Below are 106,292 nucleotides of genomic sequence, written 5' to 3'. Positions count from 1 at the left end.
TGGACGCGGACGCGTCGAAGGCGATGGTCGCGGAGATCGACCAGGCGCACAAGGACGGCGACACCCTGGGCGGTGTCGTCGAGGTCCTGGCCTACGGGGTTCCGGTGGGGCTGGGGTCGCATGTGCACTGGGACCGGCGTCTGGACGCCCGCCTCGCGGCGGCGCTGATGGGGATTCAGGCGATCAAGGGTGTCGAGGTCGGTGACGGTTTCGGTCTGGCGCGGGTGCCGGGGTCGAAGGCGCACGACGAGATCGTCGCGACCGGGGACGGCATCCGCCGCGCCTCCGGCCGTTCGGGCGGTACGGAGGGTGGTCTGACGACGGGCGAACTCCTGCGCGTCCGCGCGGCGATGAAGCCGATCGCGACGGTGCCCAAGGCCCTGGCCACCATCGATGTGACCACCGGCGAGGCGGCCAAGGCGCATCACCAGCGTTCGGACGTGTGCGCGGTGCCGGCGGCGGGGATCGTGGCCGAGGCGATGGTGGCGCTGGTGCTGGCGGACGCGGTGGTGGAGAAGTTCGGCGGCGACAGCGTTCCCGAGACGCGCCGCAACGTCCGCGGCTACCTCGACCACCTGGCGATCAAGTGACCGCGCCGCTCGCCGTCCTGGTCGGCCCGCCCGGCGCGGGCAAGTCCACGGTCGGCGCGCTGCCGGAGCGGCGGCCGGGGAGTGGCGTACCGGGACACGGACGCCCATGCCGAGCGAGTGGCGGGCAAACCGATCCCGGAGATCCGAGGAACACATGACGTCCGTATCCCCGCCGGCCCGGAGCGCCGACGTCGACCACATCGACCACGCGGTGCTCCTGACGACGCGGCTCGACGCGCTGTCCGGGCTCTTCGAGGCGCTGGGCTTCACCCTCAGCCCGCGCTCCCCCCACCTGCTCTCCGAGCGGCCCGGCGGCCCGTTGCTGACCACCTGCACGGCCAACCGCTGCGCGCTGTTCGGCGAGACCTACATCGAACTGCTCGGGATCGTGGATCCCGAAGCCGCCGACCCGTGGCGGGTCAGACTGCTGGCCGCGGAGTACGAGGGCCTGCGCATCCTGTCGTTCGGCTGCGGGGACATCGGGACGGTCGCGGACCGGCTCACCGCGGCCGGGCTGTCCTCCACCGGGGTGCGCGACCTGCGGCGGGACGTCGAGACCCCGGAGGGCACCCGGACCGTCGAGGCCCGTGTCGTGCACATCGACCGGGACCGGACGCCGGAGGGCGCCGCGCACGTCGCCCAGCACCTCACCCCGCAGTACGTCCACCAGCCCCGCTACCTCACCCACCCCAACGGCGCCCGGCGGCTCGACAGCGTCCTCCTGGTCGTCGCCGACGAGGAACTGGAGGCGTACGCCTCGCGCTACTCGCGTCTGCTCGGGACCGCGCCGGTCCGCCGCGGTGAGGCCCGCGCGTTCCCGCTCAGGGCGGGCCGGGTGGACCTCGTACCGGTCTCCGCCCTCGGCACCGTGCTGCCGGGGCGGACGGCGCCGGTCCTGCCGTTCCTGGCGGCGGTCGGCGTCGCGGTGGCGGACGTCGCCGCGGCCCGTGCGCTCGCCGAGCGGAACGGGGTGCCCGTGCGGCCGACGGACTCGGGGTTCCTCGTACGCTCCGAGGACGCGTACGGCGTCAACATCGTCTTTGTGGAGGGGTGAAGCTCATGACCGGTGACCGGCAGCCCGTGGTGCGGACCGCGTACGGTCCGGTGCGCGGGATACGGGACGGGGCGGTGTCCGCGTTCCTCGGCATTCCCTACGCGGCACCCCCCGTGGGCCCCGCCCGCTTCGCCCCACCCCGGCCCGTCGGTCCGTGGCGTGAGGTGCGGGACGCCACCGCTCCGGGACCGATCGCCCCGCAGCCGCCGTCCCGGCTGGAGCAGGTGATGGGCCGGGCACCGTTCGCCCGGACGACGCAGGACGAGGACTGCCTCACCGTCAACGTCTGGACACCCGGCGCGGACGGGGGCGCCGGCCGGCCGGTGCTGGTCTTCCTGCACGGCGGCGGCTTCTCCAGCGGCGCCGGCGGCCTCGGCTGGTACGCGGGCACGGAGCTCGCGGAGCGCGGCGACATCGTCGTCGTGACGGTCAACTACCGCCTGGGCGCCCTGGGGTACGCCCGGCTCGGCGACCTTCTCCCGGACGCGGGCCCCGGCAACCAGGGGCTCCTCGACCAGCTCCAGGCCCTGCGCTGGGTCCGCGAGAACATCCCGGCCTTCGGCGGCGACCCCGACCGGATCACCGTCGCCGGACAGTCCGCGGGCGCCGTCTCCATCGTGAGCCTGCTCTCCGGCCCGGAGGGCCGCGGCCTCTTCCGCCGGGCGATCCTGCAGAGCTACCCCGGCGGCATGCTGCCGCAGACCCCCGACGAGGCCGCCGCCAGGACCTCCCTGCTGCTGGACTGCCTCGGCATCCCGGAGGACCGCGCCCCCGACATCCGCTCCGTCCCGGTCGCGGACGTCCTCGCCGCCCAGGGCGGCGTCGTGCGCCGCGCCCCCCACCACTTCCTGGACGTCACACCGGCGTTCCAGCTGGTGGCGGACGGCCGCTTCGTCGCCCCCGACCCCGTCGCGGCCGTCGCGGCCACCGCCGCCCACGGCGTCCGGCTGCTGATCGGCACCACGCGCGACGAAGGAGCAGCCTTCTTCGCGCCCGGCTCCCCCCTGCTGCACGGCGCCACCAAGGACGACTTCGCCAGGACATCCGAGAGCTGGTTCGGCGACGCCTCCCGCTACACCGAGTGGGAAGCCCTCGACCCCGCCGCACAAGCCGTCCGCATGACCACCGAACACTTCTTCCGCGCCCCCGCCGAACGCCTGGCCGCCCTCCTCGCCGACAGCGGCAACCCCGCCTGGCTCTACCGCCTCGACCACACCCCCGAGAGCAGCCCCTTCGGCGCCTGCCACTGCCTCGAACTCCCCTTCGTCTTCGGCAACCCGGACGCCTGGTCTGACGCCCCCATGCTCCGGGGCGCCGACCCGAAGGAGACCGCGGCACTCGTGGAACGGTTCCAGGACAGCTGGATCGCCTTCGTGCGCGAGGGCGACCCCCGCCACGCCGGCCTCCCGGACTGGCAGCCCTACCTGCGGGAGCGGCCCGGGGTGACGGTCATCGGCTGAACCGTGCGGCAGGGGCCCACTGCCGCACGGACCGATGGGTGCGCGAGATCAGCGCTCGGGTCAGCGGTTGATCACGAAGAGGATGTAGCCGCGGTTCTTCGGTACGCAGCGGTAGTCGTCGAAGCCTTCGCGCTGGTACGACTGGCCCACGTCGATGCACTTCCTGAGCGTGGAGTACCAGCCGATCCTGACCTCCTCATAGGGAAGTCCCGCCTGCGACCCCGCCGTCGGAGCGACGGAGACCGCCGCCCCCGACGAGGCCGGCGTCGCCGCTCCGGCGGCGCCGGCGCCGGCCATGACCCCGCCCAGGGCGAGGGCCGTGACGGCGGCGGATGCCGCTGCCCTGCGAATCGAAGTGCCTGTCATGTCACACCATCCTGTTGTTCCGACGGGCCGTGGCCCGGATCTACTGGTCAACTACCGTTGCTGCATGGGCAGTTGACGACTCGTGGGGGAGGTGCCTGCAAGCTAGCGACGGTGTGTCGGTGGTCACAACTGCCGTGGAAACCAACGGAAGTTGTGTGTCAAGTCGGCGTCTCCGGCCCAAGTGGCCCGGGCCGCGCTGGCCTCGTTCCGGACAGCCCGTGGGAGCGCATGGCTCCGCTGCCGCCGCCCGTTCCCAAGCGCCGTCGTCACGCCGTCGGGATAGTCGGTGGCAGCGATGTCAACCTGACCGGTTCAGCCTTGCACTTCGGGGGATGCCGTCACGGACGGCAGCAGCACGCCAGTCACGGCGGCAAGCACCGCGCGGTCGCCGCAAGGAAGCCTGCCGTGTCGTTGGGCTCGGTACAGCACCGGCAGGGCAGCGGGGGCATTCAGGTCGCTGCTGATCGCCCTGTCGAACGCATCGAGGACCTCCCTGCCGTCCGGGGACAGCAACCCCTCGGCCTCGGTATACGACCGCACCTCCGGGAGCGGTTCCAGACGGCGCAGAAGTCCCTTCCATCGGCGGCGTGTGACACGCGCGTCCCAGAAGGACCAGCCGGAGTGGAAGTCCGGGCAGTGGAAGCGGCGTGGATGGCGGTACTGCCCGGCGAGGAGAAGACCGATTTCGAGATCGGGCATCGACACGCCGCGTTCGGCAAGGTCGGTGAGGTTCGGCGGGCGCTGTTCACGGTGCCAGTCCCGGTACTTGCAGGATCTGTATCTGAACAGCCCCATGTCGACCAGCAAATGGCAGCGCAGCTCTTGGCGGACATCGCCGTCCGTCGCTGCCGACACATGGACGCACATACGGCCGGCGGCTCCCGGGGGGCAGTCGCTGCCACCGTTCGAGCCGCGGCCGAAGAGTGGCAGGGGCCCTTCCCGGCGGACGTCGTACCCCTTCCAAGTCAGTACGCGGCACAGCGTCTCGGCGACCAGGGTCGCACGCACCTCGCTCACGGTCAGCACGCCTGCGCTCGCCGGGATGGCGGAGACGGCGACCGGACCCTCCGTTGGAGGGGGAAGCAGCAGGAAACGCCGTTGCCCTGCGTCGAACAGGCGTATGGGTGCACCGCGACGTGTCACGGGAGCACTCAACCAGAGTCGCCGGCACGAGTCACGGCACATTGACCCGGCCGCACCTCGCTATGGAGGACTGGGCCTGGACGATGCTCCGACGTGGAACGCTGGTGACGACCGGGCACCGGCCGCCGTGCCGCTGGGACGAGCGGCCACCGAACCACCGGGCCGGCCGTGTTCACCATCGGGATTCCCGCGTGGTGTCCGGCGGGGCGAGAATGGTGTGGCATCTCGACAGCGGCCCCGAGGGGCGCAGGGCAGGGGGTGTCGGGTGGGAGTGGCGGAGGCCCTGGAGCCGGAGGATCCGCGTCGGGTGGGGCGCTACAGGATCGTGGCACGGCTGGGCGCCGGTGGGATGGGGCGGGTGTACTTGGCGCGCTCTCCCGGTGGGCGTCCGGTCGCGGTGAAGATGGTGCGGACGGAGCTGGCCGGGGACGGTGACTTCCGGCGTCGCTTCGCCCGCGAGGTGAGCGCGGCCCGGCGCGTCAACGGGGCCTTTACGGCCGGTGTGATCGACGCCGAACCGGACGGCTCCGTGCCCTGGCTGGCCACGGTGTACGTGCCGGGTGTCTCGCTGGGAGAGGCGGTCTCCGAGCACGGCCCCTGGCCTGAGCCCTCGGTGCGTGCCCTGGGCGCGGGGCTGGCCGAGGCTCTGGAGGCCATCCATGCCGCCGGAGTCGTCCACCGGGATCTGAAACCGTCCAACGTGCTCCTGGCCGCCGACGGGCCGAGGGTGATCGACTTCGGCATCTCGGTGGCCGGGGAGGCCGGCACGCTGACCGCCACCGGCTCGGTGATCGGCACCCCCGGTTTCATGTCTCCCGAACAGCTCACGGGCCGTCCCGTCGGTCCGGCCAGCGACATCTTCGCCCTCGGCGCGGTCCTGGCCTACACCGCCACCGGAGTCGGCCCGTTCGGCACCGGAACCCCGCACGCGCTGCACTTCCGCGCCGTGTACGAACAGCCCGACCTGTCCTCGCTCCCGGCCGCGCTACGCCCTGTGGTGGCCGCCTGCCTTGCCAAACAGCCCGACCAGCGACCCACCGTGCCCGCTCTGCTCGACCGGCTGACGACCGCGGGCGGCGAGGAGGCGGACGGCGCGACGGTCTGCGGGGCGCCTCCACCCACCGAAACCGGCTGGATGCCGGAGCAGGTCGCCCAGGTCGTCCGGGAGCGGAACACCCGCACCTCGCTCCTTATGACGAGCGGTCGCGCGTCGGCCGACCCGGACCTGTCCGAGGCGCCGGAAGCAGGACGCGCTCCGGGGGCCGGACCACGCCGCCGCCGGAAGCCGGCGCTGGTGGCCGGACTCGGAGTCGCTCTCGCGGCCGCGGCGATCCTGGTGATCGTGATCCTTCGGGGCGGGGGCGGCTCCGGCCGTGAGGACGATCAGGCCGACGGGGCGACTTCCGGGACGTCCCGGAACTCCTCGTCCGGTGCGACGGAGACCGCGAGGACCAAGCCCGCCCACGTGGCCAAGCTGCCCGATCCGTGCCAGGCGCTCTCCCGGAGGACGGTCGAACGGCTGGTGCCCAACGCGAAGGAGAAAGGGGGCAGCACGCCCGGCAAGAACACGGCCGGCAGCGCTACCTGCTATTGGAACGGCCTGGAGGACAACACCCAGTTCCGCTGGCTCGACGTCGTTCTCAGGCGTCATGACTCCGGCACCGCTCCGGACGACGAGAAGTCCGCCAGGGGCACTTACGCCGAGGCGATCACCGAGGCCCGGGCGACCGAAGGCGCCCGGAACGTCAGGACCGAGCCGCTGTCGGGAATCGGGGACGAGGCGACCGCCGTCACCTACGACCTGGCCAGGGACGGCGACGACTTCAAGCAGGTGGCGCTCGTCGTGCGGTTGAGCAATGCCGTGATCAGCGTCCATTACAACGGCGCGGGTTTCGAGGGCGCGGCCGGCCCGGACCGCGCGACGATGACCCGAGGTGCGAGGACAGCGGCCGAGGAAACCGTGCAGTCGGTCATCAAGGCCAACACTTGAGCAGTATCCCGGCAGCGTTTCGTTGTCCGGCCCGGACGCCCGGGCCGGCGGGTGGAGGCGGCGGTCAGGACCGCCCGCCCATGCTCAAACGAAGAAGAGCAGGGACGGCACCGACTGGTCGAACCAGGTCCAGAAGGGTGCGCCGGGCCGCTCGGAGGTTCCGTCCATGTTCGCCAGGGTGACACGGGGGATGTCGTGGGGGTCGCGGTCGGCCATGTCCAGGAAGTAGGCCTCGCAGGCGGAACCGCAGGTGCAGAACTGTACCCAGCGGTCGAACTCGCCGTTCAGCGCGCGGGTGAAGTCCTCGGTTTCGGCGTAGTCGTCGGGGTCCTCGCCCTCGTGGTCCGCGAGGGTCGAGGCGCGGAGCGTCGTGCTGAAGCGGTCCAGGCACAGCTCGAAGTCGACGTCGAACGACGTGATGGAGGAGTGCACGGCAGCGAGGTCACGAACACCCGCGGGGAGGGGCTCCTCCAGCAGGGGAACGACGTCCGTCGGGCCGAGGCGGGTGGGGGCCGTCCCCCACAGCACGGCCAGGGCGTTCGCCCCCGTGTACGGCGGGAGATCCCTCAGGTCGCGTGGCAACCCTCCCGTGCGACCGGTGAGGTACAGGTACCCGAGCAGGTAGGTGTCCTCCATCGCGATCAACGCCAGCCCCAGCACCTCCGCGCGCAGGGCCGCGAGAAAGCCCGGGCAGTTGTCGGCGACCGGTGCCCACACGTGTTCCAGGGCGTCCGCGAAATCCGCGTCGGCCGGTATGCCCCAGGGGGAGTCCGCCGCGAACGGGACGTCCCCGCGGCCTCCCGGCAGCAGGAGTCCTCGCAGTTCGGCTCTCTCCGCCGCCTCGCCGGTTCCCGACCAGGCGTATCCGAACAGCACCAGCCGGGGGTCGCGCCGCAGCAACTGCTCGACGCGGTAAGGATCTCCGTCGGCCAGTGCTGCCCGCCACGCGTGGTGGGTCTCTGCGGTGTCCATGATCGCGACCATAGCCTGCGCCGGCGCAGCGAGGCGGTGCGATGTTGCGGGGTTCGGCCTTGCCGGCGCGGATCCCCGAGCCGAGCGGCCGAACTGCTCGGCGCCAGGCCGCAGGTGGGCGGTCAGAGGGGCTGGAGCCGGGCGTGCAGGAGGCAGAATTCGTTGCCCTCCGGGTCGGCCAGGACGTGCCAGTTCTCGGTGCCGGTCTGGCCGACGTCGACGGGCTTGGCGCCGAGGGCGAGCAGCCGTCGCAGCTCGGCGTCCTGGTCGCGGTCGGTGGGGCTGACGTCGATGTGCAGTCGGAGCTTCCCGGTGCGCGGGTCGCTGCTGGGGCTGATGACGAGGGTGGGCTGCGGGCCGCCGAAGCCGTCGTCGGGTGGCCCGATCTCGATGCTTCCGTCGTCCTCGCGGCCGAGTTCGACGTAGCCGAGGACCTCGCTCCAGAATGCGGCGAGCCGGTCGGCGTCGGCGGCGTCGATGACGATCTCACTGATGCGGCATGCCATGCCCGTCAGTGTACGGAGGCGGTCGGAGGGCGGAGAGGCGCCTGCCGTGTGCTCGATCGCTTGTTCGATTCCCGGAGGCCATATAGGTTGCGCCACATGGAAGTTGTGGCCATCGAGCAAGCGCTGCGGGACCGCCCCGGCGACCTCACCGCCTGGCGCGCCTACGCCGACCTTCTGGTCGAACGAGGCGATGCCCGGGGCGAGTTGATTCATCTGGAACAGCGGCTGGAGCGGACGCGCCCCGCCGACCGCCCCGCTCTGCGGCACGAGGCCGCCGCCCTCGCGGCGGAGCACCAGCAGGACTGGGACGCGGCGCTGCCGCCGGGCGTGACCGTCCTGGCGCGCCGGTACGGATTCGCCACGAAGGTCGCGGTCGAGTGGAACGACGGCGCGCCCGCGTTGATCGAACAGGCCCTGCGGGAGCGCTTCGTGACCGCGCTGCGGATCACTCCGAACGGCGACGAGGAGTGGCTCGACGACGATGATGTCTTCGACGAGAACAATGACCTGATCCCGCCGCGGGCCATCGATGCCGGTGCCCTCGCGGACCTCGACCTGGGCCGGCTCGTCGAGCTCGACTTCTCGTACCTCCGCCTCGGCGGCCCCGGCGCCGAAGCCCTCGTGGCCGCGCCCGCGATCGGCCGGATCGAAACCCTCGACCTGCGGTACTGCGGCATCGGGGACACCGGCGCGGCGGCCCTGGCCGCGTCCCCGCACTTCGGAGACCTCCGCCGCCTGCACCTCCAGCACAACGGGCTCACGGCCGACGGCGTGCGCGCGCTGCACCGCTTCGAGCGGCTCGTCGAACTCGACCTCCGTTACAACCGCATCGGCGCGGAGGGGGCGGAAGCCCTCCTGGCGGCGCCGTTCGTCGGCTCGCTCACCCGGCTGCTGGCCTACCGCGACGACGTCACCGACGCCGGCGCGCGGAGACTCGCGGCGGCCACCGAACTCCCACCCGCGCTGCGCAGCCTTTGGAGGAGCGCGTGAGCATCGAACTCCGCGACCGTTTCTTCGCCCTGTCCACCGGGCAGGCACCGGCCGACGAGGTCCAGCGGTACCTCGCCGACGTCGACGCGACCGGTACCGACACCGAGCCGGCCGCGCTACTCGACGGGCTCGCGGTCTCCTGGCACCCGACGGCGCGCCACAAGGCGGTGCGCTTCGTCGACGCCGAGCGCATCGACGCCTCCGTGCGCGAGCTCTTCGCCCGGCCCAGCGAGGACGCACCGTACCTGGCAGCCGTCTTCGTCGATCCGCACGAGTTGTCGTTCCGCACGTTCGAGAACATCCTTCCGCTGGACCGCCTTTTCGAGGGCGCCCCACTGGGCTTGGAGCTCACACGGCGCGTGCGACTCGCGGAGGGCGCGTACACGTTCTCCGTGCGGCTCCCGGACGAGGCCCGCGCCCGTCTGGAGGGCCTGGACGGGCTGAACCTCTACGTGCCGCCGCTCAACGCAGGCTCACGCGGCGGCGAACGCTTTATCTTCCACTCGGCGCTGCTCGCCCAGGCACTCACCGAGGCGGTGGCCGAGGCGTTGCCGGAGTCGGTGCGCGACGGCTTCTCGCACGTCAACCCGGTGTTCCGCTGCAACCGGTTCGAGCCGGGCGACACCAAGTTCCACCGTCACCGCGACACGCCGTACTACGACGCCGAGCGTCAGCACATATCGCGCCACACCGTCCTGATCTATCTCACCGGCGGCTCCGGCGAACCGGCGCTCGACCTCCTCGGGGGAGCCTCCCTGGAGGAGATCGACCCCTTCACCTGCGTGATCTTCGATCAGCGATACGAGCATGAGGGCGCGCCCTACCGCGACGGCCGCAAGGTCTTCCTGCGCACCGAACTCGTCTTCACCGATCCCGAGGTCACCCACGACCCCGAGATCGGCGCACTGTTCAGCAAGGCGTGCTACTGGACCGGCGAAAGCGTCTTCGCCCCCGAACTCGCCCGCAACGCCGAGGTCTACTACGACCGGGTCGCCGCCGCGCACTGGAGCGGCCTCACTCCCGGCACCGGCCCCGGCCGCGAGCCGTTCGTCTACAAGGAGTTCCGCGGTGTGCAGTTCGTCGCGAACGGCTACGACTTCTGGTTCGCCAAGAGCGACACGCTCTCGCTCGCCGAATGCGCCGCGATCACCCTCCTCGACTATTTCAACAGCACCGTCGGCGGAAGCGCGTTCCGCACCCTCTGCCGCTCGGAGGTCGTCGAGGCCGACAACGCCGACTGGATTCCCGCGTTCCTGAAGGAACGACGCGGCGGATCGGCCGTTCCGCCGATCGACAAGTCCCTCCTCTTCCCGGAGCCGGAGGAGCCCGTTGCCCTCCGCTGCTGCCCGTTCCACGAGCCGTTCTTCGACCCCACCCGCAACGGTGACATCGTCGAGTTCTACTCGCAGGCCCAGAGCTTCGCGAAGTCGCACATCATGCCGGCGCCGATCGTGATGCTCGGCGAGGACGTGCTCCTCGATCCGGAGAAGTTCGTGATCCGGGGCAATGCCATCCATGTTCTCGGCAAGAAGTCGCTCGAACCCGTCAACTTCGCGGCCTGTTGGAACGCCGGCGGTCTCCCGGAGCTCTATGTCGAAACCGCGGCCACCGTCGACGCGGCACACTTCCTCGTCCCGCCGATCCTCTTCACCGAGACCGACGGCTGCTACCGCCTGCAGTTCGACTTCTTCCGCAACTCCTGGATGGTGAAGCACCAGCAGGAATCCGTCCAGGTTCCCATGGTGTATCCCAAGATGCGCGAGGCGGGGGAACTGGGCGGAGAAGAGGACGAGGACTGGGATGGCGACTGGTCCCACACCTGGGTGGCCGCGGTCGCCCGCCCTCTGATCGCCCTGGGCCCCGGCCTCGCGAACCGGGCGCTCCCTTGGTGGGTGGACGATCAGTACTGGGCTCCGGGGGAGTACGCCTCCCTCGCCTCCACGATCGAGGATTACCTCGAGGAACTCGAAGTGTGGGAAGACTGGGACGAGGACGCCGTGGAAGACGACAAGGGTGCCGACTGAGGAACACCGACCCAGGGCAGACATTCGTCTGTTGTTCGGATCTCACTCCTCCCTCGTCACCCACACATCACCCGCCCCAGAAGATGATCAGTGACTCAAGGTCGTCTTATCCGCTTGTCCAGGAACGTGGTACTACGGGAGGGCTGGTGAAGACGGGGGTGAGCCAGGGGCGCCCGGCGCCCATCCGCGACAGATGAACGGAGCGTCATCGAGATGCAGGACCCGACCGCCGACCGTCTCGACCCCGTGGCCACGACCGCCCGGATGACCGCCGCCCTGCGCGCCCGGGAGTCCGAGCGGCCCGACCGGCTCTTCGACGACCCGCTCGCGGCGACCCTGGCCGGTGACACCGGCCGGGAGCTGGCCGAGCGGGCGGGCGAGGTGCAGGCCATTCCCGTCCGGACCCGGTTCTTCGACGACCTCCTTCTGCGGGTCACCGCCGGTGACGACGCCCCCCGGCAGCTCGTCGTCCTCGCCGCCGGCATGGACAGCCGCGCCTACCGTCTGCCGCTCCCCACGACCGTCCTCTACGAGGTCGACCGGCCGGAACTGCTGCGGCTGAAGGAATCATTGCTCGGTGACGCCCCCGTGCGGTGCGCACGCCGGGTGCCGGTGGGGGCCGACCTCGCCGCCGACTGGCAGGCCGGCCTGCTGGCGGCCGGATTCCGGCCGGGGGAGGCCGCCTGCTGGCTGGTGGAGGGCCTCACGCAGTACCTGGAGGAGCAGGACGTCCTGCGCCTCCTCGACCGCATCACCGAGCTCTCCGCCCCCGGGAGCCACCTCCTTACCGACTTCGTCGCCGGTTCGCTGTTCCACGACTCGGCGGCGCGCCCGATGCTCAGCCTGCTCGAACGCTCGGGCGCCGGCTGGCGGTACGGCACCGACGAGCCGGAGCCGCTGTTCACCGAGCGGGGCTGGCGGCCGGAGACGGTGTCCTACGCGGTCGTCGGCCGGGCCCTCGGCCGGTGGCCCCGGGCGGACACACGCGGCGGCGACCTGGTGCACGCCGTGCGCTGAACCGGCCGCGCGCATTGCCGTGGGCCGCCCGCGCGGAAGCGGGCGGCCCACAGGTGTTGCCGAAAACCCCGATACCGACATGTTGTTCGTGATGAGGAGACATGACCTCTGCACACCCTGCCGACACAGCTGACTTGACTGAAGCAGCCGACGCAGCCGACGTAGTCATAGCCGGCGGCGGCATAGGCGGCCTGACCACCGCCCTCAGCCTGCACGCCGTCGGGATCCGGCCACTCGTCCTGGAAGCCTCGCGGGAGATCTCGCCGCTCGGCGTCGGCATCAATCTGCAGCCCCCCGCCGTCCGGGAACTGGACGAGCTGGGTCTGTCCGGCGAACTGGCCGCCATCGGCGTACCGGCCGTCGCCCACGTCTTCGCCGACCGCAACGGCACCGCGCTCTTCAGCGAACCGCGCGGCACGGCCGCCGGATACCGGTGGCCCCAGTACTCCGTCCACCGCGGCGAGTTACAGATGATGCTGCTGAGAACCGTCCGCGAGCGGATCGGCCCCGACACCGTCCGGACCGGCGTCCAGGTCGAGGACTTCACACAGACCCCCGACGCCGTCCACGTCCACGCCCTCGACCGCGTCGGCGGGCGGGAGGTCCGATTCGGGACGCCGGTGCTGGTCGCCGCCGACGGTATCCACTCCCGTCTGCGCGCCCGGCTCCACCCCGCGCAGGGACCGCTCCAGTGGAGCGGCGTCACGATGTGGCGGGGCGTCACCGAGGCGGACGCCTTCCCGCCGGGCAACGCCCTGCTCCTCGCCGCCGACGAGAAGAACACCCAGTTCGTCGCCTACCAGATCTCCCCTTCGGCCCTCGCCCGCGGCCGCACACTGATCAACTGGGTCTGCGCGGTCCCCACCGGCGACCCCGGCCCGCTCACCGCCGACGTCCAGTGGAACCGCGCCGGACGCGTCGAGGACGTCCTCCCGCACTACGCGGACTGGCGGTTCGACTGGACGCACCTCCCGGACCTGCTCGCCGGCAGCGAGCAGCTCCTCGAATACCCGATGGTGGACCGCGACCCCCTCCCGTCCTGGGGCGACGCCCGCGTCACCCTCCTCGGCGACGCCGCCCACCCCGGCTACCCCTCCGGCGCCAACGGCGGCTCCCAGGCCGTCCTCGACGCCCGCGTCCTCGCCTATCACCTCGCCACCGAACCCGACCCCGTCAAGGCCCTCGCCGCCTACGAGGCCGACCGGAGGGACGCGACGACGGCCGTCGTCCTCGCCAACCGCGAGATGGACCGCGTCGGGCGCACCCAGTCCCTCACCGCCCCCGGCGCGCGGCACTCCCTGGAACAGGTCACAGCGGCGTACCGCCGGGCCGCAGGCGAGGCCGGGGCGCTGAACACCCGGGCCTCGCTGACGCCTCCCAACCGGGGGTGAACGACGTCCCCCGCACCTCTGCCGCCGTCCCGGGGATTGCGCGGCAGCGGTGCGGTGGTCGACGCTGTGCCCGCCCTGTTCGTCGGAACGGCGGGAACGCCGGGAGAGGCGGGAGTCACCTTGCGCTACGTACAGCTGGGTTCATCGGGTCTGACGGTGTCGCGGATAGCCCTGGGCATGATGAGTTACGGCGGCGGACCCACCGCACAGAAGTGGTTCCTGGACGAGGAAGCGGCCGAACCCGTCGTCCGCCGCGCCGTCGAGGCCGGCATCACCTTCTTCGACACGGCCGACATGTACTCCTCCGGCCTCAGCGAGGAGATCACCGGGCGGCTCCTGTCCCGCCTCTTCCCGCGCCGCGACGCCTACGTCCTCGCCACCAAGGTCTTCTTCCCCGTCGGCACCGACCCCGACGACCGCGGCCTGTCGCCCAAGCGCGTCCGCGCCGCCATTGACGCCTCCCTGCGCCGTCTGGGCACCGACTACGTGGACCTCTACCAGATCCACCGCTGGGACTACGCCACCCCCATCGAGGAGACGATGGAGGTCCTCCACGAACTGGTCCGCAGCGGCAAGGTCCGCGCCCTGGGCGCCTCCAGCATGTACGCCTGGCAGTTCGCCAAGGCCCAGTACGTCGCGCGCGCCGGCGGCTGGACCCCCTTCGCCGCCATGCAGAACTACTACAACCTCCTCTACCGCGAGGAGGAACGCGAAATGATCCCCCTCTGCCTCGACGAGCACGTCGGCTGCATCCCCTGGAGCCCCCTCGCCCGCGGCATGCTCACCGGCACCCGCCGCCGTGACGGCGCCCACCTCACCCTGCGCTCGGGCAACGACGAGATCGCCCGACGCCTCTACGAGGAACCCGACTTCGACGTCGTCGAAGCCCTCCACACCGTAGCCTCCGCCCGCGCCCTGCCCCCCGCCCGCCTCGCCCTCGCCTGGCTCCTCTCCAAACCCGCGGTCGCCGCCCCCATCATCGGCGCCACCCGCGCCTCCCACATCGACGACGCCGTCGCCGCCGTCGAACTGGACCTCTCCGAGGACGAAGTGGCCCGCCTGGAAGCCCCGTACCGGCCGCACCGGGTGCTGGGGCACCGGAGGTGAGCCGGTGACGACGACGGAGCGGCACCCCAGTGGCCGTCGTCCCGCACGGCGGTGAACAAGCGCTGGCCGGACGGTACTCCGGGGCTCCTGCGGCGCTCCGGCAGGAGGGGAGGAGGGGGTGAGGGGGGAGTAGTGACAGCACCCGTGCGGACGTCCCCCGTCTGAGGTAGAACAGGTGGATGTCGAAGATCCTGATCTCCGCGGCGGCGGGGCCGAGGCAGGGGGCCGCGGCGGGGGTGGACGGCGCGCGGGCGGGCGGGGGATTGCTCCGCTCTCCCGTCGTGGCCGCATACGGTGTGCCGGTGGTGCTGGTGACGGCTGACGACCGTACCCCTGGGGACGCCGAGGGGTACGCCCCGCGGCGCGGCGCGCACCGCCGCGCGCCGGCGTCCGACGCCGGGCGTCCGGCGGGCGCCGCGGTCCGCCGCGCCGCCCGGGACGGCTACCGCACCACGCCGACCCTGTACGAGGCGATCCGCTGCCGCAGGGCGGTCACGACCGTCGTGCCGGCGGCGGTGGAGGAAGCGTATGGCTGATGGCACAGCGAATCAGACGGACCGGATGGGCCGGACGGATCAGGCGGACCGGGCGGGCCGCGTGGACGGGGTGGACGGGAGTGCGCTGGACGAAGTCGTCCGCTTCACCTCCGATCTGATCAGGATCGACACCACCAACCGCGGCGGCGGGGACTGCCGGGAGCGTCCGGCGGCCGAGTACGTCGCGGAGCGGCTCTCGGAGGCGGGGATCGAGCCGTTCCTGCTGGAGCGGAAGCCGGGGCGGACGAATGTGGTGGCGCGGATCCCGGGGACGGACCCGGTGGCGGGGGCGCTGCTCGTCCACGGGCACCTGGACGTGGTGCCGGCGGAGCCGGCGGACTGGAGCGTCCACCCGTTCTCCGGGGAGGTGCGCGACGGGACGGTGTGGGGACGCGGCGCGCTCGACATGAAGAACACCGTCGCGATGGTGCTGGCGATGACGCGCTCGTGGGCCCGCACGGGAGCCGTGCCGCCCCGCGACATCGTGCTGGCGTTCACCGCGGACGAGGAGGACAGCGGGGAGGCCGGGGCGGGGTTCCTGGCCGACGAGCACGCCGCGCTGTTCGAGGGCTGCACCGAGGCCGTCGGGGAGTCGGGGGCGTACACCGTGTACGGGAACGGCGGGCTGCGGCTGTACCCGGTGGCGGCGGGGGAGCGCGGCTCGGCCTGGGTGGAGCTGACCGCGCGGGGCACCGCCGGGCACGGCTCCAAGGTCAACCGCGAGAACGCGGTGGCCCGGCTGGCCGCGGCCGTCACCCGGATCGCCGAGCACGAGTGGCCGGTACGGCTGACGCCGGTCGTCCGGGCGGCGCTGCGCGGGCTCGCCGAGGCCCACGGCATCGACGTGGACCCCGCGGGGCCGCAGCCGGACGAGGTGGCGGAGCTGCTGGAGAAGCTGGGGCCGGCGGCCAAGCTGGTGGCGGCGACCGTGCGGAACAGCGCCAACCCCACGATGCTCAGCGCCGGTTACAAGATCAACGTCATTCCGGGGACGGCCACCGCGCTCGTGGACGGCCGGACCGTGCCGGGCGGGGACGAGGAGTTCGCCACCACCATGGACCGGCTGACCGGACCGGACGTGGACTGGACGTACTTCCACCGGCAGCCGGCCCTCCAGGCGCCCGTGGACGCACCGGTGTTCGCCCGGATGCGGGCGGCGCTGGAGCACTTCGACCCCGAGGGGCGCGTGGTGCCGTTCTGCATGTCCGGCGGGACGGACGCCAAGCAGTTCTCCCGGCTGGGGGTCGCCGCGTACGGCTTCTCCCCGCTCAGGCTGCCGCCCGGCTTCGACTACCAGGGCCTGTTCCACGGCGTCGACGAGCGGGTGCCGGTCGAGGCCCTGCACTTCGGCGTGCGCGCCATGGACCGGTTTGTGATGCACGAGCCGGGCCCCGGCCTCCCTTCCGGCCCCGACACCGATTCAGGCCTCAACCCCGCACCCGACCCCCTGCCCGAGGAGGCGTAGAGCTCATGGTGACCACGGCGCCCTGCGGAACCTGGCCGTCGCCCGTGGAGGCCGCCCTCGTGGCGGCGCACGGAGTACGTCCCGAATCCGTGGGTTCGGTCGGTGACGACGTGTGGTGGGTCGTGGCCCGCCCGCTGGAGGACGGGCGCCGGGCCCTGGTCCGGCGCCGGCCCGGGGGCGAGGAGTCCGTCGCACTGCCCGCGCCGTGGGACGTCCGCTCCCGTGTCCACGAGTACGGCGGCCGCGCCTGGACGGGGACGGCCCGGCGGGGCGGCGGCCCGCTGCTGGTCTTCGTGCACGGCACGGACCAGCGGCTCCACGCGTGGGAGCCGGACGGGCCGGACGCCACGCCCCGGCCGCTGACCCCGCTGTCACCCGTCGGCCGGGGGCTGCGCTGGGCGGACCCGGTGCTCCTCCCCGAGCGGGGCGAAGTCTGGTGCGTGCTGGAGGAGTTCACGGGTCCGGGCCCCGGCGACGTACGGCGGCTGATCGCCGCGGTCCCCCTCGACGGCTCCGCCGCCGGCGACCGGACCGCCGTCCGGGAGCTGACCGACGACCGGCACCGCTTCGTGACCGGTCCGCGGCTCGCGCCGGACGGCAGACAGGTGGCCTGGCTGGCCTGGGACCACCCGCGTATGCCCTGGGACGGCACCGAGCTGTGCGTCGCCCGGGTCGGCCGGGACGGGCTCACGGATGTACGGACCGTCCTGGGCGGCCCCGAGGAGGCCGTCGCCCAGGTGGAGTGGGCGCCGGACGGTTCGCTGCTGGCCGCCACCGACCGTACGGGCTGGTGGAACCTGCACCGGGTCGACCCGGAGAGCGGACAGGCCGTCAACCTCTGTCCGCGCGAGGAGGAGTTCGCCGGCCCGCTGTGGCAGCTGGGCCAGCGCTGGTTCGTCCCTCTGGCCGGCGGGACGGTCGCGGTGCTGCACGGGGCGGGGCCGCAGGTGCTCGGCGTCCTCGACCCCGTGACGGGGGCACTGGCCGACGTGGCCGGCCCCTGGACGGAATGGGCCCCCGCGCTGGACGCGCACGGCACCCGGGTCGTCGGCATCGCGGCCGGTCCCGCGAGCGGGTACGAGGTCGTCGAGCTGGACGGCAGGACCGGCCGGGCGCGGGTGGTCGGGGCCAGGCGCCGGGACGTCGTGGACCCCGCGTACTGCCCGCGGGCGGAGGCCCGTACGTTCACCGGACCGGACGGCCGTCCGGTGCACGCCCGCGTCCACCGCCCGCGCCATCCCGAACTCGCCGTTCCGGAAGGGGAACTGCCGCCGTTCGTGGTGCGGGCGCACGGCGGCCCGACCGCGCGCACGCCCGTCGCGTTCGACCCGGGGATCGCCTACTTCACCTCGCGCGGCATCGGCGTCGCCGTGGTCGACTACGGCGGTTCGACGGGCTACGGACGCGCCTACCGCGAGCGGCTGCGGGAGCGGTGGGGCGTGGTCGACGTCGAGGACTGCGCGACGGTCGCCCGCGGACTGGTCGCCGAGGGCATCGCGGACCCGGCGCGGCTGGCGGTCCAGGGCGGCAGCGCCGGCGGCTGGACGGCGGCCCTCTCCCTCGCGACGACCGACCTGTACGCGTGCGGCACCATGCTCTACCCGATGCTGGATCTCACCGGGCCGGGCGCGGAGACCCACGACTTCGAGTCCCACTACACGGAGAGCCTGGTCGGCCCCCGGGACCGGGTGCCGGAGCGCTACCGGGAGCGGTCTCCGCTGCGCCGGGCGGACCGGATCAAGGTGCCGTTCCTGTTGCTCCACGGCCTCGACGACCCCGTCTGCCCGCCCGCGCCGAGCGCGTCGCTGGCGCGGGCCGCGCGCGCCCGCGGGGTGCCGCACGCCCACATCACCTTCGAGGGCGAGGGGCACGGGTTCCGGCGGGCGGCGACGCTGGTACGGACGCTGGAGGCGGAACTCTCCCTCTACGCCCAGGTGTTCGGCTTCGCACTGTCGGGGGTGCCGGAACTGGAGCTCGACCGGTAGGGGACGGGGGCTCATCACGACGGAAGTGCGCGGCCGGGAACGAGACGGCCGCGCGCTTCCGTCATGCGCGCGGGAACCCCGTGCTCCGGGTATCCGGCAGCGGTATCCGGTAGCGGCGATTCCCCCTCCTTTGGTGCTCATGTAAGGTAAGCCTTACCTTATTCGCATCGGAATGGTGGGGAACCCGTCGTGGAGCAGACAGAACTCTCCGGCCGCGTCGCGCTGGTCACCGGCGCGGGACAGGGCATAGGCGAGGCCGTGGTCAGGGCCCTCGTCGAACGGGGAGCCCGGGTCGCGGCCCTCGACGCGAATTCCGACGGCATCGAGAAGCTGGCGGCGGAGTACGGCCCGGACCGGGTCACCGCCCACACCGCCGACGTGACGGACAGCGCGGCGGTCGAGGCCGTCGTCGAGGAGGTGGAGGACGCGACCGGCCCGCTCGGCATCCTCGTCAACGTGGCCGGAGTCCTCCACCCGTCCCCCGTCGTCGCCCTCACCGACGAGGCCTGGGAGCGCACCTTCGCCGTCAACTCCACCGGCGTCTTCGTCGCTTCCCGCGCCGTCGCCCGCCGCATGGCCGCGCGCGGCTCCGGCTGCGTCGTGACCGTGGGCTCCAACGCCGCGGGGGTCCCCAGGACCGGTATGGCCGCCTACGCGGCCTCCAAGGCCGCCGCGACCATGTTCACCAAGTGCCTGGGGCTCGAACTGGGCCGCAGCGGTGTGCGCTGCAACGTGGTCTCGCCCGGCTCCACCGACACGGCCATGCAGCGCGCGCTGTGGACGGACGACGAGGCGCCCGCGCGCGTCGTCGACGGCGACCCCGGGACGTACCGGGTCGGCATCCCCCTGGGCCGCATCGCGGAGCCGGCGGACATCGCCGACGCCGTCGTCTTCCTCGTCTCGGACCGCGCCCGGCACATCACCATGCACGACCTCTACGTCGACGGCGGGGCGACGCTGCGGGCCTGACGGGACGTCATGTCGAGCCGCCGGAAGGGCCGGTCCCGACCGGACCGGATCGGACCGCATGGGACGGGCCTGGCCCGGCCCCGGCCCGGCCCCGGCCCGGAGAGGCCCGCGGCTTCATGGCGGCCCGCGCCCCCTCCGCCACCCGGAACGGCGACCGGACCGCGGCCCTCCCCCCACCGCGAGCCGGTGCGCCCCCGGCGTCCCCCCGCCCACCGAACGCCACTGCCACCCGCCCGCCACCGCCACCGCCACACGCCCCCGCCCCCCGGCGGACGGACGCGGCCGGGCCGGCCCCCACCCCTCCCGGTCCGGCGGCAGCCGGCCATCCCCCCACCCCCACACCCGGTGCCACCCCCCCCGCGCCGGAGAACGGAGCAGAAGGTGACCACGGCTCAGCACGTCACCGCCCCGCCGGGCGACCCCGGCAGCCGGAACGGCGACACCGGCGCGATTCCCGTGTCCGCCACGGGCGGCCCGCACGGCCGTCCCGCCCCCGGCCGCGGCACCGTCGGCACGGCGACCTCGCTCCTCGACGCCTACGAGCCCCAAGGCACCCGCTTCTTCGCCTCGCCCACCCGCACCCTCCTCGCGCACGGCGTGCGCGCCGAAGTCCCGCACGGTGACGCCCCCCTGGCCCGCCGCGTGGCCGAGACCCTGGGGGCGCGACGGCGTGCGGGCCACGAGGCGCCCCTCGTCATCGGGGCGGTGCCCTTCGACCGGAGCGCCCCCGCGGTCCTCGCCGTCCCCGAGACCGTCCGCACGGCACCGCCGCTGGCCGCCGACCCGCTCGTGGCGCTGCCCGCCGCGCCGCCGCCCGCGGCCGACTGGGACGTCCGTCCGGTGCCCGAGCCCGCCGTCTACGCAGCCGCCGTCGCCGAAGCCGTCCGCCGCATGGAACGCGGCGAGTTCGGCAAGGTGGTCCTCGCCCGCACCCTCCGGCTCACCTCCTCCCGGGACCTCGACCTCCCCGGCCTGCTCGGCCGCCTCGCCCGCCGCGACCCGTCCGGCTACACCTTCGCCGTTCCCTCAGGCCCCGGCCGCACCCTGCTGGGCGCCAGCCCCGAACTGCTCGTCTCCCGGCGCGGCGGGCGCGTCGTCACCAATCCGCTCGCCGGTTCGACGCCGCGCAGCGCCGACCTGGCCGAGGACGTCCGGCGGGCCGCGGCGCTGCTGGAGTCGGAGAAGGACCTGCACGAGCACGCCATGGTCGTCGACGCGATCCGCGAGGCCCTCGCCCCGTACTGCCGCTCCCTCGACGTCCCCGAACGCCCCACCCTCGTCCGCACGGCCACCATGTGGCACCTGTCCACCACCATCGAGGCCGACCCGGCCGACCCGGCGGTGTCGGCGCTGGAACTGGCCTGCGCCCTCCACCCCACCCCGGCGGTCTGCGGCACCCCCACCGACACCGCCCGCCGTGTCATCGGGGAGCTCGAACCCTTCGACCGGGGCGTCTACACCGGCATGGTCGGCTGGGGCGACGCCGACGGCGACGGCGAGTGGGTCGTCACCATCCGCTGCGCCGAGGCCGAGCCCGCCGAGCGGCGGCTGCGGCTGTTCGCCGGGGCCGGCGTGGTGGAGCAGTCGTCCCCCGAGGCGGAGACCGCCGAGACCGGCGCCAAGTTCCGGACCTTCCTGCAGGCTGTGGGAGTTGACCAGTGATGGAGACGAACGACGTCATGACCGCCGACGCACCCGGCTACCCGGAGGCGTTCGCCGAGCGCTACCGCGCCGCCGGCTGGTGGCGCGGCGAGACCTTCGGGCGGATGCTGCGCGAGCGCGCGGAAGCCCACCCCGAGCGGGTGGCGATCGTCGACCCCGGCACCGCGCCGGACGGGTCCGGGACCCGCCGGTGGACGTACGGGGAGCTCGACGCACGGGCCGGCCGCCTGGCCGCAGGGCTGCTGGCCCGGGGCATCGGCAAGGGCGACCGGGTGGTCGTCCAACTGCCCAATGTCGCCGAGTTCTTCGAGGTCGTCTTCGCGCTGTTCCGCATCGGTGCGCTGCCGGTCTTCGCGCTGCCGGCGCACCGCGACAGCGAGATCCGGCACTTCTGCGCCTTCACCGAGGCCGCCGCCTATGTGATCCCGGACGTCAACGAGGGCTACGACCACCGCGAACTCGCCTCCCGGGTCCGGGCCGAGGTGCCCACGCTGCGGCACGTCCTGGTCGTCGGTGACCCCGGCCCGCACACCGCGCTCACCGAGGTGCCCGTCGAACCGGCAGTGCCCGTCGAACCGGACGTGCCCTTCGAAGCAGACGTGCCCTTCGACGGGCCCGAGCCGCACGACCTGGCCTTCCTCCAGCTCTCCGGCGGCTCCACCGGCGTGCCCAAGCTCATCCCGCGCACCCACGACGACTACATCTACTCGGTGCGGGCCTCCAACGAGATCTGTGGGGTCGACGAGAACAGCGTGTACCTCTGCGCGCTGCCCGCCGCCCACAACTTCCCGCTGAGCTCCCCGGGCACCCTGGGCGCCCTGTACGCCGGCGCTCGCGTGGTGCTGACGCCGCGCCCCACCCCCCACGTGGCGTTCCCGATCATCGAGCGCGAGCGGGTGACCCTCACGGGCCTGGTGCCCCCGCTGGCCCTGGTGTGGACGGAGGCGGCCGCCACCACCCCGTACGACCTGTCCAGCCTCGACGTCCTGCTCGTGGGCGGCGCCAAGTTCAGCGAGGAGGCCGCCCGCCGGGTGCGGCCGGCCCTCGGCTGCACCCTCCAGCAGGTCTTCGGCATGGCCGAGGGCCTGGTCAACTACACCCGGCTCGACGACCCCGAGGAGGTCGTCGTCGGCACCCAGGGCCGGCCGATCTCCCCCGACGACGAGATCCGCGTCGTGGACGACGAGGACAACGACCTGCCCGTCGGCGAGACCGGACACCTGCTCACCCGAGGCCCCTACACGATCCGCGGCTACTGGCGCGCCCCCGAGCACAACGCGACGGCCTTCACCGCCGACGGCTTCTACCGCACCGGCGACGTCGTCCGCCGCACGGAGACCGGGTACCTCGTCGTCGAGGGCCGGGCCAAGGACCAGATCAACCGGGGCGGCGAGAAGGTCGCCGCCGAGGAGATCGAGAACCACATCCTGGCCCATCCCTCGGTGCACGACGCCGCCGTGGTCTCCATGCCCGACCCCTACCTCGGCGAACGCACCTGCGCCTACGTGGTCCTGCGCACCGGCGCGGAACCCGTCACCTCCTCGGCCCTCAAGAAGTTCATCCGGGGCCGGGGCCTGGCCGGCTACAAGGTCCCCGACCGGGTGGAGTTCACGGACGCCTTCCCGCAGACCGGCATCGGCAAGGTGTCGAAGAAGGACCTCCGCGCGGCGATCGCGACGGAGGTGGCGGCGAAGGAGCGCTGAGACGGGCGGCGTTCCGGCAAGAAACGAGCCCCGACCGGACCCCGTCGGAGAACCGGACCCCGTCGGAGAAACAGCAGCATCAGCACCGAAAGGCCCGCACCATGGCGCTCCCTGCCATCGCTCCCTACCCCATGCCCGGGGAGGACGACCTCCCGGCGAACAAGGTCCACTGGACCGTCGACCCGGACCGCGCCGTCCTGCTCGTCCACGACCTCCAGAACTACTTCCTCGGCGCCTTCACCGAGAACGCCTCGCCGGTCACCGAACTCCTCGGCAACGTCGGCCGGCTGAAGAAGGAGTGCGCGCGGCTCGGCGTCCCGGTCGTGTACTCCGCTCAGCCCGGCGGTCAGACCCCCGCCGAACGCGGGCTCCAGCAGGACTTCTGGGGGCCGGGCCTGCCCGACGACGAGCACGCCCGGGCCATCGCCGACGCCGTGGCGCCCACCGAAGGGGACACCGTCCTCACCAAGTGGAAGTACAGCGCCTTCGTCCGCTCCGACCTCGCGGACCGGATGGCCGCGCAGGGCCGTGACCAGCTCGTCGTCGTCGGCGTCTACGCCCACATCGGCGTCATGATGACCGCCGCCGACGCGTGGATGCGCGACATCCGGCCGTTCGTCGTCGCCGACGCCGTCGCCGACTTCTCGGCCGGGGACCACGCCATGGCCCTCCGCTGGGCCGCCGCCAAGTGCGCCGTCGTCAGCACGACGGACCGGATCCTGTCGGACCTCGAAGGGAACTGACGCCATGTCCCCCCAGCGTCCCACCGAACGGGACCGTCGGCCGCGCGCCGGCACTCCTTGCGGCACGCGCCCGACGGCGGCGGGGCGGAGAACGGCGACGGCACGGGCGGCCGCGACGAGCGCGGGAGCACGCCGGTGACCGTACGCGCCCCCGACCGGTCGCCCCTCCCGGGAAGCCGCCCGGCCGTCCAGGAGGACGGGCCGGCGGGCCTGCCACTGACGGCGGCGCAGGCGGAGCTGTGGGCCGAGCAGGCCCGCGACCCCGGCGGCGCGGCGCTGAACACCGCCGCGTACCGGGAGATCCACGGCCCGCTCGACCCCGTGCTGTTCGCGGAGGCCCTGCACCGCACGGTGGGCGAGGCGGACGCCCTCCGGGTACGGATCACGGACACCCCGCACGGCCCCCGCCAGCAGCCCATCGCGGTCGAACCGCCGGGGCACGGCTTCCCCCTGTGCGCCGCCGACCTGCGCGGCCAGGGCGACGTCGGCGACGCGACCGCCACGGCGCTGGCCTGGATGCACGCGGACCTCGACCGGGCCATCGACCTGGCCGAAGGGCCGCCGTTCCGGTACGGGCTGTTCCGGGTCGGCGACCGGCGCTGGCTCTGGTACCGGCGGGTGCACCGGGCCGTGCTCGACGGGTACGGCCGGACGCTGGTGGACCATCGCGTCGCCGAGGTCTACACGGCGCTGTCGGCGGGGGAGGAGCCGGAGCCCAGCCCCTTCGGCCGGCTCGCCTGTCTGGTCGCCGAGGACACGGGGTACCGGAACTCCGCCGCCTACGACCGGGACCGCGCCTACTGGCGGAGCCGGCTCGGTGACCTGGCCGGGGCGGGGGAGACCACGACGGGCGGAGACGCCGCGCACGCACCAACGCGCCCTACGTGCCACATCGTTCACGTCGACCCCGACACCACCACCCGGCTGCGTGAGCTCGCCGCGTCCGTCCGGGGTTCCTGGACGGGCCTGCTTCTCGCCGCGCACGCCCTGCACCTGTCCCGCACGACCCACCGCGAGGACGTCGTCCTCCGGCTGCCCCTGACGGGCCGTACGAGCCCGGCGGCGCTGCGCGTTCCCGGCACCGTGCGGAACGCGGTCCCACTGCGTCTCACCGTCACCTCCGACACCACGTTCGCGGAACTGACCCGCCAGGCCGACCTCGGCATCCGCGAGGCCCGCCGCCACCAGCGCCACCGGGGCGCCGACATCCGCCGTGAACTCGGCCTGCCCGCCGGGCACCCCGCCCTCTCCGGCCCGCTCGTCGACGTCGTCCCGGCCGGGGAACCGGTCGCCTTCGCCGGTGCCCGCAGCACCCTCCACCCGCTCGCGACGGGAGCCGGCGGCGGCACCACCACCGTCACCCTGCGCGACACGGCGGACGGCGGGCTGCGCATCGACTGGGAGACCGCTCCCGGCTCCCGGTCCGACGGCGACGGGGCGGACAGCCAGGCGGCGGACGGCTCGCGGCACTTCGCCGACCTGCTGGTCCGGCTGTCCGGGCGTGACCCCCACCTGCCGCTCGACACCCTTTCCCCCGCACATGACGAGGAACACGAGCGCGTACTGCGCGAATGCAACGACACCGCCGTGACGGTCCCGCCCACGACGGCGATCGGCCCGTTCGAGGCACGGGCCGCCCGGACGCCCGGGGCGACCGCGCTCGTCGCCGACGGCGAGTGCCTGAGCTACGCGGAGCTGAACGCCCGCGCCAACCGCCTCGCCCGGCACCTCGCGGCCCTCGGCCTGCGCCCCGGCAGGTTCGCCGGCGTCGACCTGCCCCGGTCCACCGCCCAGGTGGTGGGCCTCCTCGCGGTCCTCAAGACGGGCGGCGCCTGGCTGTTCCCGGTCCCCGGACGACCGGACGAGGAGCCCGCTCCCGTCTGCGTCCTGGCCGCCACGTCCGCACGGGCCGAACGGCTCGCCGCCGGGCGGGCCGTGCCGGTGGGCCTGGACGACCCCGCCCTGCCGCACCGGCTCGCCGGGTACCCGGCCACCGACCCCGGCCGTCCTCTGACGCCCCGTCACTCGGCGTACGCCACCCGCGTACCGTCCGGCCCGTGCGCCGGCCGCACCGTCGTCGTACCGCACTCCGCGCTCGACAACCGGCTGCGGTGGCTCCAGGGCCGGTACGAACTGGCCGCCGGTGACCGGGTCCTGCTGACCGGGCCCCCATCCGCCGACACCTGGGCGGAGGAACTGCTCTGGCCGCTGCGGGAAGGGGCCGCGCTCGTCCTCGCGGACGACGGGGAGCCCGCCGCCTCCACAGCCCGTCGCATCCGCGAACACGGCGTCACCGTCGCCCGCTTCGCCTCGGAAGCCCTCGACCCGTTCCTCCGCACACCGGGAGCGGCGGACTGCGCGACCCTGCTGCATGTCCTCACGACGGAGGAACCGCCGGGCCCCGCGACCGTCGGCCGGTTCCGGAGCACCCTGCCGCACGCCGCCCTGCACCACCACTACGGCCCGGCGGAGGCGGCCGGCACGGCCCACCACACCTGCGAGCCGGGCGGATCCGCGCCGACGGAAGCCCTCCGGCCCGTCTGGAACACCCGCCTCCACATCCTCGACCCGGCGCTCCGGCCCTGCCCGCCCGGCGTCCCGGGTGAACTGTGCGTCGCGGGCGCCCAGCTGGCCACCGGGTACGCCGGCCGCCCGTCCGCCACCGCGGTCCGCTTCCCGGCCGATCCTTACGGACCGCCGGGGACGCGCATGTACCGTACGGGCCAGTGGGCGCGACGGCGCGCGGACGGCGGCGTCGAACTGCTCGGCGACCGCCCCACGGCCGGACGGCCGTAGGCCAACAGACTCCGGCCTCGGCGGATGCCGCCGCCGAGGCCGGTCGGACGCCCCACGGGCACCCCCGTCCCGTCCGGGCCGGACCGAAGGGCACAGGGGACGGACGGGGGACGGCAGGAGACGACCGGTACGTGACAGGAGACGACAGGAGACGCCGGGAGATGACCCCGCCCAGCAGGCCCAGTACGCCCAGTACCCCCACCGCGCCCGTACGCCCGCGGACGCTCGGCCGCGATCCGCTGCCCGGACCGTGGGCCCCGGGCGCACCCGCCCTGTGGCTGCTGCGCGTTCCGGACGACGGCGGCCCGCGCCCCCGCGAGGAGTACGAGGACGTCCTCGACGTCCGGGAACGGGCCCGCGCCGCCGCCTTCGTCCGCGACCTGCACCGCGAGCGCTACATCGCCGCCCACCTCGGGCTGCGCCGGCTCCTCGGCGCCTACCTGGACGTCGCGCCGGGGGCGGTCGAGCTGGTCCGCGAACCCTGCCCCTGCTGCGGCGCCCCGCACGGCCGTCCCGCGGCGGCGGGAGCCCCCCTGCACTTCAACCTCTCGCACGCAGGCGACCTGGTGCTCTTCGCCTTCGCGGACACCCCGGTCGGCGCCGACGTGGAGGAGGTCCAGCGGGCCTCGGTGGTCGAGAGCGTCGGACGCTCCCTCCACCCGCGCGAGGTCGCCGAACTGGCGGCCCTTCCGGAGGCGGACCGGACCTCGGCCTTCTCCCGCTGCTGGACGCGCAAGGAGGCGTACCTCAAGGGGACGGGCACGGGACTCGCGGAGCGGCTGTCGGTGACGTACGTGGGCTGCGGCCCGCGGCCCACGTCGCCGCCCGGCTGGACGGTGAGCGACGTCGACGCGGGCCCGGGGTACACGGCGGCGGTGGCCCTCGCCCTCGCGGAGCCCGGTCCACCGGCGGAGTGAGGGGGTACCGGGACGGCCGCGTCACCCGAACGGAGCAGCCCCGCCCCCGTCACGCCCGGTGCCCTGCCAAGGTGAAGACATGGCTTCCAAGAGCAGGTCCTCGTCCAGCGGCCCCTCCCGCGCCGGCCCCATGGGCGCCCGGCTGCGGGAGGCGGCGACGACCGGGAGGGTCGTCCTGCTGATCCTCGCCGTCCTGGCGGTGGTCTTCGTCTTCGAGAACACCCGGCACGTCAAGATCCGGATCATCGGCCCTGAGGTCTCCATGCCGCTGTGGCTCGCGCTCGCCGCGATGCTGGTCATCGGCTGGCTGGTGGGCCGATTCGTGACGGTCCGCCGGCGGTGAACGGCGCCGCCGCACTCGATCAAGGTCCCGAAAAAGCTCCGGGCCCCCGCCTGTTGAGAGGCGGGGGCCCGAATTCCTGTGCGCCACCAGGGACTCGAACCCCGGACCTGCTGATTAAGAGTCAGCCGCTCTAACCAACTGAGCTAGCGGCGCGGGAAAAAACTATCAGATCTTCCGTTCGAAGCAAACGCCGGAGCCCGGTCGACCAGGGGAGTCGCACCCTGGGTGAGCGGACGGATCTCTTGCGTCATCAGTCCCTGCTGTGTGGATTCGCCTCGGGCCCCTCGGTGCTGAGCAGCACCACGGTCGCGTCGGGGGCGAGCCCCAGCGCGGCCCGCCGTTCGTCCGCGTCCGCACCCGTCAGCGCGGCCCGGAGCCCCGCGAGGGAGGCGGCACCGCAGGGGCCGGAGGAGACGCCGAGGCGGGCGAGGCCGTCGGCGGCGCGGGCGCTGTCCGCGTCGGTGACGGCGACGGCCGCGTCCAGGCCGTCCCGGAGGAAGGGCCAGGCGAGGGCGGACAGGGTGCCGCAGTTGAGGCCCGCCATGGTGGTCTCGCCGGTGACGACGGTGACCGGCTCGCCGCGCGTGAGGCTGGTGAGGGCGGCCGTCGCGGCCTCGGGCTCCACCGCCAGCAGCGCCGGGGCCGGACCGGCGGGGCGGCTGCGGTAGTGGGTGACGGCGGCCTGGGCCAGCGACCCCACGCCGACCGGGACGGCCACCAGACCGGGCAGCCCCGCCCCCGCGGCCGCCAACTGCTCGTCGGTCTCGGCGAAGAGCGTGGAGTAGCCCTCCACGATCCACCCCGGGACCCGCTCGTAGCCGGGCCAGGCGGTGTCCTGGACCAGCACCGCGTCCGGTGCGCCGGCCGCCTCGGCCGCCAACCGCACCGCGTCGTCGTAGGAGCCCGCGACCCGCACGACGTCCGCCCCCTCGGAGGCGATGGCCGCCGCGGCGGCCGGGTGCACGCCCCGCGCCACGAACACCCGGGCCCGCTGGCCGAGCAGACGGGCCATCCGGGCCAGCGCCCGGCCGTGGTTGCCGTCCGTCGCGGTCACCAGCGTGACCGGGTCCGTGCCCCGGCCGTCCGCCGTCCGCTCGGCCAGGATCCGGTGCACCGCCCAGGACGCGCCCAGCGCCTTGAACGCGGGCAGGCCCAGCCGGGACGACTCGTCCTTGACGAAGACCCGTCCCACGCCCAGCTCCCCTGCCAGGGCGGGCAGTTCGGTCAGCGGCGTCGGCGCGTACGCGGGCAGCGAGGCGTGGAACTCCCGCTGTCCGGCGGTGACCGGCGCGCAGGTCCAGGACCGGGCGGCCGGGCGGGAGTACCAGGACGGGGTGCTGGCGGGATCAGGGTTGTTCGTCGGCATGCGTCCAGCGTGCGGCCTCGGCATCCTTCGAGTCCAGCGCATGATTCCGGCCTATATTCATCGGGAAAGCCGACTGATCGCCATCGGCCACCGGCGCGCCGAGGAGGGAGCCGTCCACCCGTGTTCGACCTGCACCGACTCCGGCTGCTGCGCGAGCTCAAGCACCGCGGCACCCTCGCGGCCGTCGCCGCCGCCCTCTCCTACAGCCCCTCCACCGTCTCCCAGCAGCTCTCCCAGCTGGAGACGGAGGTCGGCGTGAAGCTGCTGGAACCGGTGGGGCGGCGGGTGCGGCTGACGGACCAGGCGGAGATCCTGGTCGCCCACACCGAGGCGGTCCTCGAACGCCTGGAACGCGCCGAGGCGGACATCGCCACGTCCCTGGCCGGCCTCACCGGCTCCCTGCGCGTCGCCGCCTTCCAGACGGCCGCCCTCGCGCTCGTGCCCGGCGCCCTCGACCTGCTCCGCGACGCCCACCCGCACCTGCGGGTCCACGTCACCCAGGGGGAGCCGGAGACCGCGCTGCCCGCCCTGTCGGCCCGGGACTTCGATCTGGTCGTCGCCGAGGAGTACCCGGGCGACCCCCACCCCCGCGCGGCCGGGCTGGAGGAGCGGCACCTGCTCGACGACACCCTCCGGCTCGCGCTCCCCGCCCCCGACGCCGTCCCCGGGGCGGCGGACGGCCCGACGGCCGCTCTGCGCTCCCTCGCCGGCCACCCTTGGGTCATGGAGCCCGAGGGCACGGCCTCCCGCCGCTGGGCCGTGTCCCTCTGCCGGGACGCCGGGTTCGAACCCGACGTACGGTTCGAGAGCAGCGACCTGCTGCTCCACCTCCGCCTCGTCGAGCAGGGCCACGCCGCGGCCCTCCTCCCCGACCTCGTCTGGAACGGACGGCCGCCGACCGTCCCCCTGCGCCCCCTCCCGCGTGGGCGGCGCACCCGCCGGATCTCCACCGTCGTCCGGCGGGGGCGGGGCCGTCACCCGGCCGTGGTGGCGTGCCGCGACGCGCTCCGCCGGGCGGCGACGCGAGCCGCGTGAGCGCGGGCGTGTCCGGTGGGTCCTGCCCCGGTCCCTCCCTTTCACCGTTTCTTGCGGGGGCAAGCCCCCGCACCCCCAGAGCGCGCCTGCGGCGCGCGTCCTCAAGCGCCGGACGGGCTGACTTCAGCCCGTCCGGCGCTTGAGGACAACCGCGCGAAGCGCGGTTTCAAGGGGGCGCGGGGCACCCCCCGGGGAAGGACCCACCGGACAGACCTTGGCCGGCGTGTCACCCCATCCGCGCGCCCGCAGCCCGATGCGTCGCCGAGACGGCCGCCAGGTCCGCCCGCTCGCGGGACGTCACGGCGGGGGAGACCCGGACCAGCGTGTCCCCGAACTGCCGGGCGCAGAACTGTTCCAGCCCACCGTGCCCCGCCGACCAGGCCCGCATCCCCGCCTCGTCCGAGGGGAGTTCGGCCAGCAGCCGCTCGAAGGCCCGCGCGTGGTACGCGACCGCGGAACCGCCGAACCGGCAGACGGTCCACCGCCGGTCGGCGAGCTCCGCGACATGGGCCCTGAGGACGCTGGACGCGTCGTGGCAGAAGACGACGTCGTCCTCGAAGACCAGCACGTGCCGGAGCTCCTGCTGCCGGGCCTGGGCGACGGCCGTGCGGTGCGACAGGGCGTGGGCGGCCGAGGGGTCGCCGGGCACGGCGGCGGCCGGCAGCCGCCGGACGCGGCCGGCGATGCCGAGGCGGCGGAAGCGGCGGTTGGCCGCGACCCAGCGGTGCGGTTCGGCGTCGGCGTTGACGCACACCAGCGCGTCGAAGTGGTCGAGCGGGTGGCTCCGTTCGGCGGCGTGGTCCGCCAGCCAGCTGTCCACGATGTCCCCGCAGCGCTCGCGGTAGTGGTCGAGGACCGGCTCGACGGCCATGCCCGCCTCCTCCCAGGCGAGGAGGTGGTCGCGGCAGCGGTCCGCGGTGTCCGCGGGAAGGGCCGTGCCGTGCGGCCGGACGGTGCGGCGGGTCCAGCGCAGGAACGGCAGGCACAGCGCCCGGGCGCCCGCCGCCCGGAACTTCTTGTGCAGGTAGCCCTCCTCCGCCCCCTGGCCCCGCAGCCGCGGATTGAACCCCGGCCAGACCTCCTTGCGGCAGGCGAACAGCCCGAGCCCCTGCATCCCGATCTCGAACGGCGGGGCATCCGGGTCCGCCCCGCGCGGGTCGCACCCCCACGTACCGAACGACGTGCCGTCGAACACCGGGTCCAGATGCGTCCGCATGGTGCGCAGGTCGTCGCCGAGCAGCGGCCCCTGGAGCAGGTCGCGCGACTGCGGGTGCTCGTCGGCGTACGCCAGGAGGCGGGCGAGGGCGCCGGGGGCGAGCAGCACGTGGGAGTCCACGCACAGCACCCACTCGGTCCGCGCCTCACGGAACACCAGGTCCCGGAGCGCCGTCCCGCGCACATGCCCGACGGGCACGTACCGCAGGCCCGGGACCGTTCCCTCCATCGCCCGCAGACCGGCGGACGTCGGGCCGTCCGGATCGCCGTCCACGAGGAGCAGGTCGACGCGGTCGGCGACCTCGGGGTGGTGGAGGCGGAGGGAGAGGAGGGTGAAGTACGCGCCGTCGTAGTCGTCGTGGACCGCCGTGCCGACGGTCAGACGCGCGGGTGCCGCAGTGGCCATGAGGTGTCCCCGCTCACTGGGAGGTCGTGCCGAGCCAGCCGTGGAAGGCGAACCGGCTGTCGAGCAGCTTCGCCGACGGGGAGTTCACGGGCCGCACCTGATACCAGGCGTCCGCCGGGAAGAAGACCAGGGAGTCGTGGTCCGGCTGCACGTCCCGGAACGACTCCGCGATGCCCGGGTGCCCCTCGCGGACCGTCGTGTCGTAGATCCGGGTCTGGCCGCCCGTGAACCCGCGCGGCCTGCGGTGCAGGTGGTAGAGGAACGCGATCCGGCGCGGATCCCCCGCGCCCGCGGAGTCGCGCACCGGCGGCTCCTGCTGCCGGTCGTCGGCGGGCAGCTCGTTGTGCATCGTGAAGCCGAACGACACCCGGGCGTCCGTGACGGGCACCCCCAGCATCGTCATCACCATCGGCGACAGCCGGGTCACCACGGCGGCCAGCGAAGGGAACCGCGCCGTTTGGTCCGCGCACCGCCACGTCGGCGGCACCACGGCCTCCGCCCCCGCCCCCTGCCCCCGCACCTCCGCCATCAGCGCGTGGCACCCCTCCTCCAGCAGCCGGTCGGCCGCCGCCGCGCCGAGCACGTCGTCGAACCGGCACATCTGCGTCGCCAGTGTCACCGCCGTCGTCGCGGTCGCCCGCGGCACACCGCTCCCGCGCTCCGCCTCGGCCACTCCCACGGTCTCGGTCATCCCGTCACCTCCACCTGCTCCGGGGATGCGGCAGGGGTACCACCGGACGTACGACGCGAAACGGCCGCCCGCCCCCGCCATCCGGCTGCGGACCGCCCGTCACCCGGGCGGGGGCATGACCCGGGCCGCGACGGTCAGCCGACCGCCAGCTGCCATTTGATCTCTCCCTCGTGCCACTGGCCGGTGGAGGCGAGACCGGTGGCGGCGGCGACGGCGGCCGATGCCGTGTGATCGGGATGTATGTGGGCGACGACCGTTCGCACGCCGTGCTCTCCGAGCCAGGCCACCAGCCCCCGGGCCGCTTCGGTGGCGATGTCGCGCCGCTGCCACGGAGTCCCCACGACCCAGGAGATCTCCGTCTCCCGCCCCTGGTCGCCCTCGGTGACCGTCGCCTGGACCGTGCCCGTCAGGCAGGCCTCGTCGCGCAGCCGTATCACCCAGTTGCACCAGGCGACAGCCGGGTCGGGCGAGCCGGCGACCAGGCGTGCGTAGCGGGTGCGCAGATCCTGCGCGGCGGCCGGAGCCCCTCCGATGAAGGCATGCAACCCGGGGTCGGACAGCGCCTCGGCCATCTCGTCGGCGTGCTCGACCGACAGAGGGAGGAGCGTCAGCCGGTCGGTGTCGATGGTCCGGGGAACGAGGGTGGACACGCTGCCTCCAGCTCTGGGGCCCCTGAGCATGCCGCGTTCGTATGCCGCATTCATATATCGCGTTCGAAGCGGGCTCCTGCGAGGGCGATCAGTTCGAGCACCGTAGCCGGACCGGCGGCGCTGCCGCCAACGCCTTTTCCAGGGCTCCCTCCCCGGGGCCGGGCACAAGGACGAGCCGGAGCCGAAAGGGCTCCGGCTCCGGCTCGTCCGTGCTGCGCGGGGGTTCCTCAGGCGTTCGCAAGGCCTTCGCAAGGCCTGCGTCAAGCCTGCGTCAGCTGAAGCACTTGAGCGTCTCGTCGAACCCGGCGCAGTGCCAGCTGCCCCACCAGTAGCAGCCCTCGCCCTTCGCGAAGAGGCAGTTGTTGTCGCCGCGAATCCCCACGGTGAGGTTCCCCCGGACCACCCAGAGGCTCGGGTTCCAGCTGATGCTGCGCATCTTGGTGCTGAGGCTGAAACCCTCGAACCAGACGGACTTACCGCTCAGCTTGAGGCCGACGCCGGCCTTGGCCGTCCATCCGTGGGAGTCACTCTTGAACACGATGCCGCCGTAGACGCTCAGCGGACCGAGGATCTTGAATTCCCAGGGCCACTCGTCGTCGCTGCCGGCCGGCGGGGACGTGATGATCCGAGGGCCCTTCTCCGGGTGGTCCTCGGCGTACTGGGCGTCCGCGATATAGAGCTGCTTCAGCTCCTCGGCGGTCGTGTCGGGCTCATCATCCTTCTTGAGTTTGCTTGCCGCCCGGGCCAGTTCCTCCCAGGCGTTCGGGTCGATCCCTTGCAGTCCGGTCGAGGGATCAGTCGCCATGTGTTCCTCCCCTGACATTCACCGGCACCGTCCGGTGCCGGCATCTGTACGGAGCGCCTGCCCCCGGGCCGCTCTTCACGCCTCGACAGCCGGTCAATTCACCTCGACGCGCGATGGTTCGCCTATGTGTGTGCGGCGTGCAGCCATTCCTTCCCGATGGATATCGAGCGCCGTGCACGCCCCTGCCGCCCGGCGCTCTCCGGCCGACCACCACAGCGCCGCACAGACCGGGAACCGGCGCACACCGCACGCCGAGCACGTGATGACGTGCCCAGCCTCCTCCCATCCGGTGGCCGGGTGACGACAGTTCGCCGGTGTGATGCCCCTCATGTGTGCGCTGCCCTCTGGTGGCGGCCCATCGTGACCGTCAAGGCGGTGGCGGCGCGCCGGTCGCCCGCCCCGGACGCCTTGTAGTACTCCGTCCTGATGCGCAGGCACTCCGCGCAGCGGCCGGGGAGGGTGGCCCGGTCCGGCGGGGGAGGGGGCGTCGACGTCACCCGTTCGGCAAGAACGCGGAGCGGATCGGAGAGGGCCCGCTGGGGTCGATGGCCGTCGACCGGCTGATCGCCCGGCGCGAAGTCCACCTGCGGGAGAAGACGCTGTGGCGGATGCTCAACGAGCCGCCGCCCGCGCGGAGGAGATCCTCGGCGTGAACTTCGAGGACTTGGACCTCACCGCGCGCCGTTGCCCCGTGAAGGCCAAGGACGCCCGGAGCAAGGCACGCCGCCGGGTCGGACACGCGAGGACTTCGTGCCGGAGACTGTCTACGGGGACGCCGACACCGCCCGGCTCCCGCCCCGACTGCTGCGCGGCCGCAGCCGCGAGCCGGTGTTCGTCACCCACCGCCGCCCCGGCCCCGGCCAAGTCGTCGGCCCTCGCGATGCCTGCCCGGAGACGGGCCTCGCCCGGCTGTCATCCTGCGACAGGATGCCCTGATCGGCCGTGGCGGGCAGCCTCGACCAATTGGTCCCCCGCTTCGCTGCGGTAGTACAGCACCGACCGCCCTGCGCGCCGCCGCCGGACGAGTCCCGCGTCCAGCAGTACCTTCAGGTGCCTTCCTACGGAGCCCAGTGCCAGGCCGGTCAGTGCTACCAGTTGGGTGGTGCTCATCGGAGTGCTCAGGAGGGTGAGGGCCCGTGCCCGTTGCGGACCGAGCAGGGCGCGCAGCGCGTGGGGCGCCGGACGGTCCTCCTGCCCGGTCAGCACGCCTGAACACGGATACACCACGGCGTACCGATGGGGTTCGTCCCAGGTCACCCAGGCGCTGCGGGGGGTGACGGGGACGAACAGGAGCTGCGCCCCGGCAATGTCGCGGGGCGGGTAGTCGTGGGCGTTGATCTGCAGTTGGCCCTCGCCCAGCCAGCGAGTACGGGGGCGCAGGCCGTCGAGGGCTGTGGCCCAGCCACCCTCGCTCAACTGCCGGGTGCGGGCGACGATATCGGCTTCCAGGATGCGGCGGCGCCGCTCCCAGTCCGGAAGGACTGTGCGGGTCCACACCCACTCCAGCAGGGCGGCAGCGCGTTCGGGGAGGTCATCGCGGTACAGCAGGGGTGGGAGGGGCCCGCCGCCCAGGGCCGTTGCCAGGTCGGCGCGGGCGCTTGCGGAGGGGGTGGTCCGGACGCGGTGCAGTTCCTCGTCGATGTGAGGGCTCCCGTCGCCCACCGGGGCCGGAAGGAGGAAGTCGGCGATCCAGCCGGGACGGTAGCCGGCCCGGATCACGGCCGCCGCCACCGGGTCCCGGCCCAGCTGCTCGCGGTAGCCGCGCAGGTGAGCGTCCAGCCACTTCTGTTGTGCCGGGTGGGAGGCGACGGCCTCTTCCAGGTCGATGAGTGTGGCGAAGGTTTCGGCCAGGGGCGAGATCACGAACCGGCTGCGAGCCAGGGTGTCCGTGTCGAGCAGCCAGAGCCCCATTGTTTCGCCTCCCCGCGAAACATTAACAGCGCCACGGCGGCTGCTCGGACACTCCCCGTCATGCGTACTTACCGAGAAGTATTTCGCACCCCGGAGTTCACGCCGCTCTTCGCCGCCAGTGCACTGTCAGTGGCTGCTTCCACGGTGAGCGGGCTGGCTCTGGGCAGCCTGGTCCACTCCGCCACCGGCTCCCCGCTGCTCTCCGCACTGGCGATGTTCGGCCCTTCCCTCGCTCAGGTCGTCGGCGCGGCCACCCTGCTGTCGGCTGCCGACCGTCTTCGTCCGCGGGTCGCCATGACCGGCCTCGCCCTGGCTCTCGCGGTGGCTGCCGCCGTCCCGGCGGTTCCCGGCCTGACGTTGTGGGCGGTCTTCGCCGTCCTGGCGGTCCAAGGCCTGATCTCCTCGGTGGGTGGCGGGATCCGCTTCGGCCTGCTCAACGAGATCCTCACCAAGGACGGCTACCTGCTGGGCCGTTCGGTCCTCAACATGGCTGTCGGCACCCTGCAGATCTGCGGCTACGCCCTTGGTGGCGTCCTCGTCGCCCTGGTTTCGCCGCGTGGCGCGCTGCTCGTCGGTGCGCTGCTGTATGTGGCTGCCGCGGCTGTGGCCCGCCTCGGCCTCACCGACCGGCCGCCCCGTGCCACCGGCCGGCCGTCGATCGCCGCCACCTGGCACGTCAACACCCGTCTGTGGGCGTCCGTACCCCGCCGCTACGTCTACCTGGCGCTGTGGGTCCCGAACGGCCTCGTCGCGGGATGCGAGTCCCTCTATATCTCCTACGCCCCCGAGCGCGCCGGGCTCTTCTTCGCCTGTGCCGCTCTCGGCATGCTCGCGGGCGACACGCTCGTGGGACGCTTCCTCCCACTGCGGTGGCGTGAACGCCTCAGCGCCCCGCTGCGGCTGCTCCTCGCCGCCCCCTATCTGCTGTTCTTCCTGGAACCGGGGCTCTCCGTCGCATTGGCCGCCGTCACCCTGGCGTCCGTCGGCTTCGCAGCGAGCCTCCTGCTCCAGGAACGCCTGATGCAGCTGACTCCCGACGAGCTGAGCGGTCAGGCACTCGGTTTGCACGCCTCCGGCATGCTCACCCTGCAGGGCACCGGCGCCCTCCTCGCCGGTACCATCGCCGAACTCACCACGCCTGCTGTGGCGATGACGGCCATGGCGACCGCATCCGTCGCTGTGACCCTGGCGCTCGCTCCAGGACTGCGGGCGCGTCCGCAGGTCGTTGCGGCAGCATGAGAGGTGGGACCGGCGGGGATCTGGCGGGGCTCGCCCCCGGCAGCAGCCCCCGGCTCTCGTGCAGCCGGCCCGCCGCCGCGTCGAACAGCGCGCCTTCGGCCCGTCCCCCGTCGTCCACGCCCGCGCGTCCAGCCGGCCCGCCAGCTCTTCGCGGACCTCGGCGAAGTCCCGTCGGTCGCCGGCCTCCTGGATCTCCCCGGCGTGTGTACGAGCCGTACCGTCCCGCCTTCCTCACCGCCCTCCGGCGGCAGTCGCTCCCCACGCGCCGTTGACGCCATAGCTGAGGACTTCGCCCTTGTGGAGCACCGGGTGGCCGACGGGGAGGGGCCGGCTGCCCGGTACCGTGGCGCGGCCGGCGTACCGTTCAGCGACCACCTGGCCGAGGCTCCTGCCGGACAGGCGGGACTCCCGGTGGGTGGCGACCACGGTTCCGTTCACGTAGCGATGGGCAACGGCATTGGCGACGTCCCCTCCGTGGGTGTCGAACGCCGCGACCTGGCCGAGGTCGCGCAACACCACGCACCGGGGAACCGACTCCCCGCTGTTGGACACGATGAGCTCCACTTCGAGGACGAAGTAATCGAACGGGCTCTTCGGGAAGCCGCGTTCCGGCGACCGGCCGCCCCCATCGGACGTCTCGCCGAGCACGCGCAGGGCGACAGGTTCACCGGGTGTGATGGTCAGAGCGTCCGCCGCGGCGTCGGCGGCGCTGGGCGCGCCCGGGGACACCAGGCCGCCGTGCCGGTGCAGCAGCCGGGCGAGCCCACTGGCCGCGGCACCGGAACGCGGGTCCGTCCGGAGCGCTTCCTGGTAGAGACGGCACGCTTCGTCGGCCCGTCGCCTGCTGTCGGACTCCCAGCGCTTGCGGTGGCGCATGCCGAAGGTGATGTCCTCGATCTGGTCGCAGTGGAGGGACAGCAGCGTCGCCAGCAGGATGGCGGCCTGCGCGTCGTCCGGTCGTGACGATGCCGCGTGGCGCAGCAGTGTCTCGGCCTCGGGCGAACCGCTGGAGGGTGCGGTCACCTGCGTGGCGGACCAGGACACTTGGAGCATCAGGTGTCCCAGCTCCAGGGCCGCGGAAGGGTCCTCGCTCGCGGCCTGACGCAGGGCCGTCCAGGATGCGGCGGAGCCGGGTGAAGTGATCAACTGCCGTACGTGCTCCGCCGAGTTCGCCATGCCTGAAGTCTCTCAGGCGGTGCGTCAGGACGGAGTGGTGGCGCTCAGGCGCAGGCGACCGACGTCGTCGGAGTGTTCCGCCTCGACGACCGTGACCGAGCCGTCCCCGAAACGGAGGCTGAAGCAGGGGTCGGCCTCGACGAGCAGGCGCAGGTCCTCGCCCGCCGCGTGGCCGAGCGGCGGCAGGGGGACGGCGTCCCACGCGCCGCCGCCGGGCAGGGCGGTGACCCGGACGGGAATGCGCGCCAGACATGTGCTGCGGTTGGCCCACCACTCCAGGTGGGCCCGGTCCTCGTCGGCTCGCATGGCATCCTCCGGCGGTTGGCCCGGTCTCCGCCGCATTCCGTCCCGCCGGCCGAAGATGGTGTCAGTCTACGGGCCGGTCGGCGGCCGCGGTCCTCCAGTGGTGGTCGGGGAGGAACCGTACGTCGTACCGCTGGGGGACGGTCGCGAACTTCTCGGGGGCGGGGACGACGGGTTCGTGCGGCAGGCCGAGTCGTTCGGCCGGGGCGCCGAGGGTTTCGAAGAACCGCTCGAAGGTGCCGCCGGGTCCGGCGGCGACGCCGACGACCTGGCTGTGGTGGCGCTCCATGCGGTAGGCGTGGGGGCAGTTCTTGGGCACGAAGCCGAAGTCGCCCGGGGTGAGGAGCTTTTCCTGCTGGTCGCCGTCGGTGTCCTCGACGAAGAGCCGGACGGCGCCGGCGGTGACGTAGAAGACCTCGTAGGTGTCGGGGTGGAGGTGGGCCGGTATGAGGTTGCCCTTGGGGCCTTCCACGGTGAAGAAGTTGAAGGTGTTCTCGCTCTGCTCGCCGCCCGCGTAGACGGTGATGAGGTCGCCGAACAGGTGGGCGCGGTCCCCTTCGCCCTTCTCGATGAAGTAGGGCTTGCCCGGCTCGGCGGGAATGCGGGAACTCCGCCGGTAGGGGGTGGCGTACTCGATGGTCATGCGGTCTCCCGGGGGCGGCTTCCGAACGCGAACGTCAGGTACCCTGACATGACAGTCCGGCGCCGGGCAAGCCGCCCGGCCGGAACCGCTCCGCCGTCCCGCCGCCGTGAGGAACCGATGCACCCCAGCCGCCGCAACCTTCCCCAACTGCTCGGTGAGGCCCGGCGCTGGTTCGAGGACGCGCTGGTCGCGGCCCTGGCGGAGGCCGGCGCCACGCCGGTGCCCCCGGCCCAGGCGCAGCTCTTCGCCGTGCTCGACGCCGACGGCACCACCGTCTCCACCCTGGCCCGCCGCCTGGGCGTCACCCGGCAGACCGCGCACCAGGCCGTCCACGGCCTGATCGCCGCCGGACTGCTGGAGCAGGTCCCCGACCCCGCCTCCGCCCGGCAGCGGCTGATCCGCCGCACCCCGGAGGGCGAACGCACCCACCACCAGGCCGTGGCCATCCTCGAACGGCTCGAGGAAGAACTCGCCGAGCGGATCGGCCGCGAAACGGTCACCGCCCTGCGGGCGGCACTGGAGGCACCCTGGGGAAGCCCGCCCGCCGCCGGTCCGGGGTGAGAAGGCCGCCACGTTCGGCACCGACCGGAGCCGACGCCGCCCGTCATCCGCCTCGGGCCGCCTGTCTCGCGCCCCGGCAGTGGCGCGCGTGGTCGCGGCGTGGACGCGGCGCTTCCCGGGGTGGGCCGCGTCCCCGGGGCCGGTGGCCAACCTTCAATTGAACGGCGAAGACGTGCTGGATGCCTGTTCTGCGAAGTTTCCAGGTTGGGTTTTCACTGGAGTGGCACTCATGCCCCCAGTGAAAGGACGAACGGCATGACCAGCACCGATGACCTCAAGAACCTGGTGGGTGACGGCAAGGGCAACGAGGAAACGGAGGAGTGGTCGCGCAACGACATCCTGACCGCGGCTGCGGTCCTGCGCTGGCTGGCCGGGGAAGACGAACCGGGGAAGATGTTCAACACGGCCGAGATCCAGAAGAAGATCACCACCGAGGGCCCCCAGTTCCTGAGCTCCTCGGACGCGATGCGCCAACAGGTCGGCCTCCCCTCCACCGGCGGCTCCGAGGGGCCCGACGGCGTCGACCGCGACGCCCAGCACTCCCTTGACCAGCACAACCAGGCTGTGAAGAACGCCCCCGCCGAGCAGACGGTCCAAGGCGTCTTCAACTCTGTCGGGACCTTCCTGAAGGAGGCCGGCAACGCCTTCATATCGGGGGCCACCACCATCGTCTAGAACGCCTTCCGCCCCATGCCCGGCCCTGGTCCTGAACGTGGCCGCGCTCTGAAGGGGGCGAGGGGAAGGGGGTGAGGGGCGGCGGCGCCCGGGCCCAGGAGCCGCCGCCGTGGGAAGTCGCTCAGTCGGCCCGGGTGTTTGCGCGCCCGGGCAGGCAGAACATCAGGGCCCACATCAACGCCAGGGTGCCGCCGACCCACCAGAGGATCCCGGTGAACGCGTCGCGGTTGATCGCGCCGTCGGATGAGCCGCCGGTGGCGGCGAAGAACACGAGGGCGGTCAGCGCGGTGCCGAGGGCGATGCCCAGATGCATCGCGGTGTTGAACAGGCCCGAGGCGGAACCGGCGTTCTCGTGCGGGACCTTGGCGAGCGACATGTCGGCCAGCGGGCCGCCGACCATGCCGAGACCGAAGCCGATCAGCACGACCGGGACGGTCATCGCGAGGAGGGTCAGGTCGGCCTGTCGGCTGTTGATCTGGAGCCCGTAGGCCGCCATCGAGGCGAGTGTGATCAGGGCTCCGGCCTGGGGCAGGCGGCGCCCGAAGCGCCCGGCGGTCTTCATCGCGGTCGTCGCACCCGCCAGCTCGCCGAGAGCGAGCAGCACGAAGGCCGCGGCCGCCATCAGCGGACTCAATCCCAGGCCGCGCTGGAGGTACAGCGTCCAGGTCATGAAGAACAGACCGCACAGCAGGCCCAGCGTCAGCTGCGCGGACAGGCCGCCGGAGAACTGCTTGCCGCGGAAGAGGGACAGCGCCACGAGCGGGGCGTTGTCCCTCCTGCGCTGCTGGTGGCGCAGGAAGACCCCGAGCACGAGGAGTCCTGCGGCGAGCAGGGCGAAGCACCACAGCGGCCAGTGGTGGGTGTGGCCCTCGGTGAGCGGGAAGATGATCAGGACCACAGCGAGTGCGGACAGCAGCATGCCGGTGAGGTCGAGCCGGTCGGCGTTCTGCGCGGTCGACTCGGGGACGAACCTGCGTCCGAGGATGATCACGGCGAGGCCGACGGGCACGTTGATCAGGAAGATCGGCCGCCAGGACAGTCCGAACAGATCCAGCTGGGTGAGCAGGCCGCCCAGGACCGGTCCCAGGACGTTGGCGAGCGACAGGACGGCCCCGTAGAGGCCGAAGGCCCTGCTGCGGTTCTCGCCGTCGAAGGTGATGTGGAGGGTGGCCAGGACCTGCGGGATCATCATGGCGACGCCGGTGCCCTGGAGCACCCGGGCGGCGATCAGCACGCCGGGGCCGGTGGCGAGGCCGCACAGCAGCGAGGCCAGGGTGAAGACGACGGTGCCGATGAGGAGGATCTTGCGCCGGCCGTGGATGTCGCCGAGGCGTCCGCCGGTGATCAGTCCGACGGCGACGGTCAGCGAGTAGCCGGCGGTCAGCCACTGCACCGCGGCCGGTCCGGCGCCGGTCGACTCCTGGACGGCGGGCAGCGCGGTGAGGACGACCGACTGGTCGAGGATGTCCATGAGCTCGGCGACCAGGAGCACCACGAGGGCGATCCGGGCAGCCCGGGTCATCCTCGGCGACCGGCCCGGTACGGCGTGCGCCGGGGGTTCGGCCGGGTGCTTCGACTCGTCGTCGAGCGTGGGGGAAGGCACGGTGGAACTCCTGATTCAAGGAATCGGGGAGCCCTGCCGTCAGCCGCGCCGGGGCCGGAGAACACGAAACCCGGGGCAGTCGGCAGAGCTGCACCCGGGAACAGACGGAAAACTGCGGGGGAGGGTGACGCGACTCAGGCCGGCGCGACGTCCGCCCCCGGACACGTGCGAAGACTCGGCACGTGGGGGATACGGACGGCTACAGGGCCTGGGGGATACGAAGTCACCTCAAGATCGCTACAACAGGAACAGAAAGTTCGGTCACCGCCACCGAAGCCTCCGGCGCAGGAACTCGTCCACGGTACGACACCTTCAGGCTCCCCTGCACCTCGGATATCGCGCCCGCCCCGTCCGACCGGCGTCCGGGCACCATCCAGGAACTCCGGACGCAGCTGGACGCGCTCGCCGCGAAGAACACCCCCGGGACAAGATCTTCGCCGAGAGGACCCCTCCTACAGACGAGCCGTCAAGCCGTGGGGCGTTCGCCGCCCCATCGTGCCCGTAGAACCTCGGCCCAGTCGCCGGCTCCCGGACCCGGACCCTCCAGCTGTGGCACCGGGCCGGGAGCCGTCTCGATCAAGTGCATGAGCGTCCAGGCGACGCCGTAGCAGTCGTCGGGGCCGAAGCAGGTGGCCAGGGCAGCGGCCTCTTCGGGTGTGACAGGGCGGGGGATCGCCGTCAGCTGGCGTTCGCGCCGGTCGATCACTTCCTCGCTCGCGTCCCGGTCGGGAAGCGGTCCGTCGGCGACGAACGTCCGCACTTCAGGCCTCATGGCCGAATGATTGTCTCCCCTGACGCCCCTGAACAAGCCGCTTCCGTTTTGTTCGCGCGGTAGCTGTTGCTGTTGCCTGGGGCTCCGGAGGGAAGGATCGCTTCATCGAAGGCATGGTTCCGGGCCGGACGGTGGTCATTCGGCGACGGCTGCCGCCTCGGCGGGGACCGGCGAGCCGGTGCCGGAGGCTCCGCCCGTACGGCCGGACACGTTCGGCACGACGAGCAGGTGCACGAGCAGCCCGAGGGCGGCGAAACCCGGCCGCCACGTACGGCAGGGCGGACATCGGCAGCCCGGCGGCCAGCACGGCGCCGAACAGCGCCGAGCCGACGGCGCTGCCCAGGTAGATCGCCGAGTCGTTGAGCGCGACCACCACATTGCTGTTGTCCGGGCGCGCGGCCAGGAGCTGTTCCTGCTGCGGCGCGGGGGAGGCGAACCCCGCCGCTCCCCGGACCAGCAGCGGCAGGACGAGGATCGCGCGCACCCCACCGGCCAGGGGCACCACCACCATGGCCGCGGTGAACACCAGCATCACCACTGTGAACAGCGAGAACGACCGCCGTGTGCGGTCGATGACGACGCCGATCAGCAGGCTGCCGAGGATGCCGCCGATGCCCCAGGTGGCGAGGTACGGGATCGGGTTGCCGATGTGGCCGACCGACTTCAGCACGGGGGCCAGGTAGGTGTGGAGGCCGAGGCTCGCGACGTTCGCGACGAAGGACACGACGACGATCGACGCGACCTTGGGGTCGCCGAGCACGGCCATGCGGCGGCGCAGCCGCACCGGGGGCGAGCCGGGCAGTCCGGGCAGCAGGATGCTGATGCCGATCAGCGCCAACAGGCCGAGGCCGGTGACCGCCCACAGGGTGAGCCGCCAGCCGAAGAGATGGGCCAGGGCGAGGCCCGCGGGCATGCCCAGGACGGTGCCGATGCTGAGCCCGCCCAGCACCAGTCCCAGTGCGCCGCCCCGCTGCTCCGGCGCCACCAGCGCCGCGGCCGTCGTGGCGGCCATGGGCAGGTAGATCCCGGCGCCGAGCACACGGTCGGCGGCCTGGCGGAACACGCGGGCGCCATTCCGCAGTCGACGATGAGCTACCACAACAAGACCCTCCGCGAGGCGGGCGTCACCCGCATCCGCTCCGAGGGCACGCGGTGCTTCGTCTCGCTGCGCTCGGAGGACCTGGAGGCCCGCTACCCGGGCCTCCTCGACCTCCTGCTGACCTATGCGGCGAACGAGGCCCAGCCGCTCGGGTGCCCGCCGCCGCGGCCGCCTTCGCCGCGGCCGGCAGCGCGTCGACGCCGGCGTGCCCAACTGCGATGCTGCCGCGTTGAGATGCTCGTAGACCTCCGAGGTACACCCCCGGAGCGTGGCCGGCCCGGCGGCGGCCACCGGGTTCCCCGGCAGGGTCCCGGCCCGGCACACCGGGCCGTCCGGGTCCGGCAGCCGCATCACGTCCGCCCGGCCGCCGAAGGCAGCCGCGGGGAAGCAGCCGCCCGGAACCTGGAGCCGATACGCCCCCGGCGGCCACACACGGTGACCTCAGGACCGAACTCGACGAGGGATGCGCGACGCCCCGACATGCGAACCACCGGTCAAGACCGCGCTAGGACCGCGTTGCCCTCCCGCACTCGTCCCCGGCGGACTCGCCCCGCCCGACCGGCGTCCTGCGGTCGTACGGGTCGACCTTCGTGCCGGCCTCGTCCGCCCGGCGGTCCGTGCCGAAGGGCGGGGTGAAATAGCCCGTGGGGGCGCCGCAGCCGCCGTTGGTCATGTCGTATTTGTACGAGACGATCGAGAATGTGCCCGGCTCGGTGATCACCTTGTCAGGATTGTCCCAGCTCAGGACCAGCTCGCGCCGGACGATCGTGCGCACGATCTCGTCGTCGCCACCCGCGCCCGCGCGGGTGACCGGGTAGACGAAAATGACGTCGGCGGTCACCTGGAGCGCGCCACGCTTGCCCTCCCGGTAGGTGAGGCGGCCCCGGGTCTTCACGACGTCGCCGACCAGGTGGGTGCGGGACGGCTGGAAGCGGCTGAAGAGGAGGAGGGGGTCGTTCTTCTCGCTCGGGGTTCTCGGGGTTCGGAAAGCGGTTCTCAGGAGGCCTTGGACGTCCTTCTGATGCGGGTTGATCAGTGCCATCGCCTTCTCGGGGCGCTCGCCCCGCAGCACCCCGCGGTCCAGGCCGGACGCGACGAGGAAGTCCCGGCTGCGGGCGAGGGCCCGCTCGACCTCGGCCGCACTCATCCAGCCGACCGCCCCGGCCTTCGGCACGGTGATCCCTGCCGCTCCGCTCGCCCAGCTCGCCGCCGGCGAACCGCGGAACGGCTCGTCCATGGTGGGGCGTTGGGCCGTCCCCGCCGGGGGTGCCGGGGTCGGGCGGGCGGTCTCGGCCGGCGGCGGGAGTCAGGGTCGTCGCCGGCGAACAGGTTCACTATCCGACCCGGCGCGAGCGCCACCACGAGCAGCGCCAGCGAGGCCAGCAGTCCGGCCACGTACCAGCCCGTTCGCCGCTTGGGCCGCGCGGGCGTGTAGCTGCGCCACCCCTCCGGGCCGCGGCCGGGCTCCGCTCGCAGCCGCCTCGCCACGTCGCGGGCCCGCGCCGACGGCTCCACGGGCGCATCGACGGCACCCGCCACCGACTCGCGCAGAAACCGCTCCCACTCCTCGTCGGACCTGGACGAGCCTTCCGGCTCCGTACCCGCGCCCATCCCCAACCCCTGGCAATCAATAGACCGCGGCCCGCTCCCCCGGGACGCGTCCGCATAATGACACGGAGCACTGACAGCAAGGCCGGTTGGGCGGACGGTGTGGGCGGGCAACTCCTCCTCAAGTCGCCACATCACAGCCGCATCGGAGAGCGAAGCACGCGCCGGGTGACTGAACTCCTCCGCAGACATGGAATACGCGACACCTCGACATGCGAGCCCACCAGTCCCGAACGGCAGGTTCGTCAGTGCCCGGTGTCAGTACCGTCCGGTTCAATGCCTTCATGCGCGAAGACATCTGGGGCGACCCCACCCGCTACCGCTACGCCACCGCTCCGCGGACGGGGCTGAGCCTGCCGCCCCGCGGATCGCTGGAACGGGCGATTCAGGAAGCGGCAGAGGCCGCGGGCGGCGAGGACCGGATCGAGCACCTGATGGTGGAAGGCCAACGCCTCCGCGATCTACGGCCGTTGGCGCGACTGCCGGGGCTGAGGGAGCTCGATGTCCGTTCACCAGTATTGACGGATCTCGGCCCGCTGGCCGCTCTTCCCATGCTGCGACGGCTGTCCGTCACGGCACCCGTCTCGGACCTGCGCCCGCTGTCCGCGCTCGCGGCCCTCGGCAGCCTCAGCCTGGAACGGACCATGGTGACGGACCTCGCGCCGCTCACCTTGTTGGCCCAACTGCGCGACCTGTCCGTGACGGAGGGCCCACTGGCCGATCTCGGCCCGCTGCGAGGGCTCGGGCTCATGCGGCTCTACGTCCACCGGACGCAGGTCACCGACCTCACGCCGCTGGCCGACGCGCCGTTGCTGTGGGTGCTCGGGATCAACGACTGCGCGGCTACCGACGTCTCCGTACTCGCCCGACTCCCGTGCCTCATCCAGGTGTTGATGCACCGTACTCGCGTCGAGGACCTCGGAGACCTGCCCACGCGCGCACCGCACATCACCTTCGAGGGATTCGGAGAGAAGTCATCTGGGCGATGCGGCGCGCGGAACGCTCCCACCGGTCCCATGGATCCCGTCGAACTGCTGGCCCGCTACCGCGCCGCCGAGGGGGAGGAGCGTGGCGGGCTTGGCCTGCGGCTGCTGGGCAGCCGGGATGCCGTGGGCATCGAGGCGCTGATACGGGAGCAACTGGAGGGGTACGGCGGCACGTTCACCATGCGCGGGCTGTTGCTCGAAGGCGGGCACGGGAACGTACCGTTCCCCGCCAACCCCTGGGGCATTCCGGCCGATGCCGGTCTCGACGCGGCGATCGGGCACATATGGGCGCCACTCGCCGACCGTCTGCCGTCCTTCCTCGACACCCTGCGCCGGGCGACGCTGGCTCTCGGGCTGCTCACCGACCAGGACGGCCGGCCGTCGCTTGCCTATCTGTTCGTCGGCTGGAACCCGCTCCCAGGCCGGATGCGTCTTGACGACCTGTCCGACTGGCGGGAGGACGAGGGCGCGCTGCGCATCATGCACGGCGGAGCGCCGCGCACACGCGTCGACCCGGATGCGGCGGTGCCGGTCCTCGGCGGTCCCGTACCGACACCGCTACGCGAACTGTGGGCCGTCCACCGATCCCTCGGCGACGGCTTCCAAGCGCTGTACGACGACCGGCTGGACACCAACCTGGGCGCGTTCTGCTCGCACGACGTGCCCGAGTTCGCCGCACGCAACAATGGCGCCGATCCGGATCGATTCGTGCTGTTCGCAAGCCGGGACCACTACAACGCCGTGTTGGACCTCGACACCCTCGACCAGGCCGGCAACCCGACCATCGCCACCTGGACCGACTGGGAGATCGGTGCCCGGCAGCAGTTCTGGGACTGGTTCGACGCCGAGATGCCCGACGACATCCTGCTCGGTCTTGCTGATCACTCACAATGAGGTCTGGAGTCGCCGCAAGCAGATGATGCCGCAGACGAGTTGGAGCAGGCCGGGGGTGGGGGCCGGCCCGGGTGGGGGTGGTGCGGGCGCCGGGACCAGTCCTGGCACGACCGGCGCCGGGGGCGGTGGGGGCGCGACGATCCGGTGCACGGTCACGGGTATCGCCGGGCAGCGGCTGCTGACGCAGGTCGGAGACGGCGGTTCAGGCGGCCGGTTGCCCGCGGCCGACAAGGGCGGCCTGTCGGGCAGCCGCCACGGCGGGAACGGCGGCAAAGGCCAGATGTTCAAGAACCGGTCGTCACCGCGGTCAGCCCGTTGTCCCGGCTCAGTTGACGTTCCTGTCAGCAACACCACTGCGGAGCCCGCTCACTTGATGCGGCCGGTCAGTTGTTTTCGAGGCGGCCCACCGCTCGACTATGGTTGCTCCGCATGACTCACGGCGAGATCGAGATCACTGCGGAGTTGGTCCGGAACCTGCTGCACGATCAGCACCCTGATCTGGCCGATCGTCCAGTGCGGCTCGGCGCGCGTGGTTGGGACAACCAACTGTGGCGGCTCGGCGACGACCTCGCCGTCCGGTTGCCCTGGGCGACACAGTCCGCCGATGCGCTGCTGCGCAAGGAGCATGCCTGGCTGCCCGCCCTCGCCCCGCACCTTCCGCTGCGTGTCCCCGTCCCGCAGCGCCTCGGTGAGCCCTCCGAGCGCTTTCCGCGGCCCTGGATCGTCACCACCTGGGTGCCGGGAGAGCCCGCCGACCGTGCTCCCGCCACGCGCGCCGCGGAGGCGGCCGACATCTTGGCATCCTTCCTGACGGCCCTTCACCGGCCCGCTCCCACCGGGGCGCCGACCGGCCGTGACCGCGGGGGGCCACTGGCCGGCCATGCCGAGGGGGTCGCCCAGATGCTTGCCTCCGCCACCGAGCTGGGGCAGATCCCCGACCCGGACGGCGTCCGCGCGGTCTGGGAAGACGCCGTTGCCGTGCCCGACTGGACGGGCCCGGCACTGTGGCTCCACGGCGACCTGCATCCGGCCAACGTGCTCACCACAGACGGCACCTTCTGCGGAGTGATCGACTTCGGCGATCTCTTCGCGGGTGATCCGGCCTTCGACCTCGCCGCGGCGTGGATCCTGCTGCCGGACGGTGCCACCGACAGATTCTTCGCGGCATACCGGCCCACCCCGGACGCCTCGACCTTGCGTCGCGCCCGCGGCTGGGCGGTGTGGCGCGCCCTCGCCTGCATCCTCATCGGAGATGCCGGCGTCCAGGGCCGCCCGGGCGGCAAGGCCACCTGGGGCCCACCTGCCCATGCCGCGTTGCGACGACTCGTCGCTACGGTCCGTCGGCCTGGTAGGCACGAGCCGGCGGCCGATGCCACCGACGCGCGTCGCCCGGCGTGAGCGGACTGGGTGTCCAGTCACGCGGTGACGATCACTTCCAGACGGCGTCGGACCGGCCGATGACACGGCCGAGTTCGCGGGCACTTCGAGGCGAAATGGCCTGCATCACGGTGTCGAGGAGAGCGCGGGCTTCGAGAGGGTTGCCGCAGCAGTACCAGTGCACGTTGCCCCACTCGTAGTCGTGCCACAGCCGGCGCTCGGGACGGTGGACGTATTCCTCCCACAAGCGCACGGCTGTGCTGACGTCTCCTGGCTGCAACGGTGTCTCGAACGGGTTCTCGGCCGAGGATTCACCGGATACAGCGGGGTCTCGGTGTCCGCCTCAGTCGTCGCCGTACGACTCGTACATGAGGTACTCGTCGAACTCGTCCAGTCGCCAACCGGGAGTTGTCCACCGCCCACCGTGTTCGAGCGATCCTTTGTAGACGACGTACAAGAAGCTTCCCCCGGCGTGGTCGTGCACAGCAAGCCGTCGGTTCCTGCTGTACAGAAACAGCACCACGCTGGTGTCGGGCTTCCCGTCGATGGGCTCCATCCCGAGGATTCCCTCCCAGCAGAGCTGAAAGGCTCGGCCCTGCGGGGGTGGGCTGCGGATGAGGCAGCAGAAGCTGTCGTCGTCGACCAGACAATCGTCAAGTGGTTCCACGAGCAGGACCGGCTCCTGCAGGAAGTCGCTCAACTCGTCCACGAGCCTTGTGATCCATCGGAGCCGTGGGTCGTTGCCGCCTTGCCCGCTCTTCACTCGCCAAGCCCGGACATGTCTTCCAAGCCCACCACGATGAACGATTCACCGGGCCTCGGCGGCCGCGACCACGACCGGGTCGTGAACCGGTGGAGTGGACAGTCCGATCGTGACAGGGCGAAACGCGGCAGCGAGACGCCGAATTCGGTGGCGATCGCCTCCAGCGCCCGGTGTTCGCCCGTCCGCCCGGCGTCGTCCGTGGTCTGCGCCGTCCCGCCGGGCGCGGGGCTGTGGAAGAGGTCGGGGTCCAGGGCCGGAGGTATGTCGCCGGTGCGCTGGATCTCCGTGCCGTGGATGGTGAACGCGTACTGCTCCTCGCCGTTCTCCGCCACGGACAGGTGGAAGGCGGCGGAGGGGTGGTGCTCCCCGGCGGGAGTGCTCCACACCACGATCGCGCGGGTGCCGTGGGAGGCGGACGCGGCGGGGGAGACGAAGCGCATGCTGTCGAAGGCGGGGGGCTCGCCGTCGAAGGCGAAGCTCCACCCCGGACCGGCGCGGCCCACGGAGACGAGCGGCCTGTCGGCGAACGTCGAGCTCCCTCCGCTGCCGGGCAGCAAGTCGCGTGCGTCCCAGTTCGTCTTCGGCTTGTGCAGGGCGGTGTTCCCATCCGCGCCGAGGCGTGCGGGCAGTCCCGCCGGATCGGTGTCCTCCACCAGGACGAAACGGTACCCGTCGCTCAGGATGTCCTCTTCCCGGTCGGCCAGCCAGGCGAGTCCTCCGGGGTCCAGGTTCTTCGTCCTGGGGCCGGGGCCGGGGGCCGCCGAAGCCTTGGGGCCCCTCGGTACGGACAGCAGTTCCCGTGACCGCTCCGGAGTCAGCAGCGGGCCGAGGAAGAAGTCCTGGAGCAAGCCGAACGGCGCGAGGTGGGTGGGGTCCAGAGGCTGCCACCGGGGGAGGGCCGCGAGCAGCGTGTGCCACGCCGCGTCCACGTCACCCCAGCGAGCCAGCTCGCGGGCCTCCTCGACGGCCGCGCCGAACGGGCCGGGCGCGGTGTACCGGAAAGGCGCGTCCCTGTCCCGGAGCGGTCCGACGTGCAGCAGGTGCACTCCGGAGTCTCGGTCGTTCGCCGGTTCGGGCGGGTACTCCTGGGCCCGTACCTCGTCCGACAGACCAGTTCCCAAGTCGTCCGCGTAGGCTTCCCCGAGCAGCAACTGGACCTGTCCCAACAGGGCCTTCCCCCGAGGCCTGCCGAACGCCGCCGGTTCCTCGAGCGCCGCTTTGGCCCGCTCGTACTCCCCGCTCAACGCCTCGTGCCAGGCTTCCTCGACGACCACGTCCAGCGCCCGGGTCGTGTCGTTGACGAACTCCCGCTCCCAGTCGTCCGCTCGCAGACTGTGGAACTCGCGGTACATGGCCTCCATGTAGGCGCGGAAGGACGCGTACCGTTCCGGCGGGGCCGCTGCCCAGACCTGGTGGCAGTAGACGGCCCATTCGCCGTCGCCGGTGATGTCCATCGGGTCCATCAGGATGGTCGTGGCGTCGGACTCCACGTCCAGTTGCAGCGCGCGGCTCCACATGGTCCCCTCCGCGGCATCCCCGGACGAGGAGGGTTCGTCCAGCTCGTAGAACTCACCGTAGCCGTATATGTCCTTGTACCAGCGCGCCTTGTCCGTACCCGCGAGGCGGTCGACGAACTCGCCCGCGTTCCGCCAGCCGTCGGTGACTTCCAGGAACGCCCGGTACGACGGCGGGAGTCGACGCCCGAGCCGCTGCTCGAGCGCGGCGATCCGCGATTCGGAGGCGGGCGCGAAGCCCAGCCAGCGGGCCTGCCGCGCTGCCTCCTCCTCGTCCGGGAGCGGGTCGTCGGGGTCGCAGGCGTCCGCCCACTCCTCGCTCCACCGCGTGAGGAAGGGCTGCCATTCGAATGTCGTGCCGGTCGCCTCAGTCATGCCTCTGATGGTCGCACCCACCACTGACAATGCCCGTGGCGCGCCGCCCCGGTCCGCCTCCCGCAACCTCCGTCAGAAGAGGCCCAGTTCGCGCTCCGCCAGTGCCGTTCCCTCGATCCGTGCCCGGATCTTGGCGAAGGCGGTCTCGCGGGACGTCGACGTGTCGTCGGCGAACGGCGAGAAGCCGCAGTCGTCGCAGGTGCCGAGGTGGTCGAGGGGAATGTGGCGGGCGGCGGTCAGGATTCGGTCGCGGACCTGTTGCGGGGTCTCGACCCGGGGGTCGACGGGGTCGGTGACGCCGACGAACACCCGTACACCGTCGGGAAGATGACCGGCCAGGACGGACAGGACCTTGTCGGGCTCCGGTTCGCTCGCCAGTTGGAGGTAGAAGGCGCCGGCCTTCAGGCGGAGCAGTTTCGGGATGAGTTCGGTGTAGTCGACGTCCAGGCTGTGGGTGGAGTCCTGGTCGCCGCCGGGGCAGGTGTGGACGCCGATGCGGGCCCGCTCGGAGGCGTCGAAGCGTTCCAGGACGCTGTTGTTGAGGTCGATGAACTGGTCGAGGAGGCCGCCGCTCGGGTCCAGCTTGAGTGACAGCCGGGCTTCCGTGAAGTCGAGTTGCACCATGTGCGCGCCCGCCTCCAGACACCCGCGGATGTCGGCCTCGGCCTCCGCGGCGAGGTCGGCGAGGAAGGCCGCGCGGGGGTAGCCGTCGAGGTCGCCGGGCGGGTGGAGGAGGCTCAGGGCCGACGGGGCGATAACCGCTTGCTTGACCGGGACGGTGGCGTGGCGGCGGGCTGCCCGCAGGTATGTGTCGGCGTGGTGGGCGTAGCGGAACGGGCCCGCCGTCAGGCGCGGGAGCACGCGGGTGTGGCCGTCGGCGAAGGGGATGGTCACGCCGTCGGGCGCCAGGTTCTCGGCGCCCTCCAGCGGATAGGTGGCGAAGCTCGGCTTGGACTGTTCGCCGTCGGTGACGACCGGCGAGCCGAGCTCCTCCAGGCGACGGACGGTGTCACGGACCGCGTGGTCCCGGGCGGTGGCGAGAGCGGCGTCGTCGATCCGTCCGGAGTGGTGAGCTGCCACGGCCTCCAGCAGCTCGGGGGGCCGGGGGATGCTGCCGATGGGTTCGGTGGGAATCCTCACCCGGCGACCGTAGGAAACAACGCCACCGCCATCAATACCGTCATCAATCGGACAGATGACCGCTCTTCCCCGATGTGGGGGTCACGGCTGGATCTCCAGCTGCGCCTCCCCGCTCTTGCCCCGGAAGCCCGACGCGAGGCATTCGGTGACCAGTTGGTCGGCCTGCGCCAGCACGGTGCGTTGGGCGGACTGCCCCGCCCCGCGCCCCTGGCTGACCCGGCCCGTCAGCCGGACGAGGAGGGCGCCTCCGGCGTGGACGCTGGTCCCGCCCGAGTAGACGATCACCGAACGGGCACCGTCGGCGTAGCGCACGGTCTCCGTGAGGCCGGGGTTGCTCACCGAGAGACAGGAGGCGTCCGGTGACACACCGTCCAGGGTGCCGGTGGCCCGTACCACCCGGCCGGGTGCGACCGTGCACCTGTACTGGGCCTCCGTGTGGACGCGGGTTTCCTGTGGCTGGAGGGTCAGGGGTGGGTCGTACGTGCTGATGCTGTGGCCCGTGCAGAGGACGCCTCCGGTTCCGCCGCCCCCACCCCCGCCGCCGGCGGCCAGGCCGGCCGGGGCCCACCCCCAGGAGGTGGCCATCAGGAGAAGGGAAGCGACCGCGACCGCCGTACCACGTCCGCCGAACATGCAACCTCCAGGAAGTTCACGATCCGATGCCGGACCCTGACTACCCCCGGGCACCCCCGTCACCCCGGCTCCTCTCAGCGCACCGACCGCGCGACTGTCGTCCTGTGCGCCGGGCGTACGACGTACGCATCGCTCCGCCGCCGTACGAACTGCCGGAAGCGCCTGGAATGCCGGATTGTGGGGTAGGGCGGACGTAGCGGACCATCGGCGCGGCAGGCGCCCGGCAGAAGGAGTTGCCATGGATCACACCACCGCGAAGGCGCGTGTCTTCGCCATGCTGGACGCGGACGGCGACGGCGTCATCTCGCAGGACGAATACCTCGCGCGCACCAAGAATGTGATGCGGGTGACGGGACGGACGGAGGACGATCCGCTGGTCGTCGCCGCACGCGCGGCCGGTGAACGGTCGTGGGCGGCGATGGACGCCGACGGCGACGGAGGGATGACCTTCGAGGAGTACGACGCGTGGGCGGGCGCCGAGGCGTTCGACACCGTCTGCCGGCCGACCCTCGCCGCCCTCTTCGACCTCGCCGACCTCGACGGCGACGGCCGCCTGGCGCGGAGGGAGTTCCTGGCGCTGCGCGAGGCGCTGGGCAATCCGTCGGCCAACGCCGAGGCGGCGTTCGCGGCGCTGGACACCGACGCCGACGGGCTCGTCGACCGCGACCAGTACCTCGCGTCGATCCGCGCGCACGTCAGCGGGGAGGGCTCGCCGGTGGGGGAGGCGCTGTACGGTCAGGGCGAGGGAAGGGCGGCGTGAGGCGGCCGGCCTGACGGTCGGGCCCGACACCAACCGCCTCCCCCTTGGCCCGCGGCATGCTTGAACCTCAGCGGACGTGGCCCCGCGCCCTCCGCCCCCACCTCGCTCTCCGCGAAGTGCACGTCGTAGCGGTCCTGATCTCCGAGCACGCTCTCGAAGGCGGCCTCGCCCCGGGCGGCGCGGCCCAACCGTCGGAAGTACCCGAACCGTTCGACGCCCGGTGTCATGACGACCAGCATCTCCGCCGTCACCCCGTCGGCCACCCCGAACGCGTGCCGCGTCCCCGGCGGCACGACGACCAGGCCGCCCTTGGACACCGACCGCATCTCGTCGCCCAGCAGGAACTCCACCTTGCCCTCCAGGACGTAGAACGTCTCCGTCGACAGGGCGTGGTGGTGCGGGCGGGCGCCGTCGGCACCGCCGGCCACCCGCTCGCGGACTAACCCCACCTGCGTCTGCCGCAGTTGGCCGCCCCGCACCTCATGCACGCGAGAAGAACCCGCCCTTCCACGACCTCATCACCCGCGCCTGTCGCGAGGCGGGCATCGAACCGCGACTCGGCGGAGTGTTCACCAGCCTCCACGAAACCCTCGCCGCCATCACCGCAGGCGGTGCGACCTGGACGGTCTTCTACGAGGTCTCGCCCCTGCCCCTGGTGCCGAACGTCGCCGTACGGCCGCTCCTGGAACCCGCCGTCACCACCTCGCTCGCCTTCCCCGCCGGACCTCCCGGGCCCGCGCTGCGGCAGCTGCTCGGCGCGCTGCGGGAGGCCGAACGGGGCGAGGCCGAACGGAACGACAGAGGCCGGTACGACGCGAAGGCCGCGGCGTGGTGAGCGGGTTCGAGGCCGTGCCCGCAGCGTGCGCCCGGCCGCCGGCGTTCACCCCTGTTTGCGGTCCACGTACTCGAACACCGACCCGTCCGGGTGCCGGGCCACCAGGTTCCGTCCGATGGGCGTCGGCACCGGCCCCGCGATGATCTCGGCGCCGACCGCCTTGAGGTCCCGGACCGCCTCGTCGACGTCCGTCACCGCGATGGTGGCGGTGATCTTCCGCAGGATCGACAGCTCCGCCTCGGGGCCGCTCATCAGGAAGAAGCAGCCGACCGCGGCGACCGCCACACCGCCCCGCCGGAAGCGCAGCGCCTCCGCTCCGGTCAGCCGTTCGTAGACGGCGATCGCCGTCTCCAGATCGCCGACGCACACCCTTAGCGAAGTCCCGAGAATGTTCATGGAACCAGGCTAGTTGCCCTGCGGCAGGGCGGAAGACGGCCTCCGGAAGGGGAACGCGCAAGCCCCGTACGGCAGTTCGGCAAGGGGGTGCGGAGACACCGGGCGGCGCGCGGGGGTCCGGGTGAGCCGTCCGGTCCGCCGGGCGCGGGCCGGCCGCCGCCGGGGCGCCGGTCCGGTGCGGACGGAGGGCCCTCCGGCCCCTTCCCGGTCCTCCGGCTCTTCGGGCATGGTGGTGTCCCTCCCGCCCGGCCGGACACCGTCCCCGCCCCGCCCCGCCGGGCAGGGGCGCCCCGCTACGGCGTCCCGACATCCGGGAGCGGCGTCTTGGCATGCGGTACGGGACGTCACCCGCCCGCCCGTGTCAGGCGGCCGGGCGCCGCCGTGATCTGCGAAGCTGGACAGAAAAACGTGTGCGGACAAGCACTGCCGGGCCGACGGGCGCGGCAGGCCGGAGTACGCGGGACGGAGGTGCGCACGGATGCAGCAGAGCCACCCGTCGTCGCCTGTCGTGCCCGGGCCCTCCGGGACAGCCGGTCCGTCAGGGGCTTCCGAGGCCCCTGCGGCGCCTCCCGGGACGGGCCCCGCCTTCCCCGCCGCCGAGCGCGGACTGCCCGTCCTGCCGGACCTGGCCGACCGGCTGGCGCGGAGCGCCGGGCGGACCGAGCCGGAGCCCGTGGGCGGCGGCCCCGGGCTGCGCGCGGCGGCCGCTGGGCACGCGGCGCACCGGGGGCCCGCCGCCGACCCCGACGACGTGCTCGCCGCCCCCGGCGCCCAGCCGCTGCTCCTCGCCCTGCTGGCCTCCGCCGGCGGCGAGGTGCTGCTCACCAGACCGTGCGCCGCCTGGTACGCGCCGCTCGCCCGGCTCGCCGGCCGGCTGGCGTACCACGTCCCCGTACCGGCCGAGTGCGGCGGCGTCCCCGACCCGGTCGCCCTGCTGGAGACCGTCGACCGGATCCGGGCCGAGGGCGGCCGGCCCCGCTTCCTCGTGCTGTCGGTCGCCGACGACACCACCGGCACGGTCGCCCCGCCGGAGCTCGTGCACGAGGTCTGCGAGGCCGCCGCGGACCAGGACCTGACGATCATCAGCGACGAGACCTGGCGGGACGTCCGCCACGAGCCCCACGCCACCGTCTACGTCGGCCCCGCCGAGCTGGACCCGGACCGCGTCGTGGTCCTCACCGAGCTCTCGGGGGTCCTCACCCCCGCCGCCTGGCCCGCCGCGTTCGCCCTGTTCCCGCGCGCCGGGACAGGACCCGTGCTGCGTGCCAGGACCCTGTCCGTCCTCGACGCGCTGCGCGCCGAGCTCCCGCCGCCCGTCGCCGCCGCCGCCCGCTGGGCGCTCACCGGGCCCCCGGCCGTCCGCGCGCGCACGGCCGCCGCCGCCCGGCTGTACGGCTGTCTGACCGCCGCCGTCCACGAGCGGATCACCGCGGCCGGGGTACTCGCCCGCCCGTCGCAGACCGGCCCCCACCTCTACGCCGACCTCGGCGAACTGCGCGCCGCGCTCGCCCGGCGCGGCGTCACCGACTCCGTGGAGCTGGAGGCGTGCCTGGGCGCGGCGCTCGGCCACCCGGTCCCCGGCGGCCACCGCTTCGGGGACGAACCGGACGCGCTGCGCGTCCGGCTCTCCACGCTGCCGCTCCTCGGCACCACCGACGAACTGCGGCAGCGCGCCCTCGACTCCCCGGACCCGCCGGCCCTGCCGGAGGTCGCCGAGGCGCTGGCCACTCTGGGATCGGCGTTCCGTGCCCTGGCCGGCAGCTGAGCTCCCCGACCCGCCGTCGACGAGCGTGCCGCCGCTCCCGCCCCGCGCCGGCACCCCGGTTCTCCCGATCGGAGCCCTTCGATGACCGAGCAGACCGAGCGCCCCCTCTCGGAACCGCGTCCGACCGGGGAGATCCGCACCTGGCCGCGTTCGTTCGCCGACCGGCTCACCGCGCCGCTGCCCGGTGTCCGCGCCCTGGCCCGGCTCGCCCGCGAGGGCCTGCTCCGCCCGGGTGCCGAGGCCCTGCGGGAGATCCCCGAGCTGCCGGTCGCACCCGGGCCGCCGCCGGTCGTCAACGCCGCCACCGTCGCCGTCACCTGGGCGGGCCACGCCAGCTGGGTGGTGAGCATCGGAGGGCTCACCGTCCTCACCGACCCCGTGTGGTCCCGGCGGATCCTCGGCACCCCGCCCAGAATCACCCCGGTCGGCGTCCGCTGGGAGGACCTGCCGCGGGTGGACGCCGTCGTCATCAGCCACAACCACTACGACCACCTCGACGCCGCCACCCTCAAACGCCTCCCGCGCGACACCCACCTGCTGCTCCCCGCCGGACTCGCCCGCTGGGCGCGCCGCCGCCGCTTCACCCGGGTCACCGAGCTGGACTGGTGGGAGGCGGTCGAACTGCCCGGCCCCGCGGGACCGGTCCGGTTCGACTTCGTGCCCGCCCACCACTGGAGCAAACGCACCCTCTCCGACACCTGCCGCTCGCTGTGGGGCGGCTGGGTGTTCACCGCCCCCGGCGGCCGGCGCGTCTACTTCGCCGGCGACACCGGCTACGGCCACTGGTTCGAGCGCATCGGACGCCACTACCGGGGCATCGACCTCGCCCTGCTGCCGATCGGCGCGTACGACCCGCGCTGGATGCTCGGCCCGGTGCACACGGACCCCGAGGAGGCCGTCCGGGCCTGCCGGGACCTGGGCGCCCGGATCATGGCGCCCATGCACTGGGCGACGTTCCTGCTGTCCGCCGAGCCCCCGATGGAGCCGCTGCGCCGGGTCCGGGCGGCCTGGCGGGCCGCGGGTCTCGACCGGGACGACCTGTGGGACCTGCCCGTCGGAGGCTCACGGGTGCTCCAGGGGGTGGGTCCGGAGCGGGCGCGTTTCTGACCGGCCCGGCATTCCTGGCCCGTTCCAGCCGTTCCAGCCGACCAGCCGTTCCCGGCCGTTCCAGCCGACCAGCCGTTCCCGGCCGTTCCAGCCGACCAGCCGTTCCCGGCCGTCCCAGCCGACCAGCCGTCCCGGCGGTTTCGTGCGTCACCCCCGCGACCGGGTGGCCATCGCCTCCCAGAACCCGTGCAGTTCGCGCGGCCGCATACCGGCCCAGTGCGGCGTCCTCCGCCGGAGCAGGCCGGCGGAGCGGCGCCCCACGCGGCCCCGCAGCAGCGCCTGTTGCTGCCGGCAGAACGGCTCGCGCAGTTCGGCCCGCGGCTGGACGCCGCGCGGCGGGTAGGGGCAGAACTGGAACGGGCAGGTGGCCAGGCAGGTGGAGCCCGGTGCGGGGAGGCCGGAGGTGCCGGCCTTCAGCTCCGGGTGGAGGGGCGTGCGGTCCGCCGTGAGGCAGGGCGGGAGCGGAGTCTCCGGATGGTGCGAGCGGCGGAGCCGGTCCTCGACCTCGTCCGGACGGCCGTCGCGCTCGATGAGGTTCACCATCACCAGCACATCGCCGACGAGGCGCTGGGCACGTGCGTCGAGGGTGCTCCAGCCGACCGAGGGCGGGATCCACAGATTGTGCTTGCGGTAGTGCTGTGGACTGCTGTTGCGCGAACCGATGGTGTCGACCACGGCCTTCTCGTCGATCCAGACGAAGCGTTCCGGCCGCCGGGTCTCCAGGGCGAGAGCCGCCAGGTCCCCGGCCTCGGCGACGAACGGGTGCAGCGGCTGCGGGGGCGCCGACCCGTTCCCGTCGGCGGCTCCCGCCGCGGCGGTCCCGGCCATCGACAGCCACCGTTCGACGGTCTGCACGGCGGTGGTCGGCAGGGAGACGGCGGACGGCCGCCCGCCGTCGGGGCGGCACTCCCGCTCCGCCGCGTCCCCGGCGCGCTGCCCGCTCCGGGCGATGCTGTCGGGGAGCTCCCAGAGGCAGAGCGCCTGGACGAGGGTGAGCTGCGCGTACCAGCACCGGGCCTGCTGGAGCACGGTCTCCGCGTGCCGGATGAGCTCGCTGCGGCCGCCCTGATAGGTGAAGGGGTGGCGCTTCCGCCGGTTCGCCGCGTACTTGAAGCCCTGGGCGAGGGCGCTCTCCAGCGCGAGCGGCAGGTCGGGGCTGCCGCCGGTCCGCTGCGGGTCGAGGTGGCGGAGCCACTTCGTGAGCCGGTGCCGGGCCTCGTCGCGGTGGCCGTCGCCGACGGAACCGAGCAGCATGGGGATCATCCAGGCCCGCATCACGAACTCCCGCAGCAGGTCGGTCCGTTGCTCCCGGTAGCGGCGGTGGATGTCCTGGCGTTCGCTGTTGAGCCGCTCCACCTCGGCGGAGTCGGAACCCCGGCCGGCCGGCGCCCCCTGGGCCTCGGCCGCCCACGCGTCGTAGGCCCGGCGCTTCTCCTCCTTCAGCGCGTGGACGCGGTTCCGATACTCCTCCACCGGGTCGGAGTCGATGCCGACCCGCCGGCGGATCACGGCGAACGCCGGGTCGCCGCCGTTGCCGAACTCCTGGGCCGCGGCGAGCCGGACGACGTACGACGGTTCCTGCACGCCCAGCTCGAAGAGCCGCTCGTACAGCGGGGTGGTGTCGGTCCTCCCGGATGCCGCGCGCAGGGCCGCGCCCAGCTGTTTGACGAGGCCGAGCTTGGCCTCCTCCAGGGTCCGGCCGTTCCCCCTGATGCCCGTCCACCGCGTGGTCAGCTCCTTGGTGATGCTGTCCAGCAGCTTCGGATCGTCCTCCACCGCGTCCATCTCCAGCGCGGCGGCGTAGAGATCGAGGGCCTTGGGATCGGTCCGCCGGTCCGCGGCGAAGCTGAGGTGCCGGGCGAGCGAGCGGCCGCTCAGGGGGGACTGCCGCCACAGCTCGTGCAGGTCCCTGCGCACATCGGCCGCGAGACCGCCGCCCGTGCCCGCGAGTTCGGCCGTGCGCGCCCGGGAGAGCAGCACCAGCGCGATCAGCAGTTCGCGGCTGGGACCCGGCGGGTGCAGGGCCTGCTCGACGAGCGCGGCGGCACGACGCTCCCCGAGCCGGGCGAGCATGCGGAAACCGAGGTACGCCTGGATGACGCTGTGCGGGAACCGGGCCTTCTTCTCGAACCCCTCGACCAGGCCCAGGGCGTCCGCGTTGCCGACGAAGCGGGAGAGCGCGGCCTGGCACTGGCCGGTGTTCCCCGCCGTGAGCTGGCGTCTGTCCTCGGGACCGATCCGTTCGCAGAGGGCGTTCCAGATCTGCTCGCGGTGCCACTCCGAGAAGACGTTGCCGCGCTTTCCGTACCGGTCGAAGCCCCGCCGCCCGTTCCACAGGTGCTCGGCCCGGGCGCCCGCCCGGCGCACGGGCCCGGGGTGGACGCCCCGGTCCAGCAGGTCGGAGAAGCCGACCTCCAGCTTGTCCTGGAGCAGCCCGGCGCAGGCGAGCGCGGAGACGGCTTCGAGTGTGTCGCGGCGCTCCGGCTCGGTCAGACCGACGTCCTGCTGCAACCTGCCCTCGACCAGCGCGTGGTACCAGGTCTCCAGCAGCCACAGCCGGAGGGTGGAGCGGTCCCAGCTCCGGGTGTCCAGCCGGTGCGGGTCGTTGCGGGGGCGGTCGCGCTCCAGGGTGTGGTGGCGGTGCAGTTCGCGGGCGATCTGGAGGTAGAGGGGCGACTCGGTGGCGTCCGCCGTCTCCACGATCCAGTCGAGCCGGCGTTCGTCCGACTCCGGCGCGCGGGCCTCCACGAAGTGGAGCGCCTCCTCCTCGCTCAGCGGCTCCAGTTCGATGATCGCGGCGTGCGTCCCCTCCAGCGGGGTGTGCGGCCGGGAGGCGATGATCAGGGGAAGCCGCTCCTCGTAGGCCCGCTCGATGGCCCGGCGGATGATGTTGTCCCGGTCGTCCTGCAGGTGCTCGGCGAGGACGGCCTCCTCCAGCCCGTCGGCGATGACGACGGGCTTGTCGTCCGCGAGCAGTTGCTGCCAGACGCGTTCGTTCTTGCTGCGGGCCAGGATGCCCTGGGGTGCCTCCTCGGCGAACCGCCGCCGGGCCAGCTTCTCGAAGTTCAGCTCGGCGTCGTCCGCGGCGTCCCGCAGCCGGACGGGCACGGGGACGGCGCCCCGCCTCGCCAGCATCTCGGTCAGCCGCACCAGGACCGCGGTCTTGCCCGTCCCCAGGCCGCCGACCAGCAGGTACGGCCTCCGGGTGGCGCGGTCGCGGAGCCGCTCGGCGATGACCTGCGCCAGCTCCTGGCGGCCCACGATCTCGGCGGTGTCCGGCCCCGCGGTGGGCACGAGCTCGTGCGGCCTGCGGCGCGCCTTCCTCAGGTAACGCCGCTTGGTCCAGGCGTACCAGCAGAACAGGAAGACCGCGGAGGCGATCCCCGCGGTGAGCACGGGGCCGACGAACCGGATGAGCGCGTCGAACCCGGCGTTGCCCTTCCGCCATGTCTCGAACTGGGTCGTCCGCCCGGTGACGACGATGTACAGACCCTCCGCGCACCAGGCCACGACCACCAGCGCGATCAGCGTGCAACAGGTCCGCGAGAACGCGCTGTACGACTTCCACCGGCGCCACTTCCGCGGGCGGGGAGCCCCGTGACGGGCCTCGCGGCGGACCGTGCGCCGGTGCCGGCGGGAGAGGATGGACCAGCGGATCCACGCCGCCCGTCGTCGCAGGGGCAGGGCGAGCACCGGGGCACTGCGGGGGAGGGTCTTGCCCGGCGGGCGCCGGATGACCTTTGTCATGGGCGTTCTCCCTCCGGGACCGCGCGGACGGTGTCGCTGCGTCACGACGGAGGTGGTCGTTTCACGGTAGGCACCGCGCGCGGGGGGATGCAAACGGGGGAGGCGGCCGGGGCCCGGGCCCGAGTTCACCGGCCCGGGAGCGGCAGCCCGGGAGGTGGGCGGGGCTGGGGCGGGTGGGGCCGGGGCGGAAGGCACACGCCCCCGCTCCGGGCCCCGGCCGCCGGACGCCTACAACCTCGCCTCCAGGACATGGACCCGCAGAGGCGTCCCGAGCACCGGATGTCTCGTCTCCCGCTCGCACCGCATCCCGAGCTTGCGCATGACGCGCTCCGACGCGTCGTTCCCCACGGCGTGGATGCTGACGATCCGCGCCAGCCCCCGGTTCCGCAGTGCGAAGTCCAGTACGGCGCGCGCCCCTTCGGTCGCCAGGCCGCGCCCCCAGAAGGGCCGCCCGAGCCGCCACCCGATCTCGACCGCGGGCAGGACCTCGGGCAGGAAGTGGGGGACGGACAGCCCGACGAAACCGGCCAGCCGTCCGTCGGCGCGCAGTTCGGCCGCGAACAGGCCGATGCCCTGCTCCTCCCACTCCCGTTCCCACGCGGCGATCCTCGTGGCCGTCAGGTCGCGGTCCTGTACGGAACCGTCCCCGATCCACCGCATCACTTCCGGATCGGCGTTGATGGCAGCCATCGGTTCGAGGTCGTCCTCGCGCCAGCGGCGCAGCGTGAGTCGCGGGGTCCGCAGGGTGATCGTCATGGGGGCATCCTGCCCACTCACACGCCCCTTAGAGGTGAATCGGGCCGCGATCGGCCGGGCTTCGGCCACCTCGCGGTGGTAGGAACGGCCCACCGCCCTCACACCAGGGAGCCCACGTGCGTCCGACCCTCCGTGCGGCACGCCTCGCCGCCGTCCTCGCCGTCACCTCGTCCCTGCTCTGGTCCGGGCCGCCGAGCGCCGCCGCCGGACCGCCCGCCTCGTACGCCGCCCTCGGCGACTCCTTCTCGTCCGGCCTCGGCGCGGGCGGCTACGACCTGTCGTCCGGACTGTGCTTCAGAAGCCCGCGCGCGTACGGCCCGTTGTGGGCCGCCGCGCACGGCGTGCGGGACTTCCGGTTCCCCGCCTGCGCGGGCGCCACCACCCGTGACGTGACGCGGAAGCAGCTGTCCGCGCTGGACGCCGGGACGCGGCTGGTCACCCTGACCCTGGGCGGCAACGACGTCGACTACTCCCGGGTGATGCTCGCCTGCAGCATCGGGACGGACGGCGCGTGCGCGGGGGAGGCCCGGAGGGCCGAGCAGGCGATGGACCACGAGCTGCCCGCCCGGCTCGACGCCGTGTACCACGCGATCGGCCAACGGGCGCCGCACGCGCGCGTGGTGGTGCTCGGCTACCCGTACCTCTTCGGCCCCGCCCCGTGCGCGATCCCCTCCCCGCCGAACGCCCGGCGGATGGACGCCGCGCTCGACCACCTCGACGCGGTGATCGCCGACCGGGCCCGCGCCGCGGGGTTCACCTACCTCGACGCCCGCCGGACCTTCGCGGGGCACGGCGCGTGTACCGGAGCGCCCTGGATCAACCCGGCCGGGCCGGCGTTCTGGGAGTCGTACCACCCCAACGGGGGCGGATACCGCGGGTACTTCGGGCTCCTGGGGCGGCATCTCTGAACCGTGACCCGAGCCGGCCCCGCGGCGGTCCGTCTCACCGGGGCTTCGAGGCGACGACGATCGCGTAGCCCACCTCCGGCGTCACCGCGAGCCGTTCCATCGCCGCGAGCAGGGAACGGCGCTCCTCCCGGTCCTCCTCGGCCGGGGCGTCGGCCTCGGTGGCCCGGAGGGTCGCGCAGAGGGCTCCGAAGGTCTGCGGGACGCTGTGGTCGGAGACGTCGGTCAGGCGCTCGAGGACGAGACCGCCGTCGGCGACCAGCGCCGGGTAGTCGGTGATCGGCAGGACGGCGGCGATCCGGTTGAGCGCGCAGAAGGTGTCGAGCGCCGGACGGCTCTCCGGGGGCAGTGGCGCCCGCTCGACCACGTTGGCGATGGCCAGCCGGCCGCCGGGGCGCAGCACATCGGCGATCCCGAGCAGCACCCGGCGCGGGTCGGGCATGTGGAGCAGGGACTCGAAGAGCCAGGCGGCGTCGAAGGACCCGGGTGGAAAGGGGAGGTCGGCGGCGTCCGCGTACCGGAAGACGACCCGGTCGGCCAGCCCTTCGGCCGCCGCCGCGGCGGTCGCCAGGTGGACCTGCCGGGTGCTGACGGTGATGCCCGTGACGGAGGCGCCCGTGGTCCGGGCGAGCCGGAGGGCGGGGCGGCCGGTGCCGCAGCCGATGTCCAGGACGTGGTCGCCGGGCCCGGCCCCGAGGCAGTCGGTCATCAGCCGGGTCATGCGGTCGGACGCCTCCGCGACGGAGCCGCCTCCGGCGGCGTCGGGCCAGTGGCCGAAGTGGATGCTGCCGCCGAGGAGCGCGGCGGTGCGCTCGCTGTAACGGTCGTAGAGTTCCGCGACGTCCTGGGATGTCACGGCAGGGTTGCCACTGGTCATGGCGGGGTCTCCCGTCGTGGGGCGGTGAACGGAGGGGCCGCGTTCGCCGGCGTTCCTCGGTGCCCGGCGGCGGTAGGGCCGGACGACGCGTGCCCGTGTGGCTGAACGTTGCCCCGGCGCCCGCGGGGGTGGAAGGGCGCGTATCGGCGTATTGGGGGCACAAACCGCGTGCGCGCGGCCGGGACCCGCCGTCGGCCCGGCCGTGACCGGGTGGACGAATCACGGCCTGCGGGCCGCTCGGCTGGACCTTTTACGGTCGCGAGGCGGCTCGCACGGGACAAAAGAGAGCGATTTTGCACCTTGCTCCCCACTGGTCACCATGTGCTTCTGTCGCACAGATCTGCGACCTGCCCGCAGGATGAGAGGCGCACCACCTCATGCACGACACCGACGGCACCCCCACGCGCCGTTTCGGCCTCCCCACGGCGATAGCGCTGGTCATGGGGAACATCATCGGCGGCGGCATCTTCCTGCTGCCCGCGTCCGTCGCTCCGTACGGCACCGTCAGCCTGCTCGCCTTCGGCGTGCTGACCGTCGGGGCCATCGCGCTCGCCCTCGTCTTCGGCCGGCTCGCCCAGCGGCATCCCCGGACCGGCGGCCCGTACGTGTACGCGCGCGAGGCGTTCGGCGACTTCGCCGGATTCCTCTCGGCCTGGTCGTACTGGACCATGACCTGGGTGAGCAACGCCGCCCTCGCGGTGGCCGGCGTCGGCTACTTCCACGCGCTGACCGACAGCGACGGCTCCATGGGCACGGACCTGGCGGTCGCCCTGGTAATGCTGTGGCTGCCGGCCCTGGCGAACCTCGCCGGCACCCGCTGGGTGGGGGCCGTCCAACTGGTCTCCACCGTGCTCAAGTTCGTTCCGCTGCTGTTCGTGGCGGTCGTCGGTCTGTTCTACTTCGACCCGGACAACCTCGGCGGCTTCAACGAGGGCGGCGGCAGCTGGGCCGGCAGCCTGACCGCGTCGGCGGCGATCCTGCTCTACAGCTACGTCGGCGTCGAGTCGGCGGCGATGAGCGCGGGCGAAGTCCGCGACCCGGAGCGCAACGTCGGCCGGGCGAGCGTGCTCGGCACCATCGGCGCGGCGCTGGTCTACCTGCTGGGCACGCTCTCGGTCTTCGGCACCGTCCCGCACGGCGAGCTGGTCGACTCGACGGCGCCCTTCTCGGACGCCGTCGACGCGATGTTCGGCGGGGAGTGGGGCGGCACGCTGATCGCCGCCGCCGCCGTGATCTCCATCGTGGGCGCGCTCAACGGCTGGACGCTGATGAGCGCGCAGGCCCCGTACGCGGCGGCGAAGGACGGGCTCTTCCCCGCCGTCTTCGCCCGCAAGCGGCGCGGTGTGCCGACGGTGGGCGTGCTCGCCGCGGCGGTGCTGGCCACCGCGCTCACGGTGATCAACTACGTCTCGGGCGCGGGCGGCGTCTTCGAGATCCTGGTGCTGGTCACCACGTTCTCCGCGACCGTGCCGTACCTGCTGTCCGCCGCCGCCCAGGTGTACTACCTGCTGACGGGCCGCCGTGACCGGGTGCGCGCCGGGCACCTGACCCGGGACCTGGTGCTCGCGCTCGGCGCGTTCGCGTTCTCCTTCTGGCTGGTCGCGGGCGCCGGCTACAAGGCCGTCTACCAGGGGGTGCTCTTCCTGTTCGCCGGCGTTCTCGTCTACGCGTGGATGGCGGCCCGTCGCTCGCCGGAGCGGCCCACGGGGACGGCGGAGCGACGGGCCGCGTCGGAGGGGACCGGGGCCGTGGAGGCCGCCGGTCCGGCGCCGGAGCGGGTCGTGGGAGGCTGACGCCTCAGCAGACACGCACGGCGCACAGGTCGCCGTGGTCAATGGGGGTGCGCAGGTGGTGCACCCGGGCGGGCGGCACGTTGTCCCAGACGATGTGCCGCCCGACGCTGTGCTGGGCCACGAACGCGTCCAGCAGGGCGGTCACCGCCCGGTGCCTGCGGGCCTCGGCCGGACCGGCGGTCAGGGTGCGGAGGTGCTGCGTGCCCAGGTAGGCGAAGAAGGTGAGGTGGCCGCCCGGGACGAGCGCGCGGAGGTACTGCGCGAGGATCTTCCCGACCGTCTCCGGTGTGAAATTGGTGAACGGAAGACAGGAAACGATCACGTCGTAACGGTGTTCGCCCAGGTCGAGCTCGGTGATCGACTCCGGGATCAGCCGCAGCCGGTCACCGGCCGCCACCATCGCGGGCTCCGTGCGCAGCAGCCCCTCCAGCATCCGGACGAACCGGGGATTGAACTCCACCACGTCCAGCCGGTCGCCCGGCCGGTCCAGCATCTCGGCCAGCACCCGCGTGACCGTCCCCGTCCCCGCACCGGCCTCCAGCACCGCCAGCGGACGACCGTCCCGGTACGCCCGGCCCGCGAGCGGCTGGGCGAGACGGCAGGCGAGGCTGTGCCCGCTGGGGGCGATGGCTCCGGTGGTCCGGAAGGTGCGGGTGGCCTCGCGAAGGAAGGCGAGGGGACCGGCCTGGCGGGACGGCGTCCCGGCACCGGCGGCCCGGACGGGGGCTATCGAGTCGAAAGGGGCGGTCGAGGTGGTCGTCGGTTCCATGGCCACGACGCTAGGTACGGGAAAAGCCCCGGCCATCGGCCGACGGTCACCGCGAACCCCCTACCGAAGTCGGGGGTCCGCGTGCCCGAACGGCCGACGTCCGCGCGCCGCCCCCTGCCTACGCTGGGCAGGTGCTCAATGTGACCAACCGGAAGTGGCCCTGGTGGGCCGAGGTCCTCGTCGTCGGCGTGGTCGGCGTCCTGTCGGTGCAGGAGGCGTACGTGCAGGCCGGGGCCGACTGGCTCAGCCTCCGCGTCGCCCTCGCCGCCGCCGCGACCGCCGCCGTGGCCCTCCGCGCGCGGTACCCGGTGTCCGCCGCGGCCGTCACCGTCGCCACCGCCGTGGTGTCCGGCATCGCCCCGCCGCTGCTGGTCGTCCTCTTCCGGTCCGTCCGCCGCGGCCGGCTCGTGCCGGCCCTCTTCTGCGTGGCCGTCGCCATGATCGGCAACCGCTTCGCCGACGACCACCAGAACCTGTGGACCATGCACCTCTACGGCCCCTTCATGCCCCTGGCGGCGGTCCTCGCCCTCGGCCTGTGGGCCGGCAGCCACCAACGGCTGGTCGCCGCCCTCGACGAACAGGTCGAGCACCTACGCGTCGAGCGTGAACTCCGGGCCGAACAGGCCCGGCTCGGCGAACGCGCCCGCATCGCCGCCGAGATGCACGACGTCCTCGCCCACCGGCTGACCGTCCTCGCCCTGCACGCCGGAGCCCTGCAACGCCGCGCCACCGGACTCCCCGAACCGGTCGCCGAACGGCTGGGACTGCTCCGCACCACCTCCACCGAGGCCCTCGCCGACCTGCGCGACGTCCTCGGGGCGCTGCGCCACACCGAGGAGCCGGACGCGGCGGACCGCCGGGTCCCGGGACTGCGCGAGCTGTCGGAGCTGCTGGCGGAGGCGCGCGCGGCCGGACAGACGGTCGAGGCGGACATCGCGGGCAGCAGCGAGTCCGTCCCGGTCAGCCACCGCCTCGCCGTCCACCGCGTCGTCCAGGAGGCCCTGACCAACGCCCGCAAGCACGCCTCCGGCGCCCCCGTCCGGGTCACCGTCCGCTACGGGCCGCCGGACTCCACCGTCGAGGTCCACAACGTCGCCGGCACCCCGTCCGAGGCCGCGGGCCTCGGCAGCGGATACGGTCTCGTCGGGCTGACCGAACGCGTGACCGCGCTCGGCGGCCGACTGGAATACGGACCGTCCGGCAACGGGGGCTGGCGCATGGCCGCGACCTTCCCCGGGACCGGCCGGCAGGCATCGGGAGCAGCATGATCCGGACCATGATCGTGGACGACGACCGGCTGGTCCGGCTCGCCCTCGCCGACATCCTCGACGACGCCCCGGGCATCGCCGTCGCCGCCCAGGGGGCCGACGGGACCGAGGCGTTGGAGCTCGCCCGCACCCACCGGATCGACGTGGCCCTGATGGACGTCCGGATGCCCCGCATGGACGGCATCGAGGCCACCCGCCGGCTGCGCGCCCTGCCGGACCCGCCGCAGGTCGTCGTGCTGACCACCTTCGACCTCGACCAGTACGTCTACGACGCGCTCGCCGCCGGGGCGTCCGGGTTCCTCCTCAAGGACACCGACCCCGCGGAGATCGTCCGCGCCGTGGAGGTCGTCGCGGCAGGCCAGGCGATGCTGCACCCCCACGCCGCCCGCCGCCTCATCGACCGCTACCACGACGCGGCCCCCCCGGCCGGCCGCGCGGCCCGGGCCCGGGTGGAACGCCTGACGCCCCGCGAGACCGACGTCCTCGCACTGCTCGGCGGCGGCGCGTCCAACGCCGAGATCGCCACCGCGCTGGGGATGCGGGAGAGCACGGTCAAGGCACACGTCAGCCGGATCCTGGCGGCGCTGGAGGTGGGCAACCGGGTGCAGGCCGCGCTGTGCGCGCGGGACGCGGGGCTCGGTACGGGCTGACGTGCGGGTCCTCACGGGAGCCTGCGCGCGGTTGTCCTCAAACGCCGGACGGGCTGATTCAGCAGGCCGCTACCTGGGAGGTAATCGCCGCCCGCCCCCGCACCGGGCAGGCTGTGGTCATGCCTCCGGACCCGGGGCGCTCGGGTTCGGAGGCCCCATGGAACTTCAGCACAAGGAGAGTTGGACCATGTCCGCGTACGAGACCGCCCTCACCCGTTACTTCGCCGCCTGGAACGCCGACGCGGCCTCCCTCGCCGGGGCCGTCGCCGCCGCCTGGACGGAGGACGGCTCCTACACCGACCCGATGGCCGACGTCACCGGCCACGAGCGGATCGCCGCCGTGATAGCCGCCGCCCACGAGCAGTTCCCCGGCTTCGAGTTCCGGCTTTCCGGCGAACCGGACGGGCACCACAACACCGTCCGCTTCGGCTGGGAGCTGGTCTCCACCGCCGACGGCTCCGCTCCCGCCGCCGGATCCGACGTGGCCGTGCTCGCCGAGGACGGCCGCATCCGCAGCGTCCTCGGCTTTCTGGACCGGGTCCCCGCTACGGCGTGAGCCCCCGGAGGTACGCGGCCGTCTCCGGGTCGGCGGGGAGGAAGGTCTCCAGCGCCAGCTCGGAGACGGTCACGTCCAGCGGGGTGTTGAAGGTGGCGATGGTGGAGATGAACGACAGCGTCCGGCCGCCGTGCTCGATCACCATCGGGAGCGCGACGGGCACGGACCGGTCGGCCATCCGCTCCTCGCCACAGGGGTCCGGCATGGGGAAGCCGGTGACCTCGTCGTACAGGGCACGCAGCGGTGCCGACCGCATCAGGGCCAGCTGGCGGTCCATCTGGTGCAGCAGATGGCAGCGCCACTCCATGAAGTTGCGGATCCGCGGCGCCATGCCCCGCGGGTGGAGGGTGAGCCGCATGGAGTTCAGCGGCGGCGTGAGCAGCTCCTCGGAGACGCCCTCCATCAGCAGGGCGACCCCCTGGTTGGCCGCCAACACCTGGTAGGTGCCGTCGACGACCAGCGCGGGGAACGGCTCGTAGCCGCGGAGCAGCTGCTCCAGCCCCTCGCGCATTCCCCCCAGGGCCGGGTCGTCCAGCGCGCGTTCCGGAAAGTGCGGTGCGTAGCCCGCGGCGACGAGCAGGGTGTTCCGCTCCCGCACCGGAACGTCCAAGTGGTCCGCGAGGCGCAGCACCATCTCCTCGCTCGGCCGGGACCGGCCCGTCTCTATGAAGCTGATGTGCCGGGCCGAGGAGTCCGCGCGCAGGGCCAGTTCCAGCTGGCTGATCCGACGGCGGCTCCGCCACGAGCGCAGCAGTGGACCCACGTGGCGGCCCGTCTCGGTCGCAGTAGTCGTCATGCCGCGACCGTAACCCGGAATCCCTCAAGTCGACGCGAAACAACCCCCGCCCCGTGGGAGGCTTGGGGTACCGGCGGACACGGTGCACGGGCGCGACGAATCCGAGAAAGGATCGCTGTCATGACGGTCGAACCGCTGTCGCAGAAGGACGTCGAGGACCGCCTCCGGGAGCTCCCCGGCTGGTCGTCGGACGGGGTGCTGCTGCGCCGCACGTACACCTTCGCCGGGCATGCCCCGGCGGCGGCTCTGGTGCTCCATATCTCTGTGACCCAGGAGGAGTTGGGGCATCACGCCGAGATCACCCTGGGATACAACAAGGTGGATATCGCCGTCAACACGCACAGTGTGGGCGGAAAGGTGACCGGCCTGGACATCGAGCTCGCGCGGAGGATCGAGGCGGTGGCCTCCGGGCACGGGGCGCGGGGCTGACCTGCGGGTACGGGACCGGCCTGCGGGTCACGCCCGTTTGCGGGTTATGGGGTCGTCCTGCGGTTGCGGGACCGGCCTGCCGAGACCCCGCCCGTGTACTGCCCCCGCGGTACACGGACGGGGTCTCTCGGAACTCCTCCGGGAGTCCTTCGAACCCCGAGGGGTGCTCAGGACTCGTCGAAGGTGTCGGGGTGCGGCCCGAGCCGGGTGCCGCTGTCGAGGGCGGAGAACGCCGCCATGTCCTCGCCGTCCAGCTCGAAGCCGAAGACGTCGATGTTCTCGCGGATGCGCTCCGGGGTCACGGACTTGGGGATGGCCACGTGGCCGAGCTGGAGGTGCCAGCGCAGCACGGTCTGCGCGGGGGTCCGGCCGTGCTTTGCGGCGACGCGGGTGACGACGGGGTCGCCCAGGAGCTCCTTGCCCTGGCCCAGCGGCGACCACGCCTCGGTGACGATGCCGTGGTCGGCGTGGAACGCGCGCAGCGCGGCCTGCTGGTGGTAGGGGTGCAGCTCCACCTGGTTGACGGCGGGGACGACCGGGGTCTCCTCCAGCACGCGCTTCAGGTGCTCGGGCTGGAAGTTGGAGACACCGACGGCCCGGGCCCGGCCGCTCTCCGCGATCTCGGCGAAGGCGCGCAGGATGGTGACGTAGTCCTCGCGCATCGGGCGCGGCCAGTGGAGCAGGTAGAGGTCCACATGGTCCAGGCCGAGCCGGGACAGGGAGGCGTCGAACTCGCGCAGGACGTTGTCACGCGTCCAGGTCTCGGAGGCGCTGTTCCACAGTTTGGTCGTGACGAAAAGGTCCTCGCGGGCGATGCCCGAGGCGGCGATGGCCTTTCCCGTGCCCTCCTCGTTCTGGTAGACCGCAGCGGTGTCGATGCTGCGGTACCCCGCCTCCAGGGCGTTGGTCACGGCGGCGGTGGCCTCGTCGTCCGGCACCTGCCAGACGCCGTAGCCGAGCTGCGGCATGCGCACACCGTTGTTGAGGGTGATGGAAGGGACCTTGCTCACAAGCGATCGTTCCTTACGTGCTGACGGCTGCTTGCTCCAGGCGTCAACAAGAAAGCGGACCTGCCCATTCCCGTGCATCCCATGGATTTCCCGAGCACCGAGTACGGGCGTTCTCCGGGTTCGGCGGGAGCTTGTCAGAACGCGGTGTGCTGGTAGAGGGCGTCGACCTCGGTGGCGTACGTCTTCTCTATGGCGCGCCGTTTGAGCTTCATGGTGGGCGTCAGCAGCCCCTGCTCCTCGGTGAACTGTCCGGTGAGGATCCGGAACGTCCGGATCGACTCGTCCGGCGGCGCCTGCGCGTTGGCGGCCACCACGGCCTCCCGGATCTCCGCCTCCAGCTCCGGGTCGCGCACCAGCTCGCCGGGCGGCGGGACGGGCCGCTCCCGCATCGCGAACCAGTGCGCGACGGCCGGGCGGTCCAGCGTGATCAGCGCGGCGAGGAAGGGGCGGCCGTTGCCCACGACGAGACAGCGGTCGACGAGCGGGTGCGCCCGGACCCGTTCCTCCGGCGCCGACGGCAGGACACCCGTCCCGCCGCAGGTCACCAGCGTCTCCGTCTTGCGGCCTCTTATCGTCAGATACCCGTCGTCGTCGAGCACGCCCAGGTCCCCGGTCGCCAGCCATCCGTCGCGGAACACCGTCCCGGTGCCGCGCGGGTCGTCCAGGTACCCGGCGAAGACGTGTCCGCCGCGCAGCAACACCTCGCCGTCGTCCGCGATGCGCACGCTCGTGCCGGGGACGGGTGGGCCGACCGTGCCGAAGCGCGGGCGCTCCGGGGGGTTGGCCGTCGCGGCGGCCGTGCTCTCCGTCAGGCCGTAGCCCTCGACGAGGGTGATCCCGGCGCCCGCGAAGAACAGGCCGAGGCGCCGTTCCAGGACGGCACCGCCCGACAGCGCGAACCGCATCCGTCCGCCCAGGCTCTCCCGGATCTTGGAGTAGACCAGCTTGTCGAACACCTGCCGTTGCACGCGCAGCGCGGTCCCCGGTCCCGGGCCGGTGCCGAACGCCCGGTCCTCCAGCGCGCTCGCGTAGCGCACGGCCACCTCCACGGCCTTGTCGAACGGCCGCTCCTTGCCCGCCCGCTCCGCCTCGCGCCGGGCCGCGGCGAAGATCTTCTCGAACAGGTATGGGACCGTGGCCAGGAACGTCGGACGGAAGCTCCGCAGCTCGGGCAGCAGCACCGGCCCCGAGGTCCGCGCCTGGTGGCCCACCCTGACCCCGGCGCGCACGGCGGCGACCTGCACCATCCGGCCGAGGATATGGGCGAGCGGCAGGACGAGCAGGGTGCCCGCCTCCTCCCCGGAGGGCGGGCTGAAGACGGGGCCGAAGCGCCGGACGATGTTGTCGGTCTCCGCCATGAAGTTGGCGTGGGTGAGGACGCAGCCCTTGGGTCGGCCCGTGGTACCCGCGGTGTAGAGGACGGTGGCCGGCGAGTCGGGGGTGACCGCTCTGCGCCGCCGGTGGACCTCCTCGTCGTCGATCCCGGCACCGGCCTCCGTCAGCTCCTCGACGGCGCCCGCGTCCAGCTGCCAGAGCCGGTGCAGGCCCGGCAGCCGGTCGACGACAGAACCGACGGTCATGGCGTGGTCCTCGTGCTCGACGACGCAGGCGGAGACCTCCGCGTCGTGCAGGGTCCAGAAGAGCTGCTCGGCGGAGGACGCCGGGTACAGCGGTACGGACTGGGCGCCGACACACCAGAGGGCGAAGTCGAAGAGCGTCCACTCGTAGCGCGTCCGGGAGACGATCGCGACCCGGTCGCCGTCGCGGACGCCCTGCGCGAGCAGGCCCTTGGCCACGGCCATGACCTCGTCCCGGAAGGCCCTCGCGGTCACGTCCCGCCAGCCGTCCGCCTCCTTGCGGCCGAACGCGACCCGCTCGGGGTCCACGGCGGCGTGCTCGAACACGATGTCCGCCAGATTGCCGGCGGACGGTACCGGTACCAGGGGTGGGACGGTGATCTCGCGCAAATCCTCGCTCCTTGCCACGCTCCGCACAGCGCCGGTGACCGTACCCGATCCCATACCGGCGAACCCTGAGGTTCCAGTGCACGGACGGGGCTCGACCGTATCTGCACGAAATCTCCGTGACCTGCCACGACAGGGGGAGTGGAGCGGGGAGTCGCCGGAGGCGCCGGGGCGGTGCCTCAGCCGTCGTCGGCCGGGGTGTGCAGCCGGTCGCCGGCCGCCAGGATCGCGCGGGCCAGTGCGTCCGCGCTGCCGCGGGCGGCGCCGTCCCGCTCGCGGCCCGGACCGTGCAGCAGCACCACGTCGATGGCGCCGAGCTCGGGCAGCCCGGCGCGGGCCGGCACGCGCACCAGGCCGGGCGGGATCATCCCCCGGGTGTGGGCCATCACGCCCAGCCCGGCGCGGGCCGCCGCGACCAGGCCGTTGAGGCTGCGGCTCGTACAGGTCACCCGCCAGGCCCGGCCGTGCCGCTCCAGCACTTCCAGGGCCCGCGCCCGGGTCACCGCCGGGGGTGGGAAGACGACGAGGGGCAGGGGCCGGTGGGCGTCCAGGCGCAGCCGTTCGCTGCCGATCCACACCAGGCGGTCGCGCCAGACGAGCCGGCCTTCGAGCCGGTCTTCCTGCGGCTGCCGGGGGTGGCGCTTGGCGAGCACGAGGTCGAAGCGCCCGGAGACCAGCTGCTCGTGGAGCGTGTCCGACAGGTCGACGGTGAGCTCCAGGTCGACCTCCGGGTGGTCGCGCCGGAAGCGTTCCAGGACCTCGGGCAGCCGGGTCAGGACGAAGTCCTCCGAGGCGCCGAAACGGAGCCGCCCGCGCAGCCGCGTCCCCGCGAACCAGTGGGCCGCCCGTTCGTTGGCCTCCAGGATGGTGCGGGCGAAGCCGAGCATCGCCTCGCCGTCCTCGGTCAGCGCGACGGTGTGCGTGTCGCGGACGAACAGCTGCCGCCCGGCCGCCTCCTCCAGCCGGCGCACCTGCTGGCTGACGGTCGACTGGCGCACCCCCAGGCGGTGGGCGGCCTGCGTGAAGCTGAGCGTCTGGGAGACGGCCAGGAAGGTCCGCAATTGCGCCGGATCGAACATGACCCCAGCTTATCGCGGATCGCGATAGCAGTCAGCGCGGTGAATGGGGTTCCCGATGAGCCTGTCCCGAGGCAGGCTGGCGGACATGCGCCGACCCGCCCTCCTGTCCCGGATACCCGTCGACCCCTACATCGCCGCGCTGCTCGGCACGGTCCTGCTGGCCGTGGTGCTGCCCGCCCGCGGCCCGGTGGCCACGGTCGCGGACGGCGCCGCCAAGGTCGTGGTGGCCCTGCTCTTCTTCCTCTACGGTGCCCGGCTCTCCACCCGGGAGACCGTGGAGGGGCTGCGGCACTGGCGACTGCACACGACGGTCCTGATATGCACCTTCGTGGTCTTCCCCCTGCTCGGGCTCGCCGCCCGCGGCCTCGTCCCCTACGTCCTGACACCGAGCCTCCACGACGGCCTGCTCTTCCTGTGCCTGGTGCCGTCCACCGTCCAGTCGTCGATCGCCTTCACCTCCATCGCCCGCGGCAACGTGGCCGCCGCCATCTGCGCGGGCTCGTTCTCCAGCCTCGTGGGCATCGTCCTCACACCGCTGCTCGCGGCGGCACTGCTCGGCAACAGCGGGGCCGGCTTCTCGCTCGACTCACTGCTGTCGATCGTGCTCCAGTTGCTGGTCCCCTTCCTCGCCGGCCAGTCGCTGCGGCCCTGGGTCGGCGGCTTCCTCACCCGCCACCGCACCGTCCTGGGCCGCGTCGACCGCACCTCGGTACTGCTGGTCGTCTACGCGGCGTTCAGCGCCGGCATGGTGCGCGGCGTCTGGAGCCAGGTGACGCCGTGGCGGCTGCTGGCCCTGCTGGGCGTCGAAGCGGTGCTGCTGGCGTTCATGCTCACCCTCACCGGCTTCGGCGCCCGCCGGCTCGGCTTCGGACGCGAGGACCGGATCGCCGTCGTCTTCGCCGGCTCCAAGAAGAGCCTCGCCGCCGGACTCCCTATGGCCACCGTCCTCTTCGGAGCCGACGCCAGCCTCGCCGTCCTGCCCCTGATGCTCTTCCACCAGCTCCAACTGATGGTCTGCGCCGTCCTCGCCAAACGCTTCGCCCGCCAGGCGGAGACCGACGGAGCCGGGAACGGAGCCGGGTCCCTTCCCGTGCCTCCCCCGGCCGCCCCGGCGAACGCCCCTGCTCAGCGGGCCGGTTGAGCACCGCCTCTCCTCTCCGCTGTTCACCATCCTCTCCAGGCGTCCCATGCCCTGCCGACCGTCACCCGCGAGCCCGGTCCACCCGGTCGAGCGGCAGCCGGAGCACGACGCCCCGGGAGCCGGACGGCAGGGTGTTGCTCTTCCGCAACGCCGTGAGCTCGGCGTCCGAGAGTGCCCGGCGGTAGACCCGCACCTCGTCCAGCGCCCCGGTCAGCGACTGCCTCCCGTCCGGCCGCTGGGCCAGGTGCACCCCGAACACCGAGGTGCGGCTGACCGACCCGGGGGCGCCCGCCACGGACGTGGACACCCCGTCGACCGTGAGCACGAGCCGGCTGCCCGTCCGGCGCAGCACCACGTGATGCCAGCGCCCGTCGGCAGGGGCGCCACCGGCCCGTACCCGGACCGTCCGTGCCGGCCCACCGCCGCTGACGGCGGTCACTCGGCCGGTGACCCGTCCCGCCGCCGGATCCCCGACCAGCGCCACCTGCGGGGCACCCCCGATCCCGCCCATCCAGAGCAACGGCTGTTCCCTGCCCCTCTCTGTCTCTCCGGCCTCCCCTCCCTCCCCTCCTTCCTCGCCGTTCCGGTGCCCGCCTCCGTAGCGGATCCACAGGGCCGCTGTGAAGTCCCCGCTCCCCAGCGGGAGGGACGCCCGATAGGGCAACCGCACCCCGTCACCCCCCTTCTCGGCTCCCCGTTCCGTGTCCATCTCCCCGAATTCCAGCCCGTCCCCGAACCTGCCGCCGACCGCCCGTGCCCTGCCGAGGACCGCCGCGCCCCCGGCTCCCGGCGCCCGGTCCGGGGTGGTCGGCCCAAGGTCGCGGCGGGGGCCCAGCCAGCCCTCGGTGAACCGGGCGAAGCGGATCTCCTGACGGGCGTCCGCCCGGCCCGCCTCGTAGAGCAGCCCCACCGTGCCGGGCCCCGCCACCGCCATGTCCGAGTAACCGGACCAGTCGCCGGTGACCCGGCGGCCCCGCTCGGCACCTTCCCAGGTGCGCCCCTGGTCGTACGAGGAGCGGACGGTCATCGTGCGGCGCCGGTCGGGATCGGCGGGTGCCGAGAACAGCCAGCGCCCCGGCCGCAGGGGCAGAACGGCGCCCTGCACTGTGGGGGTGTACAGGTCGGGCAGGGACCGGAAGGGCCCGGCGAAAGTGCCGCCCCCGTCGTGACTGACGGCCTCGTCCCGGTTCCCGAGGTCCGTGCCGTTCTGCTCGCGTCCGTTGACGTAGACCGTGCCGTCGTCCCGCTCGGCCAGGGTCAGCTCGGAGGGTTTCTGCCGGTAGGTGCCGTCCGGTGCGACTCGGTGGGTGTCCACGGCGCCGAGCCGCCAGTGGGCACCTCCGTCGTCGCTGTAGGCCAGGGCCGCGTGGTTCGCGGTGGCCCGGGCGCCGTCGTGGGCCTCCGCGTTGACCCCGACCAACAGCCGCCCCCGGTGCGGGCCGTGGGCCAGCTGGATCCCGTGTCCCGGGCCCGTCGCGTACCAGGAGTTCCAGTCGCGCGGCCGCAGGCCGGCGGCCAGGGTGCGCGGTCGTGACCAGCTCCTTCCGTCGTCGTCGCTGTACTGGAGGTGAGGCACGCGCTCGCAGGGAGTGGCACAGTTCCCCGCGTCCTCGCGGCCCCGGTTGGACGTGGCGGCCAGGAGGACCCGCCCGCTCCCGCGGTCCACGATCGGCACGGGATTCCCGTAGGTGTCACCGCCGCCCTCGTTGACGACCCGCGGAGACGTCCAGGTGCGGCCACCGTCGGTGGAACGCTTGAGGACGATGTCGATGTCGGTGGCGTCCCCGCAGTTGTGCTTCCTGCCCTCCGCGAAGGCGAGAAGCGTGCCGCGGCCGGTGGTGACGATCGCGGGAATGCGGTAACAGGCGTACGCGTGCCCGAGTTCGTCCCCCGCCTTGAAGAGCACCCGCTCCTCGAACACCGGCTCCTGCCGCGCGGGCGACGCCCTTCCGGTCCCCGGCGGAGCCCCCGGGCCCGTGATCCCCGCCGCCCGGGGCAGGGGCAGCGGGAGGAGCAGCGCCCCGGCCAGGAGGACGCCCACCGCCCGGGTCCTCATCGGTCGGGGTGGGTCACCGTACGGTCCGCCGGGTCGTCTTCTCACACGGACCATGGGACAGCACCGCACCGGCACGTCGGCGGCGTCACGCCGGGCGCAGGACCACCTTTCCCTGATTGGCGCGCGATTCGATGATCTCGTGTGCCTTGGCGGCGTCCTCCAGGGGCAGCTCGGCATGGACGCACGGCCGCAGCCGGCCCTCGGCGAACAGTGCCCAGAGGTCCCGGCGCCACCGCTCCATCACCGCGGGCCGGTGACGGGCTATCAGCGCCATCTGGAAGCCGACCACCGATTTGGCGCCCACCAGCAGGTCGTACGCCTGGATGGTCCCTCCGCCCGAGCTGTAGGCCACCAGCCGTCCGCCGGGGGCCAGGGCGCCCACCGCGGGGGAGAGGAGGGTGCCGCCGACCGCGTCCAGCACGATGTCCACCGGCTCGCCCCAGGACTCCCGCTCGTAGGTGACGATCTCGTCGGCGCCCAGCGATCGGACGAACCCGGCCTTGTCCGGCGAGCTCACCGCCGCGACCACGCGTCCGGCTCCACGGGCCCGGGCGATCTGCAGGGCGAGATGCCCCGCGCCGCTCGCCGCGGCCGTGACCAGTACCGACTCGCCCTCGGCCGGTCGCGCCGCCTCGTACGCGCCTCTGGCGACGAGTCCGCAGCGGACCAGGGCGACGGCATCGGTGGAGCTCGCGCCCTCGGGCACGGGTGAGGCCATCGACGTGTGCAGGAGGGAGTAGTCGGCGTAGGCGTCCACGAAGCAGAGGCCGGTGACGCGCTCGCCCACCCGGAACCCGGTCACGTCCCGGCCGACCGCGACGATCTCTCCCGCCACCTCGCCGCCGATCCCCGCGGGCAAGGGCAGGCCACCCTCGCGGACCCTGCGCACCACGGGCAGGGTGACGCCGATCGCCTCGGCGCGAAGGAGCAGTTCACCCGGGCCGGGCCGGGGGATCTCCGCCTTCTCGACCCGCAGTACCTCGGGGCCGCCGTTCTCGGCATAGCGGACACGTCGCATGGTGCACCTCCACAGGCGTCGGCTTCATCGGGTGCCTTCGTTGGGACTCCCAACGGCTACGACGATACCGGATGCCGTTGGGAAGTCCAATGGTTTTTCGTAGGGAATCCCAACGACTTTCCCGCTATCCTCGACCCATGGCACACACCCGTACGGAAGCCGACGCCGGCGAACCCACCCTTGCCCGTATCCAGTCCCTCCCGAGCTGGCTGCTCAACCGCGCCTCCGCCCGCGGCCGCCGCCTCGTCTCGGACGCCCTCGCGCAGGACGGCATGCGGATGCCCCACCACGCCGTGCTCTCCGCCGTGGCCGACCTGGGCCCCGTCGCCCAGGCCGAGCTCGGCCGCACCACCGGGTTCGACCCGAAGGACATGGTCGGCATCCTCAACGAACTCCAGGCGAAGGAGCTGATCACCCGTGCCCCCGACCCGTCCGACCGCCGCAAGAACGCCATCACGCTCACCGACGAGGGCCGCAGGCGTCTCGACCGCCTCACGCGGCTCGGGGACGAGGCCAACGAGGCGTTGCTCTCCGCTCTTTCGCCCGCCGAGCGCCGGCTGTTCCTCGACCTGCTCGCCCGGGTCGTCGACGAGGGCTGACGCGTTCCGGTGGATGCCGGCGGGCGGTGCCGCAGGGGCGCCGGCACGGTGGGGCCGGGCCGGTGCCGGGTCGGTACCGGTATTCACCGAAACACAGGACGCCCTCACCGCGGATCTGGTGGGATGGCTTCGCGCGGACGGGCGGTCGAGGATGAGGGGTGGTTCGAGTGGCGTGGGGCCTCGGGGACCACGGGGGCCGCAGAGTTCCGCGATACGGTCCGCGGGGCGGGAACGGTCCGCGGAACGGATACGGTCCGCGGAACGGATACGGGACGCCGGGCGGGAGGCCGATCCCGGACGAACCGCGTTCCGGCCGACAGCATTTGACGAGCGGGCAGCCGGCCCTCGCGTCACGCCCCGCCGCGCCCCGCGTCCCGTACGGCCCGCCACAAGCCGTCCGGGCCGGAACCCCGCACCGCCGCCTCCGCTCCGGCGCCCGTGATGCACGCACACCGGACCCACGTACGCCGGGTCTCCGTATCGACGCCCGGGAACGGGATCCGCGCCCGCCGGACCGCCGTGGAGTCCGGCCGCCCGGCACCGGCCCGACGCCTCTCCCCGGCGCGCGGCCGCCGTCCCCGCTCCCGCCGCCGGAGGAGTGCCGCCGGCGCATGCCACCGCGCGTCCCCTCGCCCCGCAAGCGCACCCCCGCACGAAAAATGCGCACCCCCGCACGAAAGGAGCCCGAGTGACCCTGCAACAGCTGCACTACTCCTGCTCGTCCGCGGCATCGGGCCCCCGCTTCACGGCCGCCAGCGCCGACCTGCCCGCCCTTCTGCTGGGGGAGACCGAGGCGCTGCTCGCGTACGAGCCGCCGGACGCCGGCCCCGGCACCGCCCCGGACGAACTCACCGGCCTCCCGGTTGTCTTCAGCCACAACCGACTCTCCGACGGCACCCGGCTGCTCTGCCGCACCGTGTGCACCGGCACTTACCTCCGCGGCCGACGCCACGCCTTCCACGCCCACGCGGTCCGGCTGACGCAGGACGGCCCCCTGCCCGGCGGCCTGCTGCCCATCGAGGCGTGGGAGTCCCCCTCCTGGGCCGACTCCACCCCAGGTGACGGGGTCCCGGACGTCATGACCGCCCTCGCGCCGGCCCGGCGCATCGGCAAGGCGGGGCTGCTGGAGTTCGTCACCGCCCGCGCCGAGCGGCTGGAGCCCTTCCTCACGGACGTACGGGCCCTCTTCCGCAGCCCCGACTCGCCCCAACTCCTCGTCATCGAACGGGACACCACCCACATCGCGCACTGGATCGCCGTCGCCAGCGCCGTCCTGCCCCGCGAACTCGCCGACCGCCTCACCTTCACCACCTACACCCGCCGCCCCCTGCTCGCCCGGCACCAGATCGTCGGCGCCTTCCCCGGCTCGGACTTCGACTACGCCCATGTGGCGGCCGACCGCCGCTACCGCGTCCACGACTGCGCGGGCGGCCAGTCCAGCCCCGTCCGCGACGAGCCGGACCCCTGGGCGGCCGTGGCCGCCCGCATCCTCCTGGCCGGAAAACCCGCGCTGTTCACGGAGGCCGCCCGGCTCCGCACGGCCGCCGACCGCGACACGACGCACGACGCCGGCCGCCTCGCCGCCGTCGCGCTCCGGGAGGGCATCCTCCTGGACTCGCCCGGACGCACGGCCGCCGCCCGCTGGGCACGCCTCCACGCCTCCGGCGACCGCCCCGACAGCACCCTGCTGGACCCGGTGATCGGCGCGCTGGCCGAGGGCAGCACCCCCCGTATGTCCGCCGAATGGGCGGCACTGGCCGAACTAGCCGAGCAGTTCACGCCCTTGACGTCCAGCGCGCCCGGCGAACGGCTCAGACGCGACCTGCGCGCGGAACTCGACCGCGCGGCCCCCGGCGAACCGCTCGAACAGGTGCTGTCCCTCCTCCGTCTCGCGGAAGCCCTGCGCGCCGGCCACAGCCCCGTGCTCACCGCCCGCCTGAGCGCCGCCCTGCTGGGCGACGGCGCGCAGGACCGGGAACGGGTGTGGTCGGCGGTCACCGCGCGCCCGGGGCTCACGGCCGCCGTCCTCGACACCCTGGAGCGCACCGCGGCCACGGGCGACCCGGCGTCCGTCGTCCGCCTCCTCACCGCCGGCTTCCCGAAGGGTGAACTGGCCGACCGCCCCCACCTGCGCATGGCGGCCGCCGTCGCCGACCGGCCGCTCCCGCCGGACGAGGACCGCACCGAGCTCCTCGCCGCGCTGATCGGAAGGGCCGGACGCCGCCACGGCTCCGACCCCTCCGTCCTGCGCACCGCCTACCGCCTGGTCTGGGGCAGCGCCCGGCCCACCCCGGCGGAGGCCGCCGCCCTGCTGTCCCGCCTCCCCGCCGAACGGCACCGCGCCGCGGGGCTCGATGACGCGTTCGTCCGGTCCGTCCTGGAGAGCGGGCCCGACGACGAGCACGCCCCCGCCGTCGCCAGGACGTTGATACTGCGCTGCGGACACCGGCTCGACCCCCGCCGGCACGCCGCGCTGCTCCTCCTCGACCAGGCGGGAGCCCTTGAGGACGGAGAGGAACAGCCCGGCTTCGCCGCCCGGATCCTCGCCCTCCGCGAACAGGCCGCACCCCTGGAGCCGGCCATCGACGAGCGCGTGTGCGGCGCCCTCACCCGCAGACTGCTCTCCGGCGAGCCCTGCCACGAGGACCTGTCCGCACTGGTCCGCTCCGGCGACGAGGAACTGATCACCGCTTACGCACGCATGGCCCGCAGCGGGCTCGCGGACCTCGTCCTGCGCCGGTCGCCCGAGTTCGCGGGCGTGTGCTTCGTCGCCTGGCACACCGAGCCCGCCACGAGCGAGCTCTGGGACGACATCCGCAACGACCTGCTGTCCTCGGTGCTGCGCCCCGCCGTCCGCCGGATGACCCGTGAGGAGCTGGACGAAGTCCAGTGGTTCCTGAGCGAACAGGACGGCCCCTGGGCCGAGATGTTCCTCGACTGGAACAGACGCCCCGGCGTCCTCGGCCGGCTCGGCTCCCTGCGCCGGACGGCCGGCGCGAGGACACGGGCGGACTGACGCGGGGCTGTCGGGCGGGGCCTTGTGGCTTCACGCGGCGGGCCCTCGGACGGGGCCTTGTGGCCTCACGCGGCGGGAGGTCGGGCGGGGCCTGGCGGCTTCACGCGGCGGGTCGTCCGGCGGAGGCCTCGTGGCCACACGCGGCAAGGACGACGGCTGCCCGCGCGCCGTCCCGTCACGGCATCACGACGCGCTCCTCGCCCGCGTACACGTTCATCGAGGAGCCGCGCAGGAACCCCACCAGGGTCATCCCCGTCTCCACCGCCAGGTCGACGGCCAGGGACGACGGAGCCGACACCGCCGCCAGCACGGGGATTCCCGCCATGGCCGCCTTCTGCGCCAGTTCGAAGGAGGCCCGCCCCGAGACGAGCAGCACGGTCCCGGACAGCGGCAGGGACCCCTCGCGCAACGCACGCCCCACGAGTTTGTCGACCGCGTTGTGCCGCCCCACGTCCTCGCGGACGTCCAGCAGTTCGCCCTCCGCCGTGAAGAGGGCGGCCCCGTGCAGACCGCCCGTGCGGTCGAAGACCGTCTGGGCCGCGCGCAGCCGGTCGGGAAGGGCGGCCAGCAGGTCCGTGGTGAGCCGCACCGGCACGGGACCGTCTGCCACCGGCCACCGGGCCGTGGTCCGGACGGCGTCCAGGCTCGCCTTGCCGCACAGGCCGCACGACGACGTGGTGTAGACGTTGCGTTCGAGGCTCACCTCGGGGACGGGCACACCGGGGGCGAGCCGGACGTCGACGACGTTGTACGTGTTCGAGCCATCGTCCGTGGCCCCCGCGCAGTAGACGATGTTCGCCAGCTCCTCGGCCCGCCCGAGCACCCCCTCGCTGACCAGGAAACCCGCGGCGAGCGCGAAGTCGTCGCCCGGCGTGCGCATGGTGATCGCCAGCGGTTTGCCGTTGAGCCGGATCTCCAGCGGCTCCTCCGCCACCAGGGTGTCGGAACGCGCGTTCACCGCGCCGTCCCGGATGCGGATGACGCGGCGGCGTGCGGTGACCCGTCCCATGGCTGCTCAGTCCCGTGGCTGTCGACGGCGGTTGACGGTCACATTCTCCCGGGCGTTCTCCCCGGCGTTCTCCCGGGCGCGGCCATGCCCCGTCTCGGAGGCGGACGGGCGTCGAAATCCGGTCACGGTCGACGCGCAACCGGTTACCGACGGTCGCACGTGACGTGGACCTCATCGCCGACGGTCACCCTGTCATCCGCCGGACAGGAGGCTACCGTTCGGTAGGCAACGTGCTGTTCCCCGCCCCGACTGTGCACCGAGAGCGGAGAAACCCCATGGCACCGACCCTCAACTCCCTCGTCCTGCGACCCGGTACCGAATGGGACAGCGCTTGGCGGCGCTGTCTGGCCCTGGCCCCCGAGGCGTTCCGGGACGACCGCGTCCTCAACCTCTGGAACGGCGCCTGGCACGCGGACGGCCGTCCGCTGCCCGCCGTCACCCCGGTCGACGGCACCCCCGTCGCCGGACCGCCACGCCTCGACGCGGAGGCCGCCCACCGGGCCGTGCGCGCCGCGCTCGACCAGCACCGCGCCTGGCGCGAGGTGCCGCTCTTCGAGCGCAGGGCGCGGGTGACCGCCGCGCTGGACGCGCTCGACGAGCATCGCGAACTCCTCTCCCTGCTCCTGGTCTGGGAGATCGGCAAGCCCTGGCACCTCGCGCAGGCGGACGTGGACCGGGCGATCGACGGAGTCCGCTGGTACGTGGACGGCATCGCCTCGATGACCGCCGGACGCGTCCCGCTCCCCGGACCGGTCTCCAACATCGCCAGCTGGAACTACCCGATGAGCGTGCTCGTCCACGCCATGCTCGTCCAGGCCCTGGCGGGCAACGCGGTGATCGCCAAGACCCCGACCGACGGGGGCCTGTCCTGTCTGACGCTGGCGTGCGCCCTCGCCGTCCGTGAGGGCCTGCCCCTGACCCTCCTCAGCGGCAGCGGCGGCGAGCTGTCCGAGGCGCTCGTCCGGGCGCCCGAGATCGGCTGCGTCTCCTTCGTCGGTGGCCGGGACACCGGTGCCCGTGTCGCCACCGCCGTGGCCGACCTGGGCAAACGCCACATCCTCGAACAGGAGGGGCTGAACACCTGGGGCATCTGGAACTTCACCGACTGGGACGCCTTCGCCCCGCGGATCCGGAAGACCTTCGACTACGCCAAGCAGCGCTGCACCGCCTACCCCCGCTTCGTGGTCCAGCGCTCGGCGTTCGCGGACTTCCTCGCCCACTACCTGCCCGCCGTGCGGTCCGTGCGCTTCGGCCACCCGCTCGCCACCGACTGGCCCACCGACGACCTGCCCGAGCTGGACTTCGGCCCGCTCATCAACGCGGCCAAGGCGAAGGAGCTGACCGACCAGGTAGCCGAGGCCATCGACCGGGGCGCCGTCCCGCTGCACCACGGCTCACTGGCGGACGGCCGCTTCCTCGCGGGCCAGGACCGCAGCGCGTACGTCCCTCCGGTCACCCTCCTCAACCCACCGCCCTCCTCGCCCCTGCACCACGCGGAGCCCTTCGGCCCCGTGGACACCATCGTGCTGGTGGACACGGAAGCCGAGCTCCTCGCCGCGATGAACGCCAGCAACGGCGCCCTCGTCGCCACCCTCTCCTGCGACGACCCGGCGACCTTCGAACGCCTCGCCCCCCAGGTCCGCGCCTTCAAGGTCGGCCACGGGAAGCCGCGCTCGCGCGGCGACCGCGAGGAACTGTTCGGTGGATTCGGGGCCTCCTGGCGGGGCGCCTTCGTCGGCGGGGACCTGCTCGTCCGGGCGGTGACCCAGGGATCCTCGGCGGAGGAGCGGCTGCCGGGCAACTTCCCGGACTACCACTTGATGCCCTGAACAGTGCCCGGGTCGCGTCCCGGAGCCGGCGCTCCCTCCTGCGGCGGCTCCGGGACGGACCGACATGGTCGTGGTCCGGCTATCACGCCGGTGCCGTGTCCGTCGTCCGGCCGTCGTCCGTAGGTGCCATGTGTGGACCTCCGGTGTCCTCCGGTGCGTTCGTGGTGTGGTGGAGGCCGAGGTGCTGGTGGAGGTGGTGGGCGATGCCGGTGATGGTGCTGTTGCTGCTGACGAGTTCCATGGGGGAGATCCGGACGTCGTAGGTCTGCTGGAGGGCGGCGAGGAACTGGGCGCCCATGAGGGAGTCCATGCCGTAGATGTCGAGGCGCGCGTCGGGGTCGAGATCGCCGGGGGTGGTTTTGAGGGTGTCGGCGATCAGGTGGGTGAGCTCCCCGACAAGGTGGTCGACCGCGGTGTGGGCCGGCATGCGGCGCAGTGCTTCGAGGCGTTGTTCGCGGGCGAGACCGCCGACGACGGCACCTGCGGGGACGAGTGTGCTCAGCCGGGGGCCGGCGGCCTGGGGCAGGAGGTCGGCGGCGCGTGACCACTGGTAGCGGCCGATGCCTGTGACGTCGGAGTCCGCAGGGAGGAGTTCGGCGGTGGCGAACGCCTGCCGGGGGAGGAGAGGTTCGACGCCGAGCGCGGTCAGGCTGTCGTCGAGGCTGTTGCGGGCGACGTAGCCGGTGCCGGAGATGGCGCCCCAGGCGATCGCCAGGCCCGGATGCCCTTCGCGGCGGCGTCGGCGGACCAGGGCTTCCATGGCGAGGTTTCCGGCGACGTAGGGGGCTTGGGCGATGTTTCCGAGCAGGGCGGTGCCGGAGGAGTGGCACAGGAAGAGGTCGCAGTCCCGGTCCCGGGTGAGGGCGTCGAGGACGGCCGCTCCGGTCATCTTCGGTGCCAGGACGGCGGCGATCCGGGCCTCGTCGAGCTCGGTGAGCGGCGCGTCGTCGAGGTGCATCGCGGCGTGGACGACTCCGCGCAGCGGAAAGCCGGTGCGGTCGATCCTTTTGACCAGGGCGCGCATGGCCTTGAGAGAGGTGACGTCGGCGGCGTGGGCGGTGGCGTGGACGCCGCGTGCGGCCAGTGAGGCGAGGACCGACGCGGCTTCGGGGGCCTGGGCTCCACGCCGGCCGGCCAGAGCGATGTGGCGGGCGCCGCGGTCGGCGAGCCAGTGGGCGGTGGCGGCGCCGAATCCACCGGTGCCGCCGGTGACGAGGTAGGTGCCTGCTGGGTCGGGGCGGGGCGGGCACGCGGCCGGCTCGACCGGCACGGGTTCGTCGTCGGGGTGGAAGGTGACGACGACTTTCCCGATGTGACGGGAGTGCTGCAGGAGGCGGAATGCCTCGTGCACCCGGGCGGCGGGGAAGGCGGTGTGCGGCAGCCCGTGATAGTCGCCGTCGCCCAGGACGTCGGCCCGTACCTCGTTCAGGTGTGTGCGGATCTCCGTGTCCTCCAGCAGCGTGGTGATGTCCACACCGAAGAAGGCGATGTTGTTGTTGAAGGCGCGCAGGGACAAGGGCTTGTTCTCGTAGATGTCGCGTTTGCCCAGTTCCATGAAGCGGCCGCCAGGACGCAGGAGTTCCAGGCCGCGGGTGATGGCCTCGCCGGCGAGGGAGTTGAGGACGACGTCGACGCCCCGTCCGTCGGTGATCTCGCGTACCCGGTCGGCGAAGTCGAGGCTGCGGGAGTCCAGGACGTGTTCGACCCCGAGAGTGCGCAGGAAGGAACGTTTGAGTTCGCTGCCCGCGGTGGCGACGACCCGTGCGCCGACGAGTTCGGCGAACCGCAGCGCCGTCAGGCCGACGGCGCCCGCCGCGCCGTGGACCAGGAGGGTTTCTCCGGGGCGCAGCCGGGCGAGGTGGGCCAGACCGTAGCCGACGGTGATGAACGCGATCGGGACGGTGGCGCCTTCGGTGAAGGTGTAGTGGTCGGGCAGGGGGATGAGCCAGTCGGCCCGGGTGACGGTGTGGGTGCTCAGGCAGGAGGGGGCGACGCCGACGACCCGGTCGCCCGGCCGGAAGGCGGTCACGCCGGGGCCGCAGGCGGTGACCGTGCCGGCGCATTCGACACCCGGACCGTTTTCGGAGGGGGTGCCCTCGGTCAGCTCGCCCGGGAGGAGACCGGTCGTCTGCATGATGTCCCGGTAGTTCAGGCCGACGGCTCCCACAACCAGTGCCACTTCACCGGGGCCCGGCCGTGGGAGAGCGGTCTCGGCCCACGACAGCCGGTAGGACAACCCGGGGTCCTCCACCCGCAGGGCGAAGGGGACGCTGTCCGGTCGTACTCGCGCGGGTACGGCGCCGGGCCGTTCACGGGGGACGAACCGGCCCTGGGCGGTGAGGGCGATTTCGTCCTCCTCGCCGGGGGTGAGGAGTTCATGGGCGAGGCGTTCGGCGTCGGCGGCCGCCTCGCCGGTGCGGACCAGGGCGATCCGCCGGGTGCCGAGGAGGGGGTGCTCGTTGGCGAGGGTGCGGGCGGCTCCCCAGACCGCCGCCGCCGCGGGGTCGGTGTTCTCCCAGGGGCCGGGCAGTGCGTCGTGCGGGTGGGTGACCAGCCACAGACGGAGCCCGGGAGGTGTCGACCGGCGGCAGGCGGTGGCCAGGGCTCCGAGCGCGGCGATGGCCCGGGCGGCGTGAACGGCCGGGGAATCGGGGCCGGTGCCTTGCACGCGGCCGAGGAGCAGCGCGATGTGCACGGTGGTCGTGGTGTCGGAGCGTTGGGCGGTCTCCAGCAGGGTCGTCCACTCCTGCGCCGTGGCGCCGGCGCGACCGGTGGAGACCGCGGGTGCCCCTTCGCGGGTGAGAGCGGCGGCGAGAGCGTCGATCAGGTCGCGTTCCCGGTGGTCGTCGTCGGTCACGAGGAGGAAGGCGGCGTCGGCCGGCGCCGCGGGGAGCTGCCCCGGCCGGGAGGTGGTCCGGGGGGTGGTGGCCAGCAGGATCGTGTGCCCGTCGGTGTCGGTGCGGGTGATGTCGGTGAATCCGCACCGCTGCAGGGCGGCGGATCCGCTGTCGCCGCACAGCGGCGGGTGGTGACCGGTGGTGGGGCCGTGAAGGAGGTCCCTCAGACCGGTGTCGTGCGGGAAAGAGGTGACGAAATATCCGCCGGGTGCCAGCAGCGCTGCGGAGCGCCGGAGCGCAGCTTCGGGGTCGGGATGGTCGTGCAGACGGTCGTCGACGACGACGTCGAAGGTGTGGGCGGCCGGCTGCGGAGGCGCGTCGTCGTCCGGGATGTCGACGTGGTCGTGGGCGCCGAGGCGGGTGCGCAGGGCGGGCGAGGCCGTGGCCGGCACACCGGTGACGCGGTAGCGGGTGCGTTCGGGGGGCAGGACGGGGAGCAGGGTGAGGGCGGTGGTTCCGTCGCCGGTGTCGAGGACGCGCAGAGGACGGTCGGCGGGCCACCGGTCGGCGAGGCGGGTGAACAGTGCGCGCAGCACCCGGTGGTGGCGGTGGTCGGCGGGCAGCGCGCCGCGCACCTGGTCGGCGGCGGTGGCGATGTCCGCGGGTGTGGTGCCCGGGGCGCCCGTCCAGTGCCGGTGTGCCGTGGCGGCCAGGGCGAGGGCGGTACCGAAGGACGGGTCGGCGGCCAGGCAGCGGTGGGCTGCTTCGCCGGTGTCGTGGCGGGGGGCGGTCAGTTGGTGGCGGCCGTCGCCGAGGGGCCGTGCGGTGTGGTGGCGGTGCATGAGGGCGAGGACGCGCCGGGCCCAGGCGTGGTGTGCGGCGGGCAGGGCGGCGTCGAGCAGGTCGCCGGTGGTGAAGGGGGTCCGGGGGGAGGGCAGGAGACGGGCGAGGGCGTTGGCGTGGTGGCGGGCGGCGAACTCGTCGAGGGCGTCGCGCGCGCGTCGCTCGTCGCCCGGGCGCGGGGACGGCTCGGCCGGGAGGGCGGTGCCGACGAGGTGCCGCGGTGGGGGAAGGGGGGAGGGGGCGCAGGGCTGCCGGGGGTGGGGTGCCGCGCGCCAGGTGGTGTGATGGACGGTGACGGGGGTGATTCCCGTGGCGCCGGCCCGGCGGAGCCGGCAGCCCTCGACGCGTACGGTGACCCGGCCGTCCGTGGTGGTGAGGGTGAGGTCCCAGCGGACCTCCTCCCGGGTGCGGAAGCGCTCCTGGACCCAGAGGAATCCGGTGGGGTCCGGGGTGTCCCAGACCTGTACCGCGGAGATGCTGGAGGGCAGGAAGGCGTGCCCGGCGTCGAGCCGGTCGGTGAGCAGCTGGACGCCGGCCTGCAGGGCTCCGTCCAGCACCGCCGGGTGGACGACGTACGGCGCTCCCGGGGCGGGGTGGTGGTAGGCGGCCAGGACCTCCGCGGGACCGGTGCGCAGACCGGTGAGGATACGAAAGGCGGGTCCGTACTCCAGCCCGGCCGCGGCTCGGTCCCGGTAGCAGTCGTCGGCGCCGACGGAGTGCGGGCAACGGGCGCGGACAGCGCTGAGGTCCACCGGGGCGGGGCGGCGGGCGGTCAGGGACCGGACGCGGGCGGTGGCGTGGGCGCGGGGGGTCTCGCCGGGCCGGCTGGTGCTGGTGATGGTCACCGTGCCGTCGTCCGGGCGCAGGGAGAGCTGGAGCTGGATGGTGCCTGGGTCGTCCCAGGGCACGGCGAGGCCGCTGTTGATGATCAGGTGCCCGGTTTCGAGGGGGCCGTCGCCCAGGGTGCGCCGGCCGGCGGCGAGCGCCATCTCGACGTAGCCCGTGGCGGGCATGAGGACCGTGCCCTGGATGCGATGGTCGGTCAGCCAGGGGACGAGGACCGGCTCGACGGGGCCCTGCCATTGCGGGTGCGGTGCGGGCATGCGCTCGCCGAGCAGGGGGTGGTCCAGCAGCCCGTCGCCGCTGGTGCGGAGCCACGACTGGGGGCTGCCGGCCCAGTGGCGGTGGCGTTGCCATGGGTACGCCGGCAGGTCGGCGAGGTGTCCTGGGCGCGGGGTGGGGCCGGTGGCGTCGGCGCCCGCGGCGATGAGCGAGGCCAGCGCGGTGGCCAGGGTCCGCGGCTCGTCGCCGTCGCGGTGACCGGTGGGTACGACGGCGGGGCGGCCGCGGTGGCCGGCGGTGGTGCTCCTGCGCAGGTAGGCGCCCAGGACGGGGTGGGGGCCGATCTCCAGGAAGATGCCGGCGCCGTCCTCGCGGGCGAGCGCGGCCGCGTCGGCGAAGCGCACCGGCCGGCGGATGTTGTGCCACCAGTAGGCGGCGTCCAGCTCCGTGCCGAGCAAGGGGGTGCCGGTGACGGTGGAGTGGAACGGGACGGTGGCGGGGGCGGGTTCCAGTCCGGCCAGCGCCCGGAGCAGGGGGGCTTCGCAGGCGTCCATGGCGGGGCTGTGGAAGGCGTAGTCGAGGTCCAGCTCGCGGAAGAAGACGCCGCGGCGGCGCAGGTCGTCCCCCAGGGCGGTCAGGTCGTGGGCGCGTCCGGCGACGGTGACGTCCTGTGGGCTGTTGATCCCGGCGAGCACCACCGCGTCGCCGTGCCGGGCGAGGACGCGGAGTGTTTCCTCGGCGGACATCCCGACGGCGGCCATGCGCCCGCTGCCGCGCAACGGCGCCTGGGCGCGGGAGCGTTCGGCGATCACCCGGGCGGCCTGCCCGGTGTCCAGGATGCCGGCGGTGTGCGCGGCGGCCACTTCACCGACGCTGTGTCCGAACACGGCGGACGGCACGATCCCGTGCGCGCGCAGGACGGCGGTGATGCCCAGCTGGACGGCGAGCAGCAGGGGCTGGGCGAACTCGGTGGCCTCCAGGTCCCGGGTTTCGGGCGGCCGGGTCAGCGCATGGGCGGTGGACCACCCCAGAAAGGTGGTCAGGTGAGTGTCGAGCTCGTCCACCGCGTTCCTGAAGACCTCGTCGTGTGCGTACAGGGCGGCACCCATGCCCGGCCACTGCGAGCCGTTGCCGGAGTAGACGAACGCCACCCGCCTGTCGGCGACGGCCGTGGCGACGGCCCCGCCGGAGGTGTCCGGCGCGGATCCGGACGCGGAGGCGGTGGTCAGGGCCCGCAACGTACGGGCGGCCCGGCCGGCGTCGGCGGCCAGCACGACCGCGCGGTGGTGGTGCCGGCCGCGCCGCCACAAGGTGGCCGCGATGTCGGCGAACTCCTGTGCGGGGGCCCGCTCCAGGTGGTCCGCGAGCCGTGTCGCTGCCTGGCCGAGCGCCTCGGCGGAACGGGCGGAGACCACCACCGGCACCGGCACCGGCCGCGGCGGGGGCGGTGCGCCCGGTGCGGACACGGGCTCGGGCGCGGCGATGATGACATGGGCGTTGGCTCCGCCGAAGCCGAAGGAGTTGATCCCCACCACTGCGCGCCCGGTGGTTGTCACGGGCAGTTTCTCGGTGACCGGCCGCAGCCCCAGGCCCGTGAAGTCGATGTCGGGGTTCAGTGGATCGGCGTGCAGGGAGGCGGGCACCATGCGGTGGCGCAGGACCAGCAGGGCCTTGCACAGCCCGGCCATGCCGGAGGCGGGTTCGAGGTGACCGAGGTTGGTCTTCACCGATCCGATGGGCAGTTCGCCGGTGATCCGCCGCATGCCCAGGGCGTGTCCGATGGCCGTGGCCTCGACCGGATCACCGACGGGCGTGCCGGTGCCGTGGGTTTCGAAGTAGACGAGTTCGTCGGGGTCGACGTTCGCCCGGGCGTAGGTGCGGCGCAGCAGGTCCTCCTGGGCCGCGGCGCTGGGCAGGAACACCCCCGGGGTGCGGCCGTTGCTGTTGACCCCGGTGCCCAGGATCACCGCGTGGACGCGGTCACCGTCGGCGCGGGCGGCGGACAGGGGCTTGAGCAGCACCACGCCGCCGCCTTCGGCGCGTACGAAGCCGTCGGCGTGGGCGGAGAAGGCCGCGCACCGGCCGGCCCGGGACAGCATGGACGCCTGGGAGAAACCCATGAACTGCAGCGGATTGAGCAGCAGGTTGGCTCCGCCGCACAGGGCCATGGCGCTGGTGCCGTCCCGCAGGGTGCGGCAGGCCCGGTCCAGGGCGACCAGTGACGAGGAACAGGCGGTGTCGACGGCCATGCTGGGGCCGCGCAGGTCGAAGGTGTGCGAGACGCGGTTCGCGGCGAGGGCGAGCGCGCCGCCGACCATGGAGTGGGAGCCGACCTCGCGCGGTGTGAGCATCATGGAGTAGGAGCCGTCGGAGACGCCGATGTAGACGGCCGTGTCGGTGCCCGCTAGGCGGGAGGGGGCGACAGCCGCGTCGTCCAGCGCCTCGGCGGTCAGTTCCAGCAGCAGCCGGTGCTGCGGGTCCATGGCCGCTGCTTCCCTGGGCGCGATGCCGAAGTAGGCCGCGTCGAAGCCGGCGATGTCGTCCAGGAAGCCGCCGGCGGCCGTGTAACTCTTGCCCGGGCGCGGCCTGCTGACGTCGACGAACCGGTCGGTGTCGAACCGGTCCGGTGGAACTGTCGTGATCATGTCACGTTCTTCTTCGAGGGCCGTCCACAGCTCCGTCAGGCCGCCGATGCCCCCCGGCAGCCGGCAGGAGACTCCGATGACGGCGATCCCCTCGTCCGCGGCCTTCCGTCCGTCCGGTTCCATCCCCACGGCCTCCCCTCCATCGCCCGATGGCTCCAGGCCGTCCGCGACGGGTGCCTCGCCCGCGGGCACGGGCCACGCACGGGAGAAGCCATCATCCGGCAAGCACATTTCCATTCTTCACCTGAAGAAAGACCCCAAGCTCACCGGAACCGGCATTCACCCATCCAGGTGATATCTCGCCGCGGGCACAGCAACAGCGCTCCCAGGAACACCTGTGTCCGCAACCGGGGGGACGCAACGGCAGGGCCCTCTCGTGATCAGGCCCGGGTGCGCCCTAGGGTGGCCGGACCGCCATGGCCACCGGCCCTTGGCATCCGCACCGGCGGAAGGACCCCATCCGTGTCCGTCCTCATCACCGGCGCCACCGGGTACCTCGGCAGCCGGCTGCTGCACCACCTGCTGACCGAGGAGGACGACACCCCCGTCGTCCTCCTCGGCCGCGACGAGCCGGCGGTGCTGCTCCGGCGCATCCGCACGGCCGTCACCTGGCTCGACACCGAGGGCACGCTGCGGCCCGGGGCGTTCGGCCGCCTGCGCTGCCTGCGTGCCGACCTGTCCCGTCCCGGACCGCTCCCGCACGACGAGGCCCTCGACGGCCTCACCACCATCTGGCACTGCGCCGCCTCGATCGCCCTGCACGGAGACCCCCTCCCCATCCACCGCGCCAACGTCATCGGCACCCGTCGCATCCTGGAACTGGCCGACCGTACCTCCCGCGTCCACCTCGTCCACGTCAGCACCGCCTACGTCGCCGGCCGTCGTACCCGCGGCCTGATCCGGGAAACGGACCTGTGCGACGCGGCCGGCTTCCACAACGCCTACGAGGAAAGCAAGTTCACCGCCGAACGGACCGTCCGGCACTGGGCCCGCACCCGCTCACGCACGGTCACCGTCCTGCGGCCGGGCGTCCTTGTCGACAACCGCCCCGCCCCCGACGGGCTGCCGCAGCACCCCTTCGCCTTCCTGGCCCGGACCATGCGCACCACACTCCGGGCACGCGCCCGGCGCGGCAGTGGCGCGGGCGCACCGCACGACCCCGGCCGAGCCGCCCCGGCGGCGATGCGTTTCCGCCTCCAGGGTCCCCCCGACGGCTCACTCAACCTCCTCCAGACCGACTGGGCGGTCCAGGCCATGGTCCGCACCGCCGCCGCCCACCATGAGCCCGGCGTGCTCACCGCTCATCTCACCCACCCGGACAACACCCCGGCACAACTGATCGCCCGGGCCTTCGAGGCGGCGCAACCGGGCCTGTCCGCCCACATCACCCCCCACATCCCCGACCCCACCCCTCTGGAGGCGTACGCCGTCCGGGAGTTCGGCTACCTGCTCTCCTACAACACCCACCAGCGCACATACGACCGCACCCACCTGCTGCGGCACATCGGTGGCCTGCCCGCCCCGCTCCCCATCGACACCGGCTACCTCGCACAAGCCCTGGCGGCCCCCTCCCGCCCGTAGCGTCGTACTTCTCTTACCTCGGGCCCCTGGCGCAGGCCGCCGGTATCACCCCGGCCGCCGCCCGGGCCGCGGGCGCCCGGCGCGGCGCACAGCTCGCGCACCGCCTCACCGAACATCCTCGGCAGTCCGTCCGTGTCGGCGAGGTGCGCACGCGCGGTGAAACTGACACACACCTCACCGCCGTAGTCCATGATCGTGGCCGCCAGGGCGTGCCCCGGGGGAAGGAAAGTCAACGGCACCACGTGCTCCAACCGCCAGCTCCGCACCCTGAACTCCCCCGGGGGCCCGGGCACATTCGTCGTGAGAAGAGAACTCACCTCCGGCCGCAGACTGCGCCGCAGGATCACGTCGCCACGGCGTCCGGACACCGGTCCAGCAGCCGCTCCACCTCCGCACGGGCCGAAGACCGCCGCGCCGCCCGCGTCCGTTCCATCACCGCCGTCAGCCTGCGCGCCGGGTCCGTCTCGCCGACCGGCAACCGCACCCGCGCCCCGACGAACCGGTTGCCGTCCTCCAGTTCGCGCCCCGGCGCACGGATACTGATCGGCATCAGCGCCATGACATTGCGCGGCACACCACCGGCGCGCTCCCGCATCCAGCTCCCCAACGCCCCCGACAGGCAGGAGAGATAGATGTCGTTGACACTGGCCCCGAAGTCACGCATCACCGGGCGCAACAGTTCTGCCCGGACGAACGTCCACCCGTGCCGCAGCGGCTCGTCCGGGCCGCGGAGGGGCACCGGCGCCAACGGCGCGGCGGGCGGGAGGCCGAAGGCGAAGTCGGCCAGCGCCAAGGCCGCCCGGCACGCCCCCCATACGCTCCCTCTCCGTCCCCTTCCCCACCGCGGCCCTTCGCCGTGCGACCCGGCTCCGCGGGCGGTCCGCCCGGCCGGGGACGCGCCCCGGCCGCCGCGCCGGAACCGCTCAGCATCCGACTGACCCGGCTGACCACCGCACTGCTGCCCACCCCGTCCATCAGACCGTGATGGACCCGGGGCACCAACGCGAACGCACCCGGCGCGTATCCCCGCACCAGCCACAGGTCCGCGCCCAGTTCCGGCAGCGGCCTGACCGCCAGCCTCCCGAGCACCGCGCGCAGCCCCCGCTCCCCGGACCCGGGTTCGACCACGGCCTCGGAAACGTGCCGGCCCAGGACACCCGCCGCCTCGGCCCGCGCACCCGCCAGGCCGGGCAGCAGCCCACAGGCCATCCACGCCATCTCCAGCAGATCCTCCCTGGACGGGACGATCCCTGAGCACAACATCGCCTGACTGATCACCAGCGGGTCGGCCGGATGCCGCCGCGCGTAAGCGGCCCACCCCCGCCCCCACGGATCCCGCTGCCCCGGCCCCGGACCGGCGGAAGCATCGGACATGGACAACAGCGCCCTCCCCACGGGCAGAGCCCCGAGGCCCCGCACCCAAGGCCGGGCCGGGCGCATACCCGCTTCCAGAACACCAGGCGGGCCTCCGGTCAACCGCCGGACGACCGTATTCTCATCCTTTCAGGTGAGATGGAACGGCCCGGCTACCCGATCCCCTGCCGGTCGGCCTCCAGGGCGAACTCCCGGTCCGCCGCCTCCGGCACCGTGCGCGCGACGGCCTGCTCCAGCAGTGTGCGGTGCCGCTCCAGGGGCCGGCGCCGCTCCTGGGGCACCAGGGCCCACAGATCGTCCAGTCCCGCCATCAGCCGCCGGGTGACCTGCGGACTGCCCACCGCACACCGCCGGATCTCGGTCAGCCCGAGATCGACGAGATCCGTCCACCCGGGCAGGTCCTGCACCAGGCGGACAGCTCCTCCGCGATCGCTGTGGCACAGGGCGCCGAGAGGGCGGTGCGCGATCGCTGTCAGGAACTGAACGATGCGGTCGAGGCACTGCACGGCCGTGGTCGGATCGTTGACCGCGGGTGACAGGGCCCGCTGGGCGATGTCGGACAGCTGACGGAGCCCGAACCCGATGTCCTGGTGGAACGTCCGTTCCACCCCGACGGAGACCGTGTACCGCAGCGCCCGGGCCGGCGGCACGCTCCGTCCGCCGTGCACGGCGAACAGGGGAGTCCCCGGCACCACGTAATCCCCGATCCGAGGAATCAGCCGCAACACCACCCCCTGCCGCCGCGCCACCCGCACCAGCCGCGCGATGTGGACGTCCCGCAGCACCCCGGCCCGCCCCCGGTGCGCGACCTCGGGGCCCGACGGCGGCAGGGCGGGCGGGTCCGCCCCCTGCCCGGCGGTCCGGGCGTGCCGGTCGAGGACATGGAGCGACTCCCGCATGATCCGGTCGATGACATGGCCCACGCGCATCAGCCGGAGCGTGGAATTCACGTACGCCACGAACAGCGCGAGGCTGACCAGCAACAACAGTCCGCACACGAGGCCCGAGAACACCGGCACCGTGCTGATCGTCCTGGCGTCCGTCTCCCCCTCGTAGGCGGACTGCGCCAGCAGCGCGAACAGGAAGGTCGCCAGGAAGACCGCGAACGTGCACTTGGTGATCCGGCTGCGCACGTAGAGCCGCACCACCCGCGGCGAGAACTGCCCGCTCGCCATCTGGAGGGCCACCAGCGAGATCGAGAACACCACCCCGATGAAGGTGAGCATCGCCGACCCCACGGTCGTGACGATCGACTTGGCGTCGTCCGCGATCCGGATCAGCGAGCCGACCGTCTCGTAGTCCCCCTCCTCCTGCAGCCCCCGGACCAGCCAGTGGTCCAGCTCCATCACCACCCCGGCCGCCACCACGGCCCCCAGCAGCCCCACCGTCGGCGTGAACCAGAACGTGTCCCGCAGATGCTCCCGCAACGGCGACAACGGACGGGGAACCCGCCTGGCCGGAGCCGGGACGGACGGCTCCGCACCGGTAGGTGTGGTGTCATGCCCCGAGATGCCCATAAACGTACCTTATGGCGTAGGTAAAAAGCCTGGTGAAGGGCGCTCCGAAACCTTGATAGAGTTGTCCATGTCGCCGCGGGGAACGCCCCACGGAGACAGACACCTGGTCCGGGTGGCGGAATGGCAGACGCGCTAGCTTGAGGTGCTAGTGCCCTTTATCGGGCGTGGGGGTTCAAGTCCCCCCTCGGACACTTGAGAGAACCCCAGCTGAGCTGGGGTTTTTCTGTTTTTCAGGGCATTGCGGCGCTTCGCGTGACCAACCCATGCCCAGCGGCGGCGCGGGGGCGTTGTCAGTGCCCCTTGGCACACTGGTGGAAGCCCGTACCGCCCTGCGCCGAGAGGTCCGATGCTCACCACTGTCGCCGTAGAGAACTACCGCTCCCTGCGCCGTCTGATCGTTCCCCTGGGGCGGCTGAACGTGGTCACCGGGGCGAATGCCACCGGGAAGTCCAGCCTCTACCGGGCCCTGCGGCTGCTGGCCGACGCGGCGCGGGGCGGTGCGGTCGCGGCGCTGGCGCGGGAGGGCGGGCTGGCCTCGACGTTGTGGGCGGGGGAGCGGAAGGGGGCGGGCCGCTCGCCGGCGGCGAGCCTCCGGCTCGGCTTCGCCGGGGACGAGTTCGGGTACGCGGTCGACTTCGGGCACCCGATACCGACCGCGGGCGGCGAGGGCGCGCCGTCCATGTTCAACCTGGACCCCGAGATCAAGCGGGAGTGCACCTGGGCCGGGCCCGTGCTGCGCCCCGCCGCCCTGCTCTCGGACCGCTCGGGACCCGCCGTCCGCACCCGCACCGCGCAGGGTACTTGGCACAGCTCGGTGAACGCCGTCCGCCCCTACGACAGCATGCTCAGCGAGCTCGCCGACCCGCAGCTCGCCCCCGACCTGCTGCGGCTGCGCGAGCACATGCGGTCCTGGCGGTTCTACGACCACGTGCGGACCGACGCGCACGCACCCGCCCGCGGCGCGCAGGTGGGCACCCGCACGCCGGTGCTCGGGCACGACGGCTCGGACGTCGCCGCCGCGCTGCAGACGATCCGCGAGACGGGCGACCGCGACGCGCTGGACGCGGCCGTGGACGCGGCGTTCCCCGGCAGCGAGGTGGAGATCGTCAGCGAGGGCGGCCGCTTCGAGCTCAAGCTGCGCCAGCGCGGCCTGCTGCGCCCGCTGGGCGCGGCCGAGCTCTCCGACGGCACCCTGCGCTATCTGCTGTGGACGGCGGCGCTGCTCACCCCGCGGCCGCCCGCGCTGCTGGTGCTCAACGAGCCGGAGTCCAGCCTGCACCCGGATCTGCTGGCCCCGCTGGCCGACCTGATCCTCACCGCGGCCCGGGACACCCAGATCGTGGTGGTCACGCACGCGCCGGGCCTGGCCGAGTCCCTCGCCCGCGGCGCCGGCCGGCACCGCATCGACGTCAACTCCATCGCCCTCCGCAAGGACGCCCTCGGTCAGACCGACGTCGCGGGCCGCGAGAGCATGCTGGACGAGCCGCTCTGGCACTGGCCCAAACGCTGAGGCGCCCGCCCGACGGGTCGGACGCGGGGTGGGAAATCGCCGGGGAGACCCCCGAAGATCGTCTACGGCAGGGCGCGCGGCATAATCGGACATCCGGGGTGAATCCCCGGTCCCGTCAGGCAAGCGCAGGAGCAGTTCATGATCTTCATCGTCGTCAAGTTCACCATCCGCCCGGAGCGGAGCGAGGACTGGCTCGGCCTCGTTGACGACTTCACCCGCGGTACGCGGAGCGAGCCGGGCAACCTGTTCTTCGAGTGGTCGAAGAGCGTCGAGGACCCGAACCAGTTCGTCCTCGTCGAGGCCTTCAAGGACGCCGCCGCCGGCGAGGTGCACGTCAACTCGGAGCACTTCAGGACGGCGATGGCCTGGATGCCCGACCTGATCGCCAAGACCCCCGAGATCGTCAACGTCGAGGTCCCCTCCGAGGGCTGGTCGGCGATGGCGGAGCTGTCGCCGCGCGGCTGACTTCGCATCGGCCGGAGCCCCGTTCACCCTCCCTGGGGAGGGGGACGGGGCTCCTGTGTTCCGCCGGTGCGGCCGGATCCGAGGCGCCATTGAACCCCCTCGGTCCTTCCCCCACGATTGGGGGCAAAGGTGGCAGTGCCGCCGTGCCGTCGGGGGAGGGGCTGATGAGCGGCTCTGGGGATGTTCGTGACGTGGTGGTCGTCGGGGCCGGGCCCACGGGGCTGGCGCTGGGGATCGGGCTGCGGCGGTACGGGCTGGACGTGCTGGTGGTCGACAAGGAGCCCAGTACGAAGCGGGATGCCCGTGCCTGTGTCATCTGGCAGCGGGCCCTGGAGGGGCTGCGGGACCTGGGGTGCGTGGAGGCGCTGGCCGGCGAGGGGATGTCCGTGCGGCGGGGGACGTTCCATGTGCGGGGCCGGGTGCGGGGGCGGTACGACATGGGGGTGCCCGGGACGGCGTTCCCCTTTCCGCTCTCGATCGAGCAGGACGCCACCGACCGGCTGCTCCGCGACCGGCTGCGGACGCTGGGCGAGGACGTGAGCTGGTCGACCGAGGCCGTGGCCGTACGGGTGGGGGCCGACGAGGCGGAGGTCGATCTGCGCGGCCCCGACGGGCGGATGCGGACGGTGGGGTGCCGGTGGCTGGTGGGGTGCGAGGGTGCGCACAGCGTGGTGCGCAAGACCCTGGGCATCCCCTTCGAGGGCGAGCGGCGCGCCGACCTCCAGGCGGTGCAGATCAACGCCAAGGCCGACTGGGCCCTGCCTCAGGAGACCGACGGTACCCACATCTTCCTCAACCACGGCGTCTCGCTGATCGCCAGCCCGCGACCGGGCGGCGGATACCGGTTCTTCGCCTTCCGCGACGACCCCGAGCCGCGCCGGGAAGAGCCGCCGGACACCGAGGAGATGCGGGAGATCGTCGCCCGCGCCACGGGCGACCCCGCCGTCCGGCTGGTGCCGACGAGCCCGCTGTGGGTCAACCGGGCCCGTTTCCACGACCGCGTCGCCGCCTCCCTCCGGCACGGCGCCGCCCTGATCGCCGGCGACAGCGCGCACCTGTGGGCACCCGTCGGCGGCCACGGGCTCAACACCGGGCTGTGCGGGGCCCACAACCTCGCCTGGAAGCTCGCCGCCGTGCACCGGGGCTGGTGCCGGGACACCCTGCTCGACACCTACTCCGCCGAACAGCGCCACCGGGCCGCCGGCGTGATGCGGGACATGCGCCACAACATCACGGAGCTTCCGCCGGGCCCGCTGACCCTGGCGGCCCTGAACCTCGCGGCGCCCCTGGTGATCGGCAACCCGTTGGCGGAGCGGCGGGCGCGGATGATGATGAGCGACTTCGGCAGGCACCACCGGGCGAGCGCGCTGTCCGCCGACGCCGGCGGGCGGGGGCCGCTGCGCGCCGGTGACCGGCTGCCGGACTTCCCGGTGCGCGCGGGCGGCGAACGGCGGCACCTCCACGATCTGCTCTCGTACCGGAGGTGGACGCTCCTGGTGTCCGAGGACGCCGCCGGGCCGGGCGCGGACGGGCTCCGTGAACTCCGGGACCTCGTCGGACGGTACTCCGCCCCGGTCGAGGTCTTCGGTGTCCGCCCCGAGCACGGGGAGCGCGGCCGGCCGCCCGCCGGGACGCTGCTCCTCGTACGCCCGGACGGGTACATCGGCCTGCGCGCGGCCTCCGGCGACCGGACGGCACTGGCGTCGTATCTGGACCGGTGGTGGGTGTCGGTGCGGGGCTGACGCACCGACATCACCGTTCACATCAGTACCGGGTCCGCACCACCATCCGTGACGGCCCGTGGAACACCAGGTCGTCCGCGTACCGCACCGGGCCGTCCGGCTCCTCCTCCGCCAGCCGGAGCCCCGGCAGCCCGCGGAGCAGGCGGCCGAGGCCGATCTCGGCCTCGGCGCGCGCGAGGGGCGCGCCGACGCAGTAGTGGATGCCAAGACCGAAGCCGCAGTGGCGCCGGGCGTCGCGGCGGATGTCCAGCCGGTCCGGGTGCGGGAAGCGGCGGGGGTCGCGGTTGGCCGAGCCGAGGACGAGGGTCACCTTGTCGCCCTTCCTGACGCGGCGGCCCGCGATCTCCCCGTCCTCGTGGGCGCGGCGGCTGATCATCTGGACGGGGGAGTCGTAGCGGATCAGCTCCTCCACGGCGGCGGGCATCAACTCCGGCCGGGTCCGCAGCAGTCCGAGCTGGTACGGGTGGGCGAGCAGGGCGAGCAGGCCCTTGCACAGGAGGTTGGTGGTGGTCTCGTGGCCCGCCGTGAGCAGGTGGACGCACGTCCCCACCAGGACGTCGTCGCCCAGCGGCTCCTCGTCGGCCGGCCGCTCCTCGTAGCCCAGCCGTTCCTCGTCGGCCGGCGGTTTCCCGTCGGCCCCCCGCAGCAGGGCCGTGATCAGGTCACCGTCACCGGTCGGCCCCTCCTCGGCCGCCCTGCGCCGGGCCAGCTCGGTGCGGAAGTACGCGTCGAGGTCGCGGGCCGCCGCGTCGGCCACCCGGAACGCGTCGCTCCGCCGGCGGGCGCGGGCGCTGGTGGCCTGCTGGAGGTCGACCGCGCGGGCGCGGAACCAGGGGCGGTCGTCCGCCCGGACCCCCAGCAGTTCGCTGATCACCAGGATGGGGAAGGGCGCGGCGAACCGGTCGACGAGGTCGGCGCGTTGCTCCTCGGCCAGTGCGGCGGTCAGCCGGCCGGCGATGTCGTCGACGCGGGGGCGCAGGCGTTCGACCACCCGGGGTGTGAAGCTCCTGGCGACCAGGGCGCGGACCCGGGTGTGCCGGGGCGGGTCCATGAAGACCATCCACGCGGAGGCGGTCCGCCGCAGGTGCGGGCAGTCGGCCGGCAGCGGGGCCGGGAGCCCGCCGCGGCCGAAGCGGCGGTCGGCCAGGACGGCGGCCACGTCGTCGTGGCGGAAGACGTACCAGCCGTCCTCGCCCTCGTGGACGGGGTCGTGCTCCCGGTAGTGCTCGTAGAGCGGATAGGGATCGGGCACATGGACATCGGAGGTGCGGAAGGGGCCGAGGGGAGTCATGAGTACCTCCTGCGTGAGTGCCTCATACGTGAGGTCCTCCTGCGTGAGGTCCTCCTGCGTGAGGGCCGCACGCCGTCGGGGCCCGCGGCCACGGGGAACCCGCCGTACCGGCCGGGCGCCCTCATCGCGCACCCCGGACGGTGTCCGCCAGCAACCCCGGGTCCAGCGGCGGCCGGAAGCCGCGCCAGGCGACATGTCCGTCGGGGCGGACGAGGACGAACGGCCTGCCGTAGAGCCGCGCCACCAGCCGGTCGTGGCACCGGGTGACCTCCAGCGGCACCCGCCGCCGCGCGAAGGCGTCCGCGAAGGCGCCCAGCAGCGGGGAGTCGGCGAAGCAGAGCAGGCGGAAACCGTTGCCGAAGAGGTCGAGCGTCGATGTCCCGCCGCTGAGCCAGGCGTGCGGGGCACGGGCGCCCGGCAGCGCCGAGGAGCGCCAGTCGCCGTCGTCGCCCTCCGGGTCGGTGACGATCAGGGGCGAGGCGTAGCGATGGCCGAGGTGGACGTCGGGCGCGTCGAACTCGCGGCGCACTCCCTCGCGTTCGAGGCGTTCGGCGAGCGCCGCGCGGGCCCGCTCGCCCTGCGGGGTGTCGAGCAGGATTTCCTTGGGGAGCTCGCGGCGGACCGTCCTCCGCAGATTGGCGTGGGCCGCCGCCAGGCTGCGTTCGGCGACCGGACGGCGTTCCGTCTCGTAGGTGTCGAGCAGGGCCGGGCCCGCCCAGCCCGCCAGTTCGGCGGCGAGCTTCCAGCCGAGGTCGGCGGCGTCGGCGATGCCGCAGTTCATGCCGAAGCCGCCGGACGGCGAGAGGGTGTGCGCCGCGTCCCCGGCGAGCAGCACCCGGCCGTCGCGGAAGCGGTCGGCGATCCGGTGCGTCAGATGCCACACGTGCTCGGAGACGATCTCCAGCGGGGTGTCCACGGCGATGGCGGTCCGCAGCAGGGCCATCGGTTCCTCGTGGAGCGCCGCCTCGGCGGTGGCGATCAGCCGGTACAGCCCGTGGCCGTCCATCGACCGCAGCGGGTAGCGCAGGTTGGGCGGTTGGGTGAGGAAGTAGACCAGGGCCCGGCGCGGGCCCAGCCGGTCGTCGAGCCGGGGCGCGCGGAAGAGGATGTTCCGGAAGGTGCGGGTCGGGTGGCGGGCGGGGGCGCCGATGCCGAGGATCCGGCGGACGGTCGAGGCGGCGCCGTCGCAGCCGACGAGCCGGCGGGCGCGCACGGTCAGCGCGGTGCCGTCGGCGAGCCGGGTGGCGGAGGCGGTGACGCCGTCGTCGTCCTGGACGAGGCCGTCGAGGCGGCACCCGTGGTGCAGCGGCCCTTCAGGGTGGACGCCCACCGCGCGGACGAGCAGCGGGGCCAGCAGGTTCTGGGGGCAGACCTGTTCGGGCTCGGGGGTCCACGGGAGCGGCGGCCGGGTGTCCGAGGTGCCGAACTCCAGGCGGTGGATCTCGTGGCCGCCGACGGCGGTGACCCAGGCGACGTCCAGCGGATGGTCGCCCGGCCAGCCCGCGGTGCGGATGGCGTGCGCGATGCCCCACCGCCGGAACAGCTCCATCGAACGGGGCCCGACCGTACCGACCTTGGGGTGGTCCACCCGTCCGTCGGACGCGTCCAGGAGCAGGAACCGGACGCCGCGGTATCTCAGGTCCAGCGCCAGTGCCAGCCCGACCGGGCCCCCGCCGACGATCAGTACGTCCGTTTCGAGGTGTGTCATGCGTGCTCCTTCCTCATGGCTGCTCCTCCCTCATGACCTGCGGAATGACATGACCTCACGCGGGCTTCCCCACGGGATTTCATCCGGGCCTCCCGAAGAAGTCCGCGTAGAACGCCGCCATGTCCCCGACCTGCTCCGGCACCCGCGGGCAGGCCCGCGCCGCCGCGGCCAGGTGCGTGAAGCGGAGGGCGAGGGCGCGGCGGGCGACGTCGGGGCGGGGGACGGGCTCGGGCGGGGCCTCCGGCTCGAACGTCGGGCCCGCCGTGCGGCCGCGACGGCCCGAGTCCATGGTCACCAGCAGTTCCGCCAGCGGGCGCATCATGCCGGTCATCACGTCGATGGAGGCGTTCATCAGTTTCGAGCGGCGCAGGCTCGCGTCGGGGCTCTCGCCGAAGTGCTGGACCATGAGCCGCAGCATCAGCTCGTACGCCTGGTTGAACAGCCGGGCGACGGCCCGCGCCTCGGGGTCGGTGATCGGATCCTTCGCCGCGTCCCCGGTGCCGAGGGTGGGGTTGCGCAGCACGGGGTAGGCCGGATTCCAGGGCAGCAGCCGGCCGTGCGGGCCGGGAGCGCGTTCGGTGGTGAGCAGTTCGCCGATCCGCAGGAACGTCTCGAAGTGCGAGGTCTCCGACGGAGTGGCGGCGAACGCCGTCCCGCCCTCGCCCTGTTCGGTGATGAGGTCGACGGCGAACAGTGCGCTGGAGAGGTCGTCGACCTCCAACTGGTAGTCCGGATGCGCCTTGTTGACGGTCTCGCGCAGGAACAGGTGGTGCTCGCCGCCCCCGCGGCCCTTCTCCACCAGGAACAGGTCCGGAACGCGGCGCAGGCCCTCGCGGATCGCCGCGTACAGCTCGCTGATCGACCCCCAGGCCCCGGTGCGCGGTACGGACCGGCCGGCCGGCGCGCCCTCCTGCCGGAGTTCGGGCGTGAGCCCGGCGGGCTGTTCGACGGCGATGTACCGCTGGACGCTGCCGATGCCGAGCCCCTCCAGGGCGAAGTCGAGGGGGACGGGCAGCCGGCCGTTGAGCGTGCCGAAGTCGACGACGGGGACGTGGAACGGCTCGCCCAGGGCCATGATGATGTTGTTGACCAGCAGGAAGTGGATCATCTCCTCGCGGGCGACGGTCAGCAGGCTGCCGCGGATCCCGTCGTCGAGCGTCGCCCCGCCCTGGCCGCAGACGAGTTCCAGCTGGCGCGGGGTCCACAGGCCGCGCCGGACGTGGACGCGGCCCGCCCCGTGCGTGGGCAGGGAGAAGGCGGCGTACAAGTACTGGAGCATCACCGCCAGTTCCAGCGTGGCGGCCTGCCGGAGGACGGTCAGCAGCCGGCCCCGGGTGGTGATCGCCGGGGGCGCGGGCGGCGGCCCGGGCACGGCGAGCGGGGGGCGGGTCCTGGCCTGCTGGTTGCGCAGGTAGGCCAGCAGCAGCCGGGCCTGCGGGTCGGTGAGGTCACGGGTGGGCGGCATGTAGTACGTGCGGTCCTTGTTGCGCGGGTCGCACATCTGCCACGCCAGTTCGGCGTAGGTCTCGACCTTGCACCGGTCGGCGAGGCTGAAGACCTCGGACCGCATGAAGGTGGAGACCTGCTCGTAGTAGGCGAAGACCTCCCGGTGCAGCAGCGCGAAGTCGACGTCCTCGCGGGGCACGGCGTCCAGGTGCCAGTCGTCGGGCAGGACGCGGACGGCCAGCGCGCCGGCGCCCGCCCAGAAGCCGAGCGCGTCCGCGTCGTCGTACGCCGTCCAGGCCGAGCCGGGGGCCCGGGGGTCGGCACACGGGACGTCGGCGGGGCCGGCCGAGAGCAGCACCCGGCAGGTGCCCGCGCGGTCGCCGCGCAGCGTGAGCAGCCCGTCCCCGCGGGCGTCCGTGGTGACGGTGCACTCCGGCGCGTACGCCTCTGTGTTCGTGGCCGACGGCGCGGACGCCGCCCGCAGGCCGAGGACGACGGCGTCGCCGCAGCGCGCGCCGGGCGCGCCGGCCGTTCGGTCGGCGGGCAGCGCACGGGGGTTGTAGTACTGGCGCACGCGCACCTCGACGGCCGCCGGGCGCCCGCGCACGTACGCGCGCAGGGGCACGCGGACGGCGTGGTCGGCGCCGTGCGCGCGGTCGCGGTGGTGCAGGACGACCAGGGCCTCGTCCGACTGGACGACGGTCTCCCGCTCGGTCAGCAGGGTCGTCCGCCGCCCGCCGGGCGCCGTCCGGGTCAGGCATAACGGCTCGTCCGCGGCGCCCCGGCAGCCGGCCGCGAGGTCCACGGTGACGAGGCCGGACGTCGCGTCGGAGGGGTACGCGCCGGCCGGCACCCGGGCGACGAGCGCCCCGGACGCGGTCCGCAGGTCGAGGTCGCCCAGGTCGAGGGCAGGACCGAGCCCGTGCAGGGGGCCCGGTCCCGCCCGGTCGGCGCGGTGGGTGACCGGGACGG

At 73.2% G+C, this 106,292-nt stretch carries 85 protein-coding genes, 2 tRNA genes and 4 pseudogenes (1 of these 91 only partly in view); 45 read left to right on the top strand and 46 right to left on the bottom strand.

Annotation, left to right across the window (positions count from 1 at the left end; translation table 11 throughout):
• The 3 genes from aroC to HN013_RS16970 all read left to right on the top strand — a co-directional run.
• Nucleotides 1–590 (top strand): chorismate synthase (gene aroC, locus HN013_RS16980; RefSeq protein WP_171166996.1); only part of this gene is annotated, 590 nt, incomplete at its 5' end.
• 154 nt (nucleotides 591–744) lie between these two features.
• Entirely contained in the window at nucleotides 745–1,644 is a 900-nt protein-coding gene (locus tag HN013_RS16975) for a VOC family protein (RefSeq protein ID WP_171166995.1), read from the top strand.
• A 5-nt stretch (nucleotides 1,645–1,649) separates the two neighbouring features.
• A complete protein-coding gene (locus tag HN013_RS16970; protein ID WP_171166994.1) occupies nucleotides 1,650–3,104 on the top strand; it encodes a carboxylesterase/lipase family protein in 1,455 nt (484 codons plus the stop codon).
• A 60-nt stretch (nucleotides 3,105–3,164) separates the two neighbouring features.
• Here the strand turns inward: HN013_RS16970 and HN013_RS16965 are convergent, their stop codons facing one another.
• Together HN013_RS16965 and HN013_RS16960 are read right to left on the bottom strand one after the other, a co-directional pair.
• A complete protein-coding gene (locus HN013_RS16965; protein WP_171166993.1) occupies nucleotides 3,165–3,470 on the bottom strand; it encodes a hypothetical protein in 306 nt (101 codons plus the stop codon).
• A 312-nt stretch (nucleotides 3,471–3,782) separates the two neighbouring features.
• Nucleotides 3,783–4,337 carry a hypothetical protein gene (locus HN013_RS16960; RefSeq protein WP_212764435.1) on the bottom strand — a complete coding sequence of 185 codons (555 nt, stop codon included), beginning with the start codon at nucleotides 4,335–4,337 and terminating at the stop codon, nucleotides 3,783–3,785.
• Between the two features lie 583 nt (nucleotides 4,338–4,920).
• Here HN013_RS16960 and HN013_RS32385 point away from each other — a divergent pair.
• Entirely contained in the window at nucleotides 4,921–6,603 is a 1,683-nt protein-coding gene (locus tag HN013_RS32385; RefSeq protein WP_312018625.1) for a serine/threonine-protein kinase, read from the top strand.
• Nucleotides 6,604–6,687: 84 nt separating this feature from the next.
• On the opposite strand, the gene HN013_RS16950 is transcribed toward HN013_RS32385, so the two are convergent.
• Nucleotides 6,688–7,575: a hypothetical protein gene (locus HN013_RS16950; protein ID WP_171166991.1), complete on the bottom strand. Its 888-nt coding sequence runs from the start codon at nucleotides 7,573–7,575 to the stop codon at nucleotides 6,688–6,690.
• A gap of 122 nt (nucleotides 7,576–7,697) precedes the next feature.
• The gene (locus HN013_RS16945) at nucleotides 7,698–8,081 is read right to left on the bottom strand and encodes a VOC family protein (protein WP_171166990.1); all 384 of its coding nucleotides are present in this window, start codon (nucleotides 8,079–8,081) and stop codon (nucleotides 7,698–7,700) included.
• A 96-nt stretch (nucleotides 8,082–8,177) separates the two neighbouring features.
• On the opposite strand from HN013_RS16945, the gene HN013_RS16940 reads away from it, so the two are divergent.
• The 15 genes from HN013_RS16940 (at nucleotide 8,178) to HN013_RS16870 (ending at nucleotide 27,729) form a co-directional block, all read left to right on the top strand.
• Nucleotides 8,178–9,071, top strand: a complete 894-nt coding sequence (locus HN013_RS16940) for a TIGR02996 domain-containing protein (protein WP_171166989.1) — start codon at nucleotides 8,178–8,180, stop codon at nucleotides 9,069–9,071.
• On the top strand, nucleotides 9,068–11,095 hold the full coding sequence (locus HN013_RS16935) for a hypothetical protein (RefSeq protein ID WP_171166988.1): 2,028 nt from the start codon (nucleotides 9,068–9,070) through the stop codon (nucleotides 11,093–11,095). Before HN013_RS16940 ends, HN013_RS16935 begins: the two co-directional genes overlap by 4 nt.
• A 213-nt stretch (nucleotides 11,096–11,308) precedes the next feature.
• Nucleotides 11,309–12,112 carry an SAM-dependent methyltransferase gene (locus HN013_RS16930; protein WP_171166987.1) on the top strand — a complete coding sequence of 268 codons (804 nt, stop codon included), beginning with the start codon at nucleotides 11,309–11,311 and terminating at the stop codon, nucleotides 12,110–12,112.
• 134 nt (nucleotides 12,113–12,246) lie between these two features.
• The gene (locus tag HN013_RS16925) at nucleotides 12,247–13,503 is read left to right on the top strand and encodes an FAD-dependent monooxygenase (RefSeq protein ID WP_249375081.1); all 1,257 of its coding nucleotides are present in this window, start codon (nucleotides 12,247–12,249) and stop codon (nucleotides 13,501–13,503) included.
• Between the two features lie 120 nt (nucleotides 13,504–13,623).
• On the top strand, nucleotides 13,624–14,610 hold the full coding sequence (locus HN013_RS16920) for an aldo/keto reductase (RefSeq protein ID WP_171166985.1): 987 nt from the start codon (nucleotides 13,624–13,626) through the stop codon (nucleotides 14,608–14,610).
• 179 nt (nucleotides 14,611–14,789) lie between these two features.
• On the top strand, nucleotides 14,790–15,146 hold the full coding sequence (locus tag HN013_RS16915; RefSeq protein WP_171166984.1) for a hypothetical protein: 357 nt from the start codon (nucleotides 14,790–14,792) through the stop codon (nucleotides 15,144–15,146).
• A gap of 25 nt (nucleotides 15,147–15,171) precedes the next feature.
• Complete coding sequence (locus tag HN013_RS16910; RefSeq protein WP_171167004.1) at nucleotides 15,172–16,611, top strand: M20/M25/M40 family metallo-hydrolase; 1,440 nt, start codon at nucleotides 15,172–15,174, stop codon at nucleotides 16,609–16,611.
• A gap of 5 nt (nucleotides 16,612–16,616) precedes the next feature.
• The gene (locus tag HN013_RS16905) at nucleotides 16,617–18,596 is read left to right on the top strand and encodes a prolyl oligopeptidase family serine peptidase (protein WP_171166983.1); all 1,980 of its coding nucleotides are present in this window, start codon (nucleotides 16,617–16,619) and stop codon (nucleotides 18,594–18,596) included.
• A 189-nt stretch (nucleotides 18,597–18,785) separates the two neighbouring features.
• Nucleotides 18,786–19,565, top strand: a complete 780-nt coding sequence (locus HN013_RS16900; protein WP_171166982.1) for a 2,3-dihydro-2,3-dihydroxybenzoate dehydrogenase — start codon at nucleotides 18,786–18,788, stop codon at nucleotides 19,563–19,565.
• Between the two features lie 456 nt (nucleotides 19,566–20,021).
• Nucleotides 20,022–21,227, top strand: a complete 1,206-nt coding sequence (gene dhbC, locus HN013_RS16895) for an isochorismate synthase DhbC (protein ID WP_312018626.1) — start codon at nucleotides 20,022–20,024, stop codon at nucleotides 21,225–21,227.
• Complete coding sequence (locus HN013_RS16890) at nucleotides 21,227–22,930, top strand: (2,3-dihydroxybenzoyl)adenylate synthase (protein ID WP_171166980.1); 1,704 nt, start codon at nucleotides 21,227–21,229, stop codon at nucleotides 22,928–22,930. The genes dhbC and HN013_RS16890 overlap by 1 nt, the downstream gene beginning before the upstream one ends.
• 101 nt (nucleotides 22,931–23,031) lie before the next feature.
• Nucleotides 23,032–23,673: an isochorismatase family protein gene (locus HN013_RS16885; RefSeq protein ID WP_171166979.1), complete on the top strand. Its 642-nt coding sequence runs from the start codon at nucleotides 23,032–23,034 to the stop codon at nucleotides 23,671–23,673.
• Nucleotides 23,674–23,808: 135 nt separating this feature from the next.
• Complete coding sequence (locus HN013_RS16880; RefSeq protein WP_212764432.1) at nucleotides 23,809–26,469, top strand: AMP-binding protein; 2,661 nt, start codon at nucleotides 23,809–23,811, stop codon at nucleotides 26,467–26,469.
• A gap of 161 nt (nucleotides 26,470–26,630) precedes the next feature.
• Nucleotides 26,631–27,386, top strand: a complete 756-nt coding sequence (locus tag HN013_RS16875; protein ID WP_171166977.1) for a 4'-phosphopantetheinyl transferase superfamily protein — start codon at nucleotides 26,631–26,633, stop codon at nucleotides 27,384–27,386.
• A gap of 79 nt (nucleotides 27,387–27,465) precedes the next feature.
• Nucleotides 27,466–27,729 (top strand): DUF1049 domain-containing protein, encoded by a 264-nt coding sequence (locus tag HN013_RS16870; protein ID WP_171166976.1) that lies wholly within the window; start codon nucleotides 27,466–27,468, stop codon nucleotides 27,727–27,729.
• Between the two features lie 79 nt (nucleotides 27,730–27,808).
• On the opposite strand, the gene HN013_RS16865 is transcribed toward HN013_RS16870, so the two are convergent.
• Together HN013_RS16865 and HN013_RS16860 are read right to left on the bottom strand one after the other, a co-directional pair.
• A tRNA-Lys gene (locus HN013_RS16865) sits at nucleotides 27,809–27,882 on the bottom strand.
• A 97-nt stretch (nucleotides 27,883–27,979) separates the two neighbouring features.
• The gene (locus HN013_RS16860) at nucleotides 27,980–29,095 is read right to left on the bottom strand and encodes a diaminopropionate ammonia-lyase (protein ID WP_171166975.1); all 1,116 of its coding nucleotides are present in this window, start codon (nucleotides 29,093–29,095) and stop codon (nucleotides 27,980–27,982) included.
• 120 nt (nucleotides 29,096–29,215) lie between these two features.
• Between HN013_RS16860 and HN013_RS16855 the strand changes: the two genes are divergently transcribed.
• Complete coding sequence (locus tag HN013_RS16855) at nucleotides 29,216–30,130, top strand: LysR substrate-binding domain-containing protein (RefSeq protein WP_171166974.1); 915 nt, start codon at nucleotides 29,216–29,218, stop codon at nucleotides 30,128–30,130.
• A 226-nt stretch (nucleotides 30,131–30,356) separates the two neighbouring features.
• On the opposite strand, the gene HN013_RS16850 is transcribed toward HN013_RS16855, so the two are convergent.
• The 5 genes from HN013_RS16850 to HN013_RS34170 all read right to left on the bottom strand — a co-directional run bounded on the left by HN013_RS16850 (nucleotide 30,357) and on the right by HN013_RS34170 (nucleotide 34,227).
• On the bottom strand, nucleotides 30,357–31,751 hold the full coding sequence (locus HN013_RS16850; RefSeq protein ID WP_171166973.1) for a glycosyltransferase: 1,395 nt from the start codon (nucleotides 31,749–31,751) through the stop codon (nucleotides 30,357–30,359).
• Between the two features lie 13 nt (nucleotides 31,752–31,764).
• Entirely contained in the window at nucleotides 31,765–32,442 is a 678-nt protein-coding gene (locus HN013_RS16845; RefSeq protein WP_171166972.1) for a 2OG-Fe(II) oxygenase, read from the bottom strand.
• Between the two features lie 134 nt (nucleotides 32,443–32,576).
• Nucleotides 32,577–33,092 (bottom strand): GNAT family N-acetyltransferase, encoded by a 516-nt coding sequence (locus HN013_RS16840; protein ID WP_171166971.1) that lies wholly within the window; start codon nucleotides 33,090–33,092, stop codon nucleotides 32,577–32,579.
• Nucleotides 33,093–33,363: 271 nt separating this feature from the next.
• Nucleotides 33,364–33,897, bottom strand: a complete 534-nt coding sequence (locus HN013_RS16835; protein WP_171166970.1) for a hypothetical protein — start codon at nucleotides 33,895–33,897, stop codon at nucleotides 33,364–33,366.
• A 93-nt stretch (nucleotides 33,898–33,990) separates the two neighbouring features.
• Complete coding sequence (locus HN013_RS34170) at nucleotides 33,991–34,227, bottom strand: DUF6255 family natural product biosynthesis protein (RefSeq protein WP_398979964.1); 237 nt, start codon at nucleotides 34,225–34,227, stop codon at nucleotides 33,991–33,993.
• 215 nt (nucleotides 34,228–34,442) lie between these two features.
• Here HN013_RS34170 and HN013_RS16830 point away from each other — a divergent pair.
• Nucleotides 34,443–34,812, top strand: a pseudogene (locus HN013_RS16830) (site-specific integrase); the annotation flags it as partial.
• On the opposite strand, the gene HN013_RS16825 reads toward HN013_RS16830, so the two are convergent.
• Nucleotides 34,810–35,808, bottom strand: a complete 999-nt coding sequence (locus tag HN013_RS16825; protein ID WP_171166969.1) for a helix-turn-helix transcriptional regulator — start codon at nucleotides 35,806–35,808, stop codon at nucleotides 34,810–34,812. The pseudogene HN013_RS16830 and the gene HN013_RS16825 sit on opposite strands and share 3 nt — an antisense overlap.
• A 60-nt stretch (nucleotides 35,809–35,868) precedes the next feature.
• On the opposite strand from HN013_RS16825, the gene HN013_RS16820 reads away from it, so the two are divergent.
• Nucleotides 35,869–37,047 (top strand): MFS transporter, encoded by a 1,179-nt coding sequence (locus tag HN013_RS16820; protein ID WP_171166968.1) that lies wholly within the window; start codon nucleotides 35,869–35,871, stop codon nucleotides 37,045–37,047.
• Between the two features lie 28 nt (nucleotides 37,048–37,075).
• Here the strand turns inward: HN013_RS16820 and HN013_RS34165 are convergent.
• The 4 genes and pseudogenes from HN013_RS34165 to HN013_RS16805 all read right to left on the bottom strand — a co-directional run.
• Nucleotides 37,076–37,278: pseudogene (locus tag HN013_RS34165) on the bottom strand (DUF4158 domain-containing protein); the annotation flags it as partial.
• The gene (locus HN013_RS16815; protein WP_171166967.1) at nucleotides 37,279–38,223 is read right to left on the bottom strand and encodes a hypothetical protein; all 945 of its coding nucleotides are present in this window, start codon (nucleotides 38,221–38,223) and stop codon (nucleotides 37,279–37,281) included. It lies immediately after the preceding pseudogene.
• A 24-nt stretch (nucleotides 38,224–38,247) separates the two neighbouring features.
• On the bottom strand, nucleotides 38,248–38,529 hold the full coding sequence (locus tag HN013_RS16810; RefSeq protein ID WP_171166966.1) for a hypothetical protein: 282 nt from the start codon (nucleotides 38,527–38,529) through the stop codon (nucleotides 38,248–38,250).
• 61 nt (nucleotides 38,530–38,590) lie between these two features.
• Complete coding sequence (locus HN013_RS16805) at nucleotides 38,591–39,169, bottom strand: quercetin 2,3-dioxygenase (RefSeq protein WP_171166965.1); 579 nt, start codon at nucleotides 39,167–39,169, stop codon at nucleotides 38,591–38,593.
• Between the two features lie 117 nt (nucleotides 39,170–39,286).
• On the opposite strand from HN013_RS16805, the gene HN013_RS16800 reads away from it, so the two are divergent.
• Both HN013_RS16800 and HN013_RS16795 read left to right on the top strand, forming a co-directional pair.
• Nucleotides 39,287–39,730, top strand: coding sequence for a MarR family winged helix-turn-helix transcriptional regulator (locus HN013_RS16800; RefSeq protein ID WP_171166964.1), 444 nt, complete (start codon nucleotides 39,287–39,289; stop codon nucleotides 39,728–39,730).
• Between the two features lie 255 nt (nucleotides 39,731–39,985).
• Complete coding sequence (locus HN013_RS16795; RefSeq protein WP_171166963.1) at nucleotides 39,986–40,405, top strand: hypothetical protein; 420 nt, start codon at nucleotides 39,986–39,988, stop codon at nucleotides 40,403–40,405.
• A gap of 121 nt (nucleotides 40,406–40,526) precedes the next feature.
• Here HN013_RS16795 and HN013_RS16790 read toward each other — a convergent pair whose 3' ends face one another.
• From HN013_RS16790 to HN013_RS16775, 4 genes and pseudogenes are all read right to left on the bottom strand, one after another.
• On the bottom strand, nucleotides 40,527–42,008 hold the full coding sequence (locus HN013_RS16790; protein WP_171166962.1) for an MFS transporter: 1,482 nt from the start codon (nucleotides 42,006–42,008) through the stop codon (nucleotides 40,527–40,529).
• 466 nt (nucleotides 42,009–42,474) lie between these two features.
• Nucleotides 42,475–42,780 (bottom strand): hypothetical protein, encoded by a 306-nt coding sequence (locus HN013_RS16785; RefSeq protein WP_212764430.1) that lies wholly within the window; start codon nucleotides 42,778–42,780, stop codon nucleotides 42,475–42,477.
• On the bottom strand, nucleotides 42,770–43,843 hold the full coding sequence (locus tag HN013_RS16780; protein ID WP_171166961.1) for an MFS transporter: 1,074 nt from the start codon (nucleotides 43,841–43,843) through the stop codon (nucleotides 42,770–42,772). Before HN013_RS16780 ends, HN013_RS16785 begins: the two co-directional genes overlap by 11 nt.
• A 541-nt stretch (nucleotides 43,844–44,384) precedes the next feature.
• Nucleotides 44,385–45,490: pseudogene (locus HN013_RS16775) on the bottom strand (hypothetical protein).
• A 281-nt stretch (nucleotides 45,491–45,771) separates the two neighbouring features.
• On the opposite strand from HN013_RS16775, the gene HN013_RS16770 reads away from it, so the two are divergent.
• On the top strand, nucleotides 45,772–47,367 hold the full coding sequence (locus HN013_RS16770; protein WP_171166960.1) for a leucine-rich repeat domain-containing protein: 1,596 nt from the start codon (nucleotides 45,772–45,774) through the stop codon (nucleotides 47,365–47,367).
• Nucleotides 47,368–47,796: 429 nt separating this feature from the next.
• Entirely contained in the window at nucleotides 47,797–48,765 is a 969-nt protein-coding gene (locus tag HN013_RS16765; RefSeq protein ID WP_171166959.1) for an aminoglycoside phosphotransferase family protein, read from the top strand.
• 31 nt (nucleotides 48,766–48,796) lie between these two features.
• On the opposite strand, the gene HN013_RS16760 is transcribed toward HN013_RS16765, so the two are convergent.
• From HN013_RS16760 to HN013_RS16740, 5 genes are all read right to left on the bottom strand, one after another.
• Nucleotides 48,797–48,997, bottom strand: coding sequence for a hypothetical protein (locus HN013_RS16760; protein WP_312018624.1), 201 nt, complete (start codon nucleotides 48,995–48,997; stop codon nucleotides 48,797–48,799).
• 90 nt (nucleotides 48,998–49,087) lie between these two features.
• Nucleotides 49,088–49,453, bottom strand: a complete 366-nt coding sequence (locus tag HN013_RS16755) for a hypothetical protein (RefSeq protein ID WP_171166957.1) — start codon at nucleotides 49,451–49,453, stop codon at nucleotides 49,088–49,090.
• Between the two features lie 50 nt (nucleotides 49,454–49,503).
• Nucleotides 49,504–51,396, bottom strand: a complete 1,893-nt coding sequence (locus HN013_RS16750) for an SMI1/KNR4 family protein (RefSeq protein ID WP_171166956.1) — start codon at nucleotides 51,394–51,396, stop codon at nucleotides 49,504–49,506.
• A gap of 72 nt (nucleotides 51,397–51,468) precedes the next feature.
• Nucleotides 51,469–52,536, bottom strand: coding sequence for a cobalamin-independent methionine synthase II family protein (locus tag HN013_RS16745; protein WP_171166955.1), 1,068 nt, complete (start codon nucleotides 52,534–52,536; stop codon nucleotides 51,469–51,471).
• A gap of 81 nt (nucleotides 52,537–52,617) precedes the next feature.
• The gene (locus HN013_RS16740; RefSeq protein WP_171166954.1) at nucleotides 52,618–53,169 is read right to left on the bottom strand and encodes a hypothetical protein; all 552 of its coding nucleotides are present in this window, start codon (nucleotides 53,167–53,169) and stop codon (nucleotides 52,618–52,620) included.
• A gap of 238 nt (nucleotides 53,170–53,407) precedes the next feature.
• On the opposite strand from HN013_RS16740, the gene HN013_RS16735 reads away from it, so the two are divergent.
• Nucleotides 53,408–53,929: an EF-hand domain-containing protein gene (locus HN013_RS16735; protein WP_171166953.1), complete on the top strand. Its 522-nt coding sequence runs from the start codon at nucleotides 53,408–53,410 to the stop codon at nucleotides 53,927–53,929.
• On the opposite strand, the gene HN013_RS16730 is transcribed toward HN013_RS16735, so the two are convergent.
• Nucleotides 53,905–54,417: a cupin domain-containing protein gene (locus tag HN013_RS16730; protein WP_171166952.1), complete on the bottom strand. Its 513-nt coding sequence runs from the start codon at nucleotides 54,415–54,417 to the stop codon at nucleotides 53,905–53,907. The genes HN013_RS16735 and HN013_RS16730 overlap by 25 nt on opposite strands.
• Before the next feature lie 77 nt (nucleotides 54,418–54,494).
• Between HN013_RS16730 and HN013_RS16725 the strand changes: the two genes are divergently transcribed.
• Nucleotides 54,495–54,764 carry a hypothetical protein gene (locus tag HN013_RS16725; RefSeq protein ID WP_171166951.1) on the top strand — a complete coding sequence of 90 codons (270 nt, stop codon included), beginning with the start codon at nucleotides 54,495–54,497 and terminating at the stop codon, nucleotides 54,762–54,764.
• 45 nt (nucleotides 54,765–54,809) lie between these two features.
• Here the strand turns inward: HN013_RS16725 and HN013_RS16720 are convergent, their stop codons facing one another.
• A complete protein-coding gene (locus HN013_RS16720) occupies nucleotides 54,810–55,160 on the bottom strand; it encodes a VOC family protein (RefSeq protein WP_171166950.1) in 351 nt (116 codons plus the stop codon).
• A 478-nt stretch (nucleotides 55,161–55,638) separates the two neighbouring features.
• Here HN013_RS16720 and HN013_RS16715 point away from each other — a divergent pair, with 478 nt between their 5' ends.
• Entirely contained in the window at nucleotides 55,639–56,925 is a 1,287-nt protein-coding gene (locus HN013_RS16715) for an aminotransferase class I/II-fold pyridoxal phosphate-dependent enzyme (RefSeq protein WP_171166949.1), read from the top strand.
• Nucleotides 56,926–57,006: 81 nt separating this feature from the next.
• Nucleotides 57,007–58,032, top strand: coding sequence for an MBL fold metallo-hydrolase (locus HN013_RS16710; RefSeq protein WP_171166948.1), 1,026 nt, complete (start codon nucleotides 57,007–57,009; stop codon nucleotides 58,030–58,032).
• Between the two features lie 147 nt (nucleotides 58,033–58,179).
• Here the strand turns inward: HN013_RS16710 and HN013_RS16705 are convergent, their stop codons facing one another.
• Together HN013_RS16705 and HN013_RS16700 are read right to left on the bottom strand one after the other, a co-directional pair.
• Nucleotides 58,180–61,779, bottom strand: coding sequence for an ATP-binding protein (locus HN013_RS16705; RefSeq protein ID WP_171166947.1), 3,600 nt, complete (start codon nucleotides 61,777–61,779; stop codon nucleotides 58,180–58,182).
• Between the two features lie 228 nt (nucleotides 61,780–62,007).
• Nucleotides 62,008–62,535, bottom strand: coding sequence for a GNAT family N-acetyltransferase (locus HN013_RS16700; RefSeq protein WP_171166946.1), 528 nt, complete (start codon nucleotides 62,533–62,535; stop codon nucleotides 62,008–62,010).
• A gap of 116 nt (nucleotides 62,536–62,651) precedes the next feature.
• Between HN013_RS16700 and HN013_RS16695 the strand changes: the two genes are divergently transcribed.
• Nucleotides 62,652–63,443 carry an SGNH/GDSL hydrolase family protein gene (locus HN013_RS16695; protein ID WP_171166945.1) on the top strand — a complete coding sequence of 264 codons (792 nt, stop codon included), beginning with the start codon at nucleotides 62,652–62,654 and terminating at the stop codon, nucleotides 63,441–63,443.
• Between the two features lie 34 nt (nucleotides 63,444–63,477).
• Here the strand turns inward: HN013_RS16695 and HN013_RS16690 are convergent, their stop codons facing one another.
• Nucleotides 63,478–64,317, bottom strand: a complete 840-nt coding sequence (locus HN013_RS16690; RefSeq protein WP_171166944.1) for a cyclopropane-fatty-acyl-phospholipid synthase family protein — start codon at nucleotides 64,315–64,317, stop codon at nucleotides 63,478–63,480.
• A 377-nt stretch (nucleotides 64,318–64,694) separates the two neighbouring features.
• Here HN013_RS16690 and HN013_RS16685 point away from each other — a divergent pair, with 377 nt between their 5' ends.
• The gene (locus HN013_RS16685) at nucleotides 64,695–66,110 is read left to right on the top strand and encodes an amino acid permease (RefSeq protein WP_171166943.1); all 1,416 of its coding nucleotides are present in this window, start codon (nucleotides 64,695–64,697) and stop codon (nucleotides 66,108–66,110) included.
• A gap of 4 nt (nucleotides 66,111–66,114) precedes the next feature.
• Here HN013_RS16685 and HN013_RS16680 read toward each other — a convergent pair whose 3' ends face one another.
• Complete coding sequence (locus tag HN013_RS16680) at nucleotides 66,115–66,879, bottom strand: class I SAM-dependent methyltransferase (RefSeq protein ID WP_171166942.1); 765 nt, start codon at nucleotides 66,877–66,879, stop codon at nucleotides 66,115–66,117.
• A 131-nt stretch (nucleotides 66,880–67,010) separates the two neighbouring features.
• On the opposite strand from HN013_RS16680, the gene HN013_RS16675 reads away from it, so the two are divergent.
• From HN013_RS16675 to HN013_RS16665, 3 genes are all read left to right on the top strand, one after another.
• On the top strand, nucleotides 67,011–68,147 hold the full coding sequence (locus tag HN013_RS16675; protein WP_171166941.1) for a histidine kinase: 1,137 nt from the start codon (nucleotides 67,011–67,013) through the stop codon (nucleotides 68,145–68,147).
• Nucleotides 68,144–68,797 carry a response regulator transcription factor gene (locus HN013_RS16670; protein ID WP_171166940.1) on the top strand — a complete coding sequence of 218 codons (654 nt, stop codon included), beginning with the start codon at nucleotides 68,144–68,146 and terminating at the stop codon, nucleotides 68,795–68,797. Before HN013_RS16675 ends, HN013_RS16670 begins: the two co-directional genes overlap by 4 nt.
• 187 nt (nucleotides 68,798–68,984) lie before the next feature.
• The gene (locus HN013_RS16665; RefSeq protein ID WP_171167002.1) at nucleotides 68,985–69,353 is read left to right on the top strand and encodes a nuclear transport factor 2 family protein; all 369 of its coding nucleotides are present in this window, start codon (nucleotides 68,985–68,987) and stop codon (nucleotides 69,351–69,353) included.
• Here HN013_RS16665 and HN013_RS16660 read toward each other — a convergent pair.
• A complete protein-coding gene (locus tag HN013_RS16660) occupies nucleotides 69,343–70,149 on the bottom strand; it encodes a helix-turn-helix domain-containing protein (protein ID WP_171166939.1) in 807 nt (268 codons plus the stop codon). The two genes, HN013_RS16665 and HN013_RS16660, sit on opposite strands and share 11 nt — an antisense overlap.
• Nucleotides 70,150–70,269: 120 nt before the next feature.
• Between HN013_RS16660 and HN013_RS16655 the strand changes: the two genes are divergently transcribed.
• The gene (locus HN013_RS16655; RefSeq protein WP_171166938.1) at nucleotides 70,270–70,578 is read left to right on the top strand and encodes a 4a-hydroxytetrahydrobiopterin dehydratase; all 309 of its coding nucleotides are present in this window, start codon (nucleotides 70,270–70,272) and stop codon (nucleotides 70,576–70,578) included.
• A gap of 167 nt (nucleotides 70,579–70,745) precedes the next feature.
• On the opposite strand, the gene HN013_RS16650 is transcribed toward HN013_RS16655, so the two are convergent.
• From HN013_RS16650 to HN013_RS16640, 3 genes are all read right to left on the bottom strand, one after another.
• A complete protein-coding gene (locus HN013_RS16650; protein ID WP_312018623.1) occupies nucleotides 70,746–71,588 on the bottom strand; it encodes an aldo/keto reductase in 843 nt (280 codons plus the stop codon).
• Between the two features lie 134 nt (nucleotides 71,589–71,722).
• Complete coding sequence (locus HN013_RS16645; protein ID WP_171166936.1) at nucleotides 71,723–73,555, bottom strand: long-chain fatty acid--CoA ligase; 1,833 nt, start codon at nucleotides 73,553–73,555, stop codon at nucleotides 71,723–71,725.
• Nucleotides 73,556–73,731: 176 nt separating this feature from the next.
• Nucleotides 73,732–74,631: a LysR family transcriptional regulator gene (locus HN013_RS16640; RefSeq protein WP_171166935.1), complete on the bottom strand. Its 900-nt coding sequence runs from the start codon at nucleotides 74,629–74,631 to the stop codon at nucleotides 73,732–73,734.
• A gap of 85 nt (nucleotides 74,632–74,716) precedes the next feature.
• Between HN013_RS16640 and HN013_RS16635 the strand changes: the two genes are divergently transcribed.
• Complete coding sequence (locus tag HN013_RS16635; RefSeq protein WP_171166934.1) at nucleotides 74,717–75,772, top strand: bile acid:sodium symporter family protein; 1,056 nt, start codon at nucleotides 74,717–74,719, stop codon at nucleotides 75,770–75,772.
• A 61-nt stretch (nucleotides 75,773–75,833) separates the two neighbouring features.
• Here HN013_RS16635 and HN013_RS16630 read toward each other — a convergent pair whose 3' ends face one another.
• Entirely contained in the window at nucleotides 75,834–77,828 is a 1,995-nt protein-coding gene (locus HN013_RS16630) for a sialidase family protein (protein WP_171166933.1), read from the bottom strand.
• 85 nt (nucleotides 77,829–77,913) lie between these two features.
• Nucleotides 77,914–78,846, bottom strand: a complete 933-nt coding sequence (locus HN013_RS16625; RefSeq protein ID WP_171166932.1) for a zinc-binding dehydrogenase — start codon at nucleotides 78,844–78,846, stop codon at nucleotides 77,914–77,916.
• 137 nt (nucleotides 78,847–78,983) lie between these two features.
• Here HN013_RS16625 and HN013_RS16620 point away from each other — a divergent pair, with 137 nt between their 5' ends.
• Together HN013_RS16620 and HN013_RS16615 are read left to right on the top strand one after the other, a co-directional pair.
• Nucleotides 78,984–79,445, top strand: a complete 462-nt coding sequence (locus tag HN013_RS16620) for a MarR family winged helix-turn-helix transcriptional regulator (RefSeq protein ID WP_171166931.1) — start codon at nucleotides 78,984–78,986, stop codon at nucleotides 79,443–79,445.
• A 688-nt stretch (nucleotides 79,446–80,133) separates the two neighbouring features.
• Nucleotides 80,134–82,461: a GTPase-associated protein 1-related protein gene (locus HN013_RS16615; RefSeq protein WP_171166930.1), complete on the top strand. Its 2,328-nt coding sequence runs from the start codon at nucleotides 80,134–80,136 to the stop codon at nucleotides 82,459–82,461.
• 175 nt (nucleotides 82,462–82,636) lie between these two features.
• Here HN013_RS16615 and fdhD read toward each other — a convergent pair whose 3' ends face one another.
• Nucleotides 82,637–83,470, bottom strand: a complete 834-nt coding sequence (fdhD, locus tag HN013_RS16610) for a formate dehydrogenase accessory sulfurtransferase FdhD (RefSeq protein WP_171166929.1) — start codon at nucleotides 83,468–83,470, stop codon at nucleotides 82,637–82,639.
• Between the two features lie 275 nt (nucleotides 83,471–83,745).
• Between fdhD and HN013_RS16605 the strand changes: the two genes are divergently transcribed.
• A complete protein-coding gene (locus HN013_RS16605; RefSeq protein ID WP_171166928.1) occupies nucleotides 83,746–85,299 on the top strand; it encodes an aldehyde dehydrogenase family protein in 1,554 nt (517 codons plus the stop codon).
• An 82-nt stretch (nucleotides 85,300–85,381) separates the two neighbouring features.
• Here HN013_RS16605 and HN013_RS16600 read toward each other — a convergent pair whose 3' ends face one another.
• Entirely contained in the window at nucleotides 85,382–92,809 is a 7,428-nt protein-coding gene (locus HN013_RS16600; RefSeq protein WP_171167001.1) for a type I polyketide synthase, read from the bottom strand.
• Nucleotides 92,810–93,148: 339 nt separating this feature from the next.
• Here HN013_RS16600 and HN013_RS16595 point away from each other — a divergent pair, with 339 nt between their 5' ends.
• Complete coding sequence (locus HN013_RS16595) at nucleotides 93,149–94,267, top strand: SDR family oxidoreductase (protein ID WP_171166927.1); 1,119 nt, start codon at nucleotides 93,149–93,151, stop codon at nucleotides 94,265–94,267.
• Here the strand turns inward: HN013_RS16595 and HN013_RS34160 are convergent.
• The 4 genes and pseudogenes from HN013_RS34160 to HN013_RS16575 form a co-directional block, all read right to left on the bottom strand.
• Nucleotides 94,228–94,584: a WS/DGAT domain-containing protein gene (locus tag HN013_RS34160; RefSeq protein WP_171166926.1), complete on the bottom strand. Its 357-nt coding sequence runs from the start codon at nucleotides 94,582–94,584 to the stop codon at nucleotides 94,228–94,230. The genes HN013_RS16595 and HN013_RS34160 overlap by 40 nt on opposite strands.
• A gap of 26 nt (nucleotides 94,585–94,610) precedes the next feature.
• Nucleotides 94,611–95,060, bottom strand: a complete 450-nt coding sequence (locus tag HN013_RS16585) for a hypothetical protein (RefSeq protein ID WP_249375080.1) — start codon at nucleotides 95,058–95,060, stop codon at nucleotides 94,611–94,613.
• Nucleotides 95,061–95,209: 149 nt separating this feature from the next.
• A pseudogene (locus HN013_RS34155) lies at nucleotides 95,210–95,476 on the bottom strand (wax ester/triacylglycerol synthase domain-containing protein); the annotation flags it as partial.
• 317 nt (nucleotides 95,477–95,793) lie between these two features.
• A complete protein-coding gene (locus HN013_RS16575) occupies nucleotides 95,794–97,158 on the bottom strand; it encodes a DUF2254 domain-containing protein (protein ID WP_171166923.1) in 1,365 nt (454 codons plus the stop codon).
• A 106-nt stretch (nucleotides 97,159–97,264) separates the two neighbouring features.
• On the opposite strand from HN013_RS16575, the gene HN013_RS16570 reads away from it, so the two are divergent.
• The 4 genes from HN013_RS16570 to HN013_RS16555 all read left to right on the top strand — a co-directional run bounded on the left by HN013_RS16570 (nucleotide 97,265) and on the right by HN013_RS16555 (nucleotide 100,875).
• Nucleotides 97,265–97,349: transfer RNA gene (locus HN013_RS16570), tRNA-Leu, on the top strand.
• Between the two features lie 155 nt (nucleotides 97,350–97,504).
• The gene (locus HN013_RS16565) at nucleotides 97,505–98,668 is read left to right on the top strand and encodes an AAA family ATPase (protein ID WP_171166922.1); all 1,164 of its coding nucleotides are present in this window, start codon (nucleotides 97,505–97,507) and stop codon (nucleotides 98,666–98,668) included.
• 138 nt (nucleotides 98,669–98,806) lie between these two features.
• On the top strand, nucleotides 98,807–99,133 hold the full coding sequence (locus HN013_RS16560) for a putative quinol monooxygenase (protein WP_171166921.1): 327 nt from the start codon (nucleotides 98,807–98,809) through the stop codon (nucleotides 99,131–99,133).
• A gap of 164 nt (nucleotides 99,134–99,297) precedes the next feature.
• Nucleotides 99,298–100,875: an FAD-dependent monooxygenase gene (locus HN013_RS16555; protein ID WP_171166920.1), complete on the top strand. Its 1,578-nt coding sequence runs from the start codon at nucleotides 99,298–99,300 to the stop codon at nucleotides 100,873–100,875.
• 22 nt (nucleotides 100,876–100,897) lie between these two features.
• On the opposite strand, the gene HN013_RS16550 is transcribed toward HN013_RS16555, so the two are convergent.
• From HN013_RS16550 to HN013_RS16540, 3 genes are all read right to left on the bottom strand, one after another.
• Nucleotides 100,898–102,166 (bottom strand): cytochrome P450, encoded by a 1,269-nt coding sequence (locus HN013_RS16550; protein WP_171166919.1) that lies wholly within the window; start codon nucleotides 102,164–102,166, stop codon nucleotides 100,898–100,900.
• Nucleotides 102,167–102,287: 121 nt separating this feature from the next.
• On the bottom strand, nucleotides 102,288–103,874 hold the full coding sequence (locus tag HN013_RS16545) for an FAD-dependent monooxygenase (protein ID WP_171166918.1): 1,587 nt from the start codon (nucleotides 103,872–103,874) through the stop codon (nucleotides 102,288–102,290).
• Nucleotides 103,875–103,953: 79 nt separating this feature from the next.
• On the bottom strand, nucleotides 103,954–106,292 hold the 3' portion of the coding sequence (locus HN013_RS16540; protein WP_171166917.1) for a ferritin-like domain-containing protein. The gene runs 940 nt beyond the window's last position; the window shows 2,339 of its 3,279 coding nt (coding positions 941–3,279); its start codon lies beyond the right edge, outside the window; its stop codon occupies nucleotides 103,954–103,956.

The organism is Streptomyces sp. I05A-00742, from assembly GCF_013055795.1.
Lineage (GTDB): Bacteria > Actinomycetota > Actinomycetes > Streptomycetales > Streptomycetaceae > Streptomyces.
This window is presented reverse-complemented; position numbering and strand designations above follow the sequence as displayed.

Excerpts from the sequence above, each read along its gene's own strand:
- HN013_RS16905 (WP_171166983.1), top strand. The coding sequence starts at position 16,617 with ATGGTGACCACGGCGCCCTGCGGAACCTGGCCGTCGCCCGTGGAGGCC.
- HN013_RS16545 (WP_171166918.1), bottom strand. The coding sequence starts at position 103,874 with ATGACACACCTCGAAACGGACGTACTGATCGTCGGCGGGGGCCCGGTC.
- HN013_RS16860 (WP_171166975.1), bottom strand. The coding sequence starts at position 29,095 with ATGCCGACGAACAACCCTGATCCCGCCAGCACCCCGTCCTGGTACTCC.
- HN013_RS16870 (WP_171166976.1), top strand. The coding sequence starts at position 27,466 with ATGGCTTCCAAGAGCAGGTCCTCGTCCAGCGGCCCCTCCCGCGCCGGC.
- HN013_RS16720 (WP_171166950.1), bottom strand. The coding sequence starts at position 55,160 with ATGAACATTCTCGGGACTTCGCTAAGGGTGTGCGTCGGCGATCTGGAG.
- HN013_RS16915 (WP_171166984.1), top strand. The coding sequence starts at position 14,790 with ATGTCGAAGATCCTGATCTCCGCGGCGGCGGGGCCGAGGCAGGGGGCC.
- HN013_RS16890 (WP_171166980.1), top strand. The coding sequence starts at position 21,227 with ATGGAGACGAACGACGTCATGACCGCCGACGCACCCGGCTACCCGGAG.
- HN013_RS16805 (WP_171166965.1), bottom strand. The coding sequence starts at position 39,169 with ATGACCATCGAGTACGCCACCCCCTACCGGCGGAGTTCCCGCATTCCC.
- HN013_RS16575 (WP_171166923.1), bottom strand. The coding sequence starts at position 97,158 with ATGGGCATCTCGGGGCATGACACCACACCTACCGGTGCGGAGCCGTCC.
- HN013_RS16765 (WP_171166959.1), top strand. The coding sequence starts at position 47,797 with ATGACTCACGGCGAGATCGAGATCACTGCGGAGTTGGTCCGGAACCTG.
- HN013_RS16970 (WP_171166994.1), top strand. The coding sequence starts at position 1,650 with ATGACCGGTGACCGGCAGCCCGTGGTGCGGACCGCGTACGGTCCGGTG.
- HN013_RS16705 (WP_171166947.1), bottom strand. The coding sequence starts at position 61,779 with ATGACAAAGGTCATCCGGCGCCCGCCGGGCAAGACCCTCCCCCGCAGT.
- HN013_RS16810 (WP_171166966.1), bottom strand. The coding sequence starts at position 38,529 with ATGCGAGCCGACGAGGACCGGGCCCACCTGGAGTGGTGGGCCAACCGC.
- HN013_RS16965 (WP_171166993.1), bottom strand. The coding sequence starts at position 3,470 with ATGACAGGCACTTCGATTCGCAGGGCAGCGGCATCCGCCGCCGTCACG.
- HN013_RS16820 (WP_171166968.1), top strand. The coding sequence starts at position 35,869 with ATGCGTACTTACCGAGAAGTATTTCGCACCCCGGAGTTCACGCCGCTC.
- HN013_RS16850 (WP_171166973.1), bottom strand. The coding sequence starts at position 31,751 with ATGGCCACTGCGGCACCCGCGCGTCTGACCGTCGGCACGGCGGTCCAC.
- HN013_RS34170 (WP_398979964.1), bottom strand. The coding sequence starts at position 34,227 with ATGAGGGGCATCACACCGGCGAACTGTCGTCACCCGGCCACCGGATGG.
- HN013_RS16665 (WP_171167002.1), top strand. The coding sequence starts at position 68,985 with ATGTCCGCGTACGAGACCGCCCTCACCCGTTACTTCGCCGCCTGGAAC.
- HN013_RS16785 (WP_212764430.1), bottom strand. The coding sequence starts at position 42,780 with ATGAGGCCTGAAGTGCGGACGTTCGTCGCCGACGGACCGCTTCCCGAC.
- HN013_RS16635 (WP_171166934.1), top strand. The coding sequence starts at position 74,717 with ATGCGCCGACCCGCCCTCCTGTCCCGGATACCCGTCGACCCCTACATC.
- HN013_RS16910 (WP_171167004.1), top strand. The coding sequence starts at position 15,172 with ATGGGCCGGACGGATCAGGCGGACCGGGCGGGCCGCGTGGACGGGGTG.
- HN013_RS16875 (WP_171166977.1), top strand. The coding sequence starts at position 26,631 with ATGACCCCGCCCAGCAGGCCCAGTACGCCCAGTACCCCCACCGCGCCC.
- HN013_RS16945 (WP_171166990.1), bottom strand. The coding sequence starts at position 8,081 with ATGGCATGCCGCATCAGTGAGATCGTCATCGACGCCGCCGACGCCGAC.
- HN013_RS16655 (WP_171166938.1), top strand. The coding sequence starts at position 70,270 with ATGACGGTCGAACCGCTGTCGCAGAAGGACGTCGAGGACCGCCTCCGG.
- HN013_RS16940 (WP_171166989.1), top strand. The coding sequence starts at position 8,178 with ATGGAAGTTGTGGCCATCGAGCAAGCGCTGCGGGACCGCCCCGGCGAC.
- HN013_RS16685 (WP_171166943.1), top strand. The coding sequence starts at position 64,695 with ATGCACGACACCGACGGCACCCCCACGCGCCGTTTCGGCCTCCCCACG.
- HN013_RS16690 (WP_171166944.1), bottom strand. The coding sequence starts at position 64,317 with ATGACCAGTGGCAACCCTGCCGTGACATCCCAGGACGTCGCGGAACTC.
- HN013_RS16930 (WP_171166987.1), top strand. The coding sequence starts at position 11,309 with ATGCAGGACCCGACCGCCGACCGTCTCGACCCCGTGGCCACGACCGCC.
- HN013_RS16715 (WP_171166949.1), top strand. The coding sequence starts at position 55,639 with ATGCAGCAGAGCCACCCGTCGTCGCCTGTCGTGCCCGGGCCCTCCGGG.
- HN013_RS16625 (WP_171166932.1), bottom strand. The coding sequence starts at position 78,846 with ATGCGACGTGTCCGCTATGCCGAGAACGGCGGCCCCGAGGTACTGCGG.
- HN013_RS16835 (WP_171166970.1), bottom strand. The coding sequence starts at position 33,897 with ATGGCGACTGATCCCTCGACCGGACTGCAAGGGATCGACCCGAACGCC.
- HN013_RS16640 (WP_171166935.1), bottom strand. The coding sequence starts at position 74,631 with ATGTTCGATCCGGCGCAATTGCGGACCTTCCTGGCCGTCTCCCAGACG.
- HN013_RS16680 (WP_171166942.1), bottom strand. The coding sequence starts at position 66,879 with ATGGAACCGACGACCACCTCGACCGCCCCTTTCGACTCGATAGCCCCC.
- HN013_RS16960 (WP_212764435.1), bottom strand. The coding sequence starts at position 4,337 with ATGTGCGTCCATGTGTCGGCAGCGACGGACGGCGATGTCCGCCAAGAG.
- HN013_RS16740 (WP_171166954.1), bottom strand. The coding sequence starts at position 53,169 with ATGTTCGGCGGACGTGGTACGGCGGTCGCGGTCGCTTCCCTTCTCCTG.
- HN013_RS16560 (WP_171166921.1), top strand. The coding sequence starts at position 98,807 with ATGATCTTCATCGTCGTCAAGTTCACCATCCGCCCGGAGCGGAGCGAG.
- HN013_RS16630 (WP_171166933.1), bottom strand. The coding sequence starts at position 77,828 with ATGAGGACCCGGGCGGTGGGCGTCCTCCTGGCCGGGGCGCTGCTCCTC.
- HN013_RS16735 (WP_171166953.1), top strand. The coding sequence starts at position 53,408 with ATGGATCACACCACCGCGAAGGCGCGTGTCTTCGCCATGCTGGACGCG.
- HN013_RS16670 (WP_171166940.1), top strand. The coding sequence starts at position 68,144 with ATGATCCGGACCATGATCGTGGACGACGACCGGCTGGTCCGGCTCGCC.
- HN013_RS16555 (WP_171166920.1), top strand. The coding sequence starts at position 99,298 with ATGAGCGGCTCTGGGGATGTTCGTGACGTGGTGGTCGTCGGGGCCGGG.
- HN013_RS16710 (WP_171166948.1), top strand. The coding sequence starts at position 57,007 with ATGACCGAGCAGACCGAGCGCCCCCTCTCGGAACCGCGTCCGACCGGG.
- HN013_RS16975 (WP_171166995.1), top strand. The coding sequence starts at position 745 with ATGACGTCCGTATCCCCGCCGGCCCGGAGCGCCGACGTCGACCACATC.
- HN013_RS16815 (WP_171166967.1), bottom strand. The coding sequence starts at position 38,223 with ATGGCGAACTCGGCGGAGCACGTACGGCAGTTGATCACTTCACCCGGC.
- HN013_RS16565 (WP_171166922.1), top strand. The coding sequence starts at position 97,505 with ATGCTCACCACTGTCGCCGTAGAGAACTACCGCTCCCTGCGCCGTCTG.
- HN013_RS16885 (WP_171166979.1), top strand. The coding sequence starts at position 23,032 with ATGGCGCTCCCTGCCATCGCTCCCTACCCCATGCCCGGGGAGGACGAC.
- HN013_RS16600 (WP_171167001.1), bottom strand. The coding sequence starts at position 92,809 with ATGGAACCGGACGGACGGAAGGCCGCGGACGAGGGGATCGCCGTCATC.
- HN013_RS16605 (WP_171166928.1), top strand. The coding sequence starts at position 83,746 with ATGGCACCGACCCTCAACTCCCTCGTCCTGCGACCCGGTACCGAATGG.
- HN013_RS16770 (WP_171166960.1), top strand. The coding sequence starts at position 45,772 with ATGCGCGAAGACATCTGGGGCGACCCCACCCGCTACCGCTACGCCACC.
- HN013_RS16700 (WP_171166946.1), bottom strand. The coding sequence starts at position 62,535 with ATGACGATCACCCTGCGGACCCCGCGACTCACGCTGCGCCGCTGGCGC.
- HN013_RS16795 (WP_171166963.1), top strand. The coding sequence starts at position 39,986 with ATGACCAGCACCGATGACCTCAAGAACCTGGTGGGTGACGGCAAGGGC.
- HN013_RS16620 (WP_171166931.1), top strand. The coding sequence starts at position 78,984 with ATGGCACACACCCGTACGGAAGCCGACGCCGGCGAACCCACCCTTGCC.
- HN013_RS16845 (WP_171166972.1), bottom strand. The coding sequence starts at position 32,442 with ATGACCGAGACCGTGGGAGTGGCCGAGGCGGAGCGCGGGAGCGGTGTG.
- HN013_RS16825 (WP_171166969.1), bottom strand. The coding sequence starts at position 35,808 with ATGGGGCTCTGGCTGCTCGACACGGACACCCTGGCTCGCAGCCGGTTC.
- HN013_RS16750 (WP_171166956.1), bottom strand. The coding sequence starts at position 51,396 with ATGACTGAGGCGACCGGCACGACATTCGAATGGCAGCCCTTCCTCACG.
- HN013_RS16950 (WP_171166991.1), bottom strand. The coding sequence starts at position 7,575 with ATGGACACCGCAGAGACCCACCACGCGTGGCGGGCAGCACTGGCCGAC.
- HN013_RS16550 (WP_171166919.1), bottom strand. The coding sequence starts at position 102,166 with ATGACTCCCCTCGGCCCCTTCCGCACCTCCGATGTCCATGTGCCCGAT.
- HN013_RS16800 (WP_171166964.1), top strand. The coding sequence starts at position 39,287 with ATGCACCCCAGCCGCCGCAACCTTCCCCAACTGCTCGGTGAGGCCCGG.
- HN013_RS16660 (WP_171166939.1), bottom strand. The coding sequence starts at position 70,149 with ATGACGACTACTGCGACCGAGACGGGCCGCCACGTGGGTCCACTGCTG.
- fdhD (WP_171166929.1), bottom strand. The coding sequence starts at position 83,470 with ATGGGACGGGTCACCGCACGCCGCCGCGTCATCCGCATCCGGGACGGC.